This window comes from Latilactobacillus sakei subsp. sakei DSM 20017 = JCM 1157 (assembly GCF_002370355.1).
GTDB lineage: Bacteria > Bacillota > Bacilli > Lactobacillales > Lactobacillaceae > Latilactobacillus > Latilactobacillus sakei.
This window is the reverse complement of the sequence record NZ_AP017929.1, coordinates 576714-692056: the sequence shown is the minus strand read 5'-3', so window position 1 is coordinate 692056 and position 115343 is coordinate 576714. Positions and strand designations below refer to the sequence as shown.

General features: G+C 40.8%; 103 protein-coding genes, 12 tRNA genes, 3 rRNA genes and 1 riboswitch (2 of these 119 cut by a window edge). Of the genes, 29 read left to right on the top strand and 89 right to left on the bottom strand.

Annotated features, from left to right (window positions below; translation table 11 throughout):
* Positions 1–556: the 5' end (the start) of a DNA-directed RNA polymerase subunit beta gene (rpoB, locus tag LEUCM_RS03435; RefSeq protein ID WP_025015999.1), read on the bottom strand. Its footprint begins 3038 nt before the window's first position; the window shows 556 of its 3594 coding nt (coding positions 1–556); its start codon is at positions 554–556; its stop codon lies off the left edge, out of view.
* 257 nt (positions 557–813) lie between these two features.
* Positions 814–1146, bottom strand: coding sequence for a carboxymuconolactone decarboxylase family protein (locus tag LEUCM_RS03430; RefSeq protein WP_025016000.1), 333 nt, complete (start codon positions 1144–1146; stop codon positions 814–816).
* Positions 1147–1327: 181 nt separating this feature from the next.
* Here LEUCM_RS03430 and LEUCM_RS03425 point away from each other — a divergent pair, with 181 nt between their 5' ends.
* Together LEUCM_RS03425 and LEUCM_RS03420 are read left to right on the top strand one after the other, a co-directional pair.
* On the top strand, positions 1328–2212 hold the full coding sequence (locus tag LEUCM_RS03425) for a phosphate ABC transporter substrate-binding protein PstS family protein (protein WP_035147339.1): 885 nt from the start codon (positions 1328–1330) through the stop codon (positions 2210–2212).
* Between the two features lie 137 nt (positions 2213–2349).
* The gene (locus tag LEUCM_RS03420; protein ID WP_035147336.1) at positions 2350–4275 is read left to right on the top strand and encodes a fructose-bisphosphatase class III; all 1926 of its coding nucleotides are present in this window, start codon (positions 2350–2352) and stop codon (positions 4273–4275) included.
* A gap of 69 nt (positions 4276–4344) precedes the next feature.
* Here LEUCM_RS03420 and LEUCM_RS03415 read toward each other — a convergent pair whose 3' ends face one another.
* The 26 genes from LEUCM_RS03415 to LEUCM_RS03290 form a co-directional block, all read right to left on the bottom strand.
* Entirely contained in the window at positions 4345–6813 is a 2469-nt protein-coding gene (locus LEUCM_RS03415; RefSeq protein WP_056936454.1) for an ATP-dependent Clp protease ATP-binding subunit, read from the bottom strand.
* 17 nt (positions 6814–6830) lie between these two features.
* Positions 6831–7301, bottom strand: a complete 471-nt coding sequence (locus LEUCM_RS03410; RefSeq protein WP_016265729.1) for a CtsR family transcriptional regulator — start codon at positions 7299–7301, stop codon at positions 6831–6833.
* A 158-nt stretch (positions 7302–7459) separates the two neighbouring features.
* Positions 7460–7533, bottom strand: a tRNA-Pro gene (locus LEUCM_RS03405).
* Positions 7534–7566: 33 nt separating this feature from the next.
* A tRNA-Gly gene (locus LEUCM_RS03400) sits at positions 7567–7638 on the bottom strand.
* A 26-nt stretch (positions 7639–7664) separates the two neighbouring features.
* Positions 7665–7738 (bottom strand) — tRNA-Pro (locus tag LEUCM_RS03395).
* Between the two features lie 5 nt (positions 7739–7743).
* Positions 7744–7817: transfer RNA gene (locus LEUCM_RS03390), tRNA-Arg, on the bottom strand.
* Positions 7818–7831: 14 nt separating this feature from the next.
* Positions 7832–7917: transfer RNA gene (locus tag LEUCM_RS03385), tRNA-Leu, on the bottom strand.
* A 14-nt stretch (positions 7918–7931) separates the two neighbouring features.
* Positions 7932–8003, bottom strand: a tRNA-Gly gene (locus LEUCM_RS03380).
* Between the two features lie 7 nt (positions 8004–8010).
* Positions 8011–8083: transfer RNA gene (locus LEUCM_RS03375), tRNA-Thr, on the bottom strand.
* Between the two features lie 35 nt (positions 8084–8118).
* Positions 8119–8202: transfer RNA gene (locus LEUCM_RS03370), tRNA-Leu, on the bottom strand.
* Between the two features lie 23 nt (positions 8203–8225).
* Positions 8226–8298, bottom strand: a tRNA-Lys gene (locus LEUCM_RS03365).
* Positions 8299–8300: 2 nt separating this feature from the next.
* Positions 8301–8373 (bottom strand) — tRNA-Val (locus tag LEUCM_RS03360).
* Positions 8374–8383: 10 nt separating this feature from the next.
* A 5S ribosomal RNA gene (rrf, locus tag LEUCM_RS03355) occupies positions 8384–8500 on the bottom strand.
* Positions 8501–8590: 90 nt separating this feature from the next.
* A 23S ribosomal RNA gene (locus tag LEUCM_RS03350) occupies positions 8591–11509 on the bottom strand.
* A 172-nt stretch (positions 11510–11681) separates the two neighbouring features.
* Positions 11682–11754, bottom strand: a tRNA-Ala gene (locus tag LEUCM_RS03345).
* A gap of 26 nt (positions 11755–11780) precedes the next feature.
* Positions 11781–11854, bottom strand: a tRNA-Ile gene (locus LEUCM_RS03340).
* Between the two features lie 91 nt (positions 11855–11945).
* Positions 11946–13519 (bottom strand): 16S ribosomal RNA (locus LEUCM_RS03335).
* Together the 16S, 23S and 5S rRNA genes with 12 tRNA genes alongside form the textbook arrangement of a ribosomal RNA operon.
* Before the next feature lie 527 nt (positions 13520–14046).
* On the bottom strand, positions 14047–14715 hold the full coding sequence (locus LEUCM_RS03330; RefSeq protein WP_025016191.1) for a Crp/Fnr family transcriptional regulator: 669 nt from the start codon (positions 14713–14715) through the stop codon (positions 14047–14049).
* A gap of 18 nt (positions 14716–14733) precedes the next feature.
* Positions 14734–15282, bottom strand: coding sequence for a ferritin-like domain-containing protein (locus LEUCM_RS03325; RefSeq protein ID WP_025016190.1), 549 nt, complete (start codon positions 15280–15282; stop codon positions 14734–14736).
* An 11-nt stretch (positions 15283–15293) separates the two neighbouring features.
* A complete protein-coding gene (locus LEUCM_RS03320) occupies positions 15294–15515 on the bottom strand; it encodes a heavy-metal-associated domain-containing protein (RefSeq protein WP_011375465.1) in 222 nt (73 codons plus the stop codon).
* Between the two features lie 78 nt (positions 15516–15593).
* Positions 15594–17456 carry a heavy metal translocating P-type ATPase gene (locus LEUCM_RS03315; RefSeq protein ID WP_025016189.1) on the bottom strand — a complete coding sequence of 621 codons (1863 nt, stop codon included), beginning with the start codon at positions 17454–17456 and terminating at the stop codon, positions 15594–15596.
* Between the two features lie 160 nt (positions 17457–17616).
* Positions 17617–19281: a putative glycosyltransferase family protein gene (locus LEUCM_RS03310; RefSeq protein WP_016265732.1), complete on the bottom strand. Its 1665-nt coding sequence runs from the start codon at positions 19279–19281 to the stop codon at positions 17617–17619.
* A 246-nt stretch (positions 19282–19527) separates the two neighbouring features.
* Entirely contained in the window at positions 19528–19803 is a 276-nt protein-coding gene (locus LEUCM_RS03305) for a GH25 family lysozyme (protein WP_226474502.1), read from the bottom strand.
* A complete protein-coding gene (gene scrK / locus LEUCM_RS03300; RefSeq protein ID WP_016265734.1) occupies positions 19804–20691 on the bottom strand; it encodes a fructokinase ScrK in 888 nt (295 codons plus the stop codon). It lies immediately after the preceding gene.
* Between the two features lies 1 nt (position 20692).
* Positions 20693–22339 carry a glycoside hydrolase family 13 protein gene (locus LEUCM_RS03295; protein WP_025016187.1) on the bottom strand — a complete coding sequence of 549 codons (1647 nt, stop codon included), beginning with the start codon at positions 22337–22339 and terminating at the stop codon, positions 20693–20695.
* 11 nt (positions 22340–22350) lie between these two features.
* Complete coding sequence (locus LEUCM_RS03290; protein WP_016265736.1) at positions 22351–24291, bottom strand: sucrose-specific PTS transporter subunit IIBC; 1941 nt, start codon at positions 24289–24291, stop codon at positions 22351–22353.
* A gap of 226 nt (positions 24292–24517) precedes the next feature.
* On the opposite strand from LEUCM_RS03290, the gene LEUCM_RS03285 reads away from it, so the two are divergent.
* Together LEUCM_RS03285 and LEUCM_RS03280 are read left to right on the top strand one after the other, a co-directional pair.
* Complete coding sequence (locus LEUCM_RS03285; RefSeq protein ID WP_016265737.1) at positions 24518–25993, top strand: sucrose-6-phosphate hydrolase; 1476 nt, start codon at positions 24518–24520, stop codon at positions 25991–25993.
* Between the two features lie 26 nt (positions 25994–26019).
* Positions 26020–27000, top strand: coding sequence for a LacI family DNA-binding transcriptional regulator (locus LEUCM_RS03280; protein WP_011375476.1), 981 nt, complete (start codon positions 26020–26022; stop codon positions 26998–27000).
* 52 nt (positions 27001–27052) lie between these two features.
* On the opposite strand, the gene LEUCM_RS03275 is transcribed toward LEUCM_RS03280, so the two are convergent.
* A complete protein-coding gene (locus LEUCM_RS03275; RefSeq protein ID WP_016265739.1) occupies positions 27053–29227 on the bottom strand; it encodes an alpha-galactosidase in 2175 nt (724 codons plus the stop codon).
* 91 nt (positions 29228–29318) lie between these two features.
* Here LEUCM_RS03275 and LEUCM_RS03270 point away from each other — a divergent pair, with 91 nt between their 5' ends.
* Entirely contained in the window at positions 29319–30182 is an 864-nt protein-coding gene (locus LEUCM_RS03270; RefSeq protein ID WP_016265740.1) for a helix-turn-helix transcriptional regulator, read from the top strand.
* A gap of 24 nt (positions 30183–30206) precedes the next feature.
* Here LEUCM_RS03270 and LEUCM_RS03265 read toward each other — a convergent pair whose 3' ends face one another.
* Positions 30207–30653, bottom strand: coding sequence for a MerR family transcriptional regulator (locus LEUCM_RS03265; protein WP_016265741.1), 447 nt, complete (start codon positions 30651–30653; stop codon positions 30207–30209).
* A 79-nt stretch (positions 30654–30732) separates the two neighbouring features.
* On the opposite strand from LEUCM_RS03265, the gene LEUCM_RS03260 reads away from it, so the two are divergent.
* Positions 30733–31464: an SDR family oxidoreductase gene (locus tag LEUCM_RS03260; protein WP_016265742.1), complete on the top strand. Its 732-nt coding sequence runs from the start codon at positions 30733–30735 to the stop codon at positions 31462–31464.
* A gap of 179 nt (positions 31465–31643) precedes the next feature.
* Positions 31644–32363: a GntR family transcriptional regulator gene (locus LEUCM_RS03255; protein ID WP_016265743.1), complete on the top strand. Its 720-nt coding sequence runs from the start codon at positions 31644–31646 to the stop codon at positions 32361–32363.
* Positions 32364–32420: 57 nt separating this feature from the next.
* On the opposite strand, the gene LEUCM_RS03250 is transcribed toward LEUCM_RS03255, so the two are convergent.
* From LEUCM_RS03250 to LEUCM_RS03230, 5 genes are all read right to left on the bottom strand, one after another.
* Complete coding sequence (locus tag LEUCM_RS03250) at positions 32421–35639, bottom strand: YhgE/Pip domain-containing protein (RefSeq protein ID WP_051524289.1); 3219 nt, start codon at positions 35637–35639, stop codon at positions 32421–32423.
* A gap of 196 nt (positions 35640–35835) precedes the next feature.
* Entirely contained in the window at positions 35836–36570 is a 735-nt protein-coding gene (locus tag LEUCM_RS03245; RefSeq protein WP_025016185.1) for an ABC transporter permease, read from the bottom strand.
* A 12-nt stretch (positions 36571–36582) separates the two neighbouring features.
* Complete coding sequence (locus tag LEUCM_RS03240; protein ID WP_025016184.1) at positions 36583–37452, bottom strand: ABC transporter ATP-binding protein; 870 nt, start codon at positions 37450–37452, stop codon at positions 36583–36585.
* A 240-nt stretch (positions 37453–37692) separates the two neighbouring features.
* The gene (serS, locus tag LEUCM_RS03235; protein ID WP_025016183.1) at positions 37693–38967 is read right to left on the bottom strand and encodes a serine--tRNA ligase; all 1275 of its coding nucleotides are present in this window, start codon (positions 38965–38967) and stop codon (positions 37693–37695) included.
* A 299-nt stretch (positions 38968–39266) separates the two neighbouring features.
* Entirely contained in the window at positions 39267–40844 is a 1578-nt protein-coding gene (locus tag LEUCM_RS03230) for a helix-turn-helix domain-containing protein (RefSeq protein WP_025016182.1), read from the bottom strand.
* A 208-nt stretch (positions 40845–41052) separates the two neighbouring features.
* On the opposite strand from LEUCM_RS03230, the gene LEUCM_RS03225 reads away from it, so the two are divergent.
* Positions 41053–41715 (top strand): deoxynucleoside kinase, encoded by a 663-nt coding sequence (locus tag LEUCM_RS03225; protein ID WP_016265749.1) that lies wholly within the window; start codon positions 41053–41055, stop codon positions 41713–41715.
* A 67-nt stretch (positions 41716–41782) separates the two neighbouring features.
* Here the strand turns inward: LEUCM_RS03225 and LEUCM_RS03220 are convergent, their stop codons facing one another.
* Together LEUCM_RS03220 and LEUCM_RS03215 are read right to left on the bottom strand one after the other, a co-directional pair.
* A complete protein-coding gene (locus LEUCM_RS03220) occupies positions 41783–43375 on the bottom strand; it encodes a helix-turn-helix domain-containing protein (RefSeq protein WP_016265750.1) in 1593 nt (530 codons plus the stop codon).
* A gap of 312 nt (positions 43376–43687) precedes the next feature.
* Positions 43688–44383 (bottom strand): hypothetical protein, encoded by a 696-nt coding sequence (locus LEUCM_RS03215; protein ID WP_025016180.1) that lies wholly within the window; start codon positions 44381–44383, stop codon positions 43688–43690.
* Here LEUCM_RS03215 and LEUCM_RS03210 point away from each other — a divergent pair.
* A complete protein-coding gene (locus tag LEUCM_RS03210; RefSeq protein WP_082267700.1) occupies positions 44362–44853 on the top strand; it encodes a DUF3324 domain-containing protein in 492 nt (163 codons plus the stop codon). The genes LEUCM_RS03215 and LEUCM_RS03210 overlap by 22 nt on opposite strands.
* A gap of 46 nt (positions 44854–44899) precedes the next feature.
* Here LEUCM_RS03210 and LEUCM_RS03205 read toward each other — a convergent pair whose 3' ends face one another.
* From LEUCM_RS03205 to LEUCM_RS03165, 8 genes are all read right to left on the bottom strand, one after another.
* Positions 44900–46330 carry an amino acid permease gene (locus LEUCM_RS03205; protein ID WP_011375499.1) on the bottom strand — a complete coding sequence of 477 codons (1431 nt, stop codon included), beginning with the start codon at positions 46328–46330 and terminating at the stop codon, positions 44900–44902.
* 118 nt (positions 46331–46448) lie between these two features.
* Positions 46449–46626, bottom strand: a riboswitch (Lysine riboswitch).
* A gap of 104 nt (positions 46627–46730) precedes the next feature.
* Positions 46731–47771, bottom strand: a complete 1041-nt coding sequence (locus LEUCM_RS03195; RefSeq protein ID WP_025016178.1) for a WxLIP family cell surface protein — start codon at positions 47769–47771, stop codon at positions 46731–46733.
* Positions 47772–47789: 18 nt separating this feature from the next.
* On the bottom strand, positions 47790–48218 hold the full coding sequence (locus LEUCM_RS03190; RefSeq protein ID WP_120783716.1) for a WxL domain-containing protein: 429 nt from the start codon (positions 48216–48218) through the stop codon (positions 47790–47792).
* A 216-nt stretch (positions 48219–48434) separates the two neighbouring features.
* The gene (locus LEUCM_RS03185) at positions 48435–49928 is read right to left on the bottom strand and encodes an L-type lectin-domain containing protein (protein ID WP_025016176.1); all 1494 of its coding nucleotides are present in this window, start codon (positions 49926–49928) and stop codon (positions 48435–48437) included.
* 152 nt (positions 49929–50080) lie between these two features.
* Positions 50081–50683, bottom strand: coding sequence for a WxL domain-containing protein (locus tag LEUCM_RS03180; protein WP_025016175.1), 603 nt, complete (start codon positions 50681–50683; stop codon positions 50081–50083).
* A 445-nt stretch (positions 50684–51128) separates the two neighbouring features.
* Positions 51129–51644, bottom strand: coding sequence for an Rrf2 family transcriptional regulator (locus LEUCM_RS03175; RefSeq protein ID WP_011375504.1), 516 nt, complete (start codon positions 51642–51644; stop codon positions 51129–51131).
* A 6-nt stretch (positions 51645–51650) separates the two neighbouring features.
* A complete protein-coding gene (locus LEUCM_RS03170) occupies positions 51651–52181 on the bottom strand; it encodes a hypothetical protein (RefSeq protein ID WP_025016174.1) in 531 nt (176 codons plus the stop codon).
* 96 nt (positions 52182–52277) lie between these two features.
* On the bottom strand, positions 52278–52805 hold the full coding sequence (locus LEUCM_RS03165) for a GNAT family N-acetyltransferase (RefSeq protein WP_025016173.1): 528 nt from the start codon (positions 52803–52805) through the stop codon (positions 52278–52280).
* A 166-nt stretch (positions 52806–52971) separates the two neighbouring features.
* Between LEUCM_RS03165 and LEUCM_RS03160 the strand changes: the two genes are divergently transcribed.
* Together LEUCM_RS03160 and nhaC are read left to right on the top strand one after the other, a co-directional pair.
* Positions 52972–53256: a hypothetical protein gene (locus LEUCM_RS03160; protein ID WP_016265761.1), complete on the top strand. Its 285-nt coding sequence runs from the start codon at positions 52972–52974 to the stop codon at positions 53254–53256.
* Positions 53257–53698: 442 nt separating this feature from the next.
* Complete coding sequence (nhaC, locus tag LEUCM_RS03155; RefSeq protein ID WP_025016172.1) at positions 53699–55078, top strand: Na+/H+ antiporter NhaC; 1380 nt, start codon at positions 53699–53701, stop codon at positions 55076–55078.
* Positions 55079–55279: 201 nt separating this feature from the next.
* Here the strand turns inward: nhaC and LEUCM_RS03150 are convergent, their stop codons facing one another.
* Together LEUCM_RS03150 and spxB are read right to left on the bottom strand one after the other, a co-directional pair.
* A complete protein-coding gene (locus LEUCM_RS03150; protein ID WP_035145241.1) occupies positions 55280–55873 on the bottom strand; it encodes a TVP38/TMEM64 family protein in 594 nt (197 codons plus the stop codon).
* Between the two features lie 105 nt (positions 55874–55978).
* Positions 55979–57712, bottom strand: coding sequence for a pyruvate oxidase (spxB, locus tag LEUCM_RS03145; RefSeq protein ID WP_025016171.1), 1734 nt, complete (start codon positions 57710–57712; stop codon positions 55979–55981).
* 196 nt (positions 57713–57908) lie between these two features.
* On the opposite strand from spxB, the gene LEUCM_RS03140 reads away from it, so the two are divergent.
* Together LEUCM_RS03140 and LEUCM_RS03135 are read left to right on the top strand one after the other, a co-directional pair.
* Complete coding sequence (locus LEUCM_RS03140; protein ID WP_016265765.1) at positions 57909–58865, top strand: Dyp-type peroxidase; 957 nt, start codon at positions 57909–57911, stop codon at positions 58863–58865.
* A gap of 544 nt (positions 58866–59409) precedes the next feature.
* Complete coding sequence (locus LEUCM_RS03135; protein ID WP_025016170.1) at positions 59410–60351, top strand: NADP-dependent oxidoreductase; 942 nt, start codon at positions 59410–59412, stop codon at positions 60349–60351.
* Positions 60352–60391: 40 nt separating this feature from the next.
* Here LEUCM_RS03135 and LEUCM_RS03130 read toward each other — a convergent pair whose 3' ends face one another.
* Positions 60392–60988, bottom strand: a complete 597-nt coding sequence (locus LEUCM_RS03130; RefSeq protein ID WP_016265768.1) for a TMEM175 family protein — start codon at positions 60986–60988, stop codon at positions 60392–60394.
* A 188-nt stretch (positions 60989–61176) separates the two neighbouring features.
* Here LEUCM_RS03130 and LEUCM_RS03125 point away from each other — a divergent pair, with 188 nt between their 5' ends.
* Both LEUCM_RS03125 and LEUCM_RS03120 read left to right on the top strand, forming a co-directional pair.
* Positions 61177–61890 carry a DUF975 family protein gene (locus tag LEUCM_RS03125; protein WP_016265769.1) on the top strand — a complete coding sequence of 238 codons (714 nt, stop codon included), beginning with the start codon at positions 61177–61179 and terminating at the stop codon, positions 61888–61890.
* 80 nt (positions 61891–61970) lie between these two features.
* Positions 61971–62963: an alcohol dehydrogenase catalytic domain-containing protein gene (locus LEUCM_RS03120; protein ID WP_226474500.1), complete on the top strand. Its 993-nt coding sequence runs from the start codon at positions 61971–61973 to the stop codon at positions 62961–62963.
* A 49-nt stretch (positions 62964–63012) separates the two neighbouring features.
* Here LEUCM_RS03120 and LEUCM_RS03115 read toward each other — a convergent pair whose 3' ends face one another.
* From LEUCM_RS03115 to LEUCM_RS03090, 6 genes are read right to left on the bottom strand one after another with little or no spacing between them, the layout of a single operon-like run.
* A complete protein-coding gene (locus LEUCM_RS03115) occupies positions 63013–63867 on the bottom strand; it encodes a hypothetical protein (protein WP_016265772.1) in 855 nt (284 codons plus the stop codon).
* Positions 63868–63887: 20 nt separating this feature from the next.
* A complete protein-coding gene (locus LEUCM_RS03110; RefSeq protein WP_016265773.1) occupies positions 63888–64586 on the bottom strand; it encodes an ECF transporter S component in 699 nt (232 codons plus the stop codon).
* Positions 64583–66217, bottom strand: a complete 1635-nt coding sequence (locus LEUCM_RS03105; RefSeq protein ID WP_016265774.1) for an ABC transporter ATP-binding protein — start codon at positions 66215–66217, stop codon at positions 64583–64585. Before LEUCM_RS03105 ends, LEUCM_RS03110 begins: the two co-directional genes overlap by 4 nt.
* A complete protein-coding gene (locus LEUCM_RS03100) occupies positions 66196–67128 on the bottom strand; it encodes an energy-coupling factor transporter transmembrane component T (RefSeq protein WP_051524288.1) in 933 nt (310 codons plus the stop codon). The genes LEUCM_RS03105 and LEUCM_RS03100 overlap by 22 nt, the downstream gene beginning before the upstream one ends.
* Positions 67077–67904 carry a DUF4430 domain-containing protein gene (locus tag LEUCM_RS03095; protein WP_016265776.1) on the bottom strand — a complete coding sequence of 276 codons (828 nt, stop codon included), beginning with the start codon at positions 67902–67904 and terminating at the stop codon, positions 67077–67079. Before LEUCM_RS03095 ends, LEUCM_RS03100 begins: the two co-directional genes overlap by 52 nt.
* Before the next feature lie 11 nt (positions 67905–67915).
* Positions 67916–69376 carry an LPXTG cell wall anchor domain-containing protein gene (locus tag LEUCM_RS03090; RefSeq protein ID WP_016265777.1) on the bottom strand — a complete coding sequence of 487 codons (1461 nt, stop codon included), beginning with the start codon at positions 69374–69376 and terminating at the stop codon, positions 67916–67918.
* 214 nt (positions 69377–69590) lie between these two features.
* Between LEUCM_RS03090 and LEUCM_RS03085 the strand changes: the two genes are divergently transcribed.
* The 3 genes from LEUCM_RS03085 to LEUCM_RS03075 all read left to right on the top strand — a co-directional run bounded on the left by LEUCM_RS03085 (position 69591) and on the right by LEUCM_RS03075 (position 72320).
* Positions 69591–71060, top strand: a complete 1470-nt coding sequence (locus LEUCM_RS03085; protein ID WP_016265778.1) for an ABC transporter permease — start codon at positions 69591–69593, stop codon at positions 71058–71060.
* Positions 71061–71075: 15 nt separating this feature from the next.
* Entirely contained in the window at positions 71076–71738 is a 663-nt protein-coding gene (locus tag LEUCM_RS03080; protein WP_011375523.1) for an ABC transporter ATP-binding protein, read from the top strand.
* A 93-nt stretch (positions 71739–71831) separates the two neighbouring features.
* The gene (locus tag LEUCM_RS03075; RefSeq protein ID WP_051524287.1) at positions 71832–72320 is read left to right on the top strand and encodes a methylated-DNA--[protein]-cysteine S-methyltransferase; all 489 of its coding nucleotides are present in this window, start codon (positions 71832–71834) and stop codon (positions 72318–72320) included.
* Between the two features lie 47 nt (positions 72321–72367).
* Here LEUCM_RS03075 and LEUCM_RS03070 read toward each other — a convergent pair whose 3' ends face one another.
* From LEUCM_RS03070 to LEUCM_RS03060, 3 genes are all read right to left on the bottom strand, one after another.
* The gene (locus LEUCM_RS03070; protein ID WP_011375525.1) at positions 72368–73021 is read right to left on the bottom strand and encodes an MIP/aquaporin family protein; all 654 of its coding nucleotides are present in this window, start codon (positions 73019–73021) and stop codon (positions 72368–72370) included.
* A 461-nt stretch (positions 73022–73482) separates the two neighbouring features.
* Positions 73483–75231 (bottom strand): DNA helicase RecQ, encoded by a 1749-nt coding sequence (recQ, locus tag LEUCM_RS03065; RefSeq protein ID WP_011375527.1) that lies wholly within the window; start codon positions 75229–75231, stop codon positions 73483–73485.
* A gap of 112 nt (positions 75232–75343) precedes the next feature.
* The gene (locus LEUCM_RS03060) at positions 75344–75904 is read right to left on the bottom strand and encodes a TMEM175 family protein (protein WP_016265782.1); all 561 of its coding nucleotides are present in this window, start codon (positions 75902–75904) and stop codon (positions 75344–75346) included.
* A 111-nt stretch (positions 75905–76015) separates the two neighbouring features.
* On the opposite strand from LEUCM_RS03060, the gene LEUCM_RS09975 reads away from it, so the two are divergent.
* Complete coding sequence (locus LEUCM_RS09975) at positions 76016–76789, top strand: hypothetical protein (RefSeq protein WP_025016167.1); 774 nt, start codon at positions 76016–76018, stop codon at positions 76787–76789.
* A 13-nt stretch (positions 76790–76802) separates the two neighbouring features.
* On the opposite strand, the gene LEUCM_RS03050 is transcribed toward LEUCM_RS09975, so the two are convergent.
* Positions 76803–77285 carry a DUF3955 domain-containing protein gene (locus tag LEUCM_RS03050; RefSeq protein ID WP_025016166.1) on the bottom strand — a complete coding sequence of 161 codons (483 nt, stop codon included), beginning with the start codon at positions 77283–77285 and terminating at the stop codon, positions 76803–76805.
* A gap of 319 nt (positions 77286–77604) precedes the next feature.
* Between LEUCM_RS03050 and LEUCM_RS03045 the strand changes: the two genes are divergently transcribed.
* A complete protein-coding gene (locus tag LEUCM_RS03045) occupies positions 77605–77919 on the top strand; it encodes a SemiSWEET family transporter (RefSeq protein ID WP_025016165.1) in 315 nt (104 codons plus the stop codon).
* A gap of 525 nt (positions 77920–78444) precedes the next feature.
* Positions 78445–78828 (top strand): YxeA family protein, encoded by a 384-nt coding sequence (locus tag LEUCM_RS03040; protein WP_016265785.1) that lies wholly within the window; start codon positions 78445–78447, stop codon positions 78826–78828.
* Positions 78829–78872: 44 nt separating this feature from the next.
* On the opposite strand, the gene LEUCM_RS03035 is transcribed toward LEUCM_RS03040, so the two are convergent.
* Positions 78873–79412 carry a cysteine hydrolase family protein gene (locus LEUCM_RS03035; RefSeq protein ID WP_016265786.1) on the bottom strand — a complete coding sequence of 180 codons (540 nt, stop codon included), beginning with the start codon at positions 79410–79412 and terminating at the stop codon, positions 78873–78875.
* Between the two features lie 113 nt (positions 79413–79525).
* Here LEUCM_RS03035 and LEUCM_RS03030 point away from each other — a divergent pair, with 113 nt between their 5' ends.
* Positions 79526–79924 (top strand): Lrp/AsnC family transcriptional regulator, encoded by a 399-nt coding sequence (locus LEUCM_RS03030; protein WP_016265787.1) that lies wholly within the window; start codon positions 79526–79528, stop codon positions 79922–79924.
* Positions 79925–79958: 34 nt separating this feature from the next.
* Here the strand turns inward: LEUCM_RS03030 and LEUCM_RS03025 are convergent, their stop codons facing one another.
* From LEUCM_RS03025 to LEUCM_RS02990, 8 genes are all read right to left on the bottom strand, one after another.
* The gene (locus tag LEUCM_RS03025; protein ID WP_016265788.1) at positions 79959–80378 is read right to left on the bottom strand and encodes a DUF2992 family protein; all 420 of its coding nucleotides are present in this window, start codon (positions 80376–80378) and stop codon (positions 79959–79961) included.
* Positions 80379–80550: 172 nt separating this feature from the next.
* A complete protein-coding gene (locus LEUCM_RS03020; RefSeq protein WP_016265789.1) occupies positions 80551–81189 on the bottom strand; it encodes a DNA alkylation repair protein in 639 nt (212 codons plus the stop codon).
* Positions 81190–81201: 12 nt separating this feature from the next.
* Positions 81202–81813: a histidine phosphatase family protein gene (locus tag LEUCM_RS03015; RefSeq protein ID WP_025016162.1), complete on the bottom strand. Its 612-nt coding sequence runs from the start codon at positions 81811–81813 to the stop codon at positions 81202–81204.
* A 109-nt stretch (positions 81814–81922) separates the two neighbouring features.
* Complete coding sequence (gene araA, locus LEUCM_RS03010; protein ID WP_016265791.1) at positions 81923–83347, bottom strand: L-arabinose isomerase; 1425 nt, start codon at positions 83345–83347, stop codon at positions 81923–81925.
* A gap of 266 nt (positions 83348–83613) precedes the next feature.
* Entirely contained in the window at positions 83614–84348 is a 735-nt protein-coding gene (locus LEUCM_RS03005) for an L-ribulose-5-phosphate 4-epimerase (protein WP_016265793.1), read from the bottom strand.
* Between the two features lie 10 nt (positions 84349–84358).
* Positions 84359–85966: a xylulokinase gene (locus LEUCM_RS03000; protein ID WP_025016161.1), complete on the bottom strand. Its 1608-nt coding sequence runs from the start codon at positions 85964–85966 to the stop codon at positions 84359–84361.
* 206 nt (positions 85967–86172) lie between these two features.
* A complete protein-coding gene (locus LEUCM_RS02995; protein ID WP_016265795.1) occupies positions 86173–87258 on the bottom strand; it encodes a GntR family transcriptional regulator in 1086 nt (361 codons plus the stop codon).
* 61 nt (positions 87259–87319) lie between these two features.
* Complete coding sequence (locus tag LEUCM_RS02990; protein ID WP_016265796.1) at positions 87320–88210, bottom strand: ArsR/SmtB family transcription factor; 891 nt, start codon at positions 88208–88210, stop codon at positions 87320–87322.
* 232 nt (positions 88211–88442) lie between these two features.
* On the opposite strand from LEUCM_RS02990, the gene LEUCM_RS02985 reads away from it, so the two are divergent.
* The 4 genes from LEUCM_RS02985 (at position 88443) to LEUCM_RS02970 (ending at position 92072) form a co-directional block, all read left to right on the top strand.
* Positions 88443–89408 (top strand): glycoside hydrolase family 43 protein, encoded by a 966-nt coding sequence (locus LEUCM_RS02985; RefSeq protein WP_025016160.1) that lies wholly within the window; start codon positions 88443–88445, stop codon positions 89406–89408.
* Between the two features lie 15 nt (positions 89409–89423).
* Positions 89424–90695 carry an oligosaccharide MFS transporter gene (locus LEUCM_RS02980; protein ID WP_016265798.1) on the top strand — a complete coding sequence of 424 codons (1272 nt, stop codon included), beginning with the start codon at positions 89424–89426 and terminating at the stop codon, positions 90693–90695.
* A gap of 16 nt (positions 90696–90711) precedes the next feature.
* Positions 90712–90978, top strand: a complete 267-nt coding sequence (locus LEUCM_RS02975) for a hypothetical protein (RefSeq protein WP_016265799.1) — start codon at positions 90712–90714, stop codon at positions 90976–90978.
* 65 nt (positions 90979–91043) lie between these two features.
* Entirely contained in the window at positions 91044–92072 is a 1029-nt protein-coding gene (locus LEUCM_RS02970) for an aldose epimerase family protein (protein ID WP_016265800.1), read from the top strand.
* A 49-nt stretch (positions 92073–92121) separates the two neighbouring features.
* Here the strand turns inward: LEUCM_RS02970 and LEUCM_RS02965 are convergent, their stop codons facing one another.
* The 3 genes from LEUCM_RS02965 to LEUCM_RS02955 form a co-directional block, all read right to left on the bottom strand.
* A complete protein-coding gene (locus tag LEUCM_RS02965) occupies positions 92122–93075 on the bottom strand; it encodes a DUF5692 family protein (protein WP_056936481.1) in 954 nt (317 codons plus the stop codon).
* Between the two features lie 96 nt (positions 93076–93171).
* On the bottom strand, positions 93172–93711 hold the full coding sequence (locus LEUCM_RS02960; protein WP_016265802.1) for a TetR/AcrR family transcriptional regulator: 540 nt from the start codon (positions 93709–93711) through the stop codon (positions 93172–93174).
* A 66-nt stretch (positions 93712–93777) separates the two neighbouring features.
* On the bottom strand, positions 93778–94245 hold the full coding sequence (locus tag LEUCM_RS02955; RefSeq protein WP_016265803.1) for a DUF2798 domain-containing protein: 468 nt from the start codon (positions 94243–94245) through the stop codon (positions 93778–93780).
* 197 nt (positions 94246–94442) lie between these two features.
* Between LEUCM_RS02955 and LEUCM_RS02950 the strand changes: the two genes are divergently transcribed.
* Positions 94443–95009, top strand: coding sequence for a sugar O-acetyltransferase (locus LEUCM_RS02950; protein ID WP_016265804.1), 567 nt, complete (start codon positions 94443–94445; stop codon positions 95007–95009).
* 32 nt (positions 95010–95041) lie between these two features.
* Here the strand turns inward: LEUCM_RS02950 and LEUCM_RS02945 are convergent, their stop codons facing one another.
* From LEUCM_RS02945 to LEUCM_RS02935, 3 genes are all read right to left on the bottom strand, one after another.
* Positions 95042–95806 carry a MerR family transcriptional regulator gene (locus tag LEUCM_RS02945; protein ID WP_016265805.1) on the bottom strand — a complete coding sequence of 255 codons (765 nt, stop codon included), beginning with the start codon at positions 95804–95806 and terminating at the stop codon, positions 95042–95044.
* Between the two features lie 63 nt (positions 95807–95869).
* Entirely contained in the window at positions 95870–97393 is a 1524-nt protein-coding gene (locus tag LEUCM_RS02940; RefSeq protein ID WP_173674929.1) for an ABC transporter permease/substrate-binding protein, read from the bottom strand.
* A gap of 2 nt (positions 97394–97395) precedes the next feature.
* Positions 97396–98334, bottom strand: a complete 939-nt coding sequence (locus LEUCM_RS02935; RefSeq protein WP_016265807.1) for an ABC transporter ATP-binding protein — start codon at positions 98332–98334, stop codon at positions 97396–97398.
* A 159-nt stretch (positions 98335–98493) separates the two neighbouring features.
* On the opposite strand from LEUCM_RS02935, the gene LEUCM_RS02930 reads away from it, so the two are divergent.
* Positions 98494–99828 (top strand): dihydrolipoyl dehydrogenase family protein, encoded by a 1335-nt coding sequence (locus LEUCM_RS02930; protein WP_016265808.1) that lies wholly within the window; start codon positions 98494–98496, stop codon positions 99826–99828.
* Between the two features lie 44 nt (positions 99829–99872).
* On the opposite strand, the gene LEUCM_RS02925 is transcribed toward LEUCM_RS02930, so the two are convergent.
* From LEUCM_RS02925 to LEUCM_RS02850, 16 genes are all read right to left on the bottom strand, one after another.
* A complete protein-coding gene (locus LEUCM_RS02925; RefSeq protein ID WP_016265809.1) occupies positions 99873–101048 on the bottom strand; it encodes a MalY/PatB family protein in 1176 nt (391 codons plus the stop codon).
* A 21-nt stretch (positions 101049–101069) separates the two neighbouring features.
* Positions 101070–102134, bottom strand: a complete 1065-nt coding sequence (locus tag LEUCM_RS02920) for a M24 family metallopeptidase (protein WP_016265810.1) — start codon at positions 102132–102134, stop codon at positions 101070–101072.
* Positions 102135–102722, bottom strand: a complete 588-nt coding sequence (locus tag LEUCM_RS02915; RefSeq protein ID WP_025016157.1) for an RDD family protein — start codon at positions 102720–102722, stop codon at positions 102135–102137. It lies immediately after the preceding gene.
* A gap of 95 nt (positions 102723–102817) precedes the next feature.
* The gene (locus tag LEUCM_RS02910) at positions 102818–104134 is read right to left on the bottom strand and encodes a PTS sugar transporter subunit IIC (RefSeq protein WP_016265812.1); all 1317 of its coding nucleotides are present in this window, start codon (positions 104132–104134) and stop codon (positions 102818–102820) included.
* Positions 104134–104484: a PTS sugar transporter subunit IIB gene (locus LEUCM_RS02905; RefSeq protein ID WP_016265813.1), complete on the bottom strand. Its 351-nt coding sequence runs from the start codon at positions 104482–104484 to the stop codon at positions 104134–104136. The genes LEUCM_RS02910 and LEUCM_RS02905 overlap by 1 nt, the downstream gene beginning before the upstream one ends.
* Before the next feature lie 2 nt (positions 104485–104486).
* On the bottom strand, positions 104487–104816 hold the full coding sequence (locus tag LEUCM_RS02900; RefSeq protein WP_420844133.1) for a PTS sugar transporter subunit IIA: 330 nt from the start codon (positions 104814–104816) through the stop codon (positions 104487–104489).
* Between the two features lie 15 nt (positions 104817–104831).
* Positions 104832–105875: an aminopeptidase gene (gene ypdE / locus LEUCM_RS02895; RefSeq protein WP_016265815.1), complete on the bottom strand. Its 1044-nt coding sequence runs from the start codon at positions 105873–105875 to the stop codon at positions 104832–104834.
* A 2-nt stretch (positions 105876–105877) separates the two neighbouring features.
* Complete coding sequence (locus LEUCM_RS02890; RefSeq protein WP_133285959.1) at positions 105878–107512, bottom strand: BglG family transcription antiterminator; 1635 nt, start codon at positions 107510–107512, stop codon at positions 105878–105880.
* Between the two features lie 24 nt (positions 107513–107536).
* Positions 107537–107800: an HTH domain-containing protein gene (locus LEUCM_RS02885; protein ID WP_082267696.1), complete on the bottom strand. Its 264-nt coding sequence runs from the start codon at positions 107798–107800 to the stop codon at positions 107537–107539.
* A 170-nt stretch (positions 107801–107970) separates the two neighbouring features.
* Positions 107971–109449 carry an MFS transporter gene (locus tag LEUCM_RS02880; protein WP_016265817.1) on the bottom strand — a complete coding sequence of 493 codons (1479 nt, stop codon included), beginning with the start codon at positions 109447–109449 and terminating at the stop codon, positions 107971–107973.
* Positions 109450–109606: 157 nt separating this feature from the next.
* On the bottom strand, positions 109607–111043 hold the full coding sequence (locus tag LEUCM_RS02875; RefSeq protein ID WP_016265818.1) for a hypothetical protein: 1437 nt from the start codon (positions 111041–111043) through the stop codon (positions 109607–109609).
* Positions 111040–112230, bottom strand: coding sequence for a hypothetical protein (locus LEUCM_RS02870; RefSeq protein ID WP_016265819.1), 1191 nt, complete (start codon positions 112228–112230; stop codon positions 111040–111042). The genes LEUCM_RS02875 and LEUCM_RS02870 overlap by 4 nt, the downstream gene beginning before the upstream one ends.
* A gap of 236 nt (positions 112231–112466) precedes the next feature.
* Positions 112467–112859, bottom strand: coding sequence for a hypothetical protein (locus LEUCM_RS02865; protein WP_025016154.1), 393 nt, complete (start codon positions 112857–112859; stop codon positions 112467–112469).
* On the bottom strand, positions 112856–113296 hold the full coding sequence (locus LEUCM_RS02860) for a LytTR family DNA-binding domain-containing protein (RefSeq protein ID WP_025016153.1): 441 nt from the start codon (positions 113294–113296) through the stop codon (positions 112856–112858). Before LEUCM_RS02860 ends, LEUCM_RS02865 begins: the two co-directional genes overlap by 4 nt.
* A gap of 134 nt (positions 113297–113430) precedes the next feature.
* Positions 113431–114018 carry a hypothetical protein gene (locus LEUCM_RS02855; protein WP_016265821.1) on the bottom strand — a complete coding sequence of 196 codons (588 nt, stop codon included), beginning with the start codon at positions 114016–114018 and terminating at the stop codon, positions 113431–113433.
* A gap of 85 nt (positions 114019–114103) precedes the next feature.
* The gene (locus tag LEUCM_RS02850) at positions 114104–114586 is read right to left on the bottom strand and encodes a MarR family winged helix-turn-helix transcriptional regulator (RefSeq protein ID WP_016265822.1); all 483 of its coding nucleotides are present in this window, start codon (positions 114584–114586) and stop codon (positions 114104–114106) included.
* A gap of 168 nt (positions 114587–114754) precedes the next feature.
* Here LEUCM_RS02850 and LEUCM_RS02845 point away from each other — a divergent pair, with 168 nt between their 5' ends.
* A protein-coding gene (locus tag LEUCM_RS02845) for a quinone oxidoreductase family protein (RefSeq protein WP_025016152.1) crosses the window boundary here: on the top strand, positions 114755–115343 show its 5' portion. 353 nt of this gene lie beyond the right edge of the window; only the first 589 of its 942 coding nucleotides appear in the window; its start codon is at positions 114755–114757; its stop codon lies off the right edge, out of view.

Genomic DNA, 115343 nt, shown 5'->3' with positions numbered 1-115343 from the left:
GATCAATACGAACGTATGCAATATCCTTAGCATCTGTTTCAAATTCTAACCAAGCACCCCGGTTAGGGATGACAGTTGTGCCGTAAGTTGTCCGGCTATTTTTATCAATAGCACTGTTGAAATAAACACCAGGTGAACGTACTAATTGAGAAACGATAACACGTTCTGCACCATTAATAATGAAAGTCCCTTGGTCTGTCATCAATGGGAAGTCCCCAAAGAAGACGTCTTGAGATTTAATTTCACCAGTTTCATGGTTTGTTAATTTCAAAGTAACGTGTAATGGTGCTGAATAGTTGGCATCATGTTGTCTTGCTTCTTCGACCGTATATTTAGGTTCAAGAAGTTGATAATCAACGAATTCTAATGATAAGTTACCAGCAAAATCGTCGATTGGCATGATGTCATCAAACATTTCACGAAGCCCTTCGTCTAAAAACCATTGATAGGAATTAGATTGGATTTCGATCAAGTTTGGTAGTTCCAACACTTCTTTAATCCGTGCATAGCTTCTACGTGTCCGATGTTTACCGTAATTGACTAAGTGTCCTGCCAAATTGTTCACCCCTCTATAAGTTTTCCGCAGTACTTAATGTTACAAAAATGTGACAAAGATTAAGAAAAGATTACATTGCCATATTTTCGACTTTTTAAGCAGAAAAAAACAAAAATAGTTGATTTGCTTGATTAAAATCAGCCTCACTATTTTTGTTTTCCATGAATACCGTGCTGGACAATAGATCAGCACAATAAATTTTTCTACGGATTTTCGCAGTTACTTGATAATATACCTTATTTCCTATAAAAAGTCAATCACTGACGCTCGTCGAAATAGGCCAATGCTTTGCCCCCATAAACCGTACCAGGACCACCCGACATCATGACGGCTGTGTTGATTGTTTCGATCACTTCATCCCGATTAACGCCTTCTTTAATGAGGCGATTCATGTGACTGAGGATGCAGCCTTCACACCGAGTCACAATCGCAATCCCCAATGCAATCAATTCTTTTTCCTTCACCGTTAAGGCACCATCTTTGACGTTAGCCTTGTGCAAGTCACCAAACGCCCCCATCACTTCGGGCGATGCTTCTTTGAGTGCCGCGTATTCCTTCTTACCGGTTTGTGCCTGTTCTGAATAAGTCATCTGAATACCTCCTTGTTTTAATAACTCTACTATAACAAAGAAACCGTTTTTAGCAGTCTGATATGCATTTTTACAATTTCATCACATTACTTTTACCATCTTTACAGTAATTACGGGTCAATCTTTACACTGGCTCGCTATACTTTTGTTTGTACCTTAATTCAGGCTGGGAGGCTTAATTATGAAGAGAATGAGCACAGTATTACTATCAATCGGCACTATCGCCCTCTTATTAGCGGGTTGTCAAGGCAAACAAGCAAGTCAAGGTGATTCTAAAGCGCAGTCGGCTAAAATCACAGCGGTTGGATCAACAGCACTGCAACCCCTTGTTGAACAAGCTGGTGCAACTTATCAAACAAAACACGCTGGCATCGACATCACCGTTCAAGGCGGTGGTTCCGGGACCGGCCTCGCACAAGTCAGCGATGGTAGTGTCACAATCGGTAACTCTGACATCTTCGCAGAAGAAAAAGCTGGCATCAACGCTAAGAAGCTTGTTGATCACAAGGTCGCGGTCGTCGCAATTGCCCCCGTCGTGAACGAAAAACTCGGGATCAAATCATTAACACAGGCACAATTAAAAGACATCTTCACTGGTAAAATTAAGAACTGGCACGCAGTTGGCGGCCCTGACCAATCAATTACCGTCGTTAACCGCGCACAAGGTAGTGGCACACGCCAAACTTTCGAAAATCTCGGTCTTAAAACTAATAAAGTCATGACGAGCCAAGAACAAGACTCATCTGGTACTGTTCAAAAAATCGTGCGTCAAACACCTGGGGCGATCAGTTACCTCGCCTTTCCTTATATTAAGGATGGTTTGAAAGCTGTCGCACTCGATAACGTTCAACCAACCACTAAAAACGTCCTCACCAACCAATGGCCTATCTGGTCTTACGAACATGCTTATACTAAAGGTGCACCTAACTACCAAACAGCTAAATTCATCAATTACCTTCAATCTAAAGACGTTCAAAAAACACTTGTTCCAAAACTCGGTTACATCCCAATGACCCAAATGAAAGTGGAACGGCATGCTGATGGCAGCATCCAAGACGTTAAATAATGCTTCTCCAAAGGCGGCTAAAATTAGCCGTCTTTTTATATTGGTATAGACAAAAATGTTAAGCTAAATAATAAACTTAACATTCAATCGTAAAATTGGTATAATCTAAACTATCAGTTTATGGAGGAGTCTTATTCATGATAAACAATAAAATGAAAACGCTATCCGATAAATACCCAACTAAAATGGCCGTCACTTCTGAAATCATCAATCTCAAGGCCATCTTAAATTTGCCTAAACCAACCGAGGCCTTTATGAGCGACCTGCACGGTGAATACGACGCCTTCCAGCATCTCATCCGGACCGGCGCTGGTAATTTGCGCCAAAAAATCAATGAACTCTTCTCCGGTGAGATGACACCCGAGACAATGCAAGCCTTCGCTTTTCTCGTCTACTACCCAACCGAACGATTAGCGCTCAAGCACAAGGCCCTTTCAGAGAATGAATTAAATCAGTGGTACCTGACGACTTTTAAACGCATGATTGACCTGCTTAAATTCGTTTCAACAAAATACACACGTTCTAAAGTCCGTAAAGCGATGGCCCCCGACTTCGTCTACATCACCGAAGAATTAATGTACGGCGATGTTGCCAATGTTGATAAAAAGCGTTACTTCCAAGAAATTACCGCGACCATTATTGAATTAGGCCAAGCCGACGCGTTAATCATCGCCACAAGTCACACGATTCAGCGCCTCGTTGTTGATCAATGGCACATCATTGGTGATATTTACGACCGGGGGCCTCATCCCGATTTGATTGTTGACCAATTAACCCAATTGCCAGCGGTCGATGTCCAATGGGGGAATCACGACATTCTATGGTTCGGTGCGGCCAGTGGTTCTGAACTTTGTTTGCTAAACTTACTGCGAATTTGTGCCCGTTACAATAACCTCGCAATCATTGAAGAAACTTATGGGATTGATTTAACCGACTTGGTCCGTTTTGCGGCCCAACACTATCAAGCTAATTCCGCCTTCATGCCGGTTGAAGATCCTAATCAAGGCCCACTAACGCGTGCGGAAAAACTAAAAATCAGCCAGGTCCAACAAGCGTTAGCTATCATGCAATTCAAACTCGAGTTAACGGTGATTAAACGCCATCCCGAATTCAACATGGATCACCGGCTCCTATTGTCGCAAGTCGACTTTAAGCGCCGCATCTTGCACCTCAACGGGCAGGAATATCCCCTAGAAAACACCTGTTTCCAACTGGTTAATCCTGAGAACCCCGAAGCTTTAACGGCGGAAGAAAGCCAAATCATCGCGGATTTACTGGCCGCCTTCACGCGTTGTCAGAAATTGCGTAAACACCTGACCTTTTTAATTGATCACGGTAGTATGTACCGCATTTACAATCAAAACTTACTCTTTCACGGCTGCTTGCCCGTCGATGCTGAGGGACACTTCCTGACATTGACCCTCGCTAATCAAAACTATGTCGGCAAACAACTGCTCGATTTCTTTGATCAACAAATTCGCTCGAGTTTCAACCACCCCTTACACCAAGCAAACCTCTCGACAGACTTATTATGGTATCTATGGACGGGGCCGTTGTCACCACTCTTTGGTAAGAACGCGATGACGACGTTTGAACGTTACTTCTGTCCAGATCCCGAGACCCACGTTGAAACTAAGAACGCCTATTACAGTCTGCGCCACGACGCTGATTTTATTCAGCAACTCCTCAGCGAATTCAATCTTTCTCCTGAAACCGGTCATATCCTAAACGGCCACACGCCGGTCAAAAAAGGCCACGACCCCATTATGGCTAACCGCCAGATGATTGTGATTGATGGTGGCTTTTCAAAAGCTTACCATCACACAACTGGTATCGGCGGCTTTACCTTACTCTATAATTCTTACGGGATGCAGCTGGTGACTCACCAACCCTTCACCACCAAGGCGGATGCGATTGCTAATATGAAAGACATCATCTCAACACGGCGGGTCATCGACCAAGTTAGCCAACGCCAACGAGTGAGTCAAACCAATATCGGTGCGGCCATCAAAACCGAAATCGAACAACTCCAAACATTGCTAACGATTCAACCGGATCATTAATAACACTAAAAAAACGCCCAGACAAAATCAATTTGTCTGGGCGCTTTTTAATGTTGCTGGTACTCACTTTTATTTAACAGTTGTTTTTTCTTTTTTACTATTAATGGTAATTTCACCTTTGGTAGCCCCAATTGTCACTGGTGTATCAGTCGTGATTTCACCAGCCAATAAGGCTTCACTCAAGCGATCTTCAACTTGCGTTTGTAATGCACGACGAATTGGGCGCGCACCGTATTCTGGATCAAAGCCGGCTTTAGCCACAACATCCATCGCTGCAGCAGTCATCTTGATCTTGACACCTTGTTCCGCTAAGCGGTTTAAGATGCCTTTGGACATAATCTTGACGATTTCACGCAATTCAGGTTGTGTTAATGAATGGAAGACCACCGTTTCATCGATTCGGTTTAAGAATTCTGGGCGGAATGACTTCTTCAATTCTTCCAAAATCCGGCCTTGCATTGCTTTGTAATCGGCAGTGACATCTTTGACCCCAAAACCAACTGACTTGTCATCACGTAAGGCTGTTGCCCCTAAGTTAGACGTCATGATCATGATTGTATTCCGGAAATCAACTTTCCGACCCTTAGAATCTGTCAAATAGCCATCATCTAAGACTTGTAACAAGATATTGAAGACGTCTGGATGAGCCTTTTCAACTTCATCAAAAAGAACAACGGAATAAGGTTTATTGCGGACTTTTTCAGTTAATTGGCCACCTTCGTCATAACCGACGTAACCAGGTGCTGCCCCGACTAACCGGCTCGTACTGTAACGTTCCATGTATTCTGACATATCAACCCGAATCAAGTTGTCTTCAGACCCAAACATGGCTTCTGCCAATGCTTTGGCCAATTCGGTCTTCCCAACCCCAGTAGGGCCTAAGAACATAAATGAACCGATTGGGCGCTTAGGATCCTTCAAACCACTGCGGGCCCGACGAATTGCACAGGCCACAGCTGAAATCGCTTCTTCTTGGCCAACAACCCGTTCATGCAAGACTTTTTCAAGTTGCAACAAGCGTTCGCTTTCTTTACGTTGCAATTGAGTGACTGGCACACCCGTCCATTGGGCAACGACTTGTGCGATATCTTCTGGTTGGACTTGAATATCTGTCCGGACACCATTTTCTTGTTCGGCTGCTTGGCGCTTAGCCATTTTAGCCTTAGCAATAATTTCTTTTTCGTGAATGGCAGCGGCTTTTTCAAAGTCTTGTGCACCAACTGCGACTTCTTTTTCTTTCGCCAACGATTGCAATTCAGTTTCTAAGCGATCGATTGGTGATTTTTGGTTAACAGCATCTAATCTGACCTTTGCAGCCGCCTCATCCATCAAATCAATTGCCTTATCAGGTAAGAAACGGTTTGTGATATAACGGTTCGCTAAAACAACGGCTTCGTGTAATGCTTCATCAGAGATTGTGATGCCGTGATGTTCTTCATAACGTGGTCGTAACCCGCGTAAGATTTGTTCCGCATCTTCTGGTGTTGGTTCATCAACCGTCACCGTCGCGAAGCGCCGTTCTAGAGCTGCATCTTTTTCGATGTATTTTTGGTATTCATCAAGTGTTGTTGCACCGATTAATTGCAATTCGCCACGGGCGAGGGCTGGTTTCAAAATATTTGAGGCGTCAATTGCGCCTTCTGCCCCACCAGCACCAATTAAGGTATGCAATTCATCGATAAAGAGGATTACTTGGCCATCTTCATGGATTTCTTCAATAATCTTCTTGAGACGATCTTCAAATTCCCCACGATACTTAGTGCCAGCGACTAATGAGCCCATATCAAGCATCATTAACCGTTTTTGTTGCATGTCGCTTGGCACATCACCGTTGATAATCCGTTGGGCAAAGCCTTCAGCAATCGCTGTTTTACCGACACCGGGTTCGCCAACTAAAACGGGATTATTTTTAGAACGACGTGCTAGGATTTGCACGAGTCGTTTAACTTCTGAATCACGACCAACGACTGGATCAATTTGATTTTCGCGGGCCATTTGGGTTAAATCGCGTGCCAATTGATTCAAAGTAGGCGTGCCTTCTTGATCAACCTTTTTAGCACTGGCTTTAGCGCGTTTCTTAGCAGTTGCAGCATCAATCCCCATCTTTTGGAGTAATAATTGACGTGTTTTGGCTAAACTGAGGCCTAAGTTTAATAGAATACGAGCCGCAATAATGTCATCATCGCGTAATAACGCTAGTAATAGGTGTGCCGTCCCGATTTTGACTGAGTTAGCTTGTTGTGATTCAACGCGCGCTAAATCTAGCACTTGTTTAGCTTTAGGTGAGTATGGCAAATAGCCGCCCACACCCATGGCAACGATTGAATCACCATAACCGGTTAAGCGTTCAATTTCTTCTAAGACATCAGTGGGTGTCACACCGAGTTCACGTAGTGCGTTCCCAGCAATCCCTTCGCTTTCGAGGACGAGCGCTAATAACAGATGTTCCGTCCCTAATGCATGATGATTAAACTTCTTAGCTTGTTCTTGCGCTAACATTAAAACGTTTTTGGCACTTGGTGTAAATAGATTATTCATGGATAATCCCCCACTCTTTACTTAATTTCGTAACGTAATCTTTCTAAGACAGCAATTAGCATTCGTGCGCGTAATTGCTCTTCTAACTGCTTATCATTGACGGCTAATGTCTGCGCATTGAGCATTGCTAATACCAAATTCCCCTCTTTTTGCGATAAAATCTGCTCATCATAGAGTTTTTGGATAATAGCTAATGTATCGGCTTGCGAGATTCGATCCTCAACACTACCAATCAACGCTTCTAAAAAGTCGCGATCATCTAAGAATTGAACCTTAACGATGCGAATGTAGCCGCCCCCGCCACGCTTACTATTGACGACATACCCCCGTTGTTCTGTAAAACGGGTATTAATCACATAGTTGATTTGTGACGGGACACAGTTAAATAGTTTAGCAATTTCGGAGCGTCGAATTTCAATCTGCTCGCTGTCAGCCAATATTTTTTTTAAATAGGCTTCAATAATATCCGAGATATTCTGACTTTGCAAATAGATCAATCCCTTTTTTTCATTCTTCAGCGCTTATAATTCAGTCTAAAAATTTAACTTTGACTAACGTTGACTATTATTATAACGATTATTCGTTCAAAAGGAAAGTTTGAAGAACTGCACAAAAAAAGACTTGTTCGACAACAAGTCTTTGAGAGTCGGGAAAACAAGATTTGAACTTGCGGCCCCTACGCCCCGAACGTAGTGCTCTACCAAACTGAGCTACTTCCCGGAGAGTTATTTAATTATTTACGGGTACAAAAAAAGCGGAAGACGGGATTCGAACCCGCGACCCCCACCATGGCAAGGTGATGTTCTACCACTGAACTACTTCCGCATTTTTTATTAACTTTTTGTATCCAGTCGGGAAAACAGGATTCGAACCTGCGACCCCCTGGTCCCAAACCAGGTGCTCTACCAAGCTGAGCTATTTCCCGTTATATGCACCCAGTAGGAGTCGAACCTACAACCTTCTGATTCGTAGTCAGACACTCTATCCAGTTGCGCTATGGGTGCATTTTTCATTATGATGCCGAGGACCGGAATCGAACCGGTACGGTAGTCACCTACCGCGGGATTTTAAGTCCCGTGCGTCTGCCAGTTCCGCCACCCCGGCTTAATCATAATGAAAGCGGAAGACGGGATTCGAACCCGCGACCCCCACCATGGCAAGGTGATGTTCTACCACTGAACTACTTCCGCATCTTAATGCCGACTAGACGATTCGAACGCCCGACCCTCTGATTACAAATCAGATGCTCTACCAACTGAGCTAAGTCGGCATAATAAGATAACTTTCATTGAATATTCAATTGAATGCGGGTGAAGGGACTTGAACCCCCACGTCTATATAGACACTAGAACCTAAATCTAGCGCGTCTGCCAATTCCGCCACACCCGCATTTTGGCGTGTAACTTGGCCGATGAGTCGTGACAGGCTCGAACTGTCGACCCTCTGATTAAAAGTCAGATGCTCTACCAACTGAGCTAACGACTCAATGGAGGTTACAGGGCTCGAATCTGTGACCCTCTGCTTGTAAGGCAGACGCTCTCCCAACTGAGCTAAACCTCCATTAAATATAGCGTGGCAACGTCCTATCCTCGCAGGTAGTTTCCCACCAACTACTATCGGCGCTAAGAAGCTTAACTACTGTGTTCGACATGGGAACAGGTGTATCCTTCTTGCTATCGCCACCACACTATTTGTGCTTGCGCACTGAGAAGAACTTCGTTCTCTCAAAACTGCATAATAAGTAATATTTTCATTTCAAAAGCCTAACATTGCACCTTTGGTTAAGTCCTCGACCGATTAGTACTAGTCCGCTCCATACATCGCTGTACTTCCACTCCTAGCCTATCTACCTGATCATCTTTCAGGGGTCTTACTTCCATAAAGGAATGGGAAATCTCATCTCGAGGGGGGCTTCACACTTAGATGCTTTCAGCGTTTATCCCTGCCATACATAGCTACCCAGCGATGCGCCTGGCGGCACAACTGGTACACCAGAGGTATGTCCATCCCGGTCCTCTCGTACTAAGGACAGCTCCTCTCAAATTTCCTGCGCCCGCGACGGATAGGGACCGAACTGTCTCACGACGTTCTGAACCCAGCTCGCGTACCGCTTTAATGGGCGAACAGCCCAACCCTTGGGACCGACTACAGCCCCAGGATGCGATGAGCCGACATCGAGGTGCCAAACCTCCCCGTCGATGTGGACTCTTGGGGGAGATAAGCCTGTTATCCCCAGGGTAGCTTTTATCCGTTGAGCGATGGCCCTTCCATACGGAACCACCGGATCACTAAGTCCGACTTTCGTCCCTGCTCGATTTGTCAATCTCACAGTCAAGCTCTCTTATACCTTTACACTCTACGAATGATTTCCAACCATTCTGAGAGAACCTTTGAGCGCCTCCGTTACACTTTAGGAGGCGACCGCCCCAGTCAAACTGCCCACCTGACACTGTCTCCCGCCACGCTAAGTGGCGCGGGTTAGAGTGGTCATACAGTTAGGGTAGTATCCCACCAACGCCTCAATCGAAACTAGCGTTCCGATTTCTACGGCTCCTACCTATCCTGTACAAACTGTACAAACACTCAATATCAAGCTACAGTAAAGCTCCATGGGGTCTTTCCGTCCTGTCGCGGGTAACCCGCATCTTCACGGGTATTATAATTTCACCGAGTCTCTCGTTGAGACAGTGCCCAAATCATTACGCCTTTCGTGCGGGTCGGAACTTACCCGACAAGGAATTTCGCTACCTTAGGACCGTTATAGTTACGGCCGCCGTTTACTGGGGCTTCAATTCTGGGCTTCGCTTGCGCTAACTCATCCTCTTAACCTTCCAGCACCGGGCAGGCGTCAGCCCCTATACGTCATCTTACGATTTTGCAGAGACCTGTGTTTTTGATAAACAGTTGTTTGGGCCTATTCACTGCGGCTGACCTGACGGTCAGCACCCCTTCTCCCGAAGTTACGGGGTCATTTTGCCGAGTTCCTTAACGAGAGTTCACTCGCTCACCTTAGGATATTCTCCTCGACCACCTGTGTCGGTTTACGGTACGGGTAGTTTATTTCTCACTAGAAGCTTTTCTTGGCAGTGTAACATCAGGAACTTCGCTACTTAATTTCGCTCCCCATCACAACTTGTCCTTAAAGAATCAAGCATTTCACTCAACTCAAGACTTGTTGCTTGGACACACATTTCCAGTCGTGTGCATTCCTTAGCTTCCTGCGTCCCTCCATCATTCAAACAAAATAAACTAGTACAGGAATATCAACCTGTTATCCATCGACTACGCCTCTCGGCCTCGCCTTAGGTCCCGACTAACCCTGGGAGGACGAGCCTTCCCCAGGAAACCTTAGTCATACGGTGGATCAGATTCTCACTGATCTTTCGCTACTCATGCCGGCATTCTCACTTCTAAGCGCTCCACTAGTCCTTACGATCTAGCTTCGTCGCCCTTAGAACGCTCTCCTACCGCGGACACTTACGTGTCCACCCACAGTTTCGGTATTATGTTTAGCCCCGGTACATTTTCGGCGCAGCGGCACTCGACTAGTGAGCTATTACGCACTCTTTAAATGGTGGCTGCTTCTGAGCCAACATCCTAGTTGTCTGTGCACCGCCACATCCTTTTCCACTTAACATAAATTTTGGGACCTTAACTGGTGATCTGGGCTGTTTCCCTTTCGACTACGGATCTTATCACTCGCAGTCTGACTCCCGGAACTAAATCAATGGTATTCGGAGTTTATCTGAATTCAGTAACCCATGACGGGCCCCTAGTCCAAACAGTGCTCTACCTCCATGATCCAATATTCCGAGGCTAGCCCTAAAGCTATTTCGGAGAGAACCAGCTATCTCCAAGTTCGATTGGAATTTCACCGCTACCCACACCTCATCCCCGCCATTTTCAACTGACGTGGGTTCGGTCCTCCAGTGTGTTTTACCACACCTTCAACCTGGACATGGGTAGGTCACTTGGTTTCGGGTCTACATCTATATACTCACTCGCCCATTTCAGACTCGCTTTCGCTACGGCTCCAGCTTTTCACTTTAACCTCGCATATAAACGTAACTCGCCGGTTCATTCTACAAAAGGCACGCCATCACTCATTAACGAGCTTTGACTAATTGTAGGCACATGGTTTCAGGATCTATTTCACTCCCCTTCCGGGGTGCTTTTCACCTTTCCCTCACGGTACTGGTTCACTATCGGTCACTAGGGAGTATTTAGCCTTGGGAGATGGTCCTCCCGGATTCCGACGGAATTTCACGTGTTCCGCCGTACTCAGGATCCAGAACGGAGGTCAAGTTGTTTAATCTACGTGGTTATCACACTCTTTGACTCAACTTCCCAGCTGATTCGATTACAACTTAACTTGGTAACTCCAAAGTTCTGTCCTACAACCCCAAGAAGCAAGCTTCTTGGTTTGGGCTCTTCCCCGTTCGCTCGCCGCTACTTAGGGAATCGATTTTTCTTTCTCTTCCTGAAGGTACTTAGATGTTTCAGTTCCCCTCGTCTACCTTCATTAAGCTATGTATTCACTTAATGATAATACTCGATTAAAAGTATTGGGTTCCCCCATTCGGAAATCTCCGGATCAAAGCTTACTTACAGCTCCCCGAAGCATATCGGTGTTAGTACCGTCCTTCATCGGCTCCTAGTGCCAAGGCATCCACCATGCGCCCTTTATAACTTAACCTATCTTTACCTACGGTAAAGGGTTATTATTTGAGTTTAGCGATATGAACTAATTCATATTTCTATTATTAAAAAACTCTTTAAAACGCAATGTTTTTCTCGGCTTTTAAAACTAATATATTACTTATTATCCAGTTTTCAAAGAACAAAGTTACGATGACTATTGTCATCAATGGAGGATAACGGGATCGAACCGATGACCTCCTGCGTGCAAAGCAGGCGCTCTCCCAGCTGAGCTAATCCCCCATAATGAAACTATTAAATTGGTACAATGGGCCTAAATGGACTCGAACCATCGACCTCACGCTTATCAGGCGTGCGCTCTAACCAGCTGAGCTATAGGCCCAAAAACGTCCTTAATGATGAGAGTAGACCTCTCAAAACTAAACAAAGTTTTGATTTCGCAAATGTACAAGGTTTTCCGTATTATTCCTTAGAAAGGAGGTGATCCAGCCGCAGGTTCTCCTACGGCTACCTTGTTACGACTTCACCCTAATCATCTGTCCCACCTTAGACGGCTGGCTCCCCGAAGGGTTACCTCACCGGCTTTGGGTGTTACAAACTCTCATGGTGTGACGGGCGGTGTGTACAAGGCCCGGGAACGTATTCACCGCGGCATGCTGATCCGCGATTACTAGCGATTCCGGCTTCATGTAGGCGAGTTGCAGCCTACAATCCGAACTGAGAATGGTTTTAAGAGATTAGCTAAACCTCGCGGTCTCGCAACTCGTTGTACCATCCATTGTAGCACGTGTGTAGCCCAGGTCATAAGGGGCATGATGATTTGACGTCGTCCCCACCTTCCTCCGGTTTGTCACCGGCAGTCTCACTAGAGTGCCCAACTAAATGCTGGCAACTAGTAATAAGGGTTGCGCTCGTTGCGGGACTTAACCCAACATCTCACGACACGAGCTGACGACAACCATGCACCACCTGTCACTTTGTCCCCGAAGGGAAAGCTCTATCTCTAGAGTGGTCAAAGGATGTCAAGACCTGGTAAGGTTCTTCGCGTTGCTTCGAATTAAACCACATGCTCCACCGCTTGTGCGGGCCCCCGTCAATTCCTTTGAGTTTCAACCTTGCGGTCGTACTCCCCAGGCGGAGTGCTTAATGCGTTAGCTGCGGCACTGAAGGGCGGAAACCCTCCAACACCTAGCACTCATCGTTTACGGCATGGACTACCAGGGTATCTAATCCTGTTTGCTACCCATGCTTTCGAGCCTCAGCGTCAGTTACAGACCAGACAGCCGCCTTCGCCACTGGTGTTCTTCCATATATCTACGCATTTCACCGCTACACATGGAGTTCCACTGTCCTCTTCTGCACTCAAGTTTCCCAGTTTCCGATGCACTTCTTCGGTTGAGCCGAAGGCTTTCACATCAGACTTAAGAAACCGCCTGCGCTCGCTTTACGCCCAATAAATCCGGACAACGCTTGCCACCTACGTATTACCGCGGCTGCTGGCACGTAGTTAGCCGTGGCTTTCTGGTTGGATACCGTCACTACCTGATCAGTTACTATCAGATACATTCTTCTCCAACAACAGAGTTTTACGATCCGAAAACCTTCTTCACTCACGCGGCGTTGCTCCATCAGACTTTCGTCCATTGTGGAAGATTCCCTACTGCTGCCTCCCGTAGGAGTCTGGGCCGTGTCTCAGTCCCAGTGTGGCCGATTACCCTCTCAGGTCGGCTATGCATCACGGTCTTGGTGAGCCTTTACCTCACCAACTAACTAATGCACCGCGGGTCCATCCTAAAGTGATAGCCGAAACCATCTTTCAACCCTACACCATGCGGTGTTAGGTTTTATGCGGTATTAGCATCTGTTTCCAAATGTTATCCCCCACTTTAGGGCAGGTTACCCACGTGTTACTCACCCGTCCGCCACTCACTCAAATGTTTATCAATCAGGAGCAAGCTCCTTCAATCTAAACGAGAGTGCGTTCGACTTGCATGTATTAGGCACGCCGCCAGCGTTCGTCCTGAGCCAGGATCAAACTCTCGATTAAAAGTTTGTAGCTCTTGTTTTGTTACTTAATTTATTTGCTAGCGAAATTGACTTCGCAAATATGTTGTGCCCCGAAGGGCGACCCTACACATTTGGTTTATCAAAACTTTGTTCAGTTTTCAAAGGTCTACCTTATATGAATCGCCGTTACTTAAAATTTAAAATCTCATAAGCAACGCAATTAATCATATCATGCGATCAAGCTGATGTCAACTACTTTTTAAAAATAATTTTTATCAACTTTTCAATCACACGTTCATCTCTCGACAACATAGAATATCTTACCATCCTAGTGGGACAACGTCAATCACTATTTTCAATATTTTTTAAAAAACTTGAAAATAACCTTTGCCAAGCTTAAAAAAAACGTTTTAATCCACTAAAAAGCATCCCTAATTGCGCTACTGATTATCCCTTACAACACTTATAAATCGCGATTTCGCCACTATTTCAACGAATTGGTATAGGTGAAAAACGTGTTGGTCAACAAATCTCTCAAATTTGTTGACCAACACGCCATAATCACTACTAATAGAAGTCTTCCAAGCGTTCATAATCTAATATTTCAACCTGTCGACCTTGTCTTTTTATCAATTGCCGCTGTTCTAATTGCTTCAATTGCCGCGATAAAGTTTCCGGCGTTGTTCCAATATAAGTGGCTAATTCTTTTAACTTCATCGGGATTTTAACCGTCAACGCCTCACTGACCTTCACCAAAGCCAATAGATAAGTCACAATTCGCGATTCAACCGATTCGATATTCATCAGATTAGCTTGTTGTTCCAACTTAATCATCTTATTAGCCGTTACTTCTAAAAGTTTCAAACTAATTTCCGGATAAGTTAATAGTAGTTCTTGAAAAGGTGCGCGCGGCAATGTGCAGATTACACTGTCTTGGAGTGCCTCACCATATACTTGTTCCTCCTGATTCGTAAAGAGCAACTTCTCACCTTCAAAGTCCCCCGGTTCCATAATCCGCAATAGTTGTTCTTTACCCGCTGCGGATAATTGATAAACCTTAATACTCCCACTAGCCAGAATCACTAGGCGTTTTTGCGCAGTCGGACTAATGACTTGCTGACCCTTAGTAATCTTTTCGTGGTGCGTTAATGCCGAAATCTTCAGGAGACTGTTGTGATTAAGGTGACTAAATATCGGTACTAGTTCTGCACAAATATGTTGTTCAATAGTTGCCACACGCCCACTTCCTTCTATTTAGTCATCATCTTCTTCATCTAAGCCTTCACGTGCATCCTTACCGAGTTGGCTCTGCAATACACGAATTTGATGTTGGTTATAACCTAGCATATCAACCATATCAGCTGCCAAAGCAAATCGTTCTTCTTTTTGGGCGAGCTTGATCGCCCGTGATACGAATAGGTTGGCGGTGTTAAAATCGTTGACCAATTCCGCCAGCATAGCTGGCACATCCCAATACTTGATGCGGGCATTTTCAGTAAGCATCCCGTATTCAGTGTATTCCGCTTGGGTCGTCGGGATTACTTCGCCCTCATCCAACAATCGTTCAGCCGTCTTATCTAATAGCATATCATTTTCTGTTAATAAAGTTGCCACTTGTGCCTTGAAGGTGCCATTATCAATCCCTTTGGTAGACCACTTCATCTGACGGAGTTTGCGCCGTTGGATTGTGAGATTAGCCATAATGTGGCCGATCATTGCACCAGCTGTTGGTGTATGGTGATCCACATCCGCTTGTTTCAGTTCTGCTTGGTAACGTTCTTCAATTGCCGCTGTTGTTAACATCTCAATGCCCCCTATTTAACCTTCACACTTTTAACGTTGTAGCCCAGATCCGTAACCACTTGGGTCAATTGTTCTGGGTTAGTCGTTGTTTCATCATATTCAGTTTTAACTTTGCTTGCATTAAATAGCACTTTGACCGATTCGACGCCTGCTTGTTGACTGACACCCGCTTGAATCTTTTGCATACATGATGGACATGAGAGTTCATCTAATTGCATTACTAACTTCGCCATAACAAAAACCACCTTTTCTTCATTTGGTACCTTCACTATACTGCTAGTCGCATGATTAAAAATTGATCGCCATCAAGTTTAGCGAACTTTAAACCGAATTAAGCGCATCGCGTTTAAAATGACGACTAAAATGCTGATTTCGTGAACCAACATCCCACTGGCCATTTGAACGTAACCTAAAATCAATCCTAATAGAAGTAACGCGACCGTTCCAACCGCAATTACGATGTTTTGGACCGTATTACGGGCTGTCGCCTTAGTGAGGTAATCGGCGTAGACGACTTCAGAAAGTGTCGATTGCATCAATACAATATCCGACGTTTCAATTGCGACATCTGTGCCGGAACCCATCGCGATCCCAATGTCCGCAAGCGCTAATGAGGGACTATCATTGATGCCATCCCCGATAAAGGCAACTTTTTGGCCTTTTGCTTGATACGTCTTCAAATAATCAACCTTCTCCGCTGGTAACAAGTTCGCGTGAAATTCTGTGATCCCCACTTCGCGGGCAATGGCTGCCGCTGTTTGTTCATTATCCCCGGTCAGCATCACAAGATTTTTAACACCGGCCTTTCTCAAACGGGCCAAAGCTGCTTTGGCTTCTGGTTTCACCGTATCCGCAATCCCGATAATCAGTGCCAACGTTTGATTAATCGCCACCAACACCGTTGATTGCCCAGCCCGTTGACTGGCTTCAATCGCCGCGCGTTGTTGCTCATCAATGATAATACCGGCGTCAGTCAATAACTGCGCGCGGCCAATTCGAACCAATTGTTCCCCAACTTGGGCTTTAACGCCCAGTCCTTTGAGCGTTTCAATGTGAGTGACAATCGGTAAAGCCGTTAAGCCTTGTTGTTGAGCATAACTAACCACCGCCAGCGCTAATGGATGATCCGATTGCTTTTCGACGGCTGCGGCTAATTTCAAAACAGTCGCTTCATCAGTCGCATAGTTCACAACTTGCGCTACTGCCGTTTCGCCTTTAGTGAGCGTCCCCGTCTTATCGAAAACCATTGTATCGATCCCGGCCATCGTGTTAACTACCTCGCCGCCTTTAATCAAGACGCCGTTTTTCGCACCGTTACCAATCCCGGCAACGATTGAAACTGGCGCACCAATCACTAAGGCGCCTGGGCAACCCAACACTAAAATCGTAATCGCTAATTTAAAATCGCGTGTGATCAAGCCGACCACTAACGCTAATACCAACACTGCGGGTGTGTAGTAAGTCGCAAAACGGTCGATAAACTTCTCCGCCGGTGATTTACTATCCTGCGCTTCTTCCACCAATTCAACAATTTGGGCAAAAGTCGTGTCATCCCCAACTTGATTAGCGACTACGGTCAGTGTGCCATTGTCGACAATCGCGCCGGAATAGACGCTGGCGCCAACTTCTTTTTTAACCAGCTGCGCTTCACCCGTGATACTGGCTTCATTAACAAAGGCACTTCCCGTGATAACCGTCCCATCGACCGGCACCTGACCACCCGCTTTGACTAAAACGTGATCGCCAATTGCCACATCGTCAACATCGACTGCCGCCACAGTGCCGTCATCTGCAACCACTTGTGCGGTTTGAGGTGCCATCTCCGATAATGACCGGATTGATTCTCGAGTCTTTTTAAGTGTTCGTTGTTCAAGATAACTCCCGAATAAGAACAAAAAGGTTACAATCGCCGATTCGTTGAATTCACCAATAACAAAGGCCCCGATCACCGCAATGGTCACCAATAAATCGATGCTCACCACTTTGACCTTCAAGGCTTGGTAAGCCTGCATCAAAATTGGCGCCACCCCAAGCACTGAAGCAACCAACAGTAACCCTTGCATCACAACAACCGGCCCACCTAACCAGTACCAACCATAAGCCACCGCAATTAAGACCCCCACGGCCAACGCTATTTGATTCTTAACCGCCTGCAACCATCTTTGAAATCGCATTTGAATCCCTTCTTTCTATCTGTTGTCTCCATTATAGAAGGCCCCGAATTGAAAGAACTTGATAGCCATCAAGTTAGTAAAAATTAAAAAAATGGATTTTATTAGTAAAATAATCGTATAAAAACATTGTTTTTACTAAAAATAAAAAAGCTTTACTAACTTAGTAAAGCTTTTTGTTAGATTGCGCCTTGTAAATAATCATTATCAAAGAAATCAGACTAACTACACTAATCACGTGCCCCACCTTTTGAAGCGGCGTTTGCTGGTAAAAGACCGTCACCTGCCCACTGCCCTTTAAGGTAATTTGCGTTAAGCCATTTTGAGGATTCATTTGCATCGGTATCAATCGTTTCTCATGGTTAATGGTAGCAACGTAGCCCTTGTAATAAATAAACGGGACCTCGACAACCGCTTTTTGGTGCTTAAGCGTCGTAAATTCGAATTGATACTGCCCCCATGTATGCCGGACATTGGCTATTTTGACTTTAGCAGGTTGATACTGAATCACTTGCTTTTTATGCTTCAAAATCTTTTGATAATCCGTCTGTTCGGGTAGATACTCATGCCCTGCACCAATATAGTACGGATTAGGTTGATTGTATTGCGCATTGGTTCTAAAACGCCAACTTTGATTTTGAATACTGTTTGTCGCATAAATGACATTTCCGACGCCTAACATCAGAATAATAGCGTAGAAATAGTACTTATTATTCAATAATTGCAAATCATCCTTGGCAATCAAGTAACTGACGATTGCTGTGATGATTGCAAAAAAACGCCATGGAAATTGGATTGTATTAATAATCGTATGGTCGAATAATTGCCAAGGCATCAATGGCGTGACCATTATAAACAGGCCGAGTGCGATCACAATTAAATCACCGTCATTTTTGGACCGCCAGAATAGGTAACACGCTACTCCCAATCCTAACAAAATCGTGATTCCAACATTGACTGTATTCGCGTGGAAAACGGCGTTGGTTAACGAATTACGGACCACTTCTTTAAAAGCTAGCGTGCGGTCTGATAAAAAGGCTAGCGGTTGAGCAGAAACTTGAAACGTTGTCGTTGCCATTTGTTCGCCCACGGCTAAGAAGTAATGCGCTAATAGGCCAAGTGACAACCCACCGGATGCTATTAAATACTTAAAACTACCATTTTTGTAGAGCGTCTTAAGGTTCAACAACGTGTAGATCACGATGAAAATACCCATCATTTCTACAGAAATCATATGGCTGTAACCAATCGCAACCATCCCCACAGCTAGCAGGTACCAATGCTGGTGCTTACCAGACTTCAACCTGGTCATCATTACAATGACTAACGGAAAAAAGGTCAGCGCGATGACTTCCCCGATTGCCTGACGGTTAACTAGGTCAGCAAAACGATAGATACTAAGACCATACAGTAAAGCAAAGATTAAGGCCTTCTTCCTACTAAACCCTGCTAATTTACCAGAACCGTAAGTCACCAGAAAAGTACTTAAATTGATAAAAATTGCGAAGATCACGAAACTTTCTTTAATCGACAAGCCCAGCACTCTTAAAATAGCTGGTAGATAAAGAAATGTATCTGGATAAAAAAGACTCGCAGCATAACCCATCCCACCAATGAAAAAGTAACTTATTTTAGGGAAAAAATCGCCATGCTTAATTGAGAGCGCTAAGTTCTCCACTCTATTCATGTGAAAATGATAATCGGCCCCAGATAAAATCTTATTAGGTTGTAAATAAACAATGGCGACCATTGCGATACTAACGATTAGAAAAAATAAGAACGTTACAGTTACAACGTGTTGACGATAAAAATTTTTTAAACCAATCATTATCTGCACCTCGTAAAGTCTTCAACGTATCAACTACCCTCTAGATCCAATAGTGGATACTTGTTATAGATTAACTTTAACGAACTGCACTTAGTGATGTACAGAAATTTGTTTAGTTATTAATAAGATAAAAATTAACATCAAAAAATATAGAATAGCTATAACTCGAATAAATACATAAAAAATAGACTGATTAATTATCAGCCTATTATAAATTTCGCTATTTATAAGTGGTTAGAACCATCATTAACTAAAAGCATTTAAGTAATCCGTACTGATATCAAAATGACGCGCATTACCTAATTCCGGGAAGTATAAATCACTGGCCCATTGCCACGACGCATTTTCTGTGTGTAATAGCTGTCCATTAGTGGGATTCATTGGCCATTCAGCTACCCAGCAAGTCTTTGGGCCCAATTTAGTCATATCTAACACTGAAGAAAACCATGATTTAGAAGAATGGCGAGTATTCCGGTCAAAATAAAAAAGCCAAGTTGAAGTGAACTTAGCTTTTCTTAACACTTATTTCTGATTGTATTGTTTTAACGCTAATGCAAAATCTCCAAGTGTTGCCGATCCATTGTTCTCAACTAACGGCATCGTTATATAATCTTCTAACTTAGGGACTTCAACATAATTGTTTAATTGTTCTTTAAATTGCAATCTAACTTTATCTAAGAAGATTTTATTAACTACCCCGCCTCCTAAAATAATTTTATTAGGGCGAATAATCAAGGTTTGTTGCACCACAGCTTGTGCTAAATAATAGGCCATAATATCCCAAACTGGGTCTGACTGATCGACATCCTGTCCTTTTTTGCCTACTCGCTTCTCAAAAGTGGGTCCAGCAATCAATCCCTCTAGGCAATCACCGTGAAATGGACAGATTCCTTCAAATTTTAAATCATCCGGATGTCGTTTTACGAGAACGTGTCCCATTTCAGGATGGCCCAAGGTTCCAATTAACTGACCATCAATAATAGCACCGGCACCAACACCCGTTCCAACTGTGTAGTAAACTAACGAATCAACAGGTTGTTGCGCTATCCGAGCAGCTACATATTCACCGTACGCTGAGCCATTAACATCAGTTGTAAAAATAATTGGCCGTGCAAGTTCTTTCTTTAGATAACCTACAAAATCAACATCATGCCACCCAATCTTGGGAGTATTTGTAATATATCCATATTTAGCGTGATTTTTCCGCAATTCGATTGGCCCAAATGAAGCGACTGTTATTACTGTCACATTTGGGAATTTTTTAAAAAAGGTGACTACTCGCGCTAAAGTTTCTTGTGGCGTTGTCGTCGCAAATGTTACTTTATCCTTAACTTGATAGTGCTCATCTCCCACGGCACAAACAAATTTAGTTCCGCCGGCTTCCACACTGCCCACTAATAATTCACTCATGTTACTTTTCCTCATTCCCGATAGCTACAACCAACGCATCATACGGCTGTAATACACCACTTGTCGCTATTTTATTTAATAATAAATTATTGCTAATAATTTTTTGACTAGGCCCGAAGTGCTGAATGGGTAGCGTATAACTTTCTCTATTCTTAGATAAGTTAATAATAACTAACCAACTCTGTTCTCCTAACATCCGTTTGTAGCTAATCACATTTTGATTACCTGTTGGTACATTTTCAAATCGGCCTTGGCGAATAATTGCGTTACGTTTTCGTAATTTTATTAACTGCTGGTAAGTCGCATAAATAGACCGTTCATCTTGTTTGGCCAATTCAACATTGATTTCTAAATAGTTAGGATTTACCGGTAACCATGGTGTCCCATCTGTGAAACCTGATTGATTCTTACCATTCCATTGCATCGGATGCCGCGCGTTGTCTCGACCTTTAGCATTAATCCCATTTAGGATATCACTTATCGCATAGCCTTGTTGCTGTCGTTGTTGGTAAACTCGCCGACTCTCAATATCCTCAATTTCGTGATAACTCGTAATTGGATAATTGGTCATGCCAATCTCCTCACCCTGATAAATATACGGTGTTCCTTTAAGCATATGCAGGTAAATTGCTAATGCTTGCGCACTTTTTTCACGATACTGGCTATCGTCTCCCCAACGTGACACAATTCGCGGTAAATCATGATTACTCCAAAATAATGAGTTCCAACCAACGCCATCTAGCGCTAATTGCCATTTACTAAATACCGCATGTAACTCTGCTGGAATAAGTGGTTTTAAATCCCAGCGAGTCATCCCTGATTGTTTATCTAAATTAATTTGTTCAAATTGAAAGATCATCGATAGTTCGTGGCGATTAGGATTACTGTACATCTGGCCAATTTCGGGTGTTGCCCCCCATGTCTCTCCAACCGTTACTACATCATACTGTGAAAGTACCCTTGCGTTCATCTCTTGAAGATACGCATGTAATTGTGGTCCGTTTTCCTTAATTTTGCGGTCAGGTTCCTTCCCTATCAAATCAATAACGTCCATCCTAAAACCACCAATCCCTTTTTGAAGCCACCAAGTCATCATCTGGTAGACAGCTTCTCTAACTTTAGGATTTTGCCAATTTAAATCCGGTTGTTCTTTCGCATAAAAATGTAAATAATATTGCCCAGTAACCGCATCAAACGCCCAAGCTGATCCTTTAAAATTACTTTGTAAATCATTCGGAACACTACCATCGGTTGCAGGGTCTCGCCAAATATAAAAATCACGATACGGATTATCTTTTGATTTTCGTGCTTCTAAAAACCATGGATGTTGGTCACTTGTATGATTAACAACTAAGTCCATAACAATTTTAATCTTACGAATCTTCGCCGCTTCAATTAACTGCTCCATATCCACCATAGAACCATATTCCGGATTAATTGCCTGATAATCTGAAATATCATAGCCATTATCAACATTAGGGGATTGATAAACTGGTGATAGCCAAATTGCATTTACACCCAGATCAGCTAGGTAATCTAATCTTTGAATAATACCTTGAATATCACCAATTCCATCTCCATTACTATCTTGAAAACTTCTTGGATAGACTTGATAAAATACTGCATTTTGCCACCAGTTAGTTTGCATGTAACTACCCCTTAATCCTTTTTAGCGTGTAATTGAATAATTTCTTCGCCTTGCATAGCATCCTTGTCGACTGTTAAAAGCGGATCAACTTGTGCATATCCCGCTGTATTCGTCACAATAGTCATTGTTAGCGGTGTTAGCCCTGCTTGTTTAATCTTATCAATATCAAAATGACCTAATAAATCACCTTCGCTAACATGTTGTCCCTGTTGGACAATCTTTTCAAAACCTATACCATTTAAATTAACTGTATCTAAACCAATATGAATTAGCACTTCTGCACCATCATCCGATTTTATCCCGTATGCGTGACCAGTATCAGCCGCAATTGTTATCACACCGGTAACTGGTGCAAGTACATCCTGAGAAGTTGGCATAATCGCAATGCCTTTTCCCATTGCTTCACTTGCAAAAACTGGATCAGGTACTGATGCTAAGTCAACAATTCGTCCGGTAACTGGTGCACTAATCTTTTCATCTTGTAATCTCTCCACTACTTCTGGGGTAGCTGGTGCTTCATTGATTATTTCTTCTTCAGTTGTCTTCATTGCCTTTTTACCGTATAAGTATGTCCCCACAAAGGCAATTACGAAACTAATAATAGCTCCCATCATAAAACTAGGGATGCTCTTAGGTGCAATCGCAATAAACCCAATAATTCCTGCAGGTCCCATTGATACTGATAAAACATGTAATAAACCAATAATAAACGATGAGATTCCTGATGCAATTAAACCAATAAAGAATGGAAACTTCAATTTTAAATTAACCCCAAATAATGCTGGTTCAGTAATTCCCAACATCGCAGAAATCCCAGCAGAAGTCGTTAATGACTTTTGTTGTTTATTCTTAGTAACGAAGAATACAGCGAAAGTTGCAGCCCCTTGAGCAATATTTGCCATCGCTGCAACGGGAAAAATAAACGATCCACCAGTTTTGGCAATATCTGCCAAAAGTGTCGTTTCAATTGCCGGGAAGCTTTGATGTAAGCCAGTTAAGACAATTGCTGAATAACCCAGGCCAAAAATCCCCATACCGACTGCACCTAACGTTTGATAAGCCCAAACTAAACTATCAGTAACACCATTTGAAACAATTCTCAATGCAGGACCAACTAATGTAAAGGTTAAAAATCCTGTGATAATAATCGATAACATTGGTGTAAACGTAAAATCAACAGCATCATTTAAATGTTTATGGAAGAATTTCTCTAAATTAGCAAGAATGAAGGCAACTCCGATAACCGGAATTACTTGACCTTGATAACCAGCTTGCGCAATATTCAATCCAAAGACATGCCAATACGTCATATGCCCTGTAGCGATACTTTCAGCAACCCCATAACCATTAACTAGGTTAGGCATAACCAACATCATTCCTGCTGCCGCACCTAAATATGGATTTCCACCAAATCGCTTAGTTGCAGAAAATGCAATTAAAATTGGTAGGAAGGTAAATGGCGCTGACGACATCATATTGACAATCTCAGCGAATCCTTTCCACTGTGGAAACATCTGGACAATTGATTGTGCGCCAAACAAGCCTTGACCTGTCAAAACATTATTAATAGCCATTAATAGGCCGCCAGCAGTTAAAGCTGGTATTAATGGCACAAAGATATCGCTTAAAACCTTAATGAACTTCATAATAATATTGTCTTTATTATCAGCCGCAATATTTTTTAATTCTTCTTTAGAAGCTTCTTTAATATTTACAATCTTAATAAATTCGTCATAAACTGTATTAACATCCCCTGGACCAACAATAATTTGATATTGGCCATTCGCGTTAAACGTACCCTTTAGATCTGGATCATTATCTAATGCTGCTTGGTCTATTACTTTCACGTCCTTCACAACTAATCGTAACCTAGTCGCACAATGAGCAGCCGCAACCACATTATCTTTTCCAATTGCCTGAGCTATTCGTTTCGCTACTTCCTTATGATTCATGCCGAACACTCCTTTTAACATTATTGTTTTACGTATTTTTGTAAACGCTTTTCAAATACGATAATACAACCGTTTACATTTTATGTCAAACGATTATCATATTTTATAAAAAAACATCTAGACTATACTTATTTATAAGGATTTAAAAGAATGACATACGTTTGACATGTCAAACGTTTACATTTATATTATATTTATTGAATAACATGTCACAAAGGAGTTTATTATGCCATTAATTACAAACTGGACACGTCAACTACGCTATCAACCTTACTCAGATTGGTCCATCGATTATCAACAACAATTGTTGAATCGTGTCCAAAATTCACCCTATCGTCTTAATTACCATATTCAGCCAGATACAGGTTTATTAAATGATCCCAACGGTTTCTCTTATTTCAATCACCAATGGCACTTATTTTATCAAAATTATCCTATGGGACCAGTTCACGGTCTAAAATCCTGGCACCATCTTATTTCAGATGATCTTATTAATTGGCGCAAAGCAACTCCTTTATTACCTGACGGAAATTTCGATAGTCACGGCGCGTATTCTGGTAGTGCATTACCAATTAACGATAGACTCTTCCTTTTTTATACCGGTAACGTCAGAAATAGTGACTGGGAGCGAACACCTTTTCAAAACGGTGCATGGCTCAGTCAAGCAGGTACTATCAGCAAAATATCTGAGCCTCTAATCAAACAACCACGCCACTATACCGATCATTTCCGAGATCCAATGATTTTTAAGTATCAAGACCAAATCATGGCGCTAATTGGCGCTCAAGATAACAATAAAATTGGTAAGATTGCCGTTTTTAAAGCGGATCACAATAACATTAATGATTGGCGTCCACTCGGCGAATTAACTTTTACAAGTGAAAAACTAGGTTACATGATTGAATGTCCTAACCTCATCTTTATTAATCATCAGCCGGTTTTAATTTTTTGCCCACAGGGTTTAACATCCGAAGTTATTTCTTACCAGAACATCTATCCAAATATGTATGTGGTTGGTCATTCATTCGAACTCAATACAACCACCATTACGCAGCCTTCTGAGCTTACTAATCTTGATGACGGCTTTGACTGTTATGCCACACAAGCTTTTAATGCTCCAGATGGTCGTGCACTGGCAGTAAGTTGGTTAGGTTTACCTGAAATTGAATATCCAACTGATAAAGACGGTTGGGCTCATTGCCTAAGCCTAGTTAAAGAATTAACACTCCATGATAATCAACTTTATCAATACCCCGTCGAAGAAACAAAAGCGCTCCGCCAAACAAAACAAATCCTATCACTCAGTAAACAAAGCATAATACCTACAACTAACGCTTATGAATTAGAACTCGAAGTGCCGGCAAACACTAGTCAAACACTCCATGTCTTTAGCAATCCCTCAAAATCAAATGGTTTAGTACTTACTATCGATACAACAAATGGTAAAATTACAATGGATCGTTCTAACGCTGGGGTTTCATTTGGCCAACAATATGGTCAAATCAGAACAACTAATGTTCAACCCCATCATCCTATTCATATTAACTTATTCGCAGATCAATCAGTCGTTGAACTTTATATCAACCATGGTGCCAAAGTCATGAGTAGTCGCCTATTCCCCACGGAAAATCAAAATATAATCTGGGCAGAAATACCACAAAAAGCACAACTTTGGCCTTTATCTAAAGTAAATAACAACTGATATGACTAGCTTTAGGGGGAAAAAACGTGCCTACAAAACTAACGGATGTTGCCAAATTGGCAAAGGTCAGTCCGACAACAGTTTCTAGAGTCATTAACAACTATGGTTATCTCAGCCAAAAAACAATTGATAAGGTTCATGCCGCCATGGCCGAATTAAATTATCAACCGAATAATTTAGCAAGATCGTTACAAGGAAAGAAAGCCCAAATGATAGGGCTTATTTTTCCCTCTGTTAGTAATCCGTTTTTTGGAGAATTAATTGAGCGCCTCGAAAAGAAACTTTTTGATAAAGGCTACAAGAGTATTCTTTGTGATAGTAATCGTGAGCCTGAAAAAGAAAAAGCATATCTTGGTATGTTAGCCGCAAATCAAGTAGACGGTATTATTGCAGGAGGTCATAATACCGAACTACAAGAATATGAAAAAATGAGTGCACCCGTTATTTCATTTGATCGACTATTGAGTACACACATTCCCATTATTTCCAGTGATAACTTTGCCGGTGGTCAAATCGCCACCAATACCTTGATTAACCTCGGCGCTAAACGGATTGGTATTATTACTGGCAGTAACGAAACTAATTCACCGACACTTTTACGACTTAATGGCTATTTAGATGCACTACAAAAAAATGGCTTAGATCCTTTTGTCTTCCAAATTAAAAGTACCACTTCGAATAGTCTTAAAAAAATTGAAATTGCGCGTATTCTACGTGAAGAACACTTAGATGGTCTTTTTTGTACTGATGATTTAACTGCTATTTCCGTAATGAATGAAGCCCAAAATCAAAATATTAAGATTCCTCAAGATCTTAAACTAATTGGCTACGATGGTACTGAGTTAATTCAGAAATACTTCCCACAACTAACAACAATTATTCAACCGATTGACGAGATTGCCTCGCTGTTAGCCGAACTAATTACTCTACGTATTGAGGATCCTAGTGCTCCATTAGAGATGCGCTATACACTGCCCGTAAAATTATTACAATCTAATTCAATTTAAAAAAAGCAGTTGGGATAAAATTATTTTATCCCAACTGCCTCTTTTTTATTTACTAACAAGACTTAAAATGATAAACAACTGTATGAAAATCGGTCTTATTTCGAGGTAACGTTAATCCAACATTCATTAACTCATCCCCACCATATTGTTCACCTGAATCAGACTGATATACCTTATTAGGATCTAAATAATTTAATTTAAATACCGGATAATGCGGTGCTGCTTGTGCTAGTTCACTGTAAATCAACACATTAAATTCACTACGATTTTCATTGATGATCAACCAAGCAGTGTAGTTATCATCTGTAACAACTAAGCGATAGAACCGACCAAATTGAGTTAATTGCCGTTCTTTTTTTGCAATTTTGGTTTGTTGTTTAATCTGTTGTTTCTCATCAGCACTTAATTGCGTTAAATCAAGTTCATAACCTAGGTTCCCAAACCTCGCAATATCAAACCTCGTCTGTATATCTGTTGTTCTACCTACTTGATGATTAGGAACTGCACTCACATGTGCAGCCATCGTAATTGGTGGGTATAGTAGGCTATAGCCATCTTGGATAACAACTCTGCTTGGTGCATCTGTATTATCACTCGTCCAGGTCTGTGGCATGTAATATAGCATGCCCGGATCAAACCGTCCACCTCCGCTTGAACAACCTTCAAATAATACTGTTGGGAACTCATTCGTAATCACTTCTAACACATGATATAAGCCTAAAATATATCGGTGCCAAACCTCACCTTGTTGACTATCATCGACTGCCGTACTATAAACATCTGACATATGTCGATTCATATCCCATTTAATATAATCTATTTTTCCAGTACTAAGATGTTGTCTCAGCATTTGTATTAGATAATCTTGAACCGCTGGGCGTGTTAAATCTAACACTAATTGATTTCTACCTTCCATTGGTTCGTAATTTGGAACATGTAAACACCAATCTGGATGCTGACGATATAGATTACTTTTCCGTGAAATCATCTCAGGTTCAAACCACAGACCAAATGACAAGCCATGTTGCTTAATCGTATCCGCTAACTGTCCAATTCCATGTGGTAATTTAGTCTGATCAACCGACCAGTCTCCCAAAGATGTCGTATCATCATTACGCCCAACAAACCACCCATCATCCAAAACAAATAGTTCGATACCAACATCAGTCGCTTCTTGCGCCAATGCTTCACATTTAGCAGCGTCAATCGCAAAATACATTGCTTCCCAAGTATTAATTAAAATTGGCCGTTCCTGGTGGCTAAAACGTCGCGGTACTAAATGATCCTGATATAATTGATGAAAATTCTGACTCATTCCGTTTAAACCAGCCGTACTATAATTCATGATAGCTTCTGGTGCCACAAATGTTTCATTCGGTGCTAAGCGCCAATCAAATGTATCTGTATTCAAGCCTAGCTGTGCGCGAATATTACCGTATTGATCTTGCTCGACTTGTCCCATGAAATTACCACTATAGACCAAATGAAATCCATAAACCACACCAGTATATTCTGTTGTTTTAGGTGATAAAAGTGCAAAAAAAGGTTGGTGTTGCGGACTACTTGCCCCACGAACACTTTCTATTTTTTGAATGCCTGGATAAATAGGATGTTGATTGCGATTAGCTTCATTAATATGCGCCCCGTACAATGATAACCAGGATAGCTTTTGAGGTGTAAAATCGATTGATAAGCTTTGACAATTCTGAATTGTAATTGCTTGTTGTCCAACATTCGTCACTTCTTGATGCGTTGCGATAATATCTAAATCCTTAAAGATTGTATAATACATTGCTACCCGCACACCGGCTTTCAAATCCTCCAAATTAATCCGGAGTGTTTGTGCATCATCGTCACTAACAACATAAGTTGCCGGCAAGTCACTTAACTTGGGCTTCCCAGTAATTATTTGGTAATCACGATATTCTAGGTCAAGGTGGGTATTGTGACTAGCTTGTTGAATTGTTAAAGCAGGGATTCGATAATCACCCGTATCTCGTGTTGGACAAATCAATGGTAACTCACCTAACGAAACCGTTCGATCCGTCGATGGATTAACAGCTAATCCACGGTCCGTAAACCGGATAGTGTTACTTTCATGATACTGACGAATATGAGCACCAAAATAGCGATGAATTACATATTTTTGTTGAACGATTGCTAAGACCATACTGATACGCCCATTATCTAGGTAAAATATTGACTTTTTTTCATCAAAACTAATCATTTTATCACATCCTATTTCCACTTATTTATTCTATAATAAAATGAATACTAATCCACAACAAGAGTAACAAATTTAATGGGAGGGTAATAAATTGGGGCTTAATCATTCTTTTCAGCTGCACTATGATCACACACAGTACTTTCATTTAATCGGTGGCGGAAATGAAACTGTCACTGCAAATTATTATTGGGACTGTCGCCAAAGAACTGGGAACTATTGCCTTTTTCAATATACAATTAAAGGACAAGGTCATTTACAAATTGGCGATAGTCATTACACCCTAAAACCCGGTGACGCCTTTTTAGCGACAATTCCTGGTAACCAGATTTATTCATTAGCGCCAGATAGTATAAATTGGCAATTTATCTACTTGGAATTCTCACCACATTTTATTGATCAATGGCACCAAATGACACAAGATACGCCCATACTGAACTTTAAGGAACATCCCGTATTCGTTAAAAATTGTCTAGCGTTAAATCAAATAGGTCTCCAAAATACGTTTAGTGATTATTTCGAAAATACAAGTCGATCAGCGCAATTTTTCTTTGATCTCTTACGAATTAGTCAACATACTCACCAATCGGCTCAAGATAAATATCCAGAATGGTTAATCCATTACCGTCAGTGGCTAGATATCCACTACGATCAGGACATTTCATTAGAAGATGCGGCTGATATTTTTAATAAATCAAAATACACACTCATTAAAGTCTTTAAATATTACTACCAACAATCACCAAAGCAATACCTAATTGATTTACGTATAAAAAAAGCAATGCGTCTACTCATCGAGCATCCCGAATTAACCGTCAAGACAGTTGCGCAAAAGTGTGGCTTTCAGTCAGCCAATTACTTCACCAAAGTTTTCCATAAAAAAACAATGTATTCTCCTCTAAAATTTGCTAAAGAAAATACATTGCACGATAGTAGTGTTCATTATTTTAATAACTAGATCTGCGCTTATTAATAAACTTAATTATTTTAGCGTTCGTTCATATTCCTCATGTTTCTTAGGATCAACCTGCGTTGTGCCTGGGATGAAATGAATCGCTTCTGTGCCTGCCTCTCTGGCTTGATGGTAATACCACTTCTTCCACCGTAAGAAAGCTAAGTTCGTTTCTAACGCCTTAATTTTGGCTTCCAACTGACGTTCGTGTTCAACCATAAAATCGTAACGGTCAGGTAACGTTTCATCGCCCACCATACACCAGTCAATAAACTGGCCAATTTCTTTAATTGGAATCGCCGATTTTTTCAAGCAATCGATCACTTCGACATAACCTAAATCGTCATCCGTAAAAATCCGACGGCCAGCCGCATTTCGTTTAGCAAACGGCAATAAGCCTTCCTTGTCATAATAGCGGAGCGTATCAACCGAAACGCCCATTTTAGTTGCAATCTCACCGATTAAATAAGTTGTCATTATTTCTCCTTGACCTGGAGCTAACTCCAGGTGGTATGCTTTTTCTATAGCATAATATAGAAAGCAGGTTTTGACCACTATGAATAAACCATTAATCGTTATTACAGGCGCTAGCTCAGGCTTTGGTGCCGAAATCGCTAAAATTTTTAATGCCGCTGGCTACCCAGAATTACTCCTCGGTAGACGGACTGCTAAAATTGAAGCATTACCCTTAAACTTCGAAAACGTCTTAATCGAATCAGTCGATGTCACTGATCAAGCGCAATTTAAAGCTGCCATTCAAAAGGCTGAAGCAAAATTTGGCCCCACCGACTTACTTGTCAACAATGCCGGTGTCATGTTATTAGGTAACGTCTTGAACCAAGATGCCAAGGAATGGCAAACAATGCTCGACACGAACGTCATGGGCGTTTTAAACGGCACGCAAATCGTATTACCTGCTATGGTTGAACGCCAACACGGCACAATCATCAATATGTCTTCATTGGCTGGCCGCAAAACTTTCGTGAACCATGCTGCTTATGTTGCTTCTAAATTCGGTGTGCACGGTTTAAGTGAAACAATCCGGGAAGAAGTTTCAGGTAAAAATGTCCGGATTTCAATGGTCGCACCAGGTGCTGCTGAAACAGAATTACTAACCCATGTCACTGATCAAGGTGCCTTAACAGACTATCAAGCATGGAAAGATAGTATGGGTGGAATTACCTTAGATCCAGTACACGTTGCTAAATCTGTTAAATTCATCTACGACATGCCACAATCAGTCAATATTCGCGAACTCGATATTGCGGCAACACGTCAAGATAGCTAATAAATTTTTAAGTGGGCTGTGGCAAATTTACGTTTGTCATAACCCACTTTTTTTATGCTTGCCCACTACTCGCGGTCCTTGGTACTACTTAGACTAGTAACATGTTACACTTGCAAACTAATGATTGTTTTACAACGCTTTTTACTCTAAACTAGACTATAGAAAGCGGGGTATTACTTTTGCCAAAATATGAAGAGATCGCCGACACACTTCGCCAGCGGATTAAGCAAGGAATCTATCCTGCTAATTCGTTGTTGCCTAACCAAGTTGAGCTTGTCGAAGAATTCGATGCTAGTCGCATGACGGTTAAAAAGGCCATTACGATCCTCACTATGGAAGGGCTCGTCTTCGCCCGTCGTGGCGCTGGCACCAAAGTACTGGACCATTCTTTTTGGAACAAAACCACTGCACCAGCCGATCAATATCGGGGAATGTCCTTTGACTTAGCTGATGCTAATCAAACACTCACCAGCAAAGTCATTACTTTCAAGGTCACTTTTCCATCACCAGAAGTTAAGGAACGCCTTACCCTGAGCGCGCAACAACCTGTTTACGAAATTATTCGTTTACGCATTGTTGATGGCGTCAATAGCGTCCTTGAACACACCTATATGCCGGTTAATCTCGCACCCGGTTTAACAGATGAGATTCTAGAAGGTTCAATCTATAGTTACTTGAAAAAAGAACGTCATCTGACATTTGCCGGTGCTTTCCGGAATATCCAGGCTGACAAAGCTGATAAATATGACCAAGAATATCTTGACTGTGCGCCAACTGATCCTGTTTTAGAAGTCGAACAGGTTGTCTATCTCGATAGCGGTCAACCAATTGAGTATTCCCGGAGTCGTAACCGCTACGACCGCCGCGGTTATACTTACTTGGATGTTAAAAACTGCTAATCATCATACAAAAAGAAGCCCTTATCAATGTGATAAGGGCTTCTTTTTTATAGTGTTTTATTTTTCAAGATCTTGTAATTTTTGGTTGTCATCTAATACTGAACGACCACCATTACCGATTTTTTGTAAATGATTCATACCGAACCACAATAGGATCAATGCGACTACCATAAATAGTAGTAACGTGAAGACTGTTTGTAGCACTTGACCGTTACCTAAACCAGATGTAATTGCTTGTCTGAAGCCTAGGATTGAGTAAGTCATTGGTAAGAATGGATGGATCACATTGTAGAAGTGGTTTGTAATTTCCATTGGGAATGTCCCACCTGAACCACCTAATTGGAGCATCAAGAGAACCATGGCCAAGAAACGACCAGGATTGTCGAACGTCATTGATAGGAACATGATGATCGCCATCGACGTCAATGAGAACATAATTGATACTAAGAAGAATTGGGCAGGGTGATCAACATTTAACCCTGCGATCATCATTAACCCAGGTTCGATGATTGCCATGCCGACAGCAACTAATGCGCCGACAGAAATCTTACTTAAGTACCAAGCTGTTGCTGATTGACCAGTCATTGAAACTTTCCGAATTGGGAAAGCAAAGTTGAAGACAATTGCCCCAACGAATAAGGCTAATGAAAGCACGTATGGTGCTAAAGCATGACCGTAGTTAGGCACATAGCTATAGTTTGAGTGTTTCAATTCAGCAGGTGCAGCGAACATGTCCGCTGTCTTATTCGTTAATTGGATATCGTTAACTTGTTTTGCACCACCCTTAAGGGCAGTTGCTAATGTCTTGTTACCATCAGTTAACTGACCAGCACCGTCGTTTAACTTAGCTGAGTTAGCAGCTAATTGACTTGTACCATCGGCTAATTGACCAACACCACTCGTTAACGTTGGGATCTTAGCGTTTAATTGACCAAGACCACCGTTCAATGTTTCAGAACCTGTTGCCAATTGACTAACACCACTTGTTAATTGTGGGACTTGGCTATTCAATTGACCAGTACCAGTTGCTAATTGTTTTGAACCAGCAGCTAATTGACCAACACCGCTTGTCAATTGTGGCACTTGACCATTTAATTGTGTTGTACCAGCATATAAGGCTTTTGAACCTGTTGCTAATTGACTAACACCGCTTGTCAATTGTGGCACTTGACCGTTTAGTTGTTTTGTACCAGCAGCTAGTTGTGAACTACCAGAAACTAACTTACTATTATTAGCCGTTATCTTATCAGCACCTGATTTAGCACTTGAAACGCCAGCTGTATAATTTTTAATACCAGTAGCCAATTGATTAATTTGAGGTGTCATTACTGAATTCTTTGCAATTGTAGTAACTTTACCTTGAATTAAAGCTTGTTGTTTAGCAGGATCTTTTTCTTTTGAAATAGCAATCCCATCAATGACTGGTGTATTTCCTTGACCATTAACGCCAACATTTAATTGTTTTGCAATTGCTGTAGATTGAGATGCTGCTGTATTTAATTGTGCTATACCATCTGACAATTCAGACATTTGGCCTAGTAAACCTGTAATTTGTTTTTGCATATCAGCATTAGTTAATTGATCACTCTTTTTAAGTAATGCATCGGCTTTTTGACTCATCGTTGTCAACTGTGTAATTGAATTATCTAAATTACCCATTTGACCTAATAATGGTGTCAATTTATCGACCATTCCTGTTAATTGATCAATATTCAATTGACTGCTTGCAGTTTGAATATCCTTAACAGATGAAAGATTCGACATTGATTTAGCTTGAATGTCTCCTAAAGCCTTTTGAGCTTCCGGACTCAATTTAGATGCTTCAGCGCTAATCACTTTAACATCAGCTAAAGTTGCACCGGAATTTTGTCCAATAGTTGTTGCAGAATTGGTTAACGTTGTTTCAAAGCCTTTGAGTTGTGTCCCAAGTTGTCCAAGTTGCGCTAGCTGGCTAGCATTTTCCTTATAGACAGCGTTTAGCTGTACTAATAAGGCCATACTTGGTTTTAACTCTTCTAAAAGTGTAGCTAACTGTTTAGAGTCGTTATTAACTGATGCCATTTGTGTAGGCATAGCAGTAAACTGTTTCATACTATCAGCTTGTGCTTTCAATTGTGAATCAACTTGGCCAAGATTTTGACTGACAACAGAATTCAAGACATAGACTCCTGCCACACCAGCGGGTAATTGTTCTGTTGATTCAGCAAGTGTCGATACACCTGCATTTAATTTTTGATTATTATCAGTAATATCTTTCAAACCAGAACTAAGTACGCTAGTACCAGTAGTGTAATCTTTCACACCATTGCTTAATTGACCAGCACCGTCATTTAAATCTTTAGCACCTGAAGCCAATGCGCCTGTCTTACTATTTAACGTTTGTAAGCCTGTATTTAATTGACCAGCACCGTCGTTCAATTGGCTTGCGCCTGAAGCTAATGCGCCTGTCTTACTGTTCAATGTTTGTAGACCTGTGTTCAATTGGTTAGCACCGCTGTCCAATTGGCTAGCACCTGAGGCTAATGCGCCTGTTTTGCTGTTCAATGTTTGTAGACCTGTGTTTAAGGCCCCTGAACCGGCTGCTAATTTTTGAATACCGTCTGATAAAGGTGTCACGCTAGTTTTCATTGTCATGACGCCATCGTTGACCTTATCAACACCAGCTGTATAAGTGTTCAAGCCATCTGAAAGTGTGACTGAACCCTTTGTTAACTTCTTAGCCCCTGAAGCGGCTGTGCTGAAGCCTTTACCAGCTGTTTTAACTTGTTTGAACATAACTTGAGCATAAGCCTTTGTTACTGTTTCACGTACTTGGGCGTTCAATTCCTTGGCACCCATTTCACTGATAACTTCACCGATGAAGTTCAATGAATCGTTTGTTTCATATTGGATTTGCATCTTTTTAGGATTCTTATCCAAAACTGTTGCGGCGTTTGCTGAAAAGTTCTTAGGTAAAGTAACGACTGTATAGTATTCTTTGTCCTTCAAACCTTGTTTAGCCTTCTTGGCCGAAACGAAACGCCAACCTAATTGGTCGTTCTTCTTTAATTCCTTAACCATGTCTTTACCAGCACTCAACGTTTCACCGTTATAAGTTGCTGGTTGATCATTATTTACGACAGCGACTGGTAATTCACCAGTACTACCGTAAGGATCCCAGACAGATTTCAGGAAAAAGACACTGTACAAGAACGGAATAAACATGATTGCGATTAACGAAATCATGATGATTTTATTCTTGGCAATGAACTTAAATTCATTTTGAATCATCTTCATCTGTAAAACTCCTTACTTAATTTTGATGTATAATCAATTACATTCAATATCCACGATAACTGAACTAGTTTAACCTTTTTTCATGAAAATTTCAACCCTTATGCATTAATCAATCAAACATTAGTCACAAAAAAAGCGTTCCAGGTTATCCTAGAACGCTTTAGCACACTAATTACTTCCTATAATATGGGTTCTTCTATAAATTTTGCTTAGCCATAATTCTTTGTGTGATATATCCAAAGAGAATCATCGCGATGATTTGAATGCCGTAAATCGCTAGATAATGGCCCATTTCGTTTACATCAATCGTTGGAATTACAAGCAATGCAAATGACGTTATGATCCGATAAACCCAAGTAAGACCGATGAAAACCAAAATGGCTTTTTTTGCCCCTCGCATCCAAGTGCAGGCCAACAACATCAATGTCACCGTTGTGATATAGGCTAGAATAAGATCAATCAAATAATACCAAGAGAAATTATTCATGAATGACGAGAAGACGAGTTGCAGCATCCCAATATTCTTATTCAATTCAACGACTAGCAATGTTCCTGGTATTAATAAAAGGACAACTGCGGCTAACATTGATAAGCAAATCGTTACAATTAATTTGGCGTAGAATAAATGTTTCCGTTTAATCCCAGAAGCCATCATCAAGGCCAAAACATCATTATTATAATCGACCGATAAAACGTGGAACGGATACCAATATAATAAGATGAAATTGGCGGCTATCAACAACATGATACTAATAATCATAAATGAACCAAAAGTTTTATTGCCATATAACTCAGCTGGTAGTGATTGTGCGTTTGCCAATACCAAGGTAAAAATAATATTGAGCACCGCAATAATCCCAAAAACTAACATATATACTTTTTCATGGAAAAATTTGAAGAATTCCATTTTTACAATTCGTTGGATCGTCATCTAATCACTTCCTTAATTTAATTTATTGTCTAATGCACTTAGTACGCCAATTTCATTGATTTCGATCTCAGCATCAATTAATTTCATTTGGACTTCTCGCCACTTAGGATCTTTAATCGATAATTGAATCCGACCATCGGCTAACACTTCATGTTCATAAGCCATTTCGGTTAAAATCGCTTGAACTTTTGCATTATCAGTCGTGTTGACCACCCGTAGTTTCTTGTCACTTTCGGTCGCTAAATCAATCGTTTCACGCAATTGACCGTGATCAATCACAAATACTGACTTACAGAACATTTCAATATCACTTTGAACGTGACTTGAGATGAGCAAGGTCATTGATCCTTCGCTAATTAATTTTTGGAGGTAAGTCTTGAACCATTGTACCGTGTCTAAGTCTAGACCTCTAAAAGGTTCATCTAAGATAAGTAGTTCCGGTTGGTGCAATAACGCGATTAATAAGATTAATTTCTTCTTCATCCCGTAAGAATAAGTTTTAACTTTTTGATTTAAGACAGCTTCAATGCCAATTTCAGCCGCTAATGTGCGTGCTTGTTCGCGGTTAAATTCACCCCGTAAGCCACTAAAATAGGCCAAGTTAAACCAGCCGGTTTGATTCATGTAAACAGACATGCCGTCTAAAACAATCCCCACCCGATTTAAAATAGCCGGATTATCGCGGACGTTTTGACCATCAATTTGAATTTCACCCGAATAATTCGTAATGATATTGGTTAAGCTCTTAAATAACGTCGTTTTACCAGCGCCATTATGACCAACAATGCCGTAAGCACCGCCATTTGGAATGGTTAAGTTTTTTAAATCCAGTGCAACATTATTTTTATACGTTACGACAAGATTGTTAATTTCAATTTGCATTGTATTCCTCCTTAACTAATAGTCCCCATTATACGGGTGTGAACCCTTCAAACGGTAAAGATTAACTAAATTTAATTAAAAAACGCCTAACAATAAACCGATTGTTAGGCGTTTTCCGTGTATATTAAATGCTTTTTTAAAGCTGATGCCTGCGCTTAGATCTGAACGTCAAACAATTACTGACGTAATTATTCGCCATTCCGTGCTAATCCTCAGGATATACCCGGTTGGGTTCACACTCTAGCCAATTTTTGTCATGCCGCCCATGTATGGTACCAATGCTTCTGGGATTGTAACAGTACCGTCTTCATTTTGATAGTTTTCCAAAATAGCAGCGACTGTCCGGCCAACCGCTAATCCTGAACCGTTCAATGTGTGGACCAAGTTCACGTGGCCATCTTCGTCACGGTAACGAATTTGGGCGCGACGTGCTTGGAAGTCGGTACAATCTGAACAGCTTGAGATTTCACGGTAAGTATTTTGAGCAGGTAACCAAACTTCAATATCATAAGTCTTAGCTGATGTGAAGCTGGCATCGCCTGTTGCCAAAGTAATGACATGGTATGGCAAGTTCAATGCTTTTAAGATATTTTCAGCATCGTTAGTCATTTTTTCTAATTCATTAAATGATTCTTCAGGCTTTGTGAATTTCACCATTTCAACTTTGTTAAATTGGTGCATCCGGATTAATCCACGAGTATCACGGCCGGCACTCCCAGCTTCTGAACGGAAGGCTGGTGATAAGGCAGTGAAGTAGATTGGTAATTGTGCGCCATCTAAGATTTCATCACGGTAGAAGTTTGTCAATGGCACTTCGGCGGTTGGAATCAAGGTCATTGGTTCGCCTTCGTTAGTCATTGTGTAAACATCTTCCGTAAACTTAGGAAATTGGCCAGTCCCAAACATTGATTCGCCGTTAACCAAGTATGGTGTAATCATTTCTTCATAACCTTCTTTGGCATGTTGATCTAACATAAAGTTATAAACGGCCCGTTCAAGACGTGCACCAGCACCCTTGTAATAAACGAAACGGCTGCCTGAAACTTTAGCAGCACGTTCGAAATCTAAAATACCAAGTTTTTCACCGATATCCCAGTGTGCTAATGGTTCGAAATCAAATTCACGGGGTGTTGACCATTTACGTTCTTCACGGCTGAAGCTTTCATCCAAACCAACTGGTGCTGAGTCATCAGGGAAGTTAGGTAAGCGAACCAAGATATAGTCTACTTTTTCCTTCACTTCAGCTAATTGTGCATCTAATTCTTTAATTTCTGCACCGACGTTCTTCATAGCAGCGATTTGTTCAGTTGCATCTTCTTTATTGCGTTTAGCAACAGCGATTGCTTCTGAAGCAGCGTTTCTGTTTTTCTTCAATTCTTCAGTTTGGACGATTAAAGCGCGGCGTTTTTCATCTAAGGCAACTACCTCGTCGATTTCTGCAGCATCAATACCGCGAGTCGCTAATTTATCCTTTGCCCATTGGACATTTTCCCGAATTACTCTGATATCTAACATAGCACTCTCTCCTTTTTATAGATAATAATCAACAAAAAAAGCCTTCTCATCCCCTAAATTGGGACGAAAAGACTTCACATTCGCGGTACCACCCAAGTTCACTGATTACCAAATAACCAGTGCCCTTCATTGCTGATAACGGTCAGGTGCCGTGTAGTTATTCACTACCCACTATTACGCTGGAATACTGGATTCAATACCTTCCACCAACCGGTATCTCTCTGTCAATCCATATAGGCGCTTATTCACGTGTTTTTCTCTTGCATTAAGAATAACCCATTTGGCTATTAAATTCAATCTTAATCGGCTGACTTTTGTAACCAAAGCTCTCTTAATAAGCCATATAAACGCCCATAATGGTCACTATCCGCATTTTGATTCCACTTAAACATCACTGCATTCGGGTTAACCTTATTGGCTAACGAGATACTTGACGTTGTGATGACTAGATCGGCATCAGCCAAATCAGCATCGTCGTGCGTCACTGTCACATAACGAATATTCTTCAAAGCCATCATTAAATCAAAATAACCTAAGAATGATTGTTCTGATACTAAGACGACCTTCACCGGGTTAGTAGGTGCTACCCGTTGAACAACTTGCCGTAAGACATTATAAAGCCCGCTAACAATTTGATCGCGTAAATCGCTGATAAAATCTAATTGCTTGTCTAAGAGTAAGTAATCGACCGTATCTTCAATATCTTGTTTTAAAACGGGGTTATCCCTCAAGCGTGTGTAATCGTCCATTAAATGGTTCGCCATAATCGACATCACATCTTGTTTAAACATATAGATTGTCATGACAGTGGCCATTAATGTCTGAACTAATCCTTGATAATCTTCTTCATCCAGGTTCAAATGTTCTTCAAGATTAATTGGCACCTTAGCCATGAAATCCATTACGAATTTATGGGTCTTAGGAATATAACGTTCATAGCGATCTTCATAAGATGGCATATACTGATTATTCCCTTGTAACAAGATGGGCCCAAAGTTCATCAAGTCATAAAGGTTAAAAGATTCAGCCATTGCTTCTTCCATCGTCATCTGAGCCATTGCATTTTTAATAATTAACGCTGGCCCAATGAACGGTTGGTTAATATACGTTTTAATCATATTGGGGACTGGGTACCGCAATAAATTTTCTTCGGTAGGTCCTTGAATATAGTGCCGCTGCGCAATCCGATAGTACATTGTCACAACTAAGTATGCACCTAATTCGCGGGTTAAAACATTTGGTTTTGCCAATTGGAACCGTTCGATTGCTAAATCAAACGCCTTTAAAGCATCCAATCGATCAATCGTTTCAAATGGCCATGTGTGCCCATCAGTCGCTAGCCAGAATAAAATGATGAGGACTAAGCGAATCTTATTCTCATCACCTTCTAGGCGAATTGGATCGTAATACATGCGAATATCAAATGACCGGATTAAATCCCGAACACCTTTCAAATGCCGCAATGCGGTTGCTTTGCTGATATCGTGTGATGTCCAAAATTCTTCGAACTTCACTTCTTCACCTTTCAACAAGATGTTTACAAAATCAAAAACATCTGATTGATTCACTAAATGATAGTGATAGGCATCTAGTGGGACACTAAATAATCTTTGAATATCTTCAGTGTCTTCGCCGATAACTTCTTTTAAATCAGCGACGATACTCATATAGGTATTATATAGACTACCATAAGTCCGGTTTAATAAGGCGGCGACCTGTTTTAAATTAACGTCGTCGACTAATGGTTCATTTTTTCGAGATAATGCAATTCTTTTTTTGACGGGTAATTCATCCCGCTTCAAGCTCGCGATATCCAACAACAGACCATATTTATCATTTTCAGCCTGTGTTAAAAAAATACTGTCATTTCTATTCAACTGACTAACCTCCCGGAAAGTATCTATAATGGGCAATTTATTTTACCATTAATGACTTCGCAATGAAACCATACCTCCCCTTGATAAACAAGCGTTGCTTTTTGCGCTAAAAATGCTAGAATATTTAAGTGACGTTTGGTGATGAAACACCACATGTTGTATATCAATAACATTCAAAACACATTTTATAGTCAAAAGAGGGAGACTGATGACATTGCTCGTACTTGCTGGCACAATTGGTGCAGGAAAAACTAGTTTAACAAAATATTTATCTGATCATTTAGGAACGGAAGCTTTTTACGAATCCGTTGATGATAACGAAGTATTACCTTTATTTTATAAAGATCCTACAAAATACGCTTTTTTACTCCAAATCTATTTCTTAAATAAACGATTTGATAGTATCAAGCAAGCTTACACAGATGATAACAACATCTTGGATCGCTCAATCTTCGAAGATTCATTACTCTTCCACTTGAACGCTGATCTCGGTCGTGCCACAGCAACTGAAGTGCGCGTTTACGACGAATTGTTAGCCAACATGATGCAAGAATTACCATTTGCCGCCCACAAGAAACGTCCTGATTTATTAATCCATGTCCGCGTTAGTTTCGAAACAATGCTCTCACGGATTCAAAAACGTGGTCGTTCTTATGAACAATTAGAAGCCGATCCAACCCTCTACGACTATTACAAGGAATTAAACAGCCGTTATGACGCTTGGTACGACGCTTATGATGAAAGTCCTAAGATGCAAATCGACGGCGACGTATTAGACTTCGTTGAAAACGAAGCTGATCGTAAAAAAGTCATCGATATGATCGACCAACGGGTTAAAGAATTAAACGAACAACAATCTAAAGCAATCTAAATCTGATTTAAAAAAGGCCTGGATAAATTATTATCCAGGCCTTTTTTGCATACAAATGTGTACGTTATCAATTGAGCTCAGATTTTTCTAAGTGTGATTTTTGAATCCATAATTCGTGAACAATCCCGTATAAACGAGCGTAATGATCACTATTAGCATTCAACCGCCAAACAAACGGCACTGCTTCTGGATTGGTATAATCTGGTAAGGTGATGCTGGCCGTAGTAACCACTAAATCGGCATCCCGTAAGGCTTCATCACTAGTGCTGACATCAACGTATTGAATGTTATCCAATGCCGCCAAGACATCCATATAACCTAAATAATCTTGTTCAACCACTAAAGCAACCTTCACACGGTTAGCCGGACGATACTGTTGAATTAATTGTCGCATCAAGTTATAGTACGCTTTCACAAGCGCATCTCGATTAGGTTCAAATAATCGAAATTCTGGTTCAGATAAGAGATAATCGACTGTCTGACTAACGCCAGCCCGTAATCGTTCATTGGGCCGCAATAATTTTAAGCGTTCCATTAATTGATGTGATGCTACGGAAGTCATATCATTACCTAACACATGAATATTAGTTGTGACCACAAATAAGGCATTTTGTAACTCGTGATAGACTTTATCTGATATCTTCAAATAGCGCTGAATATCAATTGGCGTCCGTTCCAAAAAATGACGAACAAAATGATAAACTTCTGGTACATAACGTTCATAAACCATACATTCAGTAATATCAAACTGTTCTTTCGATTTTAGCGGCATTGGTCCGTATTTCATTACAAAATACAACCCGGCCGACTCAGCACGACACTGTGCAGGTGATAATTGCGCCAATGTTGCCCGTAAATTAATTGAATCTTCCGTAAAATCAGCAACCAGATAAGTATTAGTCAAATCAGGATATGGATAACGAATCAACGACATCCGATCGTCTTCTTCAATAATCTTTCCTTGCATCACTCTATAATAAGAAATCGCGATCATATAGGTGCCAATTTCACGCGTTAATAAGTTAGGCTCTTCTAGTTGATAGGCCTTAACTGCACAATCAAACGCATCATGCGCCATTTGTTGGTCAACGTCATCAAAAACCCATGTATGTCCACCAGCCGCAAGCCAATATAAGGTCACCAGCGCAATCCGAATCGCCTTTTCATCACCTTCTAAGTGAATTGGATCATACGCAATCCGTACATTAAAGGCTCGAATTAAATCCCGTACCTGTTTCAAGTGCCGCAAGACGGTTGCCTTACTACTCTTGTGCTTCTCCCAAAATGATTGGAACGACACGTTACCACCATGTAATAAAATTTGGACAAAATCATAAACATCCGAATTTTTAACCATATAAAAATGATAGGCGTCACTCGGTACCTTAAAGAGCTGCCGAGCATCATCAGTATCGGTCCCTAAGACCGCCTGCAGATCGCCCACCATGCTCATGTACATATTATATAAACTACCGTAGTTGCGATCTAAGAGCGCCGCAACCTGTTTTAAATTCACATCATCAATCAGGTAATCAACCTGTCTGGCCATACTAATTCGTTTCTTAACGGGCAGTTCATCCCACTTAACGTTAGTAATATCCAAGAATAATGCGTACTTTTCTTTCTCAGCTAGCGTCAAATAAATACTGTTCGTATTCATCTAAGTAGCACCTCCAGTCCAAACTAACTATCATTTAAAATGACTGATGAGCTAGAATTAATTTTATATTAATTTGAATCCTTTTATTACCGCAGTTCTACTATACCCTTATCAAATGCAATTAAACATTATAATCATAAATAATATTTTAGAATATTATAATAATATACATAGTATTGATTGTTAACATTGAGCTATGTTAAATAATTATTAATCTCATCCCGTTATTTTTTAGGCGTTAAATGTTAAAAACGAAACAAAAAAGAACTTAGCATCATTATTAGATTTTGCTAAGTTCCATATTAATTTTTTCTAAAGTGTCAATTGCCACCCCATTGGTGCTGTGTATGCATTCGACGATACTTTATAGTCATTTCTATATGGTAAATGAAGCTGCAGTGAGCTACTCTTGAGCGGATTATTACTCATCTTCGTTTCTAGACTCTGCGGTGTCGTATCCCGTTTCAATATGCCATCAATCCACTCACCATCGCTTTTATCTGGCGCTAGTGGCACTGGTGCTGCGGTATTGATATTATATTTAAAATTATTGGTAATATAAAACGGATTTTGACTTGTCGCATTCGCGTCTAAATAGGCTAATTTTAGGTTAAATCCGCTTAATAACGGATTATAAACAACTACCCTTGGTTCTTCCGGTGTTCCGGTATCTGCGACTGCTTTTTGGGTCAATTGAATCTCGTTGATAGCAACCGTTCTTGTTGCTTCACCAGAAGAATTACCCAAAATATCCGTACCAAATGATATTTTAGCAGGGACGGTTACTTCAAGAGACGCATCAATCTGTAACGTGAATTTAAACGTCGCAGTGGTTTCAATCTTATCCGCAGCAATTGTTGCCGCCTTGGCATCCGCCGTTGTTGCAAATTCAATCCCGCTAGTTTTAGTGAGTGGATAGCTAATCTTCTGCGCCTCAGTTTTCATGGTTCCCGCCGTCGCCTTGGTCTGATTATTTAAATCAGCCAATAAACTTTCCTTTAACGTCACAGAGGTTCCTGTTTGGGCACCGGCAGAATAACGTTGCCAATCACCTTTATCGTTATTACCGTTCCTATTATAACGAAAGCAATTGGGTCCTAACGCCGCTTAAAGTAGACGCTAAGGTTTATCGCAAGTCAAACCACAAACTACTCTACAGCAGCCATAAAAAGGGCCTCGAGATGGCACCTAACTCAAGTTTCAACTATGCCATCGAACCTGGTGATGAACCGCTTAAAGCCGGTACTTACACACTAGATATGACGGCCAAATCAGATAAGAAAACTTGGCATTTTACTAGCGAGTTTACAATCAAACGTGCAACACTCAAAGAAAACACCAAAAATGAATTGAAATCACCAGAAAAGAAGAAAAGTATTAACATCATCTGGCTGATTGTTGGCTTCAGTATCTTATTACTCATCCTGATTATTCTTTACTTACTCTACAAACTACGTCAAAAAACAAAAGAACAATAATAATGAAAAGGCGCCGAGACAGTTGTCTCGACGCCTTTTTTATTGTCTAGCGATGTTTACTAAGGTCTACTTTTTCTAATGGAATAACCTTTGTTTTATAGCGAATCTTGTAATAACTGTACAAAATGATGAACAACGGAATACTCATGTAACTAATCCCGATCGCTGTCCAATCAAAGTGGGCAAACGCTTGAATATCCTGGCCAATAATGACAATCACACAGAGTAAGAAAGCAAAAATTGGCCCAAATGGGAACCACCGTGCGTGGTATTTTAATTCTGACAATTGATGACCTTGCACTTTAAAAGCGCGTCGGAAACGATAATGCGAAATCGCGATCCCTAACCAAGCGATGAAACCAGTCAAACCACTAGCAGCCACAAGGAAAAGATAAATGCGAGTGCCAAAGACACTGGTCATAAAGGTTAAGGCCCCAATGATTGTTGTCCCGATCAAAGCCATGACTGGAATACCGCGTTTGTTTGTCTTGGCAAAAATCTTAGCGGCATAGCCATCTTCGGCCATTGACCACAACATTCTTGACGAAGCATACATCCCTGAATTAGCAGCCGATAACACTGACGTTAAAATAACTGCGTTCATGATGCTGGCAGCTGATGCTAAACCAGCACGTTTGAAGACCAAGGTAAACGGACTAACCGCAATGTTGGTTTCACTAGCACCTAATAATGAGGGGCTTGTATAAGGAATTAAACAAGCGATAACGAAGATTGATAAGATATAGAATAATAAAATGCGCCAGAAAACTTGTTTGATTGCCTTCGGAATACTCTTTTCAGGCGTCTTCGATTCCCCAGCGGTGATCCCAATTAATTCTGTCCCTTGGAATGAGAAACCAGCAACAACGAACACACTCAACATCATTGGTAAGCCACCAACAAATGGTGCTTTCTTGATGGTAAAGTTGCTAAGGCCAGTTCGATGACCACCCATAATACCAAAGATCGTTAAGACACCAACACCTAAGAAAATAATAACTGTAATAACTTTGATTAATGCAAACCAATATTCAGTTTCACCAAAAGATTTCACACTCGTGATGTTAATCAAGAAAATCAATAATAGCGCGACTAAACTAAAAATCCAGCCCGGCATATCCGGTAACCAAAACTGCATGACTAAGGCTGCGGTACTGACGTCTACGGCTAACGTAATCGCCCAATTAAACCAGTAATTCCAACCAAGCGCAAACCCTAATGCTGGATCAACAAACCGCGTTGCATACGTTGAAAACGACCCTGAAACTGGCAAGTAAGTTGCCATTTCACCCAAACTGGTCATCAAGAAGAAGACCATAATCCCGATGCCACAATAAGCAAGTAACGCGCCACCTGGACCCGCCTTGGCAATTGCCGACCCACTTGTGACGAATAAACCTGTACCGATACTACCACCCAACGCAATCATCGATAGATGCCGCGTCTTTAACTCCCGCTTCATTTCATTTTCTGCCATACTACTTCCGCTTTTTTCTCCATTATTTCAAGAAAATCGCACCAACCCGCGAATTTAGCAAACAAAAAAGCCTTCTTGTCTGCTAAAAACGACAAAAAGACTATAAGCCTTATATTAACCGTTGATAGCGCCCCGTAACGTTTCGTTACGACAGTCCTTGATTTATTCAATCAAGTCCCAACATCAATTTGAATAAGCAAATTGACATTTCGGCAAATTCCCCTTTAATTATTCCTCATCACTGCTTAGTCAGTTCAGAATAACGACTGATGGTTTTTGCGACCTCTTATCTTGTTAAAGGTAGTATATCGAATTAAAGCGCATCCGTCAACATTGGACGCAATGCAAATTTCAGCTAAAAAAAGAAGATCGCCTACTGGCAATCTTCCCATTTTAATTATTATTCTTCAGTCTTGTCTTGCTTATTTTTCCGCCATAATAGGAAGAGTAAGAACAAGATTAAGAGTACCATGACACCGATAATCACGTATAACCACCAGTTACTTTGTGGTAATTCAACAGCCTTACCATTATATTTTCTGGCTTCTTTTTGTGTGATTTCAAAATCCTTCGACAATAGCCACTGGCCCTTGTTCGAGTTGACTTTAATCTTGATATTATAACGACCAGCCTTCAGTGGTTGGTTTTTTAAATCAATCCCGTAATCAAAATTCGAGTTGGGTGCCATCTGTAAATCGGTTTGTTTGCTGTGATAAAGTACCTTGCTTTGGCCAGCACGGCGAATCTTAGCATCGACTTGCATCTCACCAACTGAGTTTGCTTGTGTATTTTGAATATTCGATAGAATCGCAGTATGCCCGTTCAACAAACCAGGTTTAATTCGATTTAAGCGCAAATGTGGTTTTACCGCTTGATCGGATTGCGTTAACTTAACGCCTAAGATATAAGAATAGCGGTTCGTCAAAGACGTCCCCTTCTTATGATCTAAAGCTTGTTCAACTTGATCTTGCTTCACCTGTGAAACATAGAACCCACCTAAAATTGTCCCTTCAAAACTTCCTTTAGGCGCATTCAACGTAAAAGTTGCTGTTCGGCTACTTTCAGCAGGCACCTTCAAGCGTTGCGCTGGCGACATCAATTTAGTAAATGGGTATTTTAACGTTTTATCGTACTTAGGATCAGACTGACTGTAGTCAATCACACCGTTTTGGTTGGTAATTGCCGTATTTGGTGCGACATCTACTTCAAGATCTTTTTTGCCAGTATTTTGGACGACTACCGATACTTCCTCTTTTTGACCAGGTTTCACGCGCAAGTCGTAATAGCCTAAATTCTTATCCGTTTGATTTTCCGGATAAATCGGTGCAACTGAGTAAGTTACCTTTTCGGCATGAACAACCTGTTGATTGACAGTAAAAGCCACAAACAACGTTGCCAGCACGCCCATCACTAATCCAAGCCATTTTTTAAAGTATGTCATTTTCTAATCTCCTCTATCTTAAGGGGCTGGTGTGTTACCTAACGTCCAATCAATAGTCCCTGTGTAATCACCCGCATAAGCCCCTGCATTCACTTTTAACAATATCCCTTGATTATCATCCCACTTAATCGGCGTAATGTCATCATCTGATGTTGTTGTTTTAGAAGCAATTCTTTGAGGGATTTCGGTAACGTCTGTTAATTTTTGACCATCAACATAAACTAAACCACCATCTAACTGTTTGTGATCTGTCGTCCGTGTCAAACCTGTTGAGCTGGCGTATAAGTCCCACCGCGAACCGGTACCGCGTGTATCAGCCACGGTTGGTGCCCAATCGATATTGTCGCGTTTATTAATCGTATTCTTGCCAACTGTCACTGGTTCGAACCCAATTTCATTTTTGACCTTATCTAATAGCAAAGTCCCACCCTTTAATTTAAAGTACACGGTAACCACTGCCGATTTTTCATTATAACCAGCATTAGTCATATAAAGGGTTAATTTATGGGTATCATTTAATGATAAACCAACCGTTGAAATCCCACTGACTAACTTAGGACCGACATTATTTTGCGCGATGGTCTTTTCTGCACCATCGTCAATTGCATAATGTAATGTCCCAAGCGCGTGACTATCAACCTTACCAGTCGCTGATGATTGTGACTAAGAGCCTGTTAAAGCAATCGGTTGATTCTTATCAAGCGCAATTGGTTTTTCCTTCGTTGGGTCAGTCCACTTTTTATCTAAGACAAGTTTAGGGATACTTGTCACGTAGACGGCCTTTTCTGTCGATTCACGGGCCATCTTACCATCCAAACTGATTTCATAGTTCCGGCCTAAATTGGTCGTCCCATCAGTTGGGGTTGGGTCAAAAGCGGTTAGCGTAAACTGAATCTTAGACGTGCTATTTTTGGCAACGTCACCCATATTAACCCCAGTACTAAAGGTATTTTTCCCTATCGTACCAAAGAAGTCATTTTCTGTCGCATCGTGCGGTGTCAGTGTATTACCGTTCAAATCAATAGAAGGTGTTTTGAAAAGACCCGTCGACACCTTATTCTTCGATACTAATTTATTATTGATCATCAAATCATCGGCAACATAGGAGACCCCCTGAGAAGTATCCGTTCCATCAGTCTTATAGCGTACACCCACTTGTTTCCAATCAGAACCACTAGTGGGGTCGTTATTAATTGTTAGGACTCCTTTTAACTCTTCTAAGGGTTTGGCTGGATTATCCTTTGTTACTTCAGCACCAAGTGCATCACCATTTTCATGGTACACTTTGTAATTTTGTGACGTAATCGGAATATTCGATATTTTTTTAAAAGCCACTTGGTTCAATTCGTTACTCTTACCAGTTTTACCCGTGAAACCCCAGTAAACTTGCGTTGTTCCAAAAATATTATCAACATTAATCGGTACCTTAACAGCGTCTTGACCATCAAATTTATAAGTTAAAGTATGATCGGCATAACTCCACTTGACATTAAACTCATGCCATTTACCATCTGATCCAGGAAATTCCTTAACATCATTATGAATCAAACGAATTTTAGAACCTATTATCCCGAAATCTTTATAGCTACTGGTTAAAGCCAGATAATTCCACGCGATATGATTTCTGACCAGTGATTGACTCGCACCCCAAAAACCCGTCGGTGCTGAACCCCAATCATCATTATTTCTTGTATCAAACTCTACTGCGAAACTCTTCTTAATAGCTGGACTAACATCCACACTACTTACACTACCCCAAACACCTAATTGCTGCCCTGTTCCGCCTGTTTGAATTGTATTGTAACCACGTGGATCAGCATGCATCACAAAAGCCATCCCATCAGCTGCATTACTGCCACTATCACCAAAGTTTAAGAGCATCGTCGCCTCAAAATCTTTGCTTAAATCAATCCGGTTATCCGGATTAGACCAAATAGCCCCCGACTGATCGTTGGCGGCTGAATTGATGACAGTTACACCATCAACAGGTAATTCACTGTCGGATTCCTTTAGTGGTGGTGCGAATAAATTCTCAATATTTGTAATATGCGCTGGTACTGGGTCAATTGCTGCCTTTGTTGGGCTAACTACCACCAAGATTCCTAGCAATAAACTAATACCTAGCACTAAAAATTGTATTGTTTTATTAATACGCATTGCCAGTCCTCCTTGAGCAACTTTTCTCAAACGACTAATTAACTGTTACCTCAAGTGATTTCGACTGGGAAATCAACTGAGGTAACAGCTCATTATTGAGCTGTTACTACTATTATAACCATTGTAAAATGCTATCTCAAATTAAGGGTTAATTATGCTTTTGGTGTTGCGGTTAATGTCCATGTTAATTGACCAGTATAGTCACCAGCGTATGCGCCAGCTAAAACATGGAGATTTGAACCACTAATCTTGTAGTTCCAGTTCCCTAACCCTTGATCCTTACCAGCTGTGATAATATTTTTAGCACTATCATTCGTTAAATCAACTGATTTTGTATCCGCTACAGTGTGCGCTGCGTTATCAGTACTGATACCACTCGCATTCTTCAATGTTAATGTTGAGTTTTCAAGTGTGTGACTGCTTGCATCTGTGAACGGTGTTGTAAGCGCAACGTCAACTGTATAACCAACACCAGTCCCACGCGCATCAGCAACCGAAACAGTGCCATCAGCTGTTTGACCCAAATCTAATACAGAGGCTGTAATTTCTTTAGTGCCAAAATCTAAATCAGGAACAGCTGTTAATTTAACCGTATCGCTACCCGTTAATTTTGCTTTTACGACAGAAGTGCCTTTTTGACCATCTGTTGCGATTTCATTTTTAGGAGCATCTGCTGCGAAAGCCGTTTGTCCTGAAATCATTGCTGCACCTGCTACTGTCACTAAACCGCTTAATAATAATGTACTAATCTTCATCACAAAGACCTCTATTCTTTAATTTTTCTTTTATCATCTAATTAACATCATCAAAAAATTCAGCGTTCTCACCATCTAATCCGTTGAAAAGTAACGCTATTAACCTTTTCAAGATTAGTATATCACCCCCGTAATTGATTGTAAACAACTTATTTTCAAAAACATTTAATAATATAATCATTTATTAAATAAAGTATAAGTAATATCCACTATCTAAAAATTAGTGAAAATCAGAAATGCTTATATATCAACAACCGTCACCTGATTAGTGAAAATTAATTTTCATTATTTTTTGTAATTTCAGCAAATAATAATATTTTATTTTAAAATAATTGGACAATCGAGCTTATCTTAGCAACTCAAATCACTAAATTTTCTGTTAAAAAGACAAAAAAACAGGCTAGAAGAAGGGTTCTTCTAGCCTGTTTTAACTTAGTAAGTCAGTTTACTTTAGATTTTTAATAATCTTTTGAATTAATAATTCACGTTGTTCAGCAGATTGGTTCCAATCAATAACCGGAATATCGGGATGCCCCATCGTTTCGATAATTAAACCGGAGACAGTTTGTTTTTTCAATTCATTGGCCCACAACATGTCCGCTTTATGAAAAGCAGCATTAATAATCAACGTTCCTTGTTTAGCCACTGGTTGAAAATCATTAAAGACTGTATCTAACTTACCGGTATCTGGATACGACTTAATCTGACCTTCAGTTGCCAAGACAACATCGTAAATTGATACTTCACTGGCAGGTCTTGCTAGGGTAAAGCCACCACTATTCCCTGAAACAGATTTTACAAGGCCGGCCACTACTAACTTACGAATAATTTTCCGTAAGTAAGTTTGTGAACCACCCAGACGATGATGAATCACTTCTGACGAAATCGTATGTTCAGGATCTTGGGTTGCCAATAACACAATAATGCACGTTGCTTGTTCAAATGCTCGTGTCAGTTGCATATTAGTCTATCTCCTTTTAACAAACGTCCCTGAAGCCTCACCTGGGGCCGCTTTTACTTCAAATCCATATTTAGTTAAAATGTGTTCGACTTTGTTGAAACTCTCGCGATCAAACGTACTGATATTACCATCGATTGTTTCAATTTCTAATTTGTTGGCTAAGTTACAAAAGGCCTTAACTGCCAATTGCGCCAATCCTAAGTTTTGGTAATCATAAACTGCTAAGCGTGAAGCTGCACCCAATGTTTCTAAAACAGTGATGTGCATTTCATTTTTCCATTTGTTGGTTTCAAACAAGAGTTGTGCTTGAAAATCAACTATTGAATGTCCAAATTTATCAACATTCGCATATGGTGTATACACAAAAATTGAGTTCGTTGATTCTCGCTGACCACCTTCACGATAGCCCGTATAGACAACATACTGTTTAACCCCATCATCGCTGGTTTGATTCATGCTAGATAAAATTGTTAACTTTGAATCTGCCTCAATTTGCGCTAATTTTCTTGCAAAGGCTTGATCATTTTCACTTGCCATCTGATAACCCCCATTTGTCTTTCAATCCCGATTATACCACAGGTTTTCCAATTTAACCGTGCTTTTTAAAGGGTTCTCATTTCAATTGTGATTTTTTTATCGAAATCCTTTTTCGCCTAAATTATATTGGTAATATTGCACTAACTCGCCCCCTAAATAGTCAGGAAGCTGCGTTTGATAAGCAGTGGTAAAGCCCACTTTTTGTAAACAATGAGCTGATTTTTGATTGGTAATAAAACAAGCCGCCATAAACTTCGTAATATGCAGGTCATCATGATAAGCATTCATAACCGCAGATAATGCGCTTGTCATCAGGCCCTGTCGCTGGTATTGCGGCAAGATTGCAAAACTGAGTTCGTATGACTCAACAGTGATATCATCTTGCGCTAGGTTTGGTGCCAACATCATTAGCCCACAAACCGCATCTGCCTTTTTAGACACAATTGCCCATGAATGTTCATCAGACTGGAGCATCGTCAAAAAAGATTGCGCTTCATGCTCAGATTGAAACGGCGGCATATTGAGTTGCTTCGCAATTTCTTTTTCGCAACCAATTTGGTAGACCACTGCTAAATCACTAGCGATAAAATGTCTAACTTGTACGGTATCAGTTTGAATAATCAATTCATAACCTCCTTCGTTTTTCTCCCCCTTATCATACGTTAATTAAATGTTTCCGCCAAGTCGTTTTTTAGGTTTCTCTTAAGAACAAGCATATTAATTGTGGTAGACCACTAAATATTTTATAATAATAGCCATCAATTCCTATTGCTAGAAAGATGGTGTTCGTATGGCATTACGTGATTACTTTCATTTATTCTCAACCGTTCCAGAACAATCAGAATCTTACGATTACATCCTTCATTTTCTAGGGACGACCATTCCGGATTTGCGCGACTATCCCGACTTAACCAAAATTTGCGATTGGGCTACTTACGACGATCACAGTTTTAGAATCTGGACCAGTTTACCTTTGGATGAATTCGAACAAAAATTTGCCCAATTAACACCGCTGAACGAAAAAGATTATCAAGTTGATTACAGCTATAATTTTAAGGATATTAATTTCTTCTAAACTTTCTACTTGACTTTTAGTCGTCCCTGCCGTAAATTGATTATCAATCATACAAGTCATCTCATTCAAACCAAGTAATGCTTTATCTGTGTGTCAGGAAGTCGGTGGTTGCTGCGAACCGATCAGGGTAAATGTCATGAAATACTGAATGAAGACTTCGGCTAATTAACAGGACCGTTATCCCCTGTAAGAGTGGCGTGTTGTCTTAAATTGGCGCGCTAACTGGGTGGTACCGCGGTTTCCAATCGTCCCTATTCGCAGATGCGAGTAGGGACTTTTTTTATGCAAAATACTATTGGAAACCACTTTCAATAGTACGTTTCAACTAATTTTAACCAAAGGGAGGTTTTTTCATGTTAAGGCATCTTGCATGTGGTGGTATTCTTCGTTATCAGTCCTATGACGCACAACTTCAGATAAAACTTAAAAAGGATGCGTTAATATGTCAAAAAAATCAATTAGTTTATTCGAAGCAACATTAGTCCTTGTCATTCTCCTGGCCATTATGGGAACCGGCGTTATTATTTTCCAACTCTCTCCTCAAACCCCAGTCCTCACTGGGATCGCCCTTCTCATGTTATGGGCCCGGTGGCGTCATTTTAGCTGGGATACGATTCATGAAGGGATTGAAGAAGGTTTAAAAAGTGGTCTAATTCCCATTATTATTTTCATTCTTGTCGGTGCCTTGATCAGTACTTGGATTGCCGCTGGTGTCATTCCCAGTTTAATGGTTTGGGGCTTCCAGATGGTCAATGTGCACTGGTTTATTCCATCCATTTTCGTCGTTTGCGCCTTCGTCGGGAGTGCCATCGGGAGTGCCTTTACCGTTATTTCAACGGTTGGGATTGCCTTTTTCGGAATTGGTGCCACACTGGGATTAGATACAACAATCGTCGCAGCCGCAATTATTTCCGGGGCAATATTTGGTGATAAATCTTCACCACTCTCTCAGTCAACTAATTTAACAGCTGCAGTTACTGAAACAGATCTCTTTGCCCACATCAAAAACTTAATGTGGACGACCGTACCAGCTTTCGTCGGTTCATTAGTGCTATACGCTATTATCGGTCATACATCTCGTGATATTCCGTTGACCAAAATCAGTACAACAGTTGCTATTTTAAAGGCGCATACTGACGTTAGCCTCTGGGCATTACTCCCTATTATTTTAATTTTCGTCTGTGCGCGTTTAAAGATGCCTGCTATTCCAACGTTATTTTTAAACATCGCCGTTTCAATCGGCTTAATTTTCAGCCATCATCCACACACTTCTTTTAAAACAATCGCCAGCTTGATTGAAAATGGCTTCGTCGCTCATACTGGCAACCAAAGTATCGATGCACTTCTCACACGTGGGGGCATTAATAGTATGTTAGGCACAGTTGCCTTAATCATCATGACGTTGACTCTTGGTGGTTTATTGATGAAACTCGGTTTAATTGAACGCGTGATGGCCCCCCTTGCAACTCACCTCAAAACACCTGGTCAATTGATCAGCGCGGTGATTGCTTCTGGGATTGGCGTTAACCTCTTTATCGGTGAAGAATTCCTTTCTGTTATCCTGCCAGGTAAAGCTTTTAAATCAACTTTCGAAAAATCAGACCTTAGCAACTTGGCGCTCGGCCGTGCACTTGAAGATGGCGGGACCGTTATTAACTACTTAGTCCCTTGGGGCGTTGCCGGCGTTTTCGCCGCTAACACACTCGGCGTGCCAACACTAAGCTACCTGCCATTTTGTTTCTTCAGTATCCTCTCACCAATCTTCTCAATCTTGAGTGGTTTTACAGGTATTGGACTTAAAAAGAAAAATGTTACTAATTAAATAAAAGAGGTTGCGACAAAAGTAATTTTTGTCGCAACCTCTTTTTTGAATTCAAAATTTTATACCTAAAACGTGCTTTTTGAAACTGCCTTCTGCGCTTAGCGTCTCTCGTCAAACAACTGCTTACAGCAGTTATCCGCCGAGTTATGCTAATGCTCAAAGCCAAACCGTTTCAATATAACCACCTGAAAAGCACTCTTTTTAGAATAGATTCATCAAGAATTGACCGCCGTAAACTAATGCGAAGCTATAGGCTGCAATTGATGCTGGTTTGCATAAGATGATAATCCATGTGAATTTTTTAAATGACATTTCGGTTAAGCCAGCCATTAAACATAAAACATCATCGGGCGCAACTGGTAGGAAAATCGCTAAGGCGAAAAAGCGCGCAAAGTTTTTCTTTTCCGTAATCGTGCCGATATATTTATCATAAGTTTTCTCGTTGATGACGTGGAGAATAAATGGTTTCCCAAACTGGCGCGCCAGCAAGAAATTAAAAATTGACCCAATCGCAATCCCGACATAGTTATAGATAAAGCCCCATAACGGGCCAAAAACTAGAACACCGGCGGCAGTACTAATCCCACCCGGAATGACCGGAATCACCACTTGGATGATTTGAATTACGATGAAAATAATCGGGCCGATGAGTACGGAGTGGCCCAAGTACGCTTGTAAGGCAGTTGTATTATTAAAAAGCCCAAGTCGTGACCAGTAAATGGCTAATGCAATACTCCCTATCAGGGCCATCAGAGAAGTCATGCTAATTAAACGTCTTGAAATTGTTCTGCTCATCCGCCGAATTCCTTTCCCTCGATAATGTATCTTTAATTTACCATAATTTAAATTCCGAGTAGTCCGCCGATAGTCTGATTTAAGAAATCTTAACTTTTTAGTCGCTCATCCTAAAAATGTCCGAAAAGGTTTTAATCCTTGTGCGCGATATTTTTCAATAAACTGAGCAACTGCCTTAGGATCCTGAGTTTGATCATCGATTACCAATTGTTCCACTGGCAATGGCCGTTCGTTAGCAATTTTGACATCAATCACAACTGGTCCTTGGCGTTTTTGAGCTGCTGCAAAAGCAGCCTTCAATTCATCTAACGTCCGGACTGTAAAGCCTTGGGCCCCTAATGCTGTTGCGGTAGCACCGTAATCTGCACCCTGAATGGCAACACCAGAATGTGGTTGTCCCTTGTCATCTTGTTCTGCTTCAATAAAGCCAAATGAATCATTACTCAACACAACGTTGATAATTGGCATTTGGTATTTAACTTGCGTAATCAAATCTTGCATCACCATCGTGAAGCCACCGTCACCACTGATTGACCAAACTTGCCGATCAGGGAAGGCTGCTTGCGTTCCGATTGCAGCTGGTAAAGCAGCCCCCATCGTTGCGTACCAAGCTGAGATCGTCGTCTTTTGACCTGGTTTCATCTTCAAGAAGCGGACGCCATCAATCGTGACGTTTCCCACATCTAAGTTGAAAATCGCGTCATTGGTAGCCATTTGATTGATTTCTTTGAAGACTGGTTCCACTCGTAATGGTGTTTGTGGATCATCTTCAAAACTAGCGGTCCATTGATCCCAGTTAGCTTTATTAGCGACTGCTGCACGGTAGAAAGCTGTCTTTTCAGATACCGGTTCACTAGCTTCAAGTAAAGCTGCTAACGCTGTCTTAGCATCTGCTAAAATGCCAACGTCAACATGGTGTCTATGACCAAGTTTGGTTGGATCAATATCGATTTGGATGAACTTCGCGTCTGGTTTGAAGAAATATTGACCAAATTCGTAGTTACTGCCGACAAATAAAATTAAATCGGCCGCTTCTGCCAAATCAACACCCGGTTTAGTGGCCACCCGCCCTGCTGAAACCATGTAAGCCGGGTTTTCGTCAGCGACGATTCCCTTAGAGAGGGCTGATGACATCATTGGGATACTTAATTTATCGGATAACGCCACTAATTCATCGCCGGCTGCCTTAGCACCTTGACCAAAATAAATAATGGGTTGTTTAGCTTCTTTAATTAATTGTAAAGTCTGTTGAATATCCGTTGAACGGGGTTCTGGATAATTCCCCATCTGGAATAGGTTAGCAGTTGCTTCGAAGTGATCTTCAATTGGTTGCCAGCCTAAGTCCGTTGGAATTGTCACAACCGCTACGCCACTATTTTTATAGGCTTGTTGAATCGCTTGGTCAACAACTAGTGGTAATTGTTCTGCCGTCATCACAGTCCGGTTGTAGACTGCTACATCCGCGAACATTGGATTTTCATTCATTTCTTGGAAATAATCAGTATTCATGACACCAGTTGCTACTTGACCAACTAGCGCTAAAACAGGAACGTGATCATACTTGGCATCATAAAGCCCGTTCAATAGATGAACTGCGCCAGGGCCAGCTGATCCAAATGTGGCCGCGATTTTACCAGTCACCTTAGCTTCACCAGAAGCAGCAAGCGCCCCTACTTCTTCGTGACGAACTTGAATATAACGCATAATTGCTTTTTGATTATGCAATGCATTCATCGTTGAATCAAATGAGCCACCAGGTAACCCAAAAATATGGTCAATACCCCAGTCTGCCATGACTTTTAACATTGCGTCTGCCGCATTTATCTTTTGTGTTACCATCTAAAAAGACCCCCTGATTAATTTTATTCTGCTTATTTAAGTATACCGCCTTAATTGTAAGCGTTACAAATGATAAGCATTTTTTAGCCGTTTTGACTGGTAACGAATCGTCTTTTTTGGTATGCTTGCATCAAGCTAGATAATAATGATTATTAATAAGTGATCATTAACTTTAGATTTTAGGGAGGCTTTTTTAATGGCTATTATTGCTAAAGATGCACAAGATGTTTTTAAAGATGCGGGCGAAAATATTATTTTTTCAACACTTAATTTAAATCGCCAGGATTTCTCATCAGACAGAGCTGCCGTTTCCGATTTGGCTGAACGGATCCCCGCAATTATCAATAGTATGAACATCCGCTATCCGGATGCCCATTTACGCGTTGCTTTTGGGATTGGCTCAGATGCTTGGGACTATCTTTTCCCAAACGCCCCTAAACCTCAAGAACTAGAACCCTTCCAAACGATTCCTAGTCCTAAACACGATGCTGTCGCTACCGGCGGTGATTTATTCTTCCACATTCGGGCCAAAGAAATGGCTGTTTGTTACGAAGTAATGGCGCAATTCATGCAATTCATCGGTCAAAATGCAACAACGATTGATGAAACCCACGGATTCCGTTATTTCGAAGGCCGCTCAATCATCGGCTTTATCGACGGTACGGAAAATCCCGCTATCGATGAAACGGCCGAATACGCCCTTATCGGCGACGAAGACCCTGAATTTATCAATGGTTCATACGCCTTTGCCCAAAAATATATTCATTCGATGGACACTTGGAACCACACTTCAACTGAAGAACAAGAAAAAACAATCGGTCGTAAAAAATTCTCTGATCTTGAATTAGACGATGCCGAAAAACCAACAAACGCGCACAACGTTGTTTCGCAAGATAACGAAGGTGGCGTCGAACATAAAATTGTCCGGATGAACGTGCCTTACGCTAATCCTGGTGAAAAGATGACTGGGACTTATTTTATCGGCTACGCTCGTCAATGGACAATCGTTAAACGCATGCTCACTAACATGTTCGTCGGCAAACCAGCCGGCAACTACGATCACCTACTAGATTTCAGCGAACCAACAACCGGCGCACTATTCTTCATTCCATCCAAAACACTACTAGCAAAAATTGCGGAAGAAGAAATTTAGAGTGCTGCATCGAACGCTTTGGCTTTGAGAATTAACGTAAAAATGGGCATGATGGTGTTTTTTCCATCATGCCCATTTTGTAGTTAATCGGAAAAGGCAGTTCGATAAAGCACGTTTGACCTAAGTTTAAAGCGATTTGACGCTGAGCATTAACTGAGTGTTGGGAATAATCGCCAGCGGCGGTTATTTGCAATACGGTGCTAAGCACAAGCGTCAGCTTTAAAAAGCACGTTTCAATTTAGAGTGCTGCATCGAACGCTTTGGCTTTGAGGATTAACGTAAAAATGGGCATGATGGTGTTTTTTCCATCATGCCCATTTTGTAGTTAACCGGAAAAGGCAGTTCGATAAAGCACGTTTGACCTAAGTTTAAAGCGATTTGACGCTGAGCATTAGCTGAGTGTTGGGAATAATCGCCAATCTTAAAAAGCCGACGAACGTCGGCTTTTTAATTGCTTTTTGTTGACTTCCCGCATACCGATTGCTAAACTGATGTTACTTACTTTAAATAAGAAAACGATGAGGTGTTTTAAATGTCAGATACTATGCAAGCTGTTGCGATCAACCAATACGGCGATGAACAAACACTTGAAATGATTACTTTACCAATGCCAACCATTGGCGAACACCAAGTACTAATTAAATCAAAAGCAACTGCTATCAACCCCCTTGACTGGAAATTACGTGCAGGTTATCTCACAAGCATGTTCGATTGGGCTTTTCCAATCGTACTTGGTTGGGATTTAGCCGGTGTCGTTACTGAAGTCGGTTCAGCTGTAACAGATTGGCAAGTCGGCGACGAAGTTTTTGCACGGCCAGCCACTTCTAATCGCGGTACTTATGCTGAATATGTTGCTGTTGATGACGAATTAGTCGCTCGCAAACCTAAGAACGTCACTTTTGAAGAAGCCGCTGCTGTGCCATTGGCCGGCGAAACCGCTTGGCAAGCCCTTTTCAACCACGGTCACTTAAAAGCCGGTGAAACAGTGCTCGTCCAAGCTGGTTCTGGTGGTGTTGGGTCATATGCCATTCAATTCGCTAAGGCAATGGGCGCCCACGTTATCACAACAACTAGTGCCAAGAATTTTGATCTCGTTCGCGACTTAGGTGCCGACGAAATTATCGATTACCGTAACGAAAAAGTTGCTGATAAAGCACACAACGTTGACCTGGTCATCGATACAATCGGTGGGCAAAGCCAAGTTGACGCTTGGTCCGTGCTCAATCCTGAAACAGGTCGCCAAATTTCAATTGTTGGTGAAGCACCCGAAACAGCTGACATTATCAAAGACACAAAGATGACTTTCAAAGCAATTTGGTTAATTCCAAATGGTGAACAACTTCGTGAAATTGCTGATCTAATGGCTGACGGTAAAGTAAAATCAATTATTGATACTGTCCTCCCATTCTCAGCGGAAGGCTTAATCAAATCACATCAACTAAGTGCAACACACCATTCAACTGGTAAAATCGTCATTAAATTCTAAATAATACAAAAAAAGCATCGCCAAGTTGGCGATGCTTTTTTTAATCGTGAAAGAGTTTATCACTATCAGAACCCGTTCGATTGCCGATCACAAATACTTCTAAGATCACAAAAATCAATTCGATTGCCGGGAAGAAATAAATCGCAACAATCAAGGCCACCTGGATCACCCAGAAATAAGGTTTCATAATAACACCGTAAATTGGCATCCCTGTAATCTTTTGATAAACCTCCGGTGCAACTTCGCGGTTGGCATCCGCTAGTGCGCGACTCAATAGGAAATACATCATCAACCAAGCAAAATGAACCACATAGTAGAAATATTCTGGGCCCCGTGAATTAATAAACCGCCCCGCCCAAGCAGTAGCAACGGGTAAAAATGACATCGATAATAACCATATATTATTCAACCAATAAATTCGTTTCGTCACCCGTTTCGTTAAACTAAACATGTAGTGGTGATTATACCAAGCAACCCCTACGAAGAGATAGGTTACGATATAAGCGAAGAAGTATGGTGCATTTTCCAATAAGGCCTTCATCTCAGCCGTTTCTGGTGTTTTAAATTCAAGAATCATAATCGTTACAATAATTGCAATGACTGCATCGCTGAAAGCTTCCAAGCGTCCCTTATTCAATAGAATCCCTCCCAAATATTAATAGCCGTTTTATATTTCACACTATTAGTTAGTACCCTTATCATTTTACCGCCATTAAAAGAATTTGTCACGACCTCCCCGGAATAATCAACCATGTTAATCGATTTATATTGCTTTCCCCCTTTAACTAATAGTATAATAACTTAAACTTTAGGGGGGATTTACAAATGGATAAAACATACAAATCAAGCGCTGAATTAAAGCGCGAGGCTAAGGCACTCTATGCGGGACATTGGGGCCAAGCAATCAAGCTTAATATCGTCCCAACGCTCTTTTCAATTCTCGCTTTTATCTTAATTGGTGGCCTCTTTATGGCACTCACTGCACTCTTCATGACATCGGACTTTGTCTCATCAGGCTCTGGCTCATTTCCTAGCAATATGTCTTCTGGTAATTCGTTGACCGGTAATATTGGTAGCTTCATCGTTGGTTTAATTACTTTGGGGATTTCATTTACGACGCTCGATTGGATCCGCTCAAAAGATGCCGATTTTAACGCTTTTAGTGGTGCTTTTAGCGTCTTTTCAAAACGTTATTTTGTCGGGGCTGTCATTACTGAACTATTAGCCGGCTTTTTCACCGTCTTATGGACATTGCTTTTCATCATCCCTGGGCTGATTAAGTCATTTTCTTATTCTCAAGCGCCTTTCATCTTCAAAGATTTAACGGACGCTCATCCAGAAGCCGATATCAATTACCTCGATTGCATTACAAAAAGTCGTGAATTGATGGACGGTCACAAATTTAGATTCTTCATCTTAAAATTAAGTTTCCTAGGTTGGGATATCCTGGCCGGCTTTACCTTGGGGATTGGCTATATTTGGTTAAACCCTTATAAACAAGCAGCTTACATGGGCTTTTACGCCGACTTAGTGGACTAGCATACTGAAAGGATTGGCGATTGCCAATCCTTTTTTGTTACCCTTAATGACCGAAACGGCTAAAATAGAGAAGAAAGGATGTGGCATCATTGATTTCAAACACACAGATCACCCTAGATTCTCACCAAAATTGGCAAACTGTTACTACTCAGATTCCAACACCTGGCGACCACGAATTACTCATCAAAGTCCAAGCCGCCGCAGTCAATCCTATTGATCTCAAACGGCGCGCCGTTACAACGCATATTTTAGGCTACGATGGTTACGGCGAAGTCTTAGCAATTGGCAAAGCCGTCACGCAATTTAAAGTTGGCGATATCGTCTATTACGCCGGTTCTACTCAGCTAGATGGCAGTTTTCAAGCCTACCAATGTATGACCGAAGCTCTCTGCGCACTCGCCCCCGACCAATTATCAGCGAGTGAAGCGGCTGGCCTGCCGCTAGTCTCACTAACTGCCTACGAACTACTTTTTGAAAAATTTCATTTCAAGGCCGCAGAACAAGCCCACCTCGGTAAAAACCTTTTGATTATTAACGGTGCTGGTGGGGTCGGCTCAATTATGAGTCAACTCGCCAAATGGGCTGGTTTCACCGTTTATGCCACTAGCAGTCCTCAAAATTTTAACTGGCTAAAAGCCAATGGCGTCGATTATCCTGTTGATTACCACCAAACAAGTGACCAGCTTAACATCGATCAACTGCCAGCAGAACACTTCGACGCGATTGCCGTTCTTTACGATGTTGCACCCTATTTATCTGCCGCAACACGCTTAATCAAACCACTCGGTCATGTCGGCTCGCTGGTTAATATGCAAGCCCCACTTGATTTAACCCCACTGAAAGCAAAATCAGTCTCATTTGATTGGGAATACATGTTTACTAAAACGGATTTTGATTACGAGATTGCCAGCCAAGGCGCAATCCTCAAAAAAATAGCGCGCCTCGCCGACACTAATCAAATTCACTCGATTACGACGCAAGTCTACCAAGGCTTATCGGTTGAAAACCTCGACACAATCACCAACCAGCTATCAGGTGGTCATTCAGTTGGAAAACAAACTATTATTTATTAAGCCCACTCAAAAAGTCCCAGTTGCTGAAAGTTAAGCATCTGGGACTTTTTTAATGACCTTGTATTTGACCTAACTCGCTTCTAATCTGGCCCACAGCTAGATTAAAGCTTGTATGATCAACCTGATTAGAAATGCTAGCACCCTTTTTTTCTAAAGAAACTAATTTTGCCTGAATCGCTAGAAGCGTCTTTTGCCTATCTGTTGCCAAGCCACTAAAATCAGATGGATATTGACTACCCAGACTCACAAGTTTTTCAAGTTGCGGTTCTAATTTTTTTACTTCTTTTTCATAGCGCGCTAATTGTTGCTTTTCCTGTGCCCGACTACGCCCTTGTGTAACTTGCGGCGCTGGTGTACTTAATCCCGGAGTGATGCCATTGGCGCTGACTCCCCAGATAAACAGGCCCACATTGATAATGGCAATTACCAAACTAATCCGCGCTAGAATTAATCTAAATTGCCACTGTTTAGCAGTTAGACGTACCAAATTAGGCCGTTCTTTGTAAAAATCACGCGCTAACTTTGTTGTTGTAAAACGAAATTGCTTCTGTAAAAGCCCCCAAATAAAGCACTGATGAACACCGATTAATAGTAAACAAAGACCGGCATAAATAGCGGTAACCTCCGTAATCATCGGCTTAATAACAAGCGCCCCGACAGTTAGACAAAATAACGCAAAGACTGCTAACAGCGTACATAAGTACCCCCGATAAAGCCATTCATACTTGGGCACATTTACCTTCAATAGCTCTAGCTCTTCTAGACTTAATATTGATTTCTCATATTTAGAAAGTCGCTTTAATTCACGACGCCTTGTTCTTTCAGTTACTAACAAAATATAGCGTACGAAAAATGGTGCTAATACCATTAGCATAAAGACAGTCAGTAACAACCAACCTGTCATACAGCACCTCCTATGATGAATTAGTGGTTCAATAAGCCATATTTAATTTTAAAACGTTGAATAATCCGGTACCACGATTGGTAAAAACAATAGATAAAGAACACGTTCGATAGTGCGTGGGCTAGATCGAAATAAAAACTCGCAATATAGGCTGCGATGAATGTTTTGAGCGATAAGGGATTAACATAGGCGATAAAATACCATAAGTTCATTACCCACCCGAAAATAAAACCCCAAATAAAGCCGAATAGGCAAAGCCAATATTTATTGTGGGCCCAATCAAAGCGGCTAATCAGCCCGGCTGTCACGCCCATCATCCCCCAACAAAACATCTGCCACGGTGTCCACGGCCCTTGACCTAAGAAGAAATTCGAAACCAAGGCCGCCGTTGAACCAATCATGAAGCCAGCTTCCGGACCCAAAACCAAAGCTGCGACAATCACCACGAAACTTGTTGGTTGAACACTCGGTAGCGGCGCAAAAGGGACCCGACTGACCGCCGCAATCGTCGCTAAAACGGCAATCATCACAATTTCACGGGCCCGAATTTGACGTTTTTCAAAGCGCCAATAAAATGGCAGCATACTGACCACTAAACAAATGAAACTCAATGCTAAAAAATACTGTCCCTGTAATTGAATGATTAAGCCTAATAAAACCGCAATTATTAAAAAGGCACTCCCAAAAACAAGACTACTTTGCCAGTCAATGCGCTTCATCGGCCAACCTCTTCCCAAGTTAACGCCGCAGAGTCTTGTGGTCGTAAGAGTCGATTAATCGGGGTGGTGTAAAAGAAGTTCGATTGGAAGAATTGGTGCGGTGCTTCTTGCGCAACAATCGCGCCATCAAATAACAAAGCACATTGATTCGCAAAGCGAGCGCTAAAGACCATATCATGACTAGCCATGATAATCGTTAATCCTTCTGCTTGTAACTGCTGTAATAGGCGTCCAAGTGCTTGTTTGCGCAGTGGATCTAAGCCTTTTGTCGGTTCATCTAAAATCAGCAACTTCGGATTAGCTAATAAAATAATCCCTAGCGCAATCAATTGTTGTTCACCACCACTAGTATCTTGCGGATCACTGTCTTCTAAATCAGTTAGGCCTAACTTAGCCAGCATCGCTGTGGCCGCTTCTTCTGGATGTTCACGTCCTAATTGAACGGCACGCCGCTCAAATTCAATCCGGATACTCTCCGCACTAAACTGATCAGCTGGTTGTTGAGACAAATAACCAATCACTTTAAATAACTGCTCTGTCGGCCACTTTTGTAGCGGTCGTTCCAACAAGCGGACAGTCCCGCGACGGGGTTCCAACAAACCAATCAATACTTTTAAAAGTGTCGACTTACCAATCCCATTTTTACCGACAATCGCTAACCAATCACCCGTATGGACCGTTAATTTGAGCTGATTCAAAACATACGGATCATTTTTGGTATATTGAAAATCTAAATGGTCAGCTGTTAATAATGTTTCTTGCGTCCCGGCTACTACCGGACGTAATTGATCATGAATGTTGCCGGCTGGCAATTGACGTTGCCCGGCCACGACCGTTAGTGGCACTAGTTCAGTCTCAGTGGTTAGTTGTTGTTGCCAAAAAAGCCGCGGAATCTCCGGCATGAAATCCCGTAAAGTTGGTTGCTGCCAAATTGCCTGTAAACCTTGATCAACTGGTCCTTGATAACTGAGGCAGCCGTTTGTCATTAACCACAGTTTATTAGCTAGTGGTAACACATCATCCAACTGATGCTCACTCATGATAATCGTTATGCCCAATTCATCATGCACGCGTTGTAATAAGCTCATAAACTCTTTGGTCGCAATCGGATCTAATTGGGCAGTCGGTTCATCTAACACCAATAGGCTCGGTTGGAGAATCAAAATTGCTGCCAGATTAACCAGTTGCTTTTGCCCGCCAGATAATTCATGGACCGATGCGTATAAAATATCCTGAATGCCAAGAAAACTAACGAGTTCTGCAATTCTCTTTTGAATATTGGCGCTAGCTTCGCCGCTATTTTCCAGTGAAAAGGCCAACTCCTGAATCACGGTATCCATTACGAGTTGGTTCTCGGGATTTTGGAAAACAAAGCCGATTTTCTGTGCACTAACAGCTGGGTCGAGATCCGCCAATAGTTGTCCATTGAACGATACCTGTCCCAAACGCTGTCCCACCGGCCATAATTCCCGTTTAAATTGACGCAATAAGGTTGTTTTACCACTACCTGAAGGACCGGCCACAACCACCCAATCACCAGCATTAACCGTCAGATTAATCTCGGCCAAGCTCGGCTGATTTGCTAATGCATATTGAAATTGAAGCTGTTCTATCTGTGCAATTGCCACCATAAGTACTCCCATCCTTCCAATAATAATGGTAACCCATCAATCAGCAAAATCACGCTTAGACACACCCCATCACGGCTGGTTAACCGCAATGTACCTAGTGTCGGATAAACGATTAACTGCCCGTTACCCTGGCTGGCGCACCAAAAGGCGAATAGGCCACCGCTAATGAGCGCCATCAATAGGCCATAATCGCGATGCGTCATTTGATAATGGCGATACGTACTTCTTTTTTGAACACCAAAGCCGCGGGCCGTCATTGAATCGGCGGTCTGCAGTGCTTCAGTCAGTGTATTGGTTAATAAAATTGCCAACAGATGCATCCCTGCTTGGGCGCGATTTTTTAGCCGCCCCGTTGCCATTTGAATCCCTCGCGTTCGTTGCACCGCCGTAATATCGCGTAAACGCCGAATGAATAATGGAAAAAAGCGCATCGTCATCATCGTCAGTAACGTCAATTGCGGGGCGATTCCGCCAAATAACGCCAAAAATTTATGATTGGTCATATGCTGATTATAAGTCACAAAAATCAATAATAAAACGGCCAAAGCGGTCGCCATTAAAAAACCATAGACCACCGCTTCCGCCGTTATCAGGGTACCGCCAACCGTCATCATAACGTGCGTCCCGTGATTATTGATAATTGGATTCATGATGACAATCAGGACCATCATCAATAAGGCACCTTGCAGCGTGCTAACTGTTTTCTGTTGATTTTTGGCGACCCAATTAACCGCAATAATAACGATCAGTTGGCCACATAAAAAGTAGGGGTGGTTGAAACACATCGAAAAACTAATCATTAATATGAAGTACACCAATAAAACCAGTGGGTGTAATTGATCAATAATCAGTTGCGATTTTAGCCCTGAGGCGCGTGGCGATCGTGTCCGAGATCTTCCGTATACAGCCAATCAATAACATCTCCACTCTTCACATGATAGACACCACACGATTGATTTGAAAAAACGCCGTTGACCCGATAGAGCCAACCACTCTGGGGGCCCTTATCGAATTCAAACAAGCCATTAATCCCTTTGACATAGGCGCTAGCACCAATCCCACGGTAAGATAGCGGCATGCCTTGTTGGCCCGTTAGCCGTTTTAAAACGGCCAGCACTGTCTCACCATCATCAATCGTTACCGAAGCATGATTAATTAGGGCTGCATTGCCTTCACTAATCGGCCCGTAAACACTTAACGTTACCTTCTTGGCAGCTGGTTCAGGTTGTTTGGCTGGTGCTTCGTGAGACTCAGCCTGCTGTGTTGATTGTTGCGCTGTTGAAACTACCGCGCTGCTTGCTGATTGACGTGTTGTTGTTGGTGGTGTAGTAGTCGTTGCTGACTGTGAGGTTGGCGTTTGTTTAGCTGACGCGCTTGCCTGTTGTTCTTTTTTAGCAACACTGGCTTGTTCAGACTGACTAACCTGCTTGGCTTCTTTAGATTGTGCCTGCTTAGAAGCGACAGAATGCTTCGTCTCTTTAGCCTTAGTCTTAGTAGTCGTCTTTTTTGAAGTCGATTCGGCGTGCTTGGTGACCGCCTTGTGCGCAACTTTTTTTGATTGCGTCGATTGCTCACTTGCATGTTTAACTGTGGTTGGTTGCTGTTGAACACTCGCATAGGTCTCGTAGCCGATTCCGCCTAGTAACACGAGACTTGCAACGCTTAGTAGTAGGCGCTTTTTAACCATCTAGTTGCCTCCTAGCGTTGTTTTAAACGACGTGTTTGGTAACCTGCAACACCAAGTAACATGAATAACCCAGCTAAAACACTACCCCAAACAGATTGATGACCCGTTTGTGGTAAAGCATCTTGCGTCGCAGTTGTGCCAGTCAATGGCATCCCATCTTCTTTATACCCCGGTTGTTTGGGCAATGTTTTATCTAAATCAACTTCTGAAGATGATGATGCTGACGATTCACCGGCTGGCTTTTTGCCAGGAATACTTGGCTTTGGATCTGGCGCTGGCTTTGGATCCGGTTTTGGCTCTGGGTCCGGTTCTGGCACCACTTTTTTAAAGTTATAGATTGAGCCTTTGCCCTTCAATAAATAATCATACTGGCCTAAAGCATAGACCGCTTGTTCCGTTGACATTGACAGTGCGCCATCATCGCTACCCATCATCCAGCGGAATTGCCCGTCGGCTTTTTGGTAAGCAATTAAGTTCGTGATTGGTGTCGCACCATTATCACCAACAAAAGTTGTGGCTGGATTGACGCCAGCTGCGGCCAATCCTAAGATGGCCATTGCCGTGCTATTTGAGTTTTCTTCGGTTGAAAAACCACCAGGAATCAAGAAACCGCCCGTTGCTTTCACAAAACCAGTTGTTTTTAATAAGGCAACTGCGCGATCCAAAGCGCTTTGAACCTTAGGTTGATCACGATGCATGCCTAATGCTGACATCGTCATCCCCGTAATATCCAAATCACTGACTGATCCGAAAAAGGCCCAACCACCAGCTGTGTTTTGTTGTTTTAAAACTAAATCGATTAATTGATTAATCGTTTGGTTGGCTTGTGAACCGTAATCTTGAGTGCTAAGGGCAATAATCCCATAGACTTGTCCTGTGATACCGGCAGTAGCCGCTTTTTTAATAATTTCAGCAATTAAATTAACGCCGTTGAATTGTGTTGGGTCTTCGCCAATTGCAGCGATCCCAATTGTCAGGCGTTCCAAGTCGGTTGCAGAATAATGACCGGCCATTCCGGTTAATTCTTCAGCAAAGACTTGGTGGAACGTTGCTTTTTGGGCGGTTGTTAATTGCGCCCCAGAACTGATCCGGGCCAAAGCCGCCCAAACTTCAGTATCCTGGCTAGTTGTTAATTGTTGCGCCCCACGCGCCATAGCCCCTTGATAGTCCTGATTTAAAACAGCTTTAGCGGCTGATTTTACAGGTTGATTATTGGTTGTCTGGGCTGTTTTAGCAGGTACTTCTGCCACTTGTGAACATGAAGACGTCCCTTGACTCTGACGGCTTGATTCAACCAATTGATCACTGGCAACTTGACTGCTAGTTGATTGACTAGCACTGAGTTGACTTGTCGCAACTGATTGCTGACCGGTTTGAATATCTGTCGCATGCGCACTCGTCGTACTCGTGACAGCTGGTGCTAATAATAATAAACTCGCCCATAATCCGGTATAGATTTGTTTTCGTTTCATATAATATTCCCCTACCCCTACAAACTTAACTTTTAACTAATTACTTCTATTTTAACAATTTTTTGGTGAAAGCAACATCTTTTTAAAGCACTATCATTGGATTGACAGATTATTTTTCGTAAAAAGAGCTCATTTTATGCGTACTATCATCACAATTTATTCAATATATCCGCCTAAACTGATTATTATTCAGTTTTTATAAGGAGGAACCATTATGAACTTTTTCAAACGTGCTTGGCAAAATATTTCATTCAAAAAAGGCCGTAGCTTATTATTAGTCATTGTTATGACTGTTATTCTAGTCTTCATTATGGCCGGGTTACTCATTAGAAACGCCGCAGTAACAACGGTTAACAACACCAAACAACAAGTCGGTGCCAGTGTCACCTTATCGGCCAACCGTGATCAGGCCTTCAAGAAAATGCGCTCGTCGACACCACCAACGAGCACTTCTAAAACGAAGAAACCATCGCTCAGCATGCCTTCGGTTAGCTTAGCCAACGTCAAAAAGATTGCGGCATTATCCGGTGTCGCAAACTATAACGTTAGCGTTGCAACTTCTGCTAACGCTTCTTCCATTGATGCGATTAGCACCTCTTCAGCTAGCAACAATGGTCCGATGGGCATGTCACAATCAACCTCATCAGGCGATTTACAAATCACTGGTGTCCTCAATATGAAGACCCTCAGCGATTTCAAAGATAACACTAACAAGATTACAAAAGGCCGTGCTTTAACCAGTGCCGATGTTAATACTAACAATGTTGTGATTGAAAGTGAACTTGCTAAACAAAACGATCTCAGTGTTGGCGATACAATTAAGATTAAAGCCACAACGACTGGTAAAAAAGCTTATACCCTCAAAGTCGTCGGAATCTACAAAGCGAGTCAAAGTAGCAGCTCAAGTATGGGTCCTCAACAAAGCGATCCTTCTAATACACTTTATACCGCTTATACATTGGCTAACCAAATTAAAGGCCAAACCAATAAAGTCGACAGTGCCGTCTTTACTTTAAGCAATCCAACTCAAAAAACGGCCTTCTTGAAAGCCGCTAAGAAAATTATCAATACTAAGAAATTTAGTCTCACAGCAGACGATAGTACTTACCAAGCCTTGAAACAATCTATGCAAAAAATGGAAAGTTTCGCTAATAAGATTGTCTGGTTAGTTGCCATCGCCGGTACTGTCATTTTAGCGCTAATCATCATCTTGATGGTGCGCGAACGCCGTTATGAAATGGGTGTTTTACTCTCATTAGGTGAAAAACGGACTAAAATTATTGGGCAATTACTCGTTGAAATGTTCATGTTACTAATTGTCAGCTTAGCACTCGCGGGTATCGGTGGCCAATTTGCCGGTCAAGCGCTCAGCAAGCAAGTCATGAGCTCCGTTACAACAAGTACCACAACCGACAGTGCAACAACTCAACCTGGCGGTAATGGTGGCCCTGGCGGCGGTCAAGCACCAAGTGGCCAACCTGGTGGCAATCGTCCTGGTGGTCAAATGACGCAAGGAACGCAAAATAAAGCCAAATCAATTAAAGCGAGCGATCTGAACCTTAAAATTAATCCGTTAACCTTACTTCAATTAGGCGCCTTTGGCTTTACAATCATTGCTTTTGCAGTCTTACTCGCTTCAGCCAATATTTTAAGACTCGAACCACGAAAAATTCTCATTGGATAATTAGGAGGTCACATTATGTTAACAGCCAAAGATGTCAGTTATTGGTACGATTCAGAAGAAAATACACTCTATAAAGACGTTAATCTCAACTTTGAAGCCGGGCAACTCTACGGCATTATCGGTAGTAGTGGTGCCGGTAAAACAACCCTCTTAACAATGCTTGCCGGTCTCGACAAACCACGCAAGGGTGAAATCCTCTATGAAGGCACTTCACTTCAAAAAATCGGTTTGACGCAATACCGCAACCGCTATGTTTCAATTGTCTTCCAAGCCTACAATTTACTCCCCTACATGTCGGCACTCGATAACGTCCTAACCGCAATGGCCATTACTCATTCAGAACGCGAAAACCCTAGTGAGTTTGCGCTAGAGATGCTGACTAAGGTTGGTATCAACCCTGATATGGCTCGTAAAAACGTTCAGAAACTATCCGGTGGGCAGCAACAACGAGTCGCAATCGTTCGTGCAATGTGTTGTGATGCACCAGTCGTTGTTGCCGATGAACCAACCGGGAATTTGGACGACACTAACACCCGGGAAATAATTAAACTGTTCCAAGAACTCGCCCACGAACAACAAAAGTGTGTCATCCTCGTGACCCATGAAAAAGAAGTCGCCGCGAGTTGCGACGTACAATATCTATTGCAGCACAAAACTTTTGAAGAAGTCACACTCTAGAATAGTCTAAAATAAACTGTCGATAGTAAGCTTATCGACAGTTTATTTTATTGAAAATTGTTATACTGAGGCTACTAAATGGAGGTGTCTTCGATGACCACAATCTATTACGATTATTTAATGCAGGACGATCAAAAAATAATCGTTGCCGCAACCGACCACGGCATCTGCTTTGTCGGTTCACCTAACCAACCACTCAGCGAATTAACAACTTTTATGCCCAATCACGACTTATTACAAGACCCCGCCAAACTGGCGCCAGTGATTGACCAAATAACGGCCTATCTAACACACGCCAGAACCACTTGGGATTTGCCATTCGACTTCTTAGTGGGCACGCCTTTTCAACAACAAGTCTGGACGACCTTGCAGACGATCCCCTATGGTCAAACCGTGACTTACAATCAACTCGCCACACAAATCGGTCGGCCAACTGCGATTCGAGCAGTGGCCTCCGCTGTTGGGCGTAATCCGCTCCTCATGATTGTCCCGTGTCATCGTGTCATCCGCAAAGATGGCTCACTAGGCGGTTATCGCGGTGGTTTGCCTTTCAAAAAACAGTTATTAGCGCTCGAACAATAAAAAAGGTGTGCCCCCGTTTGGGAACACACCTTTTTAAATTACTTTTTTTAACGTTCTTCGCTACCTAATAAACGACCTGTAAAGGCTGCTAGGATAGCACCCACGATTGGGGCTGCTAAGTAAACCCAATAATGGGCTAGTGCTGAACCGCCAGCAAAAATAGCTGGTCCAAAACTTCTAGCAGGGTTCAATGACCCACCCGTTAAGTTGAGGGCAACGATAATCAATAAACTCAATGTAATCCCGATTGCCAATGGTGCCATTTGGCTATTGCCAAACCGATCACTGGTTGTCATTAAGATCACCAAGATGAAACTGAATGTTACAATCACTTCAACTAAAAAGGCCACTCCCGCACCAATTTTAGGGAAATCTGTTTGACCAAAACCAGTCCGGCTTAAATCAAGCGCATTAATGAGGACTGATAGTAACCCTGAAGCCACAATTGCGCCTAAAAATTGCGCTACGATATAAAAAACGCCATCTTTTGCTTCTAAGCGTTTATTAATCATCATTGCAATTGACACGGCTGGGTTAAAATGACCACCCGAAACACCACCAAAAGCATAAGCCATCACAGTGACCGTTAACCCGAATGCTAAGCCAATTGTTAATGTATCAGCTTTAGCAATCACGACTGCGCCAGTGCCTAAGAACACTAACATAAAAGTACCAATAAATTCTGCTGCATAACGTCGCATAAATAATTCCTTCTCTCTAATTGTTGTGAACCCTATTAATTATACAGTTAAATAGTTAAAATGCCAACAATAATGACCCATTAATTCATATCATTAAGCAAATAATTTGATATTATACTATCAAAAGACTATACTTATTAGTAATCTAGTCGTAAAATATAGGCTTATTTTACCCCTTTTTAAACTAAGTAAAAGAGATGATATATTACGCAAGTAACTGATGTCTATGGTATTACGCATGATAACTGTAAACTAATCGAAACAGAAAATTCATTTACGCGCATTTTCTTGGCCCAAGGCCCTGATGGTACACGTTATACATGTCTCTTACCAGACGCTAAACCAAACCCAAAATCCAATCAACATTTCGTCTACGGTAACCCCGCAGATGCCCCATACTAAGCACTATCAAAAAAGGGCCGCCAACTAACCGTTGGCGGCCCTTTTTATTTCCCGGGGAATTACTCAGCAACTAAAATATCCAAGAATAATTCACCATATTTTTCTAATTTATTCTCCCCGACACCTTTAACATCTAACATTTCAGTCAGTGAGGTTGGCATAATTTCACACATTGAATACAACGTCTTATCTGAGAAGATTACAAACGGCGGTACACCCTGTTCTTCAGCTAAATCACGGCGTAATTCGCGTAAGCGTTCGAATAACTCATTGTCTTCAGGCAATGTTTTTTGAACCTTAGCAGCCATTTTACGTGACACCTTTTCTTGACCCTTAAGTACTTTGACGCCCGCCAACGTGATCTGTAAAACGGGATATTGACCACCAGAAGCCCGTAAATAGCCTGACGCAACTAAGTAATCAATCAAACCACTGACTTCTTTTTGTGAATCGCCCCGCATCAAACCGTATGTTGGCAATTCATCAAAGCGGAACTGCATAATCTTCTGATTCTTAGAGCCCGTCAAGACTTGCGCGACCATTACTTTGCCGAAACGTTCATCCATTCGCTTGATACACGATAAAACCTTTTGGACATCAATTGTAATGTCTTGTGATTCGCGTGTATCAAGACAATTGCTACAACGGCCACATTTTTCACAGTCATCATCAAAATAATTGACGATATATTGTTGCAAGCACTGTTGCGTGTTGGCGTATTGTGTCATTTCTTGTAACTTAGCGTATTCCCGTTGCTTATTTTCATCGTCCATCTCTGATTGATCGATGAAAAAATGTTGGATTTGGACATCATTGACTTTAAACAGTAAGATGGCCTCACTCGGTAAGCCATCACGTCCGGCCCGACCTGCTTCTTGATAATAAGCTTCTAAGCTGCCGGGAATTTGGGCATGCACGACAAATCGCACATTACTCTTATCAATCCCCATCCCAAAAGCATTCGTGGCGACCATAATCGGTTTACGGTCGTAGAGAAAATCCTCTTGATTTTGCCGGCGCACCATTTCATTTAAGCCACCATGATACATTGTGACTGCCAGTTTCGCTTTTTCAATCAGCTTCGTGAGCCGTTCAACTTCTTTACGTGTACTAGCATAGATGATGCCGGATTTTTGCTTATTAACCTTTAAATAATCGATTAAGTAGCGATCACTGTTTTGGTTTTTAACCACTTGAAAAGCCAGGTTTTCCCGTGAAAAACCAGTCTTCACTTCATGTTGAATCCCTAAGCGCAACATAATATCATCAGCTACTTGTGACGTAGCGGTCGCCGTTAGTGCGACAATCGTTGGTTGTTGCCGCATGCTTTTAATTGTATCCGTTAAGCGTAAATAACTAGGTCGGAAATCGTGCCCCCATTGCGAGATACAATGCGCTTCATCAACGGCAATCAAATCAATCGTTAATTCGGCTAAATCCGCTAAAAAGTAATCAGAGTCCAACCGTTCCGGCGACACATAAAGCAACTTTACTTCACCACGTGCGGCCTGATTGAAGCGCTCCTGCACCTCACCTTGCGTCAAGGTACTGTTGATAAACGTTGCCGGAATCCCATTTTCGTTGAGCGCATCGACTTGATCTTTCATCAGCGAAATCAATGGTGAAACGACTAGCGTTAACCCCGGTAACATCAGCGCTGGAATCTGGTAACATAACGACTTCCCGCCACCAGTCGGCATAATCGCCAATACATTGGTCCCTGCTAGCAAGGATTCAATCACATCTGCTTGGCCTTCTCTAAAATGATCATAGCCAAATTTTTCTTTTAGTACTGCTTGTGCCTGCATGCCATTTCTCCCACCCGTTAAAATTCCTATCTACTATCATAACAAAAAAACAACACCGTTGCGGTCAAAATAAAAACAGTCCCTAATACCAAGGACTGTTCTCTATTATTAATTACACTGTAATTCTACCTCTTAATCCCACTACTGCCCAAATCATAATATTTAATGAGAGACCGATAAACGGAAATGGTGGGTAAAAAAAGCTGACGATCAACGTGATAAAGTTCAAACTAAATGAAACAAGTTCGCCAATTAACAACATATGCATATCGTGAATTGGGTTCGTTTTGATGACCAATCGTCTTAGATAAGCGGTCGTGATATTGAATAGTAAGACATTCACGTTATATAACGTTGAGGCAGCTACTGAATGAATATCCGTCCCCAACCAAGCCGTTGTTGCTGGCAATAATGATGTCCAGAATAGTAATAAGATATTCACCCAGATAATCTGGCCATTAATTTGCTTCACTTGCGCAAACAAATAATGATGATTAACCCACATTGTCGCAATAAAAATAAAAGTCAATACGTAGGCAAAAAATTTCATCCGGACATCTAAAATCGCCATCCATGAATGATCATCCTCTGGAAGATGTAGTTCCAATACTAAAATTGTTAAAATAATGGCAATTACCGCATCAGTAAATGCTTCAAATCGTTCCTTTTTCATCAATTAATCACTCCTTATTTTTTTATTCAAGACTAGTTTACGGTATTCATTAGCTGACAACCAGTCTTTTTTAGTGTTTAATTAAAATTAATGACTCACGATGGAGGTTTTATGATGATTAAACTGCAAGTTAACTTAAAGAACACGCAAACTGAGATTCTTTTTGACCAACAAATGCTAACCATCTATTCGGAACAACCGGCCACATTACCACCGTTTGACGGCCTACTACTGCATACAAACCAGCAACAAATCACGCAAATTGACTATCTCGCTGGGGAAATCACGACCATTCCAAACGGACCCTTTTTAACACTCACTGATGCGGACTGGCCCGAAGGTTTACCCTATTTAGGCTGTTTGTTAGCTGAACAATCATCAGCAATCAAAACAACCAATTTACCCGCCAAAATCCCCAGTAATTACCGCCAAACTTTACGACCACTGTTTGAAACCTTAAACTTAATTCTAGAAAGATTTGGCTTCAATTGGCAACCAGCAACGGCCCCAAAAGCAAAACCGGCCGCTAAAGCACGGCACCGTTGGACAAAAGCCATCAGCACCGTGCCATTTACCATTGCAACGCGACAAGCAACCGGAACAGCCATTTGGCAAAAACGAAACGAAATGTGCCTCAAAGTCGGCGCGACATTAATGCCGGAACCGCCCCTCAACAAGGATGGCTCACTTGGCTTTGCCGCTAAAATGGGTACCCAATTGCGCCATGAACACAGCAATCAAGTTCAAGATAATGTCACAACAGAGGATATTATCTTGAAAAGTGTCAATGAAATTGGGCTATTTCTCTACTTTGGCGGCACCAATAGTTGGCTAGAACTCATTGATCAAGATGGCCGCTCAATTGATGACTGGTCAAAAATTTAAGCTAAAAGGTGGTTTATATTGTTCTATTTTTTAATACTTGTATTAAATATTTAATTCCAACAGTTAAGAATACTATAATACCAGCAAATAAGAATAGAAATCCAATAGGCAGTAAGTAGAAATTTTCATGTAATATACCAGATGAATCAATGTATTCTACTGAATTTGCTTTTATAAACAAACATAAAAATCCGATTATTAGTAGTATTGAACCAACAGTCGTGGTTGTTAAATTCATTTTAGCTTTTCTTGTTTCACTACCGTCATTGATTAATTTTTCTGTCATTTTATTCATAGTAGGTCCTCCTAGTATTAGGTAATCAAGTGAAATATGAAATTTTTCAGAAATTAATACTATAATTTCTAGATCTGGGAGATTTCTATTATTTTCCCAATTGGATACTGCTTGTCTTGAAACATTTAATTCATTTGCGAATTTTTCTTGTGTTAGGTATTTTTCTTTACGTAATTTTTTAATTTTATCTCCAAATTCCATTGTATTAAATTCCTTTCACTTGTGTATTCTTAATATAATGCGTGCGTGCTTATAATTAAAGACAGTGTAGCTTTCCATGCATAAATGAAAGCTATACTGTCTTTAATTATTTGGTAAATAATAAATTATATTTATAAATTAACATAAAAGTGGCATTCTACGAAGTCTTTACAACCACATGTGTCTCAGCATGGAGTTGCGTGGTATAGGGTTTAAATGCCCATTCACTAAGTTTCTCAACATCCGAAACTTAGTGAAATTGTATTTTGTGGTATTATTAGGGTGGTCAATTATTTTATATACGGGAAGGAAGATCAATATGCGAATTGATACTAGCAAATATCCCACTGGCGACAATGCCGTTCACCCTAAAAAGGTTAGACGTTTAAAAATACTTAGCAAGGTTGCTACTATTACCTGCATTGCTATGTATGTATCTTATATTCCACAAATTATAGCCAACTTTTCTGGATCACCAGTTTCGCCTTTACAACCTTTGGTAGCAACGATTAATGGTTGCTTGTGGACTGGATATGGATGGTCAAAAACTTATAAGGATTGGCCCGTCATTATAGCGAATATCCCAGGTGTTATTTTTGGCTTAGTTACTGTAATTACTGTATATATTCACTAAATATCAGGTGTCGATTACCCAACAAATAAGGGATTTCAGTATATAGAAGTCGTATTATTAACGTCTGATTATAACAGAGCTATTTATCTTATTTTGTGAATCATGCGTGGTATCGGTCTGAAATGCCCGTCTAATACGTTTCTCAAAACTCAAAACTTAGTGAAGTTTGCTGTTTTTGTTAACCGAAAGGCTATTAGCTTTATAGTATAACGCTGATAGCAGTGACTTTTTCATTATACCCCGACAACAAAATAGACTTTTTGTTGTCGGGGTATAATTGCGTAGAAATCAAAAGCCGTTTGGGTAATTCCCTTTCAATTGATCGTTAAAATCAATTGACAACCACCATGAAGGACCACATCCTTGATAAAGCCGTTCTGAAAGCAAAATACCGTCAATTTAAACACTAAGGTGACAGTCTTTTCAGCATGACCTAACACTTTTGTTACCCGGCGTTAAAAACATCGCTTTTTAACGTTGGTCAGTATATGATACCTTTATCAATTAAATAATGAGGTGTTTTCATTGAAAAAGAAAATGATTAGTCTGGTCGCGATTGTTGCGCTCATCATCGTCGGCTTTGCCGGTTATAACTACTATAAAAATACTTACCAGGGTGACGTTGGCTACGCCCAAGTGCCCGCTAAAACGCCTGCCAAGCAAGCGACAAAGGATGATCAAGGTAAGGTTGTGCCAAATGAATACAGTTACCATTACCAACTAAATGTTGTTAAAGAAGATGGTACGCGAACAACTGTCCCTGTTGAAATTTCTAGCGAAAAACCAACACCATTGACACCTAACAGCTACGTCAAATTGGAATTCAATGACAAACGGGTCTTAACAGGTCCCAATAATATTGCTAAGGATAAAATTCCAGCTAAAGTACAAACTGAATTAGAAAAATAACTAAAAAGAGGCTCAAGCAAAATTATTTTTGCTTGAGCCTCTTTTTAGTTAATGAATTCAATGCTATTCTGAACACTGGCAAAATTAGTTAACGCTGCGATAAATGCCGTTTGAACGTGAGACGCTGATACTGACTCACCATTCATCGTTAATGCTTTGGTAGCCGTTGCATCCTGAATAAGAATCGGTTGATAGCCCCGTTCAAAACTCGCACGGGTAGTTGAGTCGATACACATCTGCGTCATCATGCCACAGATCACAAGTTGGTCGATTGCTAATTCTTGTAGCACGGTTGCCAATCGTGTTTCTTGAAAACTGTTCGGAAAATGCTTTTTAATTATGATAGACTCATCTGTAACGTGTAAATCAGGATGTAGCTGGGCCCCAACTGTTCCTTCTTCAAAAAAATCGGCATCTTTTTGACGTTTAATATGTTGAATATAAATAATCGGTAAGTGTTTAGCTTGAAAGTCAGCTTCCAAGCGATTCACCGCGGCCAAAGCTGCTTCAGGGTGTGATAAGATCATTTTACCACCCGGGAAATAATCATTCTGAACATCAATTACCAACAATGCTTGTTTCATCTCAGTCACCATCCTCTGTTAATAGGCTTATTGTACCGGTGATTAAGCCACTCATACAGTGCCGCGCGAAAGCATATTTACGCATTTAACTTCATCTTGAAAGGAACCCTCTCATGGACCAACTCGATCTCACCATTTTAAGCCTACTCAAACAAGATAGCCGCCTTTCTAACAAAGAAATTGGCGCCCAAGTCCATCTCACTGGGCAGGCAGTTGGTCAACGGATTAATCACCTAATCGATCAACAGACCATTACCCGTTTCACGATTGAAATCGCACAACAGCAACGGCAATTCATCCGACTCTTTATGAATAATAATCATTTTTCAGACGTCGAAGCAGCGGTAAATCAGTATTCTGAAGTAGACTCTTTTTACCAAGTTAGCGGTCAAGCTTGTTATGTGGTCATCGCACACTTTGAACAAACGCGCCTGACAACTTTCATCGATCATCTTTCAAATTGGGCCCGTTATAGCGTTGAAGTAGTTTTAAATGACAAAAAGAGCAACTAACAAATTGGTGCTGTTAGCTGCTCTTGACACTTCATTAGTGTCCTCGGTGTTTTATACGTTTCTTAACTTGACGCTGTCGAAATTTTTGCTTTTTAGACTGCTGCTTTTTCTCTCGTAAATTCCGACGCTTTTCTTGTTTAATTGCTTGATACTGTTGCTTTAAAAGTTGCTGTGACTTTGTACCAATTCCAGCCGTCATCGCTTGTTTAGCCATTCGCTGTTGTCGTTTCGGATTTATCTGATAATGTTGGCACGCCCCTTCGCTTTCAACTGTATAAAATTCTAATTCTGAAAAATGCCTTAGAATATATTGATAAACAGCTGTTGCCTTAGGCGTACTACTACCAAAATTAACCTTGGCCACTTGATATGAAGTATCAGTTTGACACGTAAAAACGCCTTGATAATAAGGTGCCTCAAAAACAATTGTTAAACTACCGCTAATAAATACCACTGGTAGTCCCTCCTTTAAGTAATTATAAAAGATGGACAACCAAGGAGGCAGGTTACTGATAATAGTTAACTATTATGTCCGGACTACCAACCGAACTATGTTTTTACTTTTACAGCGCTATTATAACACATTACAATCTAGTAAATGTTTCGTGTGAAACATTTAGCCTTTTTTAGAGTTGTTTTAACGCTTCGCGCTGCGCTAATGCCGATAACGTATGTGTGTCGACAAAATCAATCACCCATTCCGGATTAGTCTTAGCGTAATCACGCAAGGCCCACCCAATCGCTTTTTGGATAAAAAATTCCGGCGTTGTTTGATCGTCTTCGATAGCAGCTTGCAAATAGTCAATACACGTTGCATTCTTGAACCCTAATTGCAGAATCAACCCGACGCGGCGTAACCAAAAATTCTCTTTTTGAGCAAATAGTTGCCCGACCCATTCAAATTCAGCTGGATGACGCTTGATGTACTCGCTAAAAACACGTTTCCAAGGGTCTACACTGTCCCACCATACTTTTTCAGTTACTAATTCGGCAAACTGCAATAGATCGGCACGTTGCCATTTGCGCACGGCCCGCGCCGCAATATCGATTGCGACATATTGATATTCGCGCGCTTCACGCGCATAAAGCGCCTTAATAATCACCATCAGTTCTGCCGCTGGTAACTGTTTCACGGCTGGCCAAAAGTCGCGTTCATAAGCATGTCTTTCGGTCGCTTTGACACCGTTAAAAGTGAACTGATCTTGCATATATCGCGCCATCGCTGCTTGGTTTTCTGGATGAATGGGTAACTCGAATATCAACATCATTTGCCTCCTCTACACCGTTTTATTCCAAAGGACCTTTTCATACGGTTGGCCTTGGCCTTCTAAGATCGATAGGCTTGCGTTTGCCACCATTTTTTGATCGCGAATGGCACTAAACGGCACGCCTAAAAGGGTTCCCATGACAAACAATAAAACAATCCCGTGCGCCACAATTAAGACGTTGCCCTCTGGATAAGCTTGTTGGGCTTGGTCAATAACCGTCATGGCCCGTTTTAAAACGGCTTGGTAGGATTCCGCGTGAATCTGATTGGCCTCAAATAAATCTGGATGGTGGAAGTAATTATCAAATTGCGGATGCTTTTCTTGCGCCGCTACCGGCTGTGCTTCCCAATCACCTAACGCCATTTCCCGTAGTTGGGAGGCAATCGTTAACGCCGGTTGCACAACGCGCGATTGCGCCAGTAAGTGTTCCGCGGTCGTTTGGGCGCGTTGGAGCGGTGACGTTAAGATGGCATCAAAAATTTGGTCGCCTAGATAATCACCCAAGCGGTCTGCGGCCGCTAGCCCCGCTGGTGTCAACGCAGAATCGACCCCACCGCCATTGAAACACTGTGCTTTATTAATGGTCGTTTCGCCGTGACGTACAAAATAAAAAGTTGTCATGTTATCCCCACTTTCGTTTCTCCATTATACTATAAGAAAGCTGACACCCATTTCAATAGCAAAAGAGGCTACGACAAATTTTGCCGTAGCCTCTTTTAATTTGACCGCCTTATTTAATATTGACGTAAGTTAAATCAAACAAGTGACTTAAATCTTGTAATTGTTCTGAATCAACAGCAAATGATAAGACTGTATGGTGACCACCACCAACGGTTAACCAACCAACGGCACCTTCGCGTAAGCCTTGTTTTGGTGTCCAGAGTTGTTTAGCAACTGGCAAGTGTGGTGTATCGGCTTCTGGTTTGTTGCCGCGAACATCATATGACATCAATTTGAATTCGTCGCCATAATCAGCCATTGTGACGTCCACAGCATCGCCTTGCATCCCTGTGAAGACTAAACGTGCAGGATCGTCTTTATCGCCGATATCTAATGGGTGAACTTCAACCCGTGGTTTATCTGACGCGATTGAAGGATCAACTTCAAGCATATGTGACCCCAAGATAGCTTCGTGGCCTTGACGTAAATCAAGTGTGTAATCTTCCATGAAGACCGTCTTTTCATTATGAGCCATAATCTTCAACAAGCGATCTAAAGCAGCTGTCTTCCAGTCCCCTTCACCGGCGAAACCATAACCTTCAGCCATCAATAATTGGGCTGCTAAACCAGGTAATTGTTCCAACCCAACTAAATCTTCGAAGTTGGTTGTGAAGGCTGTGTAGCCACGATCGTCCATAAATTTCTTCAAACCGAAGTATTCACGAATTTGGTATTTAACATTGTGTTCGAATTTTTCAGGTGTATTTTGACCTTCAACAAAGTCGTATTCTTTTTGTAAATCAGCATACTTAGCATCAATATCAGCCTCTGAGACAGCATTGACTTCTGCGACTAAATCACCGACACCCCAATAATCAACCGTCCAACCAAATTTGATTTGAGCTTCGACTTTATCACCGTCTGTGACGGCCACGTTCCGCATTTTATCAGCAAATGTCACGACTTTAATCTTGAATGATTCGTTGTAAGCTACCGCAACGTCCATCCATTTAGCCATTGCTTTTTGAACGTCTTCATCACCCCAGTAACCTGAGATAATCTTGTTATTTTTACGTAAACGCGCATTGATGAAGGCATATTCGCGATCACCATGAGCTGATTGGTTTAAGTTCATGTAATCGAAATCGATTGTGTCGTATGGAATCTTGTTTAAGAATTGGGTTGCTAAATGAAGTAATGGTTTTTGTAATAATTTTGTCCCGCGGATCCAGTTTTTAGCAGGTGAGAAAGTATGCATCCAAGTGATCACACCAGCAACGTGATCGTTGTAGTTAGCTTCTTTCATCACTTTCGTAATATTATCAGCAGTTGTTGCGACTAATTTGAAAACGATTGGGTAAGGTAATTGGCGACTCGCATTTAATTTTTCAACGATTTCCTTAGCGTCTTTTTCAACTGATCGGAGGGTTTCTTCGCCGTATAATGATTGACTCCCTGTGACAAACCAAAATTCATAATTTTCTGTGTTTAACATGATAAAGACTCCTTTTTTAACGTGCTTTTTGAAACTGACTCTTGCGCTTAACGACATTTGTCAATGCTCAGAATCAACTCGTTTCAAACGCACTCCTTTTTTAATGTATTTTTCAAACTAATCGCTTTTGACGTACTTCTTTTTTAACGTGCTTTCATCAACAGCTTCCTGCGCTTTGCCACACTTATCAAATCGGCGCTTGTAGCGCCAATTCGCTAAGTTAGTCAAGTGCTCAGAAGCTACCCGTTGATGATGCACTTCCTTTTTTAACGCACTTCTTTTTTAGCATGACCTTGTGATTGGGCGTTATTTTGACCGTAGTAGGCATTTTTGCCATGCTTGCGGTAATAATGTTTGTCCAACAAGAATTGTGGCACGGCACTGTTATTGCGTGTCAATTGAAGGGCGTGATAATCCATTTCAGCCACCACTTCTAAGACTTTAGCGTTATAAACGGCTTTGTCTGGTGTGGCACCCCAAGTGAAAGGTCCGTGTTGACGCACAAGCACTGCTGGGACGGCTTCAGGATCAATACCTTGTTCCTTGAAGGTTTTCACGATGACCTTGCCCGTATTTTCTTCGTAATCATTTTCGATTTCGGCTTGTGTTAAAGCTTCAGAAACTGGGACATCCCCGTAAAAAGTATCCGCGTGTGTCGTGCCAAGTGCGGGCACCGAAATACCGGCTTCAGCAAATGAAACGGCCCAAGGTGAATGCGTATGCACAATGCCACCGATTTCTGGGAATTCATTGTATAAAACGGTATGCGTTGGCGTATCACTAGAAGGATTCATATTGCCTTCAACGACTTCGCCTTTTAAGTTAACGACAATCATGTCGCTTGGTTTTAAGTCTTCGTAATCAACACCAGAAGGTTTGATGACAAACAAGCCTTTTTCGCGATCAATTCCGGAAACATTACCCCAAGTAAAAGTGACTAGGTCTAATTTAGGTAGGCGCATATTGGCGTCATACACTTCTTGTTTTAGTTTTTCTAACATGCTTTAATCCTCACTTCTCATCTTTAATCGCAGCAATTGCCGCACTTTCAATTGGTAACCCTGCTTGGTAGGCCTCAATAAAGGTTTGATAACCAGCCACACCCGCGGCTTCTGGACTGAGCGTCATGCTTTCTGGATTCGTAAAGACGTTGTGATCCAAGAAATCATCGAGCGTTTGACCATTATTATCAGCGGCAAACATTGCCAAGACAGCCATGCCCCAAGGACCACCCTCGCCGGCATTACTCATAACCGTAATCGGTGTGTTTAAAGCATTCGCTAAGACTTGTTGTCCAACGACGGGGGTTTTGAACAATCCACCCTGGGCAATCATGACATCCGTCTTGATTTGTTCTTCCTTCACCAAGATATCCATCCCAATTTTAAGCGGTGCAAAGGCTGCATATAATTGCGTTTGAATAAAGTTGGGTAAGTTGAAGTGGCTATGCGGTTGTCTGACAAATAATGGGCGCCCAGCCGGCATTTTAGTGACATTTTCACCGGATAAGTAGCTGTAATTAATCAAACCACCTGCGTCTTGATCGGCATGGGTTGCTTCTAAGAACAACGTTTCGTATAACCGATCAGGCGCTAATGACACTCCCAAGCGTGCTGCAAATTCATTGAATAAATTGGCCCAAGCATTGATATCTGACGAACAATTATTTGTGTGGACCATCGCAACTGGTGAGCCATCAGGGGTCATCACCATATCAATATCGCGATGCACTTGTTTGAGCGGTTGATCTAACACCACCATTGAAAAAGCTGACGTCCCGACTGAGATGTTCCCGGTCCGTTTGCGGACGCTGTTAGTGCCGACCATCCCGGTTCCGGCATCTCCTTCAGGCGGTGCCATCAAGCTGCCCGCTGTCAAATTACCGCTTGGATCTAACAATTGCGCGCCGGCTGACGTTAATTGGCCAGCAGCGTGTCCCGCTGTCAAGACCGCTGGTAAAATATCGGCTAACTGCCAAGGTTGTTGTTGAACGCGTTTGATTTGATCGAATTGTGCGACTAACTGAGCATCATAACTTCCCGTTTTGGGATCAATTGGGAAGACACCGGATGCATCGCCAATCCCGAGGACTTTTTCACCTGATAATTGCCAGTGGACATAACCCGCTAAGGTGGTCATGAAAGCCACTTGGCTGACGTGTGCTTCGTCATTTAAGATGGCTTGATATAAATGAGCAATGCTCCACCGTTGTGGAATATTAAAATTAAATTGTTCGGTTAATTTATCAGCCGCTTGTTCGGTAATGTTGTTGCGCCACGTTCTAAAAGGCACCAACAATTGATCGTCCTTAGAAAAGGCGAGATAACCATGCATCATCGCGCTGACACCGATACTTTTAATCGTGGTAATCGGTTCGTGATACTTGCTTTGGACTTCCGCAGCCATTTGCATATAGCTCGCTTGAATCCCGGTCCAAACCGCATCAATTGGATACGTCCAGACGCCATCTTCTAATTGGTTTTCCCAAACAAAACTCCCTGACGCAATGGTTTGAAAATCTTGCGCTACTAAAACGGCTTTAATCCGTGTGGAGCCTAATTCGATCCCTAATGAGACCTGACCGGATTTGATGGCTTGTGCTATTTCTACTAAGTTCATATAATTCACTCCCTCGAATGCTGAATAAATAGCTATCACGTTCATATTTAATAAAAAAGGTTTAAATAAAACGGTTTCAGCGTTGGCTAAAGTATAGAATATTTATACGGACAAATCAAGCGGTGAATATAATTTATTTTTTTACAAAATTAAAAAGGTATCTAACAAGTTAACAACACTGCTTGTTAGATACCTTTTTATACGGACTATTTATTTTTTAAATTGTTTGCTGAATCTCTAATAACTAGCTTAGGTTCATAAATAAGTGGTTCGCCCTTTGTTCCTGTCTCAATCATTTCTAAGATCATTTTCCCGGCAGCTCTTCCCATCTTCTCTTTAGGATGCTCTACAGTACTTAACTTAGGTGAAATATATTGTGACAGTTGATAGTTATCAAACCCCATGACTGAGACGTCAGCTGGTACTTCTAACCCAATTGAACGAATCAAATCAATCACTTGAATTGCCAGTTGATCATTATAACAAATGATTGCTGATGGTCTATCATCTCTTAATAGAATCTTCTCTAATTTAGTGAAAACAGCATGCATATTATCGGTCGATTGATACATAACAATTTCACTCAATAACGCCAATTCATTACGTTCTTGATAGGCCTTTACAAAGCCGTTCATTCGATGAACACCCTGACTATCATCAATTTTAAATAATCCTAAAATCTTATGATGTCCTAGCTTAATTAGTTGCTCAGTCACCACTTTCCCACTCTCAAAATCGTCCATTTCGATGTATGGAAAATCTAATTCTGGATAATGCGCATTAATAAATAACGTCGGTAATTCCTGATCTTTAATTTTTTGGTATAAATCCTTATTGGGGTTATCCAATGCACTCTGCGTTGGTTCAATGATAAGCCCTGCCAAGTTACTTTCCATCATTTTTTGAATACTTTTACGCTCTTTTTCTGGATTATTTTGCGTATTACTAATCAATATTGAATAGCCCTCGCTTGAAATATACCGATCAATCCCAGTAATGATATTAGGAAAAATATAGTCAGCAATATGTGTTGTGATAACGCCAATCACCTTACTTTTTAATGGCGCCTTAATCGCATTTTGCCAGTCATCAACAAAAATACCACCGCCTTGAATTCGATAGATATAATGTTCATTCTCTAAATCCCCAACAGCTCTTCGAATCGTGTATCGGCTGACACCATAAGTACTCATTAATTCTGATTCAGTCGGTAATTTATCATTTATCGCATAAATACCGGCTAATATTTTTTCTTTCAGATCCCGCTCAACAATTTCGTATTTATTTTCCATTTTTTAAATAACCTCGCCTATATATTCGTAATGAATAATACCATTACTGTATCAATAATGGCTAACTATAGTAAAGCTTTAAATTAATATCTTGGTCATGATTGCCGAACCCTTTACCAAAAATTGTACAGCCACCCTTATGCTGTGCATCATTTTTAACAGCCACTCGAACCTTCCAAGTTTCCGTATGCTGGTTAAACGCTGATAAAGAGATATCCGTAAAGGGTTGTCCATCTAAATAAGTCCCGTGATCTGTAATCCGCAGTGTTTTTAATAAGCCATACTGATTTACATTATCTGGTACCCAGTCAGGTGTATATTTCCCTCGAGTATCAGAGAAATCCCCTGGACTAGTCCATGTGCCAATTTCGACATCATTTAAATAAAATGTTATATCTGACGGCCAAACATTATTAGAAAATGGAAATTCAGATCCTAGCTCGAGCGATAAATCCAACATTTCTAATCGCTCATTATCTTCCAAAAAATTCGGTGATTGATACTCAACAAAACCTTCTGAGAACCAAATCATACCAGCCGTCACACGTGCTGGATCCATGAAATACTTAGGATCATCTACCTTACCAATAAAATCCTTATCGTTTGCTAATCCACAAGATGGCTGCACCGTGTACTTCGTGTAATGACCAACAGGAATGAAGGTTTCATGTACATCAAATGCTGGAAAAATCGATTTAGGAAAAGTGATATTTATCCGATCAACTTTCAACCGTGATATTTTTTGGTTTCCTTTCTTCTCGAAGGCAATAATCTGTGCTTCTTCTAATTTTTTTAGGTGCATATTAATAATTGTACTGCTTAAATTTAGTTTATGAGCAAGCGCTCTAACGTTCAATCGCTCCACTGAGAGTAATTGAATAATCTGTAACCGAACTGGACTATCAAGCGCTGCATACACCTTTAGTGATGTTTCTGAAATATCAATCTCCATCGGAAACTACCTACCTTACTTTCTATTATTTCTATACTACCATAACGTTTTAGTTTACGAACATAAATATCATTAAAATGAATCCGCTTAATCATAAACATTTATATTTACTATCGTTTATTTATTTTAAATTAGTAAACATTTTTGTTGTTGACATTCGTCCGTATAAATATTAGACTAGCCTCATACAAGTTATAGTTAGCGTTTTCAAAAAATATTGGAGGTTACTATTATGACAGAAACTTATATCAATCCACTAATTATTCAACGAGCAGATCCATTTATTTATAAACATACCGATGGCTATTATTACCTTACAGCATCTGTTCCCGCATATAATCGCATTGAAATCCGTCGCGCTAAAACACTAAACGGGTTAGCACACGCAACTCCTAGAACTATCTGGCGTAAGCATGAAGCTGGTGAAATGAGCCAATTAATATGGGCACCTGAAATTCACTTTACAAATAACAAGTGGTACATCTATTTTGCAGCAACCGATACGACCGATATTGTAAACGGTTTATTCACACATAGAATGTATTGTATTGAATGCGCTGCAGATAATCCTATGAACTCCGAAGATGATTGGGTTGAAAAAGGACAAATCGTCACTGATAAAGATACATTTTGCTTAGATGCCACAACATTTGAACATAACAACAAGCTTTATTATGTCTGGGCACAAAAGGACAACGATATCCGCGGTAATTCTAATTTATATATTGCTGAAATGGCAAACCCCTGGACCCTAAAAACAAAACCAGTCATGCTTTCAAAACCAGAGTTCGATTGGGAAACACGGGGGTTCTGGGTTAATGAAGGACCTGCCATTTTGAAACGTAATGGCAAAATTTTCTTAACTTATTCAGCAAGTGCTACTGATGAAAATTATTGTATGGGTATGCTAACTGTTGATGATTCTGCCGACCTACTCGATCCTACTAACTGGCATAAAGAAGCTGAACCCGTGTTTGCTAGTGATTTAACAACTGACCAATTTGGCCCTGGCCATAACTCATTCACTATTTCAGAAGACGGCTTAACCGATATTCTTGTTTATCATTGCCGCGACTACACTGATATCAAAGGTGACCCACTTTATGATCCAAATCGCCATACTAAAGTTCAGCCATTTTCATGGGATAAATCAGGCATGCCACGTTTCGATAAACCCGTTCCTTACAATTACAAATAAAGGGAGATTATTAGTATGAATGCAATTCATAAAGAAAATAAACACTTTTGGAGTTTCGCAAGTACTCATTTCACCTACTTCTTTATCTGGGCTATTGTTTACGGCTATTTAACACTTTGGTTAGAACAAGTCGCTCATTTAAATGGGACTGAATCAGGCTTTATCTTTTCATTTATGGCCGGTATTTCGTTGTTCTTCCAGCCAGTATTCGGAATTTTATCTGATAAACTAGTCTTCAAAAAGAACTTATTAGTGACCATTACATTAGCCGCTATTTTGGTCGGACCTTTCTTCCAATGGTTATTCTTGCCAATCGTCCATACCAGTTCATTCTTAGCTGCTATTATTGCTGGTTTATATCTCAGTTTTATCTTAAATGGTGGCGTTGGCGTTGTTGAACAATACGTTGAACGTGCTAGTTTAGTCAATAAATTTGAATACGGCCACTCACGAATGGGTGGTTCACTAGCTGGTATGACAGCATCCCTTATTGCCGGTCGCTTATTCATCTGGCAACCTAACTCAATTTTCTGGGCATGTTCTGTTTCCGCCGTTATCCTAACTTGTCTTGTTCTATTCAGTGATAAAGTCAACGTTAGTGATTTACAATCCAATCCAGATACTGATTCAGACAATGAATCAGCTCCGTTAGATAAAAAAACAATTCTTTCTATCTTTAAACTTAAAAATTTCTGGGTACTTTCATTATTCTACATGGGTGCCGCTGCAATCTATGATGTTTTTGATCAACAGTTCATTGTTTACTTCACAACGTTCTTTAAATCTGCTAGTCAAGGGACCATTACCTATAGTTACATGGCTTCAGCCCAAACTGCTATTGAATTACTATTGATGATTCCAATGCCATTTATTATCAACAAAATCGGTGCTAAAAAAGGCCTAATTGCATTTGGTTTTATTACATTCATCCGTATTTTCGGGAGTGCAATTGCACCAAACTGGGAATTATTAGTCTTCTTTAGATTATTAGCTGGTTTAGAAATGCCATTACTCTTGGTTTCAATCATGAAATATATCACCGGCGCATTTGATATTCGTTTGTATGCAACGGTTTACTTAATGGCTTCCAATTTTGCTAAACAAATTTCAGTTTTCATCTTCTCAACAGTTGCCGGTAAATTATACGATGTCGTTGGTTTTCAAAAAACATACTTCATCCTTTCAGCTATCGTTTTTGTCATTACTTTAGTCGCAGCGTTCATGCTCGAAAAAGAACACCCACTTGTTGAACAAACTACTGGTCAACCTGCCGTTCAAACAGAATAATAAAGGAGTGTTAATTATGACTCAAAACCATATCTACATTGATCCAGATGAATTTGCTAAACTAGTCGTTTCGTCTGAATCACTTAATACTGGCGATCTTGAGGATACTGCCAAACAGAATTTAACGCTATATCTCATTTCAAAGTTACTAGCTGAACGTTTTAACGCTGTCGAAGGTAAGGCATTCGATGCTACAGCTACTAAAGATCAAGATTTCGAAATGACTATTGGTCGTTTACAAACAATGGCGTTTTTACAAGTTGCTAACCGCAATAAAAAATAAACTTATGGGAAAGGAGGATGGTCATAAACCATCCTTCTTTTCGGTATTTTCAGGAGGCTTTTATAATGAATATTGAAGAAACAATTTTCGATACCTATCAAGGACATAGTATTCACAAAATCACGCTAACTAATGACAACAACGTTGCAATTAGTCTACTCTCTTTAGGTGCAACTTGGCATGAATTCTTAGTCCCAATCCAAGACAAACAAAAAAATATTTTATTGAATTTCTCTACAGCTCATGATTATTTATCTAATCCTTTTTATATTGGTATGGCAATCGGTCGAACGGCTGGTCGAATTAAAAATGGTACTTTCCCACTCAACGGACAATCAGTAACCGTTCCAACTAATGAGGGCCAAAACACATTACATGGCGGTCCTAGTGGTTTCAACACACTTATCTGGGATTATAATAGTTGTCAAAGCGATGAAGCCGTCAGCATTACTTTCTCACGATCGATTAGCCATAATGAAGATGGCTTCCCTGGTGATTTAGCAGCTACTGTTACCTACACTTTAGATAACCATAACCGTGTCACATTACAATTTACTGGTGAAAGTAATGAAGATACGCTCTTCAACCCAACTAGTCATGCCTACTTTAACTTAAGTGATTCAAAGACCATTCTCGGTCATCAGTTAATGATTGCTAGTTCAGAATATTTAGAGATGGATTCCGAAAAAATCCCTACTGGCAAACTACTACCAGTCAAAGGCACACCATTTGATTTCACCACGAATCAACAATTAGGAGATGCTATCCAAGCACTTCAAGGAACGACTGAAAAAGGTTTCGATGATATATACAAAATAACGCCTAATCAACAGCCAATCGTTAAATTATCAGATCCTACCAGTCACCGCTCATTGACTATTTCATCATCACGCAACGCCTTAGTTGTCTTTACTAGCAATTCATTCACTAAAAACCTCGCATTTAATTCCGGAGCTGGTGAACCTTACATGGGAATTGCGCTAGAATCGCAAACATTACCCGATACACCTAATCACCCAGGTTTTGGGGATGTTGTCTTACCTAAGAATCAAAAAATATCACAGACAATTACTTATCAATATATGAATAAATAAAAAATATCGTAGCTCACATTAGAATCTGTGCGCTACGATATTTTATTGCTTATTTCTTCAAATTCAATCCTGCCGGTTGTTGGTCGGCTGGTGTGTTGTCTGCCAATACTTGATCATGCGCTACTGTTCCGACGTAAATGTCGTCCGTTAAAACGTTGCGACGGTGTTTGATAATCCGGTAAACATGTAACACTAGCACTGCCACGTTAATGGCAAGGGCTAATGCGCTGACCGTCATCAAAGCAGCGCTACTATGCGTACTTTGGACAGAGAATTGTGAGTCCGTCACAAAAGCGGGATAACTCATCGTAAACATCATCCAAAAAGCCAATGTTTGTGCGCGTGCTTGTAACCAACTGCCTTTTTTCACAAAGAAAGCGGCTAATGTACATGAAATCAATAAAGCCGCGCCTGCGTAGAATGAATGGTCGCCAACACAGTTATAAACGTAGGCGAAGTTCCAAACATCATAGGCGATAATCCAAGGCCAAATTTGATCGGGCCAGATCATGTCTTTTTGTTTGTCGTGGCTGATGATAATCCCAAACCACCCTGAAATCGTGATGATATTAATCATCCCAGCAATCCCGTTCATGATGTTCCAAGCGCCACCATTCATGACAACGCCGTCCACTAAACCGTGTAAGCCAGCCACTTGGAAGTCACGGATAACGGCTTCCATAATGTTGAAGGCCAAGATAGCCGGTGGGAAAATCAATGCCCGCTTATTGTGTTGCAATTTAGGGCTAAAGCGCAACGCCATAAAGCCTAAACACCCGGCCAACGCTGAGTAAACTTTAACCCAGTGGAACCATGTCCCAGTACTACTATCAGGTCCGGCCGTCGTTGGCCAAACAAAAATCGTTAAAATAATAGGTAGTCCAACAAATAATAATAATGCTACCCATTTGTTAGCCCGTGCGGCTTCGTTTAACAGCATTAAAGCTGCAACGACCCCAATCCAGACGAGCCAATCAATCCCCGCAATATTTTGAAATAACATATAAACCCCTCCTAGAAATAATAGCTGTTCCTATACTTCTACTGTAATCGGTTCCGTTGTATTTCGATATGGTTATTCCGGGGTGTTTGTCCAAATTTAGCGATTATTATCCAGCACTTGTTGCAAAGTCCCATTTAGCATCCGGTGCATCCGCTGATAAAATTCAACTTTCGATTCTTGCAGGTTGGTCACCAACCATTGAATGATCTGCGTCGCGAGCGCCCAACCATAAAAGTTGGCCATTTCATCGCGCAAAGTCGGTGAGCAATCCGGTTGCAGGTCATCAACGACACCGGTGACCATGTTAAACGCAACGCGGTATAAAAAGCGGCCCAATAAATCGCGATTCAGGGAGTGAAATGTGTTTAAACAAAAATGACGATTGGTTTCAATATAACGCAATAGCAGATCCAACCCTTTGGCCCAATCCTGTTCTTTTTGATAGGCCGCCAGTTGGGAGACGATCTCGCGGTTATAAATCCACGCGACCAATTCATTAATATCGGCAAAATGGTAATAAAAGGTGTTGCGCGCGACGTTCGCCTGGTGCGTCAACTGATTAACGGTGATGTGATCGACCGGCGTCGTTGCCATTAGTAATTTCAGATTTTGGGCCAAGTTTTGTTTGGTATCCATCTCAAATAACCTCCACTTGATAGTTACCTTTAGCATCCCATATCAACCAAGCGATTGCAATCCAGATTAGCGGTGAATCAGTTGCATGACCGACCGAGCGATTGGTTGGGCGATAAACGCTTCAACGATGAAAGCTAAGGCGAAATTACGCGGCCATTTCGCGCCAAAATGGGTAATCGGCGCCATTGAAATCTGACCACTGCCAATCCAAGTGCCGATCACCGTCAGAAAAACGGACATTAAAAAGACGTTGCACAACGCTGTAATTAACATCTGTGCTTGAAAGCTATCAGTTTTTGCCATGAGATGACTGGCCAAGTATTCGGCTGGCTTTTGGGTCAATACCACTAATACAACGACGGCCACCCAGATAAACGGAATCACTCGTAGCGTGGCTTGCCACATTTGCCACGAAAAACCAATCTCAAAGCCCGTGATCAACGGAGCAATTAAATTGACGGATAAAATTGAAATCACCGCGATAAACAGCAGTGTTTCCTTAAAGTTTTGTGGTAATCTTTTAACAAATAACATGAATATTCTCCTTAAATGGGCATAAAAAAACAGCACAAAGTAGGGTATTCCTACTTTGTGCTGATCAATTATACGCACGTTTTTTTGATTAAGATTAATTGTAGCAAACTTTCAAAAACCGCGCTAATGTTATTTGCACTTTTTCATCGATTGTTTTATCGTAAAGTTATCATGCTTTACGTAAAGGAGAATTGCAAATGACAGTCACAAACGATGCTGCTTTTACAGCAATGACCAACGGCGAATGGTACTTCGATTCAGAAGCGACGGTTCAACAACGTAACGAAACACGCTTGGCGCTACAAAAGGCCGGCCAAATCTTAGATAACGCAACTCGGATGGCCACCATCCAAAAATTACTCGGCCACACTGGTAGCGACTTTTTCATCGAAACCGGTTTTGAATTTAGCTTCGGCCAAAATATTTCGGTTGGCGACCATTTTTACGCCAACCGCAACGTTTTAATCTGTGATGAAGGCCGCGTTACAATCGGCGATAGCTGTAAATTCGGCCCGGGTGTATCGCTTTTAACCCCTTATCACCCACTTGATCCAACAGAACGCGCCACTAAAAAAGAAATCTCTGGCGCCATTACGATTGGCGACCACGTCTGGCTAGGCGCTAACGTCACTGTCTTACCAGGTGTAAGCCTCGGCAATAACGTCGTTGTCGGCGCCGGCAGTGTCGTCACAAAATCATATCCAGATAACGTGATTTTGGTCGGCAATCCAGCACGCGTCTTGCGAGAAATTCCTGCTAAATAATAAAAAAGGACTGACAAATGTCAGTCCTTTTTTTAGGCTTCAATTGCATAGTATTCAATAATCGCTTTTAAGGCTGCTGCTGCTTTCGAATTGCCCACTAATTTCGTATAGTAAGCCGCAAATCGTTCGTCCGCCACATACATCGCCGCTAAACCACGGTGCATAGCTAAACTATAGCGTGGTGTCGCCGTTTGCAGCCACGTTTGGTGGGCTTTAAATGCCGCTTGTGCCGCTTCTGACGGTAATTGCGGTTGCGCCAAGTAAGTTTGCAAGGCCGTCGTTAAGTTGGCCTCAGTGGCTTGCATCGTCGCATACTGTGCTTTGGTTAAACCCGCAAAATGTTGATCCGCCTCTTGCTTGGCTTGTTCACCATAATTTGCCGCCACTTCTTGCCCATAGCGTTGGTCATTTTCGGCGATTGCTTGTTGTTTGAACTGTTCGAATTTAGTTTGGTCTGTCATTTGAGAACCTCCAGTTTGATTTTGAAGGGTGGCATCTAACTGCGCCAAAGTTGCTGTCAAGACTGCTTGTTGCTTAGCAAGTTCATTCCGTTTAGCCGCTAAGTGCGTCAATCGTTCTGCTGGCGGTAACGCCAATAACTGCTGAATCTCAGCCAAGCTAAACTGTAATTGCCGGTACATCAAGATTAACTGCAGCCGATCCGCATCCTGACTCGAATAGCTTCGATAACCATTACTAGCAACCGCCGGCACCAGTAACCCACGCTCGTGATAATACCGCAGCGTGCGCTCAGAAACACCGGTCAATTCAGCGAAAGCTTTAATCTGATAATTCATTGCCATCCCTCCTTCAAAACCCACTATAAGGCCTGACGTGGCGTGAGGGTCAAGCGCCGTTTATCATTTGTTGATTAATTTTTGCTCAACCAAGAAATCATGCGCCACATCACGCGCTTTACGGTGTTTAACTTGAACCTGATAGTTCATCTGTTGCATCTGATCTTCAGTAATCTTCCCGGCTAGCTTATTGAGCGCTTTGACGACTTCTGGATGGGCCTTTTTGAAGCTATCCTTCATAATCGGTGCGCCTTGATAAGGTGGGAAGAAATGCCGATCGTCTTTTAAAACGACTAGATTGTAACGCGCCACTTCCGCATCGGTGGTATAACCGTCGACCACATCGACCTTGCCATCCGCAATCGCTTTGTAGCGGATGCTAGGTTCCATAATTTTAGCGTCTAATTGCAATTGATACGTCTTCTTCAAGCCTTGATAGCCATCTTTTTGATGATAAAAGTCCGGGTCAAAGCCGGCCGTAAACGATTGGTTCAAGGCCGCTAAATCCGAAATCGTTTTGACGTTATATTTCTTGGCAAAGGCCGCACTGACCGCCAAGTCATAACCATTTTGATAGCGCATTGGTGGCAAGTATGCCATTTTGAATTGTTCTTGGAGCGATTTTTTAGCAAGTTGGTAAGTTTTAGTTGGATTCTGGTTGGTCTTGGTTGGCGATTTCACCAACGTCTGTAAGACCGTACCCGTAAATTCTGGATAGATATCGATTTGATCGGCCTTCAACGCGTTAAATAAGAAGGTCGTACCACCAAAATTCGGTTTAACCGTCACATCATATTGCGGATGATCGGCCAAAATCAGATCACGATACATATTCATCAAGATTTCGGGTTCACTGCCTAACTTGCCGGCAATCGTAATTTTAGTTGGTGCCGCTTGGAACCGTGTCACACCTTCTACGAGACCAAAAAGCCCCACAAAAATGGCCAAACTAATCGTAATCTTTTTGAACGATAATGTCCCCAACCAGCGAATCAGCGCGCTAACCACTAACGCCAAAACAGCCGAGAGCGTTGCCCCGACCACTAACAAGGCGTTATTATTCGACTGAATCCCGACCAGGATAAAGGTCCCCAGACCGCCCGCACCAATCAAGGCCGCCAAAGTTGCCGTCCCGATAATCATCACTAGCGCAATCCGCAGACCCGAAATAATCAGCGGCATCGCCAATGGTAGCTCGATGCGTAATAAGCGCTTCGCACGCGGTAAGCCAAAAGCAATCTCCGCTTCTTTTAACGCCGGATCAATCCCGCTGAGTCCCGCGTATGTATTTTGAAAAATCGGCATCAATGCGTACAAGACTAACGTAATCACCGCCGGCACCGTCCCAATCCCCACCAGCGGAATTAATAACCCTAAGAGCGCTAGCGACGGAATCGTCTGCAGAACACTTGTCACTTGTAACATCGCTTCGGCGAGTTTTTGGTGCGCGGTTAAAATAATCGCAAGCGGAATCCCAATGACCGCCGCAATTAAGAGCGCCAGTAATGAGATTTCCAGATGTTGGCCGAGCGCTTGCAATAATTCGCCCGATTGGGTCGTTAAAATCTGCTGAATCTGTTGAATCATCATTAAAGCCCCCGTTTCGCAATGAGCGTCGTTAAATCAGTCGTCGTCAATTGCCGTTGTGTTTGGTCATCAAGTGCCACGACGACCCCTTCAGGTTGTGCGATTAAGGCTTGGGCCAAGGCTTTGATGGACGCTGTAGTGGCAATCGTTTCCGGTTGCCCGCTAACAACGGTCCCCAAATCAGCGGCCACTAAATCTTGCACCGTCAATGTCGTTGGTTGGCGTTCAATATCGAAAAATTCACGGACAAAGTCGTTTTTCGGTTGGTTAAAAATCGCTTCGGCCGTTCCAATTTGTTGAATACTACCCGCACGCATCACCGCAATTTCATCCCCTAAACGCAGTGCTTCTTTCATATCATGGGTCACAAAAACAACCGTATTATGCAATTGCTTTTGCAAATCCAATACGAGATCTTGCAATTGTGTGCGCGTCACAGGGTCGAGCGCACTAAACGGTTCATCCATTAAAATCACTTTCGGTTTGGTAGCCAGCGCCCGAATAATCCCAATTCGCTGTTGTTGGCCCCCTGAGAGCTCACTAGGGTAGCGGTTGGCGTATTTATCCGGATCTAGATTAACCAGCGTTAACAGCTCCCGAGCGCGCTTTTGGCGATCAGCTTTAGACCACTTCAAAACTTCGAGTTGAATGGTAATATTTTCTTCGATTGTTAAATGCGGAAAAAGGGCGATATTTTGTAAAACATAGCCAATGTTAAGTCGGAGGGTCTGCAAATCCATTTGGTCAATTGGCTGCCCATCAATTTTAATCGTCCCACTAGTTGGTTCGATCAACCGGTTAATCATTTTGACCGAGGTTGTTTTCCCGCTACCACTAGGGCCGACCAAGACAAATAGACCATTGTCTGGAATGGTTAATGTTAGACCATCTAACGCGCGGCTTTGCCCGTATTGTTTGGTGACGCCTTCAAATTCAATCATGCGCTACTCCTTTTGCCACTTAACGATTTGTTAGTTCATTGTACCACTTAGAAAAAGGCCAACCAATTGACGTGCTTGGGCCCGTCAATCTTATTTTTTTGATTCACTTTTGCACTGTGCTACGATGAAGCCAAAGCAATCAATTGAGGAGGGTTTAATATGAAAACACATTTTGACACCATCGTGATCGGTGGCGGCCCTGGCGGCTTGGCGGCGGCTTATCGTTTGGCGGAACAGCAGTCCGTTTTAGTCGTCGAAAATGATTTATGGGGCGGCACCTGTCCCAATCGCGGCTGCGACCCTAAAAAGATGCTCTACTCGGCTGTTGAAGCCATCGACCACCAGCACGCCCTGCAATCTAGTGGTTTAGTCGGTACCAGTTACATCAACTGGCCCCAACTCATGGCTTTCAAGCGCCAATACACCACTCAAATTCCGGACGGCACTTTAAACGGTCTGCAAAGCGCTGGCATTCGAACAGTAACCGGCACCGCTCACTTTATCGCCGACCACCACTTACGCGTCGGTGAAACGGATTATACGGCCGACCACTTCATCATCGCAACCGGTCAGACCCCAACGCTCCCCGCAATTGAAGGACGCGATCTTTTACAGACCAGCAATCAATTTTTAGACCTGGATCACCTCCCTGCTAAAATAGCCTTCATCGGTGCCGGTTATATCGCCATCGAACTAGCAAATATCGCCGCCACAGCGGGCGCTGAAGTCCACATCATTCAACATAACAAGCGGATTTTACGCGATTTTCCAGAAACCATGACGACCGAACTGATTACGAGCCTCCAAAATAAAGGCGTTCAGTTCCATTTTGAAACAACGGTGACCAAAGTATATGAGACAACAAAAGGCCTCGTGCTCAACAACGCAGGCGGTTTTACGCTGACCGTGGATGCTGCTTTTGCCGCACTTGGGCGCCACGCCAATATCGACGAACTCAACTTGCCGGCAGCGGACATTGCCACTGGCCACCACGGTATTCAAGTGGACGAGCACTTAGTCAGCAGTAATCCGCGGATCTACGCCATTGGGGATGTCGTTGACCGGCCACAACCCAAATTGACACCGGTCGCTGGCTTTGAAGGCCGCTATGTAGCCGGTCAACTTCTCCAAACTAATTCGGATCCCATTGCGTACCCACTCATTCCACATACGGTTTACGCTAGCCCCCAGATTTCACAAGTCGGTGTCTCTGTTCAAACGGCGCAAGAAAACCCCGACCAATATCGACTTAAGCAACAAACAACCACTAATTGGTACACCTTCAATCGCATTAAGGAACCAAACGCCATCGTGACCACGATTTTTGACCGCCAAACCAACCAACTCGTCGGCGCGGCAGCCTACACCACGATTGCCGAAGAATTGATCAATTATTTGACGCCCCTCATTAAAAATCATACGACCGCGGCTGAACTCACCGATACAATCTACAACTACCCAAGTCCCGCCAGTGATTTGAAATATTACTACTAAAAAAGTGTTGAAGACCGATTGGGCCTTCAACACTTTTTTAGTGCTCATCTCTGCTGGATAGCTTCAACAGCTTTTAACAAACGATTTAATCCTTCTTCAACCTTACTTCTCGATGCCCCTAAATTATACCGAAGATGATCAGAACCACCGTTACCATACAAACGTCCGTCCATAATAGCTACTTTTTGACATTTAATCAATTCTTCTTGTAAAACTGTCATCGGGATACCTAGCGGCCGAATATCTATCCACGCTAAGTAAGTTGCATCCGGAATTTGATAATCTAAATTTAACTGCTCTTTCAAGAAGGTTTGTAAATATTTAAAATTATCATCAACATAATCGTTCAACTGATTTAACCAATCCTCTTGATGGTTATAACATTCTATTGTCGCTAACATTCCTAAGTACGGCACCGAGGATACGGCGTTTTTTTGCTTTAATTCATATAAAAATTTGAGTCTCATTAACTCGTCTGGAATTAATGCGTATGAACAACCCAATGCTGGGATATTAAATGATTTGCTGGCAGACGTTATCACTGCGCATTGTGTCGTCAATTCGCTAAAATATTCAGCAATCGTGTGTACGACAACTCCCTTTCGAACAACATCCATATGAATTTCGTCACTAATAACTGCAACATTGTACGCATTACAGAGTCTAACAATTGTCTGTAGTAGTTCTGAAGACCATACAATTCCTAATGGATTCTGGGGATTACATAATAATAGAATTTTTGGATGCTCAATTTTAAACACGTGCTCAAGTTTTTCTATTACTAATCCATTCGTAATATCCATCTGGATTAATTGTCTATCATTAGCAGTAACAGTATTAATAAACGCATCGTAACAAGGACTAAAAGTAACAATTTTTTCATGTGGCTTACTGAACAGTTCTATTAATTTTGCCAGACTAAAAATAACGCTTGGACTATACACAATTGCTTCTGCATCAACTCGCACCTGATATCGATTTAAGAACCAATCTACAATTGCTGACTTAAATTCATTATTATTCCAACGAGTATATCCAAAAACACCTCTGTTCGCTGCATCGATAATGACGTCACTAACACCTTTAGGCGCTTTGAAATCCATATCAGAGATTGTAAAAGGTAATAAATTAGCCTCTCCAAAACGATCTTTTACGTAGTCCCATTGAGTTGAGTAAGTTCCATAGCGATTAATCACCGTATCAAAGTCAAACTTCGTCATCTAATCACCTTCTATTTATACCTAAAGCTGTATCCACTCTTTAGGTGATTTCGTCATAACAACAGGTACCCCATCGTCATCGATCCATATATCATCTTCAATTCGAATACCGCCTTTTTGTTCAAGATATATTCCTGGTTCGACTGTAAAAGTCATATGATTTTGTAACTGTTCATCACTATCATGATTTAACAGCGGATATTCATGAACAGTCAAGCCTATGCCATGACCCGTCCCGTGTAAAAAGTTATTCCCGAAACCTGCTTTTGCTATATAGTCCCTAGCAACTTTATCCACCGATTTAAGTGGTACATCCTTCTTGCAGGTCTGAATCGCTTTCTTTTGAGCTGCTAACGTAATATCAAAAATTTGTCTTAACTCCTTTGAAACAGGACCTACAGCAATTGTTCTTGTTATGTCAGAATAGTAATGCCGCCACTCAAATCCAAAATCTAAGATGATTAATTCTCCATTTTGAATAACCTTCTCAGACGCATGTCCGTGCGGTAATGCAGATCGTATCCCCGATGCAACTATCGTTTCGAATGCGGGAGCATCAGCACCTAACTTAAGGCCATATTGATCAATTTCATTGGCAACCTGTTTTTCGGTCATTCCTGGTCTAATGTACTTAATAATATGGTTAAACGTCTCATCTGCGATTAACGCTGCATGTTGAATTTTATTTCTCTCTTCCTCATCTTTTATCATCCGTTGTTGTTCTATCAAATTATAGATAGGAACTAATTCTCCATCTGCTCCTGACAATGCTAGATATTCTGACACATTCATCTCATCTGCTTCAATACCTATTCGCTGCTCACCAATTTTTGATAATAGTCTCTTCATAGCGGTATTCATTGCCATCCGATTATCAATAATTGTAAAGTTGGCAGATTGTTGCCTTAACTGTTCAAAATAGCGACTGTCAGCAATAATGTATTGTTCAGTTTGTGTTATCAAAATCTGTCCATCAGTACCTGTAAAGCCGCTTAAATAATAACGATTTGCTTTATTATTTATAATTACTGCTCCTAGGTTATTTTGCTTCATTTTTTTACGTAAAGTATGCAACCTTTCTTCCATCTAAAAACCACCTTCGACATTATTGCTTTTAAAAACGTCAATAACAGTTGTTTTAGTAAGTATATCGTGTAGTGCTAAATGTTTTTTTGACCAAAATAATAAAATTAATGAGCCTAATGTTACTATGAACCAAATTATCCTTAGGTAGGGATCAATATAGAATCGAGAAATTGTTGTTACCAATACCTTAATATAAGTTGAAGTTGCTGTTGCAGCACCTTCGATAAAAATAAGAATTAGAAATTGTCGTATACAATATCCCCCTAATGTTATTCGCTGATTATTCAAATGAACAATTTTTAAATTTAACCAATGCTTACCTAAAGTTTGTCCTGGGAAAATTTTCCAAGGTACTATTACGTAATAACAAAAACCACATAATAAACAGATTAAGCTTACTAGAATCGTAATATTACGACTAAATCCCATCGATTCAAATTGATACATACTCGTTAAGGGCTTGCTGCTTTTTGTTAATACTGCAAAAAATACAACACTAGGGATACCACTTATAATCCCCCCAAAAACCCAATCAATACCACTTGCAATGATCCGTTTACTACTAAAATTAGGTGTAGGAGTTTGCATCACTTTTGGTTCAATCTGTTTATGATACTTTTTTTCATTTTTGCCATTCTGGACTAACTCCCTTCTCCACCAATATTAGCAGTGCTTCTAACGGACTAAAAATCTAAATCAAGATCATCAAGCATCGCTTCATCCTCTTTCGAGATTGCAGCTTGCTTTTCACTTTCTGCTTGGAGTTCACGACGTTCATACATTTTAAAGAATGGGTACCAGATTATAATAGATACGATTAATTGCATACCATTAACGATAAAGCTTCGCCAATCAAACGTTGCTAAGTAGCCCTCAAAGAAAACCCCAACATATGGCGGTGTGAAGACAGACATTTTTAACCATCCAAACGACATTGCCCAAGCACCAAATGATGAAATGATTGGTCCAATGATAACAAATGGAATAAATAATAATGGATTTAATACAACAGGTGCACCAAAAAGAATAGGTTCATTAATACCAAACAACGCTGGTATAATCGAAATTCGACCAATTTTCCTTTGTGCAACCGCTTTCGAAAACATGCACCAGAATACTAACCCGAACGTTACCCCAGTACCCGTAAGATTTCCGAACGCTGAGTCCATTCCTGGTGTAAAGAAGTGAGTCATTGCTGTTCCAGCTTTATAATTTGCAATGTTTTCTGCAATAAACTGAGTTGAAACTGGACTTGTAATTGGACTGAGAACCGCTGGATGAATACCAAAGAAGAACAATAAACATTGAAGCATTTTTAGGAAAGTATAGGCGAACGGATTATCCATTGACCCCACTAACGGTGCAAGTAAATTTGTAAATATCATTGGTGGTGTCGTGTTGAGCACATCAACGCAAACCACACGGATAATAACAAAGGTTCCCACAACAATTATTGAAATTGGAATCATTTCAAACGATTTAGAAACAAAATCCGGTACTGTTTCTGGCATTTTAATTGTAAAATTACGTTTCTTACACCAGCTAAACAGTTCAACAGCTATAATGGAACCGAACATTGATACGAATAACCCTTTAGTCCCAAAATACATCGTATCAACCATACCATCTTTAGTGAAATCAACTGCTAGAATTAAAAATCCCATTACTGCCATTGTGACACACCCAGGAACATCCAATTTCTTAGACTGAGCTAGATGATACCCAATAATTGCAGCGACATATAACGCCATCATCCCCATCCCGACAGTATACGGGATACTGATAACACTAGAATATTGGGCAATCCATTGAGACACAGGATTATTCTTACCAATCATATTAGGAATAGCATCTGGAATTAATGCAAAACTACCAATAATTAAAATAGGTGTCATCGCCACCATTGATTTTTTAATTGCACTTAAATAGATATTACGATCCATTTTGTTAGCAAGCGGAATAAAATATTTAGACATAAACGCCTCAAATTTATCAAACATTAGTTACCCTCACTTTCTTTATTCTGGATATCTTGTTTTCTTTTAGCGATCAATGCTTCTTTTATTACAGTCCCCCCATCCATTGAACCGTATGTCTCCTTGTCGATAATGACGTAGGGAATATTAAGTGGTTTTGTAACTGACTCTACAAAATCACTCTTATATGAAACTTGAGGGCCTAATAAAACAACATCTGTTCCTTCTATTTCTGCCGGTAATTGTTCAACCGGGATCGCCATTAATGTAAAATCATCAATATTCAATTTTTGACTATTCTTAATGACGCTTTTCATACTATCCATCATCATTGTTGTTGATAATCCCGCTACACAAGCTAAAACAATTTTCATTTTTATCCCTCCATTTTTTCGCGTGCTTCAAAAATTTTAATTAGTTCTTCAATCAGATCTCGTGATAATTGTGCTGTCATATAATGGTCTTGCGCATGTACCATTAATAAACTAATGGTTACTTTATCTTCCTCTTCACTCAGTTCTTGCTGAATAATAGCAGTTTGAATATTATGTGCCTCAATATCTAATTCTTGCGCTTCTTTTAACATTTTATGTGCAGCTTCATATTCATGTGTCTTTACTTTTTGTAAAGCCTCAAAAGCCTTTGCTCGACTTTCTCCTGATGAAGAAATTAGTCCCATAATTTGTTTTTCTGTCTTATCCATCAATAAATACTCCCTCTATTAAAATTTCTTAATTTCTGTAACATTGTCTTTATTAAGGTACCCTGCTAACGTTTTAATTAGTTGACACATCACCTCTAAATCATTCTTATGAACTAACGAATATGGATCATGGCAATATCGTAACGGAATTCCTAAAACTACTGCAGGAATTCCCCCATTTTCTAAATGGGCAGATCCAGCATCCGTTCCACCACCCTTAAACATGTCTTTTTGATATGGGAGGCCTGCAGAGTCAGCAATTTCACATACGATCCGTAACAACTTGGCATTCGGAACCATTGTTTTATCATAAAATTCAATCATTGGTCCCTTTCCTAACTTACGAGTGTTCATAAAACCACGGTCAAGTTCAGGGTTCTTAGCCACGTCAACCGCAAAGAAAATATCTGGATTTACAATCTGCGCTGTTAATCGCCCACCTCGTGTACCAACCTCCTCACTGCTCGTAAAGGCTGCCACAACATTTACATCTAGGTCAACATCAACTAATTGATTCATCGCTTCAACTAATGCAAAACAACTTGCACGATCATCCATTGCTTTTCCCGCAATAATATCTTGTGGTTTAAGTTCATGGCAATGCGATGCAAAACAAACCATATTGCCAACATCTAATCCTACCTCTAATAATTCTTCACGTGAATCAAACCCAAAATCCACATACATCTGATTAATATGACCTGTAGCATCATAATTTACATTCAAAAGTCCTTCTATCTTCTCGCCATTATTAGTAGTTGCTCTAACTAACTGCATTGACTCAGCCCGTACTTCAACATTTCCGATTGTGACAACGTGCGCCATCCCAATATCAGAGATGTACCGAATCATAAAACCAACTTCATCCATATGAGCTGCAAACATAATTGTTGGCGCATCTTTACGAGTCGCTCTTTTAGTCACCATCAAACTTCCGATACCATCAAATTGAAACGTTTCTTCGTAGCCTTTTAACTGTTTCTTTAACAGCGTTCTAACTTCATCTTCATTAGAAGCAATACTATCTGCATTTGACAATTTATTTAATAATTGAAATTCCATAACTACCCCTCCATTTCCTTAAAAATATTTATAATCCTTTGCAGATCGGGTTTATGATAAATATCGCTGATCTTATGATTATCTTGCATTAACTGAAATAAACCATTTGAAATATTGCTGTAAAAATGAAAATCTTCTTTCGCCAAGCAAACCATAAAGACTAATCGTACTACTCGCTTTCCTACTCTTAATTCCGGCTTTACAACTGATACCGCTATTGCACTTTGTTTCCCTTTCATTTCAATAGGATGTGGCATTGCAATGCCATTGTTATAGACCGTACTCATGTATTGTTCTCTCAAAACGACATTTTTTTGAAAATTATCATCCGCATAACCTTTCGACATCATCTTCTCTGCCATTTTTTTAATTAAGACATCATAGTTTTGAATCGTCTCAACTGAGAATAGGTTTGGCTTTAATAAGCTAAGGTAGTCTTGTGAGTAGTCAATTTGTGTATTATCACTTCTAGGTGGATTATCCAAAAATAGAACTTGTTTAATATTTTTGATATCTCTGTTTGACAGTAACTCTTTAATATAAATAGTTGGTACCTTTGGTGCTCTTTTAAGAGGGACTACGGAAAAAATTAAATCCGGTTTAAAAGTTGCTAGATCTTGCTCTTCCCAGAATGAAAAAGCTTTTACAACAGCTCTAGGGAATATTTCCATGATTTGAGTTCTAACAAGATTACTTACACCACCACCAGTTGTACAAATTACGGCTATTCGCTCATACTGATTAATACGTTTATTTTTTTCCTTCTCTGTATGATTTAAAAAGTGAACAGCAATAAAACCAAGTTCGTCATTGGAAATATCGTATCCAAATTTTGTTTTCAAAAATGTTGAAAATTTTAAAACTATATCAAATACCATCGGATACCTAATACATAGCTCCAGCAACAATGGATTCTTATACGTAATTTTTTGATCTATCCTATCAATTAGAAATAGTAAGTGCGTTGTAATTTGCTCTAAAAACTCGTGATCCTTGCTATAATCTGTTCTATTTTTAACATCCACTGCGCTAAAAAACTCAAGCAATTCGTTTTTAAATACTTTTTGACTAAGATGATTATCAATTCGATTATTCTTCTGCACGCTTTTCTGGATAAAATAATTGAATTCATCAATATCCTGCATCGTTACAATAACTTTAAAGCGTTCTTGTAGTTGTAATAAGATTATGTCAAAATGTCGCAAAACCTTATCTGATTCAGGGTTTATCACCCCATTATTCTCCGAGGTTGAGAATTGTCTATTGGCAGAAAAAATAATAAAAATTTTTAGCCATCCTATTAAAACTTGAAATTCATAATAACCAATTCTTAAATTATTATTGCGAATACAGTCTTCAACTAATCGTTCATATTCCTCAAATTGACCTACTTTTTCATCAGTTAGTTCTTTAAATTGATTATCACCCCTCAGATAGAGATCCAACATCAATTGTCTAACATAGCGTGCTTCCCCTTTAATACAGATACCATAGTGACTTTTTCGAATTAACTTTAAATTATAGGAATTTAAATAATTAGAAATCGTTTTCATTTCCGAATACAATAAACTTCGACTAATCCCTAATGACTCAGATAACTCACTTACAACCACATATTCAGTTGTATTTGTTAACAATATACTAAGCACGTCAGAAATAAGTTATTCGCCACTTGTTACAATATCATCTGGGGTTAAACTATCTAAAAATTGTGTAAAGGCTACTTTATCAATAACTTCAATAAAATATCCTTTTCCATAAGCAATGTGAATTAAATACCCGTGTTTATCACTTACTTTTTTTAAATATGCAAATTCGCTTTGAACAGTCCGCTTAGACACTTCCAACTGTTCCATGAAAAATGTAATCGGTAAATAATCCTTAGTATTAAACAATGCTTTTAGAATCATATACGATCTCATCATGTGTCTACTCCCTTCCTTACACTACATATTACCAGTACCTCTGTATTATAACAGACCATATTTTGCACCAATTTATGCAAGCCCACTAACAAACTATTTTTTAATCAATTATTATCACCGTACAACAAAAAGGACTAGCTGTTAAAACAACAGCTAGTCCTTTTTAATATTTAGTCTATTTTAACATTTTCTTTTTTCGCTTTTCCTTGTAACCACAGATTAAAGGCGAGTACGACCACCAAGAGCACTGTCGCAATCAACATAATATTGTGTAAACCTTGGTACATAATCGCGCGCATTGCCGGTAAGAGGTGCGCTGGCAATTCGTGCACGCGTTGGAGGTTGCTCAACTTGTTCATCATCGCCATCGTGATTTGACCGTGTGATTTGGCAATCCCTTGCGTTAAAGCATGGTTCAAAATCACGCCGTAAATTGACGACATGAACGTTTGACTCAGAATCCGTAAGAGATAGGCAAAAGAGGTCGCAATAGGCACATCGCGCGTCTCAGCATCTTCTTGGACACTAATTTGCAAGACGTTAAAGCTCATCCCAAGTCCGAACCCTTCAAAAGCGCCCATCAATAATAAAAACCAAAATGGTGCCCGATCGCCCATCATTAACATCCCACTAAAGGCGATTAAAAAAGCGACCGTCCCCAAGGTCACCACGCGGTGTTTCCCTAAGCGCGGTTGAACTGCCGGCCCAGCCAGCGAACCAATCAAGTTGGTGACCGCGCCTGGAATTTGCGTCATCCCGCCGAGTAACGCACTCAAGCCTAATAACCCTTGCGCCCACATTGGAATATAGATGTTAAACGCGATAAATGCGCCCCATAAAACGACGAATAAGATAAAATCAGTCACCAATTGCGGATTTTTAAACAACCGGTTCGGTACGATTGGATCGGCCGCGCGATCTTCCACTCGGTATAATACAACTAGCAAGATCAAACCTGCGACGATTAACCCAATTATCAGCGTCAATGAACCAGTCCCAATCATTTGAATCCCAGTCAATAACGTCACCAAACTGGTAATCATAATGCCGGCGCCCAAGTAATCGACGCTGCCACTTAGATGTGTCTTAGGTTGTTCTTTGAAGAAATAACGCACGCAGAGAATGGATACCAATGCGATTGGCACGTTGATGTAAAAGACCCAGTGCCAACTAAAGGTATCAACAATCCACCCACCAATCAGTGGCCCGACAATCGAAGCCGCGCTATAACTCGCGGTCGCGTACCCGATAACTTGCGCCCGCTTGCGCAAATCTTGGTATAAATCAGCATAAATGATGAATGGCAAGGTGTTCATCCCACCAGCGCCAATCCCCATGACGGTTCTAGCAATCAAGAAAAAAACGATATTCCCAGAAACTGCCTGAAAAATCGAACTGACCGCAAACAGTAACGTTGCCAATTGGTAGGCCCGCCGATTGCCGATGTGTTCACCCAACTTACTCCATAAGGGCGTGGCCACCGCCATCCCCAACAAGAAGACCGCCACAATCCAGCCCATATATTGAATCCCGTGCAAATCACTAATGATTGCTGGCAAGGCCGTATTGATGATTGTCCCATCAAGCCCCGCCATCATATTTGATAATAATAATGCCAGTGTTACTAAAAGTGTATTCTTCTTATTCACTATCAACTTACTCCGTATTTTCTGTTTTTACTTATTATAGTATAAGCTATCTCAATTAACGACCTTCCTTCAGCCGCTCAACCACTTTTATTATCATACACCTTCAAGTTGACTGGAAGGCAAACAAAAAAACGTACTCCTAGTACGTTTTTCTCCTTTAATTTTCAAAAATTCTATCTACTAATTCAATTTCTTCAATATTTTTCAAATCATATTTATTTATCGAAGCTATTATTATTTGATTTGGTTCAAAATATTCATTTAATATTCTTATAACTTCTGCAATATTCCTATCTGAAACTTCTCTACCACTTGGCGAATCTAATACAATCGGTAATTTTACCTTTGTATATTTCTCTATAATTTTTATATACGCCATTTTAAATGAAAATACAACTTTGTAATAAATCGTTCCGCTAATTGACTTTAAATCTCGTGTAAAAATATACTTTTTATCTTTAACAACATCTAAAATACCAAGTTTTTCTGCAAATATATTTACCCATTCTCTAGTTTCATCAATTAGTTCATTATTAGCCATAAATTCTTTTTCTATAATATCGTTAAGACTTGCTATAGCCGATTTTAACTCCTCTTCTCGTGCTGATAATATTGTATGATTAATATTAATTGTAGAAATATCACTAAATGCTCTTGCTACTACGTCGACTTCGCTAAATAAATTAGCGGTACTATCGGCAAGTATTTTTTCAGTCTCCGTAATTTGAATCCTCAATTGCTCAATGTTTTCTTGAATAATAGCTGATTTTTGTTTCAAAAAATTAATGTTATCATCAAAATTTAAAATGTTATCATCATCAACTACTATATTTTTACCATTATAATCAATAATTATATTTAGCGATAAAATATAATTTTTTAAGTTTTCCTCCTCAAGAAAGCTTTTCCTAACCTTTTGTAATTCTTGTTTTTCAACTCTTAGTTTTAATTTTAAATTCTTGTAGTTATCGATTAACTTAGTGTCATCTTTTTCTCTCAAAGACTCAACATTACTATTTTTATACTCTAGAGTACTTTCCTTTAGCTCTATTAACTGTCTTACACGAGATAAAGCACTTTTTAATTCCTGCAACTGAACTAACTTATTTTCTAAACTTTCACCATTTCTAGATAATCCTACTAAGAGATCACGTATGTTAAATCGAATATTACCTATAACTTTCCCTCGATTTAAAAGTGTCCAACCTTTATCTTGATCCATATAAATAGCGCCCAATATATTCCTCAAAACTCTAATAGAATCTATACCCCAAATGTATGCAAACCATGTATCATCATTACCGGTTAGTATTCTAGATGTTAAAAAACTATTATCCTGGTTGATTTCTATATAATTCTCTTTTCTCATAACAGTAAATAAACTATTATCTCTTTCAAAACTAACTTGAGTATCTACTTTTGAAAATTTCATTCCGTAAGTACCTGGTACAGGGTATCCTAGTCCGTAAAAAATCAATCTTAATATAGTGCTTTTGCCTACACTATTGTTGGTACTAAATAATAATGTTTTGTCAGAAAAATCAAACGTTCTTTCATCACCATCATACTTTATTGTTAATTTTAATAATCTCATTTCATATTAACCCCCTCTTCAATTTTTTCTATCAATCTCTTCCCGTTAATAATTCTTGTCATAATTAGTTTTATTCCATACTCCTGTATAATCTTATCTTCATGATCTATAGGAAATATATCTAAATATTTATCCCACTCTTCCTTTACAAATTTTTCGCAAATCTTACTCGTTATCAATTTACCACCTGCATATCTCATTAACCCTTTTTGTATGCCATTAATAATTTCTATTCTTTCCACTTGTTGCTTAATAAAATCATTCTCATATGTCTCTAATTCACCTCGTGTCCCTGCAGGAGCATTCTCAAAGAAACTTTCTGGTACATCATCTATAATTTCAAAAATGATTCTCCAAATTAAACTTTCTTTAGTTATTCTTCTCTTTTTTTCTGTGGTATCTTGAGTTCCTGCATTACTTAAGTAATGCGTAATTAACATATTTTTTACTCTGTCCACTTTAGTTATAACTTTTTCTAATTTCACCAATTCAAAAAAATACTTTATTGTTCCTTCTAATACTGAATATTGTTGTGCATCCTGTGAGTCTGATCCAAACAGAATCGTTCCTATTCTTAGTCGCCGCAAATCAAAATTCTCTATACTAGATGTATATTTTTCTTCTAATTGTCGTTGTGCCATTTCTATTCTTTCTTGAACAAATTGTTTAGCCTTCTCAGGTAAAGACTCATATGTACGGATAAAAGTCTTATTCATTTCTGGTATCCAACTCGCCTGCATAAGCGCATCATCTAAATTTAATGGATTACGAAAATTAGCTATATATATTAACTCTGAATATCCACCGTTAGTTATATTGCTAGTATTAATTAGAGTGTTCATTGCCGCGGTAATCTTGGTACTATCTTTCACATCATATATCTTTTTTTGTATTGATTTAACCTGTACATAAACTGGTTTTCTATCATTTAAATATAATTCTACATCTTCTGTGTTCCCTTCAATCTTTACTTCGTTCAGATTTTTTATATTTTCCAACGACAGTATTATCCCTACTATAATTTGAAATTGCCATCCAAATGCCGATGCTGATGCATTGGTCTGTTTTGTACCTTCTGCTGGAATATTTTTATCTCTAGGCTCCTTTTTTAAATTCTGCACATCAGTAACTTCAAATAAATCCATCTGTTTTTCATCATCTATTAAACTAACTTTACGACTACTCACTTTTGCTTCCCCCAATACAGTAGTTCCGTTTACAATCTAAATTAATACCTTAATTAATCACAATAATTCACATGATAATCCTCTCATATATTATACCCTACTACTGCTATAAAATTGAGCTACGCTAATACTCATATAGCTTGTATTTCTGCTATAAGTTAATTATAAAAGGGCACCCTGCCAACAATTAAACTGGCAACAGCACCCTCTATCCAAAAATTCTATTATTCTTCTAACTAGCTTATTTGATTTAATTCTTTTACCAATTGTCGATTTAAATGCCGCATATAAAAATAAAAAATGATGAGATGCAATCCAAACGTCATAACTGACGTAATTATTAAGTATGGCGCTATCCACTTAAACAACTCAGGTGAATAGAGTAGTAACGCGAGAATCTGAAATCCAATATTACATACGGTACTAATTACAATATTCCATACTGCACCTAATGTTGAAAAATGCCATAGATATGGATAAACGATCCCAAATACAATTCCGACTAATAAACCAATACCAATTATTCGCCAAATGCCTATCGAGTTTTCTTGGATTGTCGCTAGTAATGTCATCCAAATAATTGCAATTAAAGTCGTTTGGCTAAAATCTTGCTTCATTTGTTTTATCAATTTAAACGCTCCTTTATCTGTTGTGCATAGTGCCGACTGACAACATACTCCTTACCCGATTGTGTAAACACACTTAATTTTGCATTCTTACTGGCCTTAAAGTTCACAATCTGATTGAGATTAAGAACAGTTGTATTATTTATCCTTGAAAAGCCCATTTGGTTGAATGCCGCCATCTGCTTTAAGGTACTGCCATAATAATAAATTGAACCATCGACTGTGTAGACCTTAGAAAGATGTCCCATTGACGTAAAAGCTTCAACAGTATCTAAAGAAATTTTTTGCTGCCGTTCGTTCTGCCTATTTCTAACTTGAATTGTTTGATCAAATTGCAGTGATTTAAGGGCAGATTCTATTAATTCTTGGTGCTTTGAATGCCCCTGAATCACTACTGTCTCCGGTGAATAATTGGACCCCCATTTAAAAATAAAATGCATTAGCCACATCCCTCCTCTTTAAAATCAACAATAACAAATCAACTAACCTAATGCGATTCAATTTAGCTTAGTTGCACTAAAATTTGTTTTGATGCATAAAAAAAGGCCCCTTTTCAGAGTCCTTTTTCAATCGGCTACAATGCCGTGTGGGCTTCAATTATTTGCCGCACCTTTTTCCGTTCCTTTTCAAAGCGCCAGTGACCGTTCATCCCAGAATAGTGCATTAATTGGCTGAGATGATAGCCTGTTGGTAGATTGCCTTCTAGGGCCTTATAAACCTTGCTGCCTAAAGCAATTAAGGTTGCTGATTGTGGAATGCCGAGGTCCTTCAAGTGATCGAGTAAGGCTGTTACATTGGCTTGGCCAACCTTAACCTTGCTGGAGTCACTTTCTAGTGACCCTTCTAAATCCGTAATGAAACCACCCCATGCAGCAGTACCGTAAGTAATGGCTGCTAGTCGATAATCACAACTTTTGCGATCACCGTGGAAGTTCCCGAATAATTCTGGTAGTGGGCCCGCATCGCCTGGGTTCAATCCGATAAAGACGTATTGCACCGCACTCAATTTTTGATCCAAGGCTGCTTTATCAATGTCACTCGGAAAGCCGGGTTCATAATTTTCTTTGAATAACGGTAAAATGGCTTCTTCCGGCGTTGCGTCAGTCAGGTCGCTTGGAATTGACCAGTATAACCAACTATCAACGGCTGTATATTTTGTCATTTAGCATCACGCTCACTTTCTATGATAATTATAAAAAATGATTGCGACACAATATGTCACTTCTAACCGTTTTTGAGATTTCGGGTTAAAGATTTTCGCGCGCCGCTATCATCTGTTCGATAAATTGCGCAATAGTCTCAACTTCGGCTTCGGAGTAGTTGGCTAAAACCGCTTCATAGTTTTGGCGTTGCCGTTGATGTAATTGTTGGTGAAGCTCGCCGATTTCTTGCCCGCGAGCCGTAATTCTCAGTACGACGGCTTTTTGATTTTCCGGCGTGTGAAATTTTTCAACCAACCGATTCTTAGCGAGGCGCTGAATATAGCGCGATAACATTCCTTGCGACAATTCAGATTGCGCCTGTAGCTGCTTGAAGGGAATTGCTTCGCCCGCCTGTGCCAGTTGCGTCAAAATTGCCAATTCTGAATGCGTTAGTTTCTTGGCTTGGGCCATCATCTCCGGCGTTTTATTGGCCTGTAAATGCTGTAATAACCAATCCCGCTCAGGATCTTGATCATTTTCAGCATGTAATTTGGCGATCATTTCTTGGAACTTTGCTAATTTAGACATTTTTAATTACCTGTAATATATCTGTTGACTTTCATTAATTTAGGATCTATACTAATTTTACATTACAGGTAATTAAAAAACAAGAATCTTTCATTTTTACAATTAACCGGGTCATTTTTACCCCAATCAATTACCGGTAATTAATTCTATAAAAAAGAGGTTTTTAATATGAAAGCAGCAGTCGTAACAGATTTTAAACAAGATCCTAAATTTGATAACCAATTTCCAACACCAATTCCTAACCCAGATGAAGTCCTCATTAACGTGATTGCCTCATCCCTTTCCAATCGGGCGCGCTCCGGTGCAGCCGGCAGCCACTACACATCGACGGACCAACTACCAATGATTCCCGGTGTCGATGGCATTGGTACTTTACCAACCGGTGAACAAGTTTATTTCGCCAGCGAAGGTACTTTTGCTGAACAAGTCGCCGTCAAAAAAGGCCACTGGGTAACAGTTCCCGATGGCCTTGATGCGATTAAATTAGCGGGCATGATGAATCCCGCCCTTTCTTCTTGGATGGCACTAAACTACCGTGCCAATTTTAGTACCGGTCAAAAAGTCATGATTCCGGGCGCTACCGGTAACGCCGGTATGATGGCCGTTCAGATTGCCAAACGCTTAGGCGCTTCAGAAATTATCGCCGTCGCCCGCAATACAGAGCAGCTCAAGACACTGACTGCCTTAGGCGCTACACAACTGGTCGATCTCTCTGCAGAACCCGCACAACGCAATGCTCAACTCGCTAAAGCCGGCA

Bases quoted from the DNA above. Each gene is read 5' to 3' on its own strand.
- LEUCM_RS03275 (WP_016265739.1), bottom strand. From the start codon at position 29,227: ATGATTAGTTTTGATGAAAAAAAGTCAATATTTTACCTAGATAATGGG.
- LEUCM_RS02940 (WP_173674929.1), bottom strand. From the start codon at position 97,393: ATGATTCAACAGATTCAGCAGATTTTAACGACCCAATCGGGCGAATTA.
- LEUCM_RS03105 (WP_016265774.1), bottom strand. From the start codon at position 66,217: ATGGTGGCAATTGCACAGATAGAACAGCTTCAATTTCAATATGCATTA.
- LEUCM_RS02920 (WP_016265810.1), bottom strand. From the start codon at position 102,134: ATGGAAGAAAGGTTGCATACTTTACGTAAAAAAATGAAGCAAAATAAC.
- LEUCM_RS03185 (WP_025016176.1), bottom strand. From the start codon at position 49,928: ATGCGTATTAATAAAACAATACAATTTTTAGTGCTAGGTATTAGTTTA.
- LEUCM_RS02975 (WP_016265799.1), top strand. From the start codon at position 90,712: ATGACTCAAAACCATATCTACATTGATCCAGATGAATTTGCTAAACTA.
- LEUCM_RS03265 (WP_016265741.1), bottom strand. From the start codon at position 30,653: ATGACAACTTATTTAATCGGTGAGATTGCAACTAAAATGGGCGTTTCG.
- LEUCM_RS03260 (WP_016265742.1), top strand. From the start codon at position 30,733: ATGAATAAACCATTAATCGTTATTACAGGCGCTAGCTCAGGCTTTGGT.
- LEUCM_RS03250 (WP_051524289.1), bottom strand. From the start codon at position 35,639: ATGAAGATGATTCAAAATGAATTTAAGTTCATTGCCAAGAATAAAATC.
- LEUCM_RS02875 (WP_016265818.1), bottom strand. From the start codon at position 111,043: ATGAGATTATTAAAATTAACAATAAAGTATGATGGTGATGAAAGAACG.
- LEUCM_RS03295 (WP_025016187.1), bottom strand. From the start codon at position 22,339: ATGCAAACTAACTGGTGGCAAAATGCAGTATTTTATCAAGTCTATCCA.
- LEUCM_RS03320 (WP_011375465.1), bottom strand. From the start codon at position 15,515: ATGGCGAAGTTAGTAATGCAATTAGATGAACTCTCATGTCCATCATGT.
- LEUCM_RS03115 (WP_016265772.1), bottom strand. From the start codon at position 63,867: ATGACAGGTTGGTTGTTACTGACTGTCTTTATGCTAATGGTATTAGCA.
- spxB (WP_025016171.1), bottom strand. From the start codon at position 57,712: ATGGTAACACAAAAGATAAATGCGGCAGACGCAATGTTAAAAGTCATG.
- LEUCM_RS03140 (WP_016265765.1), top strand. From the start codon at position 57,909: ATGGCTATTATTGCTAAAGATGCACAAGATGTTTTTAAAGATGCGGGC.
- LEUCM_RS03090 (WP_016265777.1), bottom strand. From the start codon at position 69,376: ATGAAACGAAAACAAATCTATACCGGATTATGGGCGAGTTTATTATTA.
- LEUCM_RS03195 (WP_025016178.1), bottom strand. From the start codon at position 47,771: ATGACATACTTTAAAAAATGGCTTGGATTAGTGATGGGCGTGCTGGCA.
- LEUCM_RS02995 (WP_016265795.1), bottom strand. From the start codon at position 87,258: ATGGAAAATAAATACGAAATTGTTGAGCGGGATCTGAAAGAAAAAATA.
- LEUCM_RS02925 (WP_016265809.1), bottom strand. From the start codon at position 101,048: ATGACGAAGTTTGACTTTGATACGGTGATTAATCGCTATGGAACTTAC.
- LEUCM_RS02905 (WP_016265813.1), bottom strand. From the start codon at position 104,484: ATGAAAATTGTTTTAGCTTGTGTAGCGGGATTATCAACAACAATGATG.
- LEUCM_RS02985 (WP_025016160.1), top strand. From the start codon at position 88,443: ATGACAGAAACTTATATCAATCCACTAATTATTCAACGAGCAGATCCA.
- LEUCM_RS03160 (WP_016265761.1), top strand. From the start codon at position 52,972: ATGGCATTACGTGATTACTTTCATTTATTCTCAACCGTTCCAGAACAA.
- LEUCM_RS03415 (WP_056936454.1), bottom strand. From the start codon at position 6,813: ATGAATAATCTATTTACACCAAGTGCCAAAAACGTTTTAATGTTAGCG.
- LEUCM_RS03205 (WP_011375499.1), bottom strand. From the start codon at position 46,330: ATGGCAGAAAATGAAATGAAGCGGGAGTTAAAGACGCGGCATCTATCG.
- LEUCM_RS03030 (WP_016265787.1), top strand. From the start codon at position 79,526: ATGGACCAACTCGATCTCACCATTTTAAGCCTACTCAAACAAGATAGC.
- LEUCM_RS02955 (WP_016265803.1), bottom strand. From the start codon at position 94,245: ATGTTATTTGTTAAAAGATTACCACAAAACTTTAAGGAAACACTGCTG.
- LEUCM_RS03000 (WP_025016161.1), bottom strand. From the start codon at position 85,966: ATGAACTTAGTAGAAATAGCACAAGCCATCAAATCCGGTCAGGTCTCA.
- LEUCM_RS03125 (WP_016265769.1), top strand. From the start codon at position 61,177: ATGGATAAAACATACAAATCAAGCGCTGAATTAAAGCGCGAGGCTAAG.
- LEUCM_RS03005 (WP_016265793.1), bottom strand. From the start codon at position 84,348: ATGTTAGAAAAACTAAAACAAGAAGTGTATGACGCCAATATGCGCCTA.
- LEUCM_RS03045 (WP_025016165.1), top strand. From the start codon at position 77,605: ATGCGAATTGATACTAGCAAATATCCCACTGGCGACAATGCCGTTCAC.
- LEUCM_RS02910 (WP_016265812.1), bottom strand. From the start codon at position 104,134: ATGTTTGATAAATTTGAGGCGTTTATGTCTAAATATTTTATTCCGCTT.
- LEUCM_RS03110 (WP_016265773.1), bottom strand. From the start codon at position 64,586: ATGAAGCGCATTGACTGGCAAAGTAGTCTTGTTTTTGGGAGTGCCTTT.
- LEUCM_RS03075 (WP_051524287.1), top strand. From the start codon at position 71,832: ATGACCACAATCTATTACGATTATTTAATGCAGGACGATCAAAAAATA.
- LEUCM_RS02980 (WP_016265798.1), top strand. From the start codon at position 89,424: ATGAATGCAATTCATAAAGAAAATAAACACTTTTGGAGTTTCGCAAGT.
- LEUCM_RS02930 (WP_016265808.1), top strand. From the start codon at position 98,494: ATGAAAACACATTTTGACACCATCGTGATCGGTGGCGGCCCTGGCGGC.
- LEUCM_RS03285 (WP_016265737.1), top strand. From the start codon at position 24,518: ATGCCATTAATTACAAACTGGACACGTCAACTACGCTATCAACCTTAC.
- LEUCM_RS02970 (WP_016265800.1), top strand. From the start codon at position 91,044: ATGAATATTGAAGAAACAATTTTCGATACCTATCAAGGACATAGTATT.
- araA (WP_016265791.1), bottom strand. From the start codon at position 83,347: ATGTTAAACACAGAAAATTATGAATTTTGGTTTGTCACAGGGAGTCAA.
- serS (WP_025016183.1), bottom strand. From the start codon at position 38,967: ATGTTAGATATCAGAGTAATTCGGGAAAATGTCCAATGGGCAAAGGAT.
- ypdE (WP_016265815.1), bottom strand. From the start codon at position 105,875: ATGGAATTTCAATTATTAAATAAATTGTCAAATGCAGATAGTATTGCT.
- LEUCM_RS03170 (WP_025016174.1), bottom strand. From the start codon at position 52,181: ATGGCAAGTGAAAATGATCAAGCCTTTGCAAGAAAATTAGCGCAAATT.
- LEUCM_RS03225 (WP_016265749.1), top strand. From the start codon at position 41,053: ATGACATTGCTCGTACTTGCTGGCACAATTGGTGCAGGAAAAACTAGT.
- LEUCM_RS02915 (WP_025016157.1), bottom strand. From the start codon at position 102,722: ATGCAAACTCCTACACCTAATTTTAGTAGTAAACGGATCATTGCAAGT.
- recQ (WP_011375527.1), bottom strand. From the start codon at position 75,231: ATGCAGGCACAAGCAGTACTAAAAGAAAAATTTGGCTATGATCATTTT.
- LEUCM_RS03180 (WP_025016175.1), bottom strand. From the start codon at position 50,683: ATGAAGATTAGTACATTATTATTAAGCGGTTTAGTGACAGTAGCAGGT.
- LEUCM_RS03050 (WP_025016166.1), bottom strand. From the start codon at position 77,285: ATGGAATTTGGAGATAAAATTAAAAAATTACGTAAAGAAAAATACCTA.
- LEUCM_RS03425 (WP_035147339.1), top strand. From the start codon at position 1,328: ATGAAGAGAATGAGCACAGTATTACTATCAATCGGCACTATCGCCCTC.
- LEUCM_RS03085 (WP_016265778.1), top strand. From the start codon at position 69,591: ATGAACTTTTTCAAACGTGCTTGGCAAAATATTTCATTCAAAAAAGGC.
- LEUCM_RS02935 (WP_016265807.1), bottom strand. From the start codon at position 98,334: ATGATTGAATTTGAAGGCGTCACCAAACAATACGGGCAAAGCCGCGCG.
- LEUCM_RS02950 (WP_016265804.1), top strand. From the start codon at position 94,443: ATGACAGTCACAAACGATGCTGCTTTTACAGCAATGACCAACGGCGAA.
- nhaC (WP_025016172.1), top strand. From the start codon at position 53,699: ATGTCAAAAAAATCAATTAGTTTATTCGAAGCAACATTAGTCCTTGTC.
- LEUCM_RS03290 (WP_016265736.1), bottom strand. From the start codon at position 24,291: ATGAATCATAAGGAAGTAGCGAAACGAATAGCTCAGGCAATTGGAAAA.
- LEUCM_RS09975 (WP_025016167.1), top strand. From the start codon at position 76,016: ATGATGATTAAACTGCAAGTTAACTTAAAGAACACGCAAACTGAGATT.
- LEUCM_RS03135 (WP_025016170.1), top strand. From the start codon at position 59,410: ATGCAAGCTGTTGCGATCAACCAATACGGCGATGAACAAACACTTGAA.
- LEUCM_RS03430 (WP_025016000.1), bottom strand. From the start codon at position 1,146: ATGACTTATTCAGAACAGGCACAAACCGGTAAGAAGGAATACGCGGCA.
- LEUCM_RS03420 (WP_035147336.1), top strand. From the start codon at position 2,350: ATGATAAACAATAAAATGAAAACGCTATCCGATAAATACCCAACTAAA.
- LEUCM_RS03020 (WP_016265789.1), bottom strand. From the start codon at position 81,189: ATGTTGATATTCGAGTTACCCATTCATCCAGAAAACCAAGCAGCGATG.
- LEUCM_RS02990 (WP_016265796.1), bottom strand. From the start codon at position 88,210: ATGGAGATTGATATTTCAGAAACATCACTAAAGGTGTATGCAGCGCTT.
- LEUCM_RS03015 (WP_025016162.1), bottom strand. From the start codon at position 81,813: ATGACAACTTTTTATTTTGTACGTCACGGCGAAACGACCATTAATAAA.
- LEUCM_RS02860 (WP_025016153.1), bottom strand. From the start codon at position 113,296: ATGCATTTTATTTTTAAATGGGGGTCCAATTATTCACCGGAGACAGTA.
- LEUCM_RS03060 (WP_016265782.1), bottom strand. From the start codon at position 75,904: ATGAAAAAGGAACGATTTGAAGCATTTACTGATGCGGTAATTGCCATT.
- scrK (WP_016265734.1), bottom strand. From the start codon at position 20,691: ATGAGTGAATTATTAGTGGGCAGTGTGGAAGCCGGCGGAACTAAATTT.
- LEUCM_RS03240 (WP_025016184.1), bottom strand. From the start codon at position 37,452: ATGCAAATTGAAATTAACAATCTTGTCGTAACGTATAAAAATAATGTT.
- LEUCM_RS03175 (WP_011375504.1), bottom strand. From the start codon at position 51,644: ATGCAACTGACACGAGCATTTGAACAAGCAACGTGCATTATTGTGTTA.
- LEUCM_RS03080 (WP_011375523.1), top strand. From the start codon at position 71,076: ATGTTAACAGCCAAAGATGTCAGTTATTGGTACGATTCAGAAGAAAAT.
- LEUCM_RS03220 (WP_016265750.1), bottom strand. From the start codon at position 43,375: ATGAATACGAACAGTATTTATTTGACGCTAGCTGAGAAAGAAAAGTAC.
- LEUCM_RS02960 (WP_016265802.1), bottom strand. From the start codon at position 93,711: ATGGATACCAAACAAAACTTGGCCCAAAATCTGAAATTACTAATGGCA.
- LEUCM_RS03095 (WP_016265776.1), bottom strand. From the start codon at position 67,904: ATGGTTAAAAAGCGCCTACTACTAAGCGTTGCAAGTCTCGTGTTACTA.
- LEUCM_RS02965 (WP_056936481.1), bottom strand. From the start codon at position 93,075: ATGTTATTTCAAAATATTGCGGGGATTGATTGGCTCGTCTGGATTGGG.
- LEUCM_RS03070 (WP_011375525.1), bottom strand. From the start codon at position 73,021: ATGCGACGTTATGCAGCAGAATTTATTGGTACTTTTATGTTAGTGTTC.
- LEUCM_RS03035 (WP_016265786.1), bottom strand. From the start codon at position 79,412: ATGAAACAAGCATTGTTGGTAATTGATGTTCAGAATGATTATTTCCCG.
- LEUCM_RS03245 (WP_025016185.1), bottom strand. From the start codon at position 36,570: ATGACGATCCAACGAATTGTAAAAATGGAATTCTTCAAATTTTTCCAT.
- LEUCM_RS02855 (WP_016265821.1), bottom strand. From the start codon at position 114,018: ATGACAAAATATACAGCCGTTGATAGTTGGTTATACTGGTCAATTCCA.
- LEUCM_RS03325 (WP_025016190.1), bottom strand. From the start codon at position 15,282: ATGTTAACAACAGCGGCAATTGAAGAACGTTACCAAGCAGAACTGAAA.
- LEUCM_RS03150 (WP_035145241.1), bottom strand. From the start codon at position 55,873: ATGAGCAGAACAATTTCAAGACGTTTAATTAGCATGACTTCTCTGATG.
- LEUCM_RS02945 (WP_016265805.1), bottom strand. From the start codon at position 95,806: ATGAATTATCAGATTAAAGCTTTCGCTGAATTGACCGGTGTTTCTGAG.
- LEUCM_RS03315 (WP_025016189.1), bottom strand. From the start codon at position 17,456: ATGCGATTTCAAAGATGGTTGCAGGCGGTTAAGAATCAAATAGCGTTG.
- LEUCM_RS02850 (WP_016265822.1), bottom strand. From the start codon at position 114,586: ATGTCTAAATTAGCAAAGTTCCAAGAAATGATCGCCAAATTACATGCT.
- LEUCM_RS02885 (WP_082267696.1), bottom strand. From the start codon at position 107,800: ATGATGAGATCGTATATGATTCTAAAAGCATTGTTTAATACTAAGGAT.
- LEUCM_RS03310 (WP_016265732.1), bottom strand. From the start codon at position 19,281: ATGATTGGTTTAAAAAATTTTTATCGTCAACACGTTGTAACTGTAACG.